96 protein-coding genes and 4 tRNA genes (1 of these 100 running past the window's edge) are annotated in these 115343 nt (G+C 71.0%); 32 read left to right on the top strand and 68 right to left on the bottom strand.

Going from position 1 to position 115343, the window contains the following annotated elements; all coding sequences use genetic code 11:
* From ACLZOT_RS35935 to ACLZOT_RS35920, 4 genes are all read right to left on the bottom strand, one after another.
* Positions 1-1997, bottom strand: the 5' portion of a protein-coding gene (locus ACLZOT_RS35935) for an immunoglobulin I-set domain protein (RefSeq protein WP_416973340.1). The gene continues 610 nt to the left of window position 1, outside the view; the window shows 1997 of its 2607 coding nt (coding positions 1-1997); the start codon lies at positions 1995-1997; its stop codon lies beyond the left edge, outside the window.
* Between the two features lie 103 nt (positions 1998-2100).
* On the bottom strand, positions 2101-2637 hold the full coding sequence (locus ACLZOT_RS35930; RefSeq protein WP_416973339.1) for a hypothetical protein: 537 nt from the start codon (positions 2635-2637) through the stop codon (positions 2101-2103).
* A gap of 80 nt (positions 2638-2717) precedes the next feature.
* On the bottom strand, positions 2718-3626 hold the full coding sequence (locus tag ACLZOT_RS35925) for an HtaA domain-containing protein (protein ID WP_416973338.1): 909 nt from the start codon (positions 3624-3626) through the stop codon (positions 2718-2720).
* 53 nt (positions 3627-3679) lie between these two features.
* Complete coding sequence (locus ACLZOT_RS35920) at positions 3680-4435, bottom strand: hypothetical protein (RefSeq protein WP_416973337.1); 756 nt, start codon at positions 4433-4435, stop codon at positions 3680-3682.
* 86 nt (positions 4436-4521) lie between these two features.
* Here ACLZOT_RS35920 and ACLZOT_RS35915 point away from each other — a divergent pair, with 86 nt between their 5' ends.
* Entirely contained in the window at positions 4522-5535 is a 1014-nt protein-coding gene (locus ACLZOT_RS35915; protein ID WP_416973336.1) for a heme/hemin ABC transporter substrate-binding protein, read from the top strand.
* On the opposite strand, the gene ACLZOT_RS35910 is transcribed toward ACLZOT_RS35915, so the two are convergent.
* The 4 genes from ACLZOT_RS35910 to ACLZOT_RS35895 form a co-directional block, all read right to left on the bottom strand.
* Positions 5532-6521: an adenosine deaminase gene (locus ACLZOT_RS35910; RefSeq protein WP_416973335.1), complete on the bottom strand. Its 990-nt coding sequence runs from the start codon at positions 6519-6521 to the stop codon at positions 5532-5534. The two genes, ACLZOT_RS35915 and ACLZOT_RS35910, sit on opposite strands and share 4 nt — an antisense overlap.
* Positions 6522-6541: 20 nt before the next feature.
* Positions 6542-7453, bottom strand: a complete 912-nt coding sequence (locus ACLZOT_RS35905; RefSeq protein WP_416973334.1) for a ribonuclease Z — start codon at positions 7451-7453, stop codon at positions 6542-6544.
* 6 nt (positions 7454-7459) lie between these two features.
* Entirely contained in the window at positions 7460-7813 is a 354-nt protein-coding gene (locus ACLZOT_RS35900) for a histidine triad nucleotide-binding protein (RefSeq protein WP_416973333.1), read from the bottom strand.
* Between the two features lie 82 nt (positions 7814-7895).
* The gene (locus tag ACLZOT_RS35895; RefSeq protein WP_416973332.1) at positions 7896-11105 is read right to left on the bottom strand and encodes a S41 family peptidase; all 3210 of its coding nucleotides are present in this window, start codon (positions 11103-11105) and stop codon (positions 7896-7898) included.
* A gap of 102 nt (positions 11106-11207) precedes the next feature.
* On the opposite strand from ACLZOT_RS35895, the gene ACLZOT_RS35890 reads away from it, so the two are divergent.
* Complete coding sequence (locus tag ACLZOT_RS35890; protein WP_416973331.1) at positions 11208-11588, top strand: hypothetical protein; 381 nt, start codon at positions 11208-11210, stop codon at positions 11586-11588.
* On the opposite strand, the gene ACLZOT_RS35885 is transcribed toward ACLZOT_RS35890, so the two are convergent.
* The 4 genes from ACLZOT_RS35885 to hrcA all read right to left on the bottom strand — a co-directional run bounded on the left by ACLZOT_RS35885 (position 11530) and on the right by hrcA (position 15739).
* Complete coding sequence (locus tag ACLZOT_RS35885; protein ID WP_416973330.1) at positions 11530-12276, bottom strand: 16S rRNA (uracil(1498)-N(3))-methyltransferase; 747 nt, start codon at positions 12274-12276, stop codon at positions 11530-11532. The genes ACLZOT_RS35890 and ACLZOT_RS35885 overlap by 59 nt on opposite strands.
* Positions 12276-13385 carry a nitronate monooxygenase gene (locus ACLZOT_RS35880; RefSeq protein ID WP_416973329.1) on the bottom strand — a complete coding sequence of 370 codons (1110 nt, stop codon included), beginning with the start codon at positions 13383-13385 and terminating at the stop codon, positions 12276-12278. Before ACLZOT_RS35880 ends, ACLZOT_RS35885 begins: the two co-directional genes overlap by 1 nt.
* A 200-nt stretch (positions 13386-13585) precedes the next feature.
* Positions 13586-14722: a molecular chaperone DnaJ gene (gene dnaJ / locus ACLZOT_RS35875; RefSeq protein WP_416973328.1), complete on the bottom strand. Its 1137-nt coding sequence runs from the start codon at positions 14720-14722 to the stop codon at positions 13586-13588.
* Positions 14723-15739 (bottom strand): heat-inducible transcriptional repressor HrcA, encoded by a 1017-nt coding sequence (gene hrcA / locus ACLZOT_RS35870; protein WP_416973398.1) that lies wholly within the window; start codon positions 15737-15739, stop codon positions 14723-14725.
* Positions 15740-15860: 121 nt separating this feature from the next.
* Here hrcA and ACLZOT_RS35865 point away from each other — a divergent pair, with 121 nt between their 5' ends.
* Both ACLZOT_RS35865 and ACLZOT_RS35860 read left to right on the top strand, forming a co-directional pair.
* The gene (locus tag ACLZOT_RS35865) at positions 15861-16550 is read left to right on the top strand and encodes an MBL fold metallo-hydrolase (RefSeq protein WP_416973327.1); all 690 of its coding nucleotides are present in this window, start codon (positions 15861-15863) and stop codon (positions 16548-16550) included.
* A 32-nt stretch (positions 16551-16582) separates the two neighbouring features.
* Positions 16583-17383 (top strand): DUF3097 domain-containing protein, encoded by an 801-nt coding sequence (locus ACLZOT_RS35860; protein WP_416973326.1) that lies wholly within the window; start codon positions 16583-16585, stop codon positions 17381-17383.
* 37 nt (positions 17384-17420) lie between these two features.
* Here ACLZOT_RS35860 and hemW read toward each other — a convergent pair whose 3' ends face one another.
* Positions 17421-18653, bottom strand: a complete 1233-nt coding sequence (gene hemW, locus ACLZOT_RS35855) for a radical SAM family heme chaperone HemW (protein ID WP_416973325.1) — start codon at positions 18651-18653, stop codon at positions 17421-17423.
* A 30-nt stretch (positions 18654-18683) separates the two neighbouring features.
* Positions 18684-20900 carry a SpoIIE family protein phosphatase gene (locus ACLZOT_RS35850; protein ID WP_416973324.1) on the bottom strand — a complete coding sequence of 739 codons (2217 nt, stop codon included), beginning with the start codon at positions 20898-20900 and terminating at the stop codon, positions 18684-18686.
* 107 nt (positions 20901-21007) lie between these two features.
* Here ACLZOT_RS35850 and ACLZOT_RS35845 point away from each other — a divergent pair, with 107 nt between their 5' ends.
* Positions 21008-24994: a HAMP domain-containing protein gene (locus ACLZOT_RS35845; protein ID WP_416973323.1), complete on the top strand. Its 3987-nt coding sequence runs from the start codon at positions 21008-21010 to the stop codon at positions 24992-24994.
* Positions 24995-25025: 31 nt separating this feature from the next.
* Here the strand turns inward: ACLZOT_RS35845 and ACLZOT_RS35840 are convergent, their stop codons facing one another.
* Positions 25026-26903 carry an AMP-dependent synthetase/ligase gene (locus tag ACLZOT_RS35840; RefSeq protein WP_416973322.1) on the bottom strand — a complete coding sequence of 626 codons (1878 nt, stop codon included), beginning with the start codon at positions 26901-26903 and terminating at the stop codon, positions 25026-25028.
* A 230-nt stretch (positions 26904-27133) separates the two neighbouring features.
* Complete coding sequence (lepA, locus tag ACLZOT_RS35835; RefSeq protein WP_416973321.1) at positions 27134-29002, bottom strand: translation elongation factor 4; 1869 nt, start codon at positions 29000-29002, stop codon at positions 27134-27136.
* A 222-nt stretch (positions 29003-29224) separates the two neighbouring features.
* On the opposite strand from lepA, the gene rpsT reads away from it, so the two are divergent.
* Positions 29225-29491, top strand: a complete 267-nt coding sequence (gene rpsT / locus ACLZOT_RS35830; protein WP_416973320.1) for a 30S ribosomal protein S20 — start codon at positions 29225-29227, stop codon at positions 29489-29491.
* A 186-nt stretch (positions 29492-29677) separates the two neighbouring features.
* Here the strand turns inward: rpsT and ACLZOT_RS35825 are convergent, their stop codons facing one another.
* The 9 genes from ACLZOT_RS35825 to leuS all read right to left on the bottom strand — a co-directional run bounded on the left by ACLZOT_RS35825 (position 29678) and on the right by leuS (position 40669).
* The gene (locus ACLZOT_RS35825; protein WP_416973319.1) at positions 29678-30076 is read right to left on the bottom strand and encodes a nuclear transport factor 2 family protein; all 399 of its coding nucleotides are present in this window, start codon (positions 30074-30076) and stop codon (positions 29678-29680) included.
* Between the two features lie 161 nt (positions 30077-30237).
* Positions 30238-31224, bottom strand: coding sequence for a DNA polymerase III subunit delta (holA, locus tag ACLZOT_RS35820; RefSeq protein WP_416973318.1), 987 nt, complete (start codon positions 31222-31224; stop codon positions 30238-30240).
* Positions 31225-31293: 69 nt separating this feature from the next.
* Positions 31294-31539, bottom strand: coding sequence for a hypothetical protein (locus ACLZOT_RS35815; RefSeq protein ID WP_416973317.1), 246 nt, complete (start codon positions 31537-31539; stop codon positions 31294-31296).
* Positions 31532-32191 (bottom strand): DUF998 domain-containing protein, encoded by a 660-nt coding sequence (locus tag ACLZOT_RS35810; protein ID WP_416973316.1) that lies wholly within the window; start codon positions 32189-32191, stop codon positions 31532-31534. The genes ACLZOT_RS35815 and ACLZOT_RS35810 overlap by 8 nt, the downstream gene beginning before the upstream one ends.
* Before the next feature lie 125 nt (positions 32192-32316).
* Positions 32317-34791 (bottom strand): ComEC/Rec2 family competence protein, encoded by a 2475-nt coding sequence (locus ACLZOT_RS35805; RefSeq protein WP_416973315.1) that lies wholly within the window; start codon positions 34789-34791, stop codon positions 32317-32319.
* A complete protein-coding gene (locus ACLZOT_RS35800; RefSeq protein WP_416973314.1) occupies positions 34788-35765 on the bottom strand; it encodes a helix-hairpin-helix domain-containing protein in 978 nt (325 codons plus the stop codon). The genes ACLZOT_RS35805 and ACLZOT_RS35800 overlap by 4 nt, the downstream gene beginning before the upstream one ends.
* Before the next feature lie 122 nt (positions 35766-35887).
* Positions 35888-36733, bottom strand: coding sequence for a DegV family protein (locus ACLZOT_RS35795; RefSeq protein WP_416973313.1), 846 nt, complete (start codon positions 36731-36733; stop codon positions 35888-35890).
* 94 nt (positions 36734-36827) lie between these two features.
* Complete coding sequence (locus ACLZOT_RS35790) at positions 36828-37559, bottom strand: hypothetical protein (RefSeq protein WP_416973312.1); 732 nt, start codon at positions 37557-37559, stop codon at positions 36828-36830.
* Positions 37560-37768: 209 nt separating this feature from the next.
* Positions 37769-40669 (bottom strand): leucine--tRNA ligase, encoded by a 2901-nt coding sequence (leuS, locus tag ACLZOT_RS35785; protein WP_416973311.1) that lies wholly within the window; start codon positions 40667-40669, stop codon positions 37769-37771.
* A 408-nt stretch (positions 40670-41077) separates the two neighbouring features.
* Here leuS and ACLZOT_RS35780 point away from each other — a divergent pair, with 408 nt between their 5' ends.
* Positions 41078-42244: a cytochrome b/b6 domain-containing protein gene (locus tag ACLZOT_RS35780; RefSeq protein WP_416973310.1), complete on the top strand. Its 1167-nt coding sequence runs from the start codon at positions 41078-41080 to the stop codon at positions 42242-42244.
* Positions 42241-43869: an NADH-quinone oxidoreductase subunit NuoF family protein gene (locus ACLZOT_RS35775; protein WP_055719979.1), complete on the top strand. Its 1629-nt coding sequence runs from the start codon at positions 42241-42243 to the stop codon at positions 43867-43869. Before ACLZOT_RS35780 ends, ACLZOT_RS35775 begins: the two co-directional genes overlap by 4 nt.
* A 119-nt stretch (positions 43870-43988) precedes the next feature.
* Here the strand turns inward: ACLZOT_RS35775 and ACLZOT_RS35770 are convergent.
* From ACLZOT_RS35770 to ACLZOT_RS35755, 4 genes are all read right to left on the bottom strand, one after another.
* Positions 43989-44061 (bottom strand) — tRNA-Ala (locus ACLZOT_RS35770).
* Between the two features lie 74 nt (positions 44062-44135).
* Entirely contained in the window at positions 44136-44369 is a 234-nt protein-coding gene (locus tag ACLZOT_RS35765; protein WP_053750770.1) for a hypothetical protein, read from the bottom strand.
* A gap of 3 nt (positions 44370-44372) precedes the next feature.
* Positions 44373-44546, bottom strand: a complete 174-nt coding sequence (locus tag ACLZOT_RS35760; RefSeq protein ID WP_416973309.1) for a hypothetical protein — start codon at positions 44544-44546, stop codon at positions 44373-44375.
* A gap of 223 nt (positions 44547-44769) precedes the next feature.
* Positions 44770-45024, bottom strand: a complete 255-nt coding sequence (locus tag ACLZOT_RS35755) for an acetyltransferase (protein ID WP_416973308.1) — start codon at positions 45022-45024, stop codon at positions 44770-44772.
* Positions 45025-45161: 137 nt separating this feature from the next.
* Here ACLZOT_RS35755 and ACLZOT_RS35750 point away from each other — a divergent pair, with 137 nt between their 5' ends.
* From ACLZOT_RS35750 to ACLZOT_RS35740, 3 genes are all read left to right on the top strand, one after another.
* Positions 45162-45638, top strand: a complete 477-nt coding sequence (locus ACLZOT_RS35750; RefSeq protein WP_416973307.1) for a hypothetical protein — start codon at positions 45162-45164, stop codon at positions 45636-45638.
* Positions 45639-45767: 129 nt separating this feature from the next.
* A complete protein-coding gene (locus ACLZOT_RS35745; RefSeq protein ID WP_416973306.1) occupies positions 45768-45902 on the top strand; it encodes a hypothetical protein in 135 nt (44 codons plus the stop codon).
* A 1-nt stretch (position 45903) separates the two neighbouring features.
* Positions 45904-47082 (top strand): methyltransferase domain-containing protein, encoded by a 1179-nt coding sequence (locus ACLZOT_RS35740; protein ID WP_416973305.1) that lies wholly within the window; start codon positions 45904-45906, stop codon positions 47080-47082.
* A gap of 74 nt (positions 47083-47156) precedes the next feature.
* On the opposite strand, the gene ACLZOT_RS35735 is transcribed toward ACLZOT_RS35740, so the two are convergent.
* Positions 47157-48254 carry a M48 family metallopeptidase gene (locus tag ACLZOT_RS35735; protein ID WP_416973397.1) on the bottom strand — a complete coding sequence of 366 codons (1098 nt, stop codon included), beginning with the start codon at positions 48252-48254 and terminating at the stop codon, positions 47157-47159.
* Between the two features lie 141 nt (positions 48255-48395).
* Between ACLZOT_RS35735 and ACLZOT_RS35730 the strand changes: the two genes are divergently transcribed.
* The 7 genes from ACLZOT_RS35730 to ACLZOT_RS35700 all read left to right on the top strand — a co-directional run bounded on the left by ACLZOT_RS35730 (position 48396) and on the right by ACLZOT_RS35700 (position 52551).
* The gene (locus ACLZOT_RS35730) at positions 48396-48548 is read left to right on the top strand and encodes a hypothetical protein (RefSeq protein WP_416973304.1); all 153 of its coding nucleotides are present in this window, start codon (positions 48396-48398) and stop codon (positions 48546-48548) included.
* A 124-nt stretch (positions 48549-48672) separates the two neighbouring features.
* Positions 48673-48837 (top strand): hypothetical protein, encoded by a 165-nt coding sequence (locus tag ACLZOT_RS35725; RefSeq protein ID WP_416973303.1) that lies wholly within the window; start codon positions 48673-48675, stop codon positions 48835-48837.
* 44 nt (positions 48838-48881) lie between these two features.
* Entirely contained in the window at positions 48882-49508 is a 627-nt protein-coding gene (gene nadD, locus ACLZOT_RS35720) for a nicotinate-nucleotide adenylyltransferase (RefSeq protein WP_050373599.1), read from the top strand.
* A 25-nt stretch (positions 49509-49533) separates the two neighbouring features.
* On the top strand, positions 49534-51195 hold the full coding sequence (locus tag ACLZOT_RS35715; protein ID WP_416973302.1) for an LCP family protein: 1662 nt from the start codon (positions 49534-49536) through the stop codon (positions 51193-51195).
* Positions 51196-51271: 76 nt separating this feature from the next.
* On the top strand, positions 51272-51709 hold the full coding sequence (rsfS, locus tag ACLZOT_RS35710; protein WP_416973301.1) for a ribosome silencing factor: 438 nt from the start codon (positions 51272-51274) through the stop codon (positions 51707-51709).
* Positions 51706-52380 (top strand): histidine phosphatase family protein, encoded by a 675-nt coding sequence (locus tag ACLZOT_RS35705; protein ID WP_416973300.1) that lies wholly within the window; start codon positions 51706-51708, stop codon positions 52378-52380. The genes rsfS and ACLZOT_RS35705 overlap by 4 nt, the downstream gene beginning before the upstream one ends.
* 98 nt (positions 52381-52478) lie before the next feature.
* Positions 52479-52551 (top strand) — tRNA-Ala (locus ACLZOT_RS35700).
* A 54-nt stretch (positions 52552-52605) separates the two neighbouring features.
* Here the strand turns inward: ACLZOT_RS35700 and ACLZOT_RS35695 are convergent.
* The 8 genes from ACLZOT_RS35695 to rfbA all read right to left on the bottom strand — a co-directional run bounded on the left by ACLZOT_RS35695 (position 52606) and on the right by rfbA (position 59478).
* Positions 52606-53019 (bottom strand): VOC family protein, encoded by a 414-nt coding sequence (locus ACLZOT_RS35695; RefSeq protein WP_416973299.1) that lies wholly within the window; start codon positions 53017-53019, stop codon positions 52606-52608.
* 32 nt (positions 53020-53051) lie between these two features.
* Positions 53052-54122: a hypothetical protein gene (locus ACLZOT_RS35690; RefSeq protein WP_416973298.1), complete on the bottom strand. Its 1071-nt coding sequence runs from the start codon at positions 54120-54122 to the stop codon at positions 53052-53054.
* Between the two features lie 77 nt (positions 54123-54199).
* Positions 54200-54727, bottom strand: a complete 528-nt coding sequence (locus ACLZOT_RS35685; protein ID WP_416973297.1) for a hypothetical protein — start codon at positions 54725-54727, stop codon at positions 54200-54202.
* 88 nt (positions 54728-54815) lie between these two features.
* On the bottom strand, positions 54816-56102 hold the full coding sequence (locus ACLZOT_RS35680; RefSeq protein WP_416973296.1) for a glutamate-5-semialdehyde dehydrogenase: 1287 nt from the start codon (positions 56100-56102) through the stop codon (positions 54816-54818).
* Between the two features lie 59 nt (positions 56103-56161).
* Positions 56162-56587, bottom strand: coding sequence for a hypothetical protein (locus ACLZOT_RS35675; RefSeq protein WP_416973295.1), 426 nt, complete (start codon positions 56585-56587; stop codon positions 56162-56164).
* Between the two features lie 206 nt (positions 56588-56793).
* Entirely contained in the window at positions 56794-57924 is a 1131-nt protein-coding gene (gene proB / locus ACLZOT_RS35670) for a glutamate 5-kinase (protein ID WP_416973294.1), read from the bottom strand.
* 67 nt (positions 57925-57991) lie between these two features.
* Positions 57992-58597 (bottom strand): dTDP-4-dehydrorhamnose 3,5-epimerase, encoded by a 606-nt coding sequence (rfbC, locus tag ACLZOT_RS35665; RefSeq protein ID WP_416973293.1) that lies wholly within the window; start codon positions 58595-58597, stop codon positions 57992-57994.
* An 11-nt stretch (positions 58598-58608) separates the two neighbouring features.
* Positions 58609-59478, bottom strand: coding sequence for a glucose-1-phosphate thymidylyltransferase RfbA (gene rfbA, locus ACLZOT_RS35660; RefSeq protein ID WP_416973292.1), 870 nt, complete (start codon positions 59476-59478; stop codon positions 58609-58611).
* 136 nt (positions 59479-59614) lie between these two features.
* Between rfbA and rfbB the strand changes: the two genes are divergently transcribed.
* The 9 genes from rfbB (at position 59615) to ACLZOT_RS35615 (ending at position 72378) form a co-directional block, all read left to right on the top strand.
* A complete protein-coding gene (gene rfbB / locus ACLZOT_RS35655; protein ID WP_416973291.1) occupies positions 59615-60604 on the top strand; it encodes a dTDP-glucose 4,6-dehydratase in 990 nt (329 codons plus the stop codon).
* A complete protein-coding gene (gene rfbD / locus ACLZOT_RS35650) occupies positions 60601-61455 on the top strand; it encodes a dTDP-4-dehydrorhamnose reductase (RefSeq protein WP_416973290.1) in 855 nt (284 codons plus the stop codon). The genes rfbB and rfbD overlap by 4 nt, the downstream gene beginning before the upstream one ends.
* On the top strand, positions 61452-62717 hold the full coding sequence (locus ACLZOT_RS35645; protein WP_416973289.1) for a lipopolysaccharide biosynthesis protein: 1266 nt from the start codon (positions 61452-61454) through the stop codon (positions 62715-62717). The genes rfbD and ACLZOT_RS35645 overlap by 4 nt, the downstream gene beginning before the upstream one ends.
* A 119-nt stretch (positions 62718-62836) precedes the next feature.
* A complete protein-coding gene (locus tag ACLZOT_RS35640) occupies positions 62837-63232 on the top strand; it encodes a DUF2304 domain-containing protein (protein ID WP_059046202.1) in 396 nt (131 codons plus the stop codon).
* Positions 63229-64005 carry a glycosyltransferase family 2 protein gene (locus ACLZOT_RS35635; protein WP_416973288.1) on the top strand — a complete coding sequence of 259 codons (777 nt, stop codon included), beginning with the start codon at positions 63229-63231 and terminating at the stop codon, positions 64003-64005. Before ACLZOT_RS35640 ends, ACLZOT_RS35635 begins: the two co-directional genes overlap by 4 nt.
* Positions 64002-64898: a glycosyltransferase family 2 protein gene (locus tag ACLZOT_RS35630; protein WP_416973287.1), complete on the top strand. Its 897-nt coding sequence runs from the start codon at positions 64002-64004 to the stop codon at positions 64896-64898. Before ACLZOT_RS35635 ends, ACLZOT_RS35630 begins: the two co-directional genes overlap by 4 nt.
* Positions 64899-65020: 122 nt before the next feature.
* Positions 65021-67195: a bifunctional glycosyltransferase/CDP-glycerol:glycerophosphate glycerophosphotransferase gene (locus ACLZOT_RS35625; protein WP_416973286.1), complete on the top strand. Its 2175-nt coding sequence runs from the start codon at positions 65021-65023 to the stop codon at positions 67193-67195.
* A 72-nt stretch (positions 67196-67267) separates the two neighbouring features.
* Positions 67268-70810, top strand: coding sequence for a bifunctional glycosyltransferase/CDP-glycerol:glycerophosphate glycerophosphotransferase (locus ACLZOT_RS35620; RefSeq protein ID WP_416973285.1), 3543 nt, complete (start codon positions 67268-67270; stop codon positions 70808-70810).
* 20 nt (positions 70811-70830) lie between these two features.
* Positions 70831-72378 (top strand): DUF6020 family protein, encoded by a 1548-nt coding sequence (locus ACLZOT_RS35615; RefSeq protein ID WP_416973284.1) that lies wholly within the window; start codon positions 70831-70833, stop codon positions 72376-72378.
* Between the two features lie 94 nt (positions 72379-72472).
* Here ACLZOT_RS35615 and obgE read toward each other — a convergent pair whose 3' ends face one another.
* The 18 genes from obgE to folC form a co-directional block, all read right to left on the bottom strand.
* Positions 72473-73909: a GTPase ObgE gene (gene obgE, locus ACLZOT_RS35610; RefSeq protein WP_416973283.1), complete on the bottom strand. Its 1437-nt coding sequence runs from the start codon at positions 73907-73909 to the stop codon at positions 72473-72475.
* A gap of 112 nt (positions 73910-74021) precedes the next feature.
* Positions 74022-74276, bottom strand: a complete 255-nt coding sequence (rpmA, locus tag ACLZOT_RS35605) for a 50S ribosomal protein L27 (RefSeq protein ID WP_040253648.1) — start codon at positions 74274-74276, stop codon at positions 74022-74024.
* A gap of 14 nt (positions 74277-74290) precedes the next feature.
* Positions 74291-74611, bottom strand: coding sequence for a 50S ribosomal protein L21 (gene rplU, locus ACLZOT_RS35600; protein WP_055721489.1), 321 nt, complete (start codon positions 74609-74611; stop codon positions 74291-74293).
* Between the two features lie 369 nt (positions 74612-74980).
* The gene (locus tag ACLZOT_RS35595; protein ID WP_416973282.1) at positions 74981-78784 is read right to left on the bottom strand and encodes an Rne/Rng family ribonuclease; all 3804 of its coding nucleotides are present in this window, start codon (positions 78782-78784) and stop codon (positions 74981-74983) included.
* 281 nt (positions 78785-79065) lie between these two features.
* Entirely contained in the window at positions 79066-79827 is a 762-nt protein-coding gene (locus ACLZOT_RS35590) for a TIGR03936 family radical SAM-associated protein (RefSeq protein ID WP_416973281.1), read from the bottom strand.
* 47 nt (positions 79828-79874) lie between these two features.
* Entirely contained in the window at positions 79875-80939 is a 1065-nt protein-coding gene (locus ACLZOT_RS35585) for a hypothetical protein (RefSeq protein ID WP_416973280.1), read from the bottom strand.
* A 51-nt stretch (positions 80940-80990) separates the two neighbouring features.
* The gene (locus tag ACLZOT_RS35580) at positions 80991-81452 is read right to left on the bottom strand and encodes a GNAT family N-acetyltransferase (RefSeq protein WP_416973279.1); all 462 of its coding nucleotides are present in this window, start codon (positions 81450-81452) and stop codon (positions 80991-80993) included.
* Positions 81453-81461: 9 nt separating this feature from the next.
* Positions 81462-83471, bottom strand: coding sequence for a restriction endonuclease (locus ACLZOT_RS35575; RefSeq protein WP_416973278.1), 2010 nt, complete (start codon positions 83469-83471; stop codon positions 81462-81464).
* 96 nt (positions 83472-83567) lie between these two features.
* On the bottom strand, positions 83568-85496 hold the full coding sequence (locus ACLZOT_RS35570; RefSeq protein WP_416973277.1) for a TIGR03960 family B12-binding radical SAM protein: 1929 nt from the start codon (positions 85494-85496) through the stop codon (positions 83568-83570).
* Positions 85497-85616: 120 nt separating this feature from the next.
* Positions 85617-87380, bottom strand: a complete 1764-nt coding sequence (locus tag ACLZOT_RS35565; RefSeq protein WP_416973276.1) for a CHAD domain-containing protein — start codon at positions 87378-87380, stop codon at positions 85617-85619.
* A gap of 85 nt (positions 87381-87465) precedes the next feature.
* A complete protein-coding gene (rodA, locus tag ACLZOT_RS35560; protein WP_416973275.1) occupies positions 87466-88662 on the bottom strand; it encodes a rod shape-determining protein RodA in 1197 nt (398 codons plus the stop codon).
* The gene (gene mrdA, locus ACLZOT_RS35555; protein ID WP_416973274.1) at positions 88659-91073 is read right to left on the bottom strand and encodes a penicillin-binding protein 2; all 2415 of its coding nucleotides are present in this window, start codon (positions 91071-91073) and stop codon (positions 88659-88661) included. Before mrdA ends, rodA begins: the two co-directional genes overlap by 4 nt.
* A gap of 145 nt (positions 91074-91218) precedes the next feature.
* Positions 91219-91893 (bottom strand): rod shape-determining protein MreD, encoded by a 675-nt coding sequence (mreD, locus tag ACLZOT_RS35550; RefSeq protein ID WP_416973273.1) that lies wholly within the window; start codon positions 91891-91893, stop codon positions 91219-91221.
* Positions 91894-91907: 14 nt separating this feature from the next.
* Positions 91908-92864: a rod shape-determining protein MreC gene (gene mreC / locus ACLZOT_RS35545; protein WP_416973272.1), complete on the bottom strand. Its 957-nt coding sequence runs from the start codon at positions 92862-92864 to the stop codon at positions 91908-91910.
* A 118-nt stretch (positions 92865-92982) separates the two neighbouring features.
* Positions 92983-94002 carry a rod shape-determining protein gene (locus tag ACLZOT_RS35540; protein ID WP_416973271.1) on the bottom strand — a complete coding sequence of 340 codons (1020 nt, stop codon included), beginning with the start codon at positions 94000-94002 and terminating at the stop codon, positions 92983-92985.
* 364 nt (positions 94003-94366) lie between these two features.
* Positions 94367-94780 carry a nucleoside-diphosphate kinase gene (ndk, locus tag ACLZOT_RS35535; RefSeq protein ID WP_416973270.1) on the bottom strand — a complete coding sequence of 138 codons (414 nt, stop codon included), beginning with the start codon at positions 94778-94780 and terminating at the stop codon, positions 94367-94369.
* Positions 94781-94843: 63 nt separating this feature from the next.
* Entirely contained in the window at positions 94844-95200 is a 357-nt protein-coding gene (locus ACLZOT_RS35530) for a DUF4233 domain-containing protein (protein WP_416973269.1), read from the bottom strand.
* A gap of 2 nt (positions 95201-95202) precedes the next feature.
* Positions 95203-96687, bottom strand: coding sequence for a bifunctional tetrahydrofolate synthase/dihydrofolate synthase (gene folC, locus ACLZOT_RS35525; RefSeq protein WP_416973268.1), 1485 nt, complete (start codon positions 96685-96687; stop codon positions 95203-95205).
* Positions 96688-96841: 154 nt separating this feature from the next.
* Here folC and ACLZOT_RS35520 point away from each other — a divergent pair, with 154 nt between their 5' ends.
* Positions 96842-97093, top strand: a complete 252-nt coding sequence (locus ACLZOT_RS35520; RefSeq protein ID WP_416973267.1) for a hypothetical protein — start codon at positions 96842-96844, stop codon at positions 97091-97093.
* A 58-nt stretch (positions 97094-97151) separates the two neighbouring features.
* On the opposite strand, the gene ACLZOT_RS35515 is transcribed toward ACLZOT_RS35520, so the two are convergent.
* Positions 97152-99800 carry a valine--tRNA ligase gene (locus ACLZOT_RS35515; RefSeq protein WP_416973266.1) on the bottom strand — a complete coding sequence of 883 codons (2649 nt, stop codon included), beginning with the start codon at positions 99798-99800 and terminating at the stop codon, positions 97152-97154.
* 135 nt (positions 99801-99935) lie between these two features.
* Here ACLZOT_RS35515 and ACLZOT_RS35510 point away from each other — a divergent pair, with 135 nt between their 5' ends.
* Positions 99936-100922 carry a hypothetical protein gene (locus ACLZOT_RS35510; RefSeq protein ID WP_416973265.1) on the top strand — a complete coding sequence of 329 codons (987 nt, stop codon included), beginning with the start codon at positions 99936-99938 and terminating at the stop codon, positions 100920-100922.
* 70 nt (positions 100923-100992) lie between these two features.
* Here ACLZOT_RS35510 and clpX read toward each other — a convergent pair whose 3' ends face one another.
* The 5 genes from clpX to ACLZOT_RS35485 form a co-directional block, all read right to left on the bottom strand.
* Positions 100993-102282, bottom strand: a complete 1290-nt coding sequence (gene clpX, locus ACLZOT_RS35505; protein WP_416973264.1) for an ATP-dependent Clp protease ATP-binding subunit ClpX — start codon at positions 102280-102282, stop codon at positions 100993-100995.
* A 180-nt stretch (positions 102283-102462) separates the two neighbouring features.
* Complete coding sequence (locus ACLZOT_RS35500; RefSeq protein WP_416973263.1) at positions 102463-103143, bottom strand: ATP-dependent Clp protease proteolytic subunit; 681 nt, start codon at positions 103141-103143, stop codon at positions 102463-102465.
* Positions 103144-104111: 968 nt separating this feature from the next.
* Positions 104112-104732: an ATP-dependent Clp protease proteolytic subunit gene (locus tag ACLZOT_RS35495; protein ID WP_416973262.1), complete on the bottom strand. Its 621-nt coding sequence runs from the start codon at positions 104730-104732 to the stop codon at positions 104112-104114.
* Between the two features lie 243 nt (positions 104733-104975).
* A complete protein-coding gene (gene tig / locus ACLZOT_RS35490; protein ID WP_416973261.1) occupies positions 104976-106364 on the bottom strand; it encodes a trigger factor in 1389 nt (462 codons plus the stop codon).
* 169 nt (positions 106365-106533) lie between these two features.
* A tRNA-Pro gene (locus ACLZOT_RS35485) sits at positions 106534-106610 on the bottom strand.
* A gap of 167 nt (positions 106611-106777) precedes the next feature.
* Here ACLZOT_RS35485 and ACLZOT_RS35480 point away from each other — a divergent pair.
* A tRNA-Gly gene (locus ACLZOT_RS35480) sits at positions 106778-106848 on the top strand.
* Positions 106849-106916: 68 nt separating this feature from the next.
* On the opposite strand, the gene ACLZOT_RS35475 is transcribed toward ACLZOT_RS35480, so the two are convergent.
* The 5 genes from ACLZOT_RS35475 to ACLZOT_RS35455 all read right to left on the bottom strand — a co-directional run bounded on the left by ACLZOT_RS35475 (position 106917) and on the right by ACLZOT_RS35455 (position 111043).
* Entirely contained in the window at positions 106917-107111 is a 195-nt protein-coding gene (locus tag ACLZOT_RS35475; RefSeq protein WP_416973260.1) for a hypothetical protein, read from the bottom strand.
* 64 nt (positions 107112-107175) lie between these two features.
* Entirely contained in the window at positions 107176-107934 is a 759-nt protein-coding gene (locus ACLZOT_RS35470) for a DUF6508 domain-containing protein (RefSeq protein WP_416973259.1), read from the bottom strand.
* Between the two features lie 275 nt (positions 107935-108209).
* Positions 108210-109391: a PP2C family protein-serine/threonine phosphatase gene (locus tag ACLZOT_RS35465; RefSeq protein ID WP_416973258.1), complete on the bottom strand. Its 1182-nt coding sequence runs from the start codon at positions 109389-109391 to the stop codon at positions 108210-108212.
* A gap of 160 nt (positions 109392-109551) precedes the next feature.
* The gene (locus ACLZOT_RS35460; protein WP_416973257.1) at positions 109552-110361 is read right to left on the bottom strand and encodes an Fpg/Nei family DNA glycosylase; all 810 of its coding nucleotides are present in this window, start codon (positions 110359-110361) and stop codon (positions 109552-109554) included.
* Between the two features lie 196 nt (positions 110362-110557).
* Positions 110558-111043, bottom strand: a complete 486-nt coding sequence (locus ACLZOT_RS35455) for a ribose-5-phosphate isomerase (protein ID WP_416973256.1) — start codon at positions 111041-111043, stop codon at positions 110558-110560.
* A gap of 200 nt (positions 111044-111243) precedes the next feature.
* Here ACLZOT_RS35455 and ACLZOT_RS35450 point away from each other — a divergent pair, with 200 nt between their 5' ends.
* Positions 111244-112674 carry an amino acid permease gene (locus tag ACLZOT_RS35450; RefSeq protein ID WP_416973255.1) on the top strand — a complete coding sequence of 477 codons (1431 nt, stop codon included), beginning with the start codon at positions 111244-111246 and terminating at the stop codon, positions 112672-112674.
* On the opposite strand, the gene ACLZOT_RS35445 is transcribed toward ACLZOT_RS35450, so the two are convergent.
* Positions 112661-114223 carry a serine/threonine-protein kinase gene (locus ACLZOT_RS35445; protein ID WP_416973254.1) on the bottom strand — a complete coding sequence of 521 codons (1563 nt, stop codon included), beginning with the start codon at positions 114221-114223 and terminating at the stop codon, positions 112661-112663. The genes ACLZOT_RS35450 and ACLZOT_RS35445 overlap by 14 nt on opposite strands.
* A 237-nt stretch (positions 114224-114460) precedes the next feature.
* On the opposite strand from ACLZOT_RS35445, the gene ACLZOT_RS35440 reads away from it, so the two are divergent.
* Entirely contained in the window at positions 114461-115171 is a 711-nt protein-coding gene (locus tag ACLZOT_RS35440; RefSeq protein ID WP_416973253.1) for an LPXTG cell wall anchor domain-containing protein, read from the top strand.
* The last annotated feature ends 172 nt before the right edge of the window (positions 115172-115343 follow it).

Below are 115343 nucleotides of genomic sequence, written 5' to 3'. Positions count from 1 at the left end.
GTCTGCTGCTCGACGGCGAGGTTGTTGACCGGCGTGACGGTCAGCTTCTGCCCCTCGGCGCCGGTGACGGTCCGGGTCCCGGACGGCGTGGTCCCGCCGGGCGTCTCACCGCCGCCGGTGGTGGTACCGCCCGCGTTCGTGCCGGCGGCTTCCTTCACCGTCAGCGTGAACTCCGAACTCCGCGTCGTACCACCCGCGTTGGAGAAGACGACCCGGTAGCGGTAGCCGTCCTGGGCGGCCCGCGCGGTGAAGCCGTACGTCTGGGAGGTGGCGCCCGCGACGGTCGTCCAGGTCTGGCCGTCGTCGGGGCTGACCTCCCACTTCTGGGCCGGTGCCGGGACGCCCTCGGCGGCGGCGACGAAGGTGACCTTGTCGCCGGCGGTGACGGTCTGGTCGGTGGGGGTCTGGGTGACCTCGGGGGACACCCGCAGGTCCACCTTGACGACCTTGCTCTCCGCGTACTTGGTGAGGTAGACGGAGGTCGCGCCGGGGGTGACCGCGACGCCCGCGTAGACCGTGCCCGCGATGCTGCCGGGCAACGCGAGGGGCGCGGCGGCCTGTCCGAAGGTCGCGCTGTCGAGGATCTGGAGCGAGCCGGCGCCGTCGGCGCCCTCGGCCGCCGTGCCGTAGTCCTCGCGCAGGACGAACGCGCGCCCGGAGGTCTCGTCGAAGGCCATGGCGAGCGGCCGGTCCTTCGCGGTGAGCGTCTTGAGCGCGACGCCGTTCTTGTCGAGGACGAGGACGTTGTCGTCGACGGCCACCCACACGTTGCCGTTCGCCGGGTCGGCCTCGACGAAGTAGACGGAACCGGCGGGGAGTTCGGCGGTGGCGGTGACCGCGAAGGCGGCGGACCGCGTGTCGACGCGCCGCAGCACCTTCTTGCCGTCGGCCGAACCGACCGACCAGGCAACGCCGTTGGCCGCGTCGACGCCCAACTGGGCGCCGCCTTCGAGGGAGATGGTCCGCTTCACCGTGCCGGTGAGGGTCTCGACCTCGGAGAGGGCGGCGCCCTGCGCGACGAGGACGGTGGACGCGGTGGCGGGCCCGGTGCCGGTGACGGTGGCGCCGTTCAGCCAGGTGCCCTCGGCGCGCGCGTCGCCGGCCTTGGCGGTGGCGAGGCCGCGCAGCGGGAAGTGGAAGGAGACGCCGTCGCCGGGCAGTGGGGCGATGATCTGCCGGACCACGCGCGCGGCGAGCGTGCCGCCCGCGCCGGGTGCCTGGGCGGTGTGGCCGAGAACCTTGCCGGTGGCCGGGTCGAGGGCGTAGAGGCCCTGTTCGGCGATGTCGGAGGTGTCGGGGATGTTGTCCGAACCGACGTACAGCTTCCCGGAGTCGGGGTGGACCAGGAGGTCCAGCGGGCGGCCCGCGGTGGTGAACTCGGCGGCCTGCGCGTAGGAGACGGTCCCGGCGGGGACGTCCACGCCGCCGTCCTCGCCGCCGCCCGGGTCCTGGCCCTGGAAGGTGACGGGGATGCGTACGTCCTGGGAGCGATCACCGGGCGCGTTGTGGTCGACGCGGGTGACGACCGAGCAGGCGACCTGGGTGCAGTCGAGGCCGCCGTCCTTGGCCTTGATGCCGAGCTGTACGTCGAAGGTGCCGCCCGCGCCCCACTTCTCGGCGACCCCGGCGGGGGCCTCCGTGGAGCCGGCGGGGACGATCCACTTGGAGGCGCCGCTGCCGCCGGTCTGGTCGGCGCCGCCGAGGCAGGGCGTGGGGATGCGGTTGTCGCCGTTGTCCTTGCAGAGCGCGACGTACACGCCCTTGGTGACGTCGTACCCGGCGCCGGTCACTCTCAGGGTCTCCCCCTCAAGAGCCAGTCCGGCCGAGGCGGAGACGGTGAGCCGCTGGCCGTCCTTGCCGAACGCGGTACGGGGGGTGTCGGCGGCCCGCGCGTCCGCGCCCACCGTGACGGCCGTCGCCGCCGCGGCCACGAGCGTCACCGCGCCGAGCAGCGCGGCGGGCCGTCTCAGCCGCCGGGCGGGGGTGTCGTCTGTCATGGAGGTTCCTCGCTGACCGGGTAGTACCGAGGGGGTAGTACCGAGGGGCGCCCCGCAGCAGGCGCCCCTCGGAGACCAGGACCAGTACGGGACTGGTGCGGGACTACTGGAAGGTGATCGGCACGTGGACGTCGTAGTTGCGGTCGTTCGTGTCGAAGTGGTCGGCGCGGGTCACGACCGCGCACTCGACGTCCTGGCCGCAGACGCTGCCGTCGTCCAGCGTGGCCTTGACGAAGATGTTCACGCTGAAGGTGCCGCCGGTGCCGAACTTGGAACTGTTGGCGAAGAGGCCGCCGAAGGTGTTGTTGATCCAGTGCGAGGCGCCGGTGGAGCCGGACTCGTCCTGGCCGCCGAGGCAGGGGGTCGGCTTGTTCGCGCCGGCCGCGCCGTCGACGACACACAGGCCGACGTAGATGCCCTGGCCGGTGTTGTAGCCGGAGCCGCTGACGGTGACGACCTGGCCGGCGGCGGAGGCGCCGGCCGGCGAGGTGAGGGAGAGGTTGTAGGTGGTGCCGCCGTCGGTGACCGTGCGGGTGGCGGTCGCGGCGGAGGCGGAGGTGGCCAGGCCCAGGGTGAGCGCGGACGCGGCGGCGACGGCGAGACCGGCGCGGGCGGCGGTGCGGGCGGAGGCGACTCTCATGGGAGACCCTTCTCGTCGGTTCCAGCCTGGATGGCTTGAACTTAGGTAAGGCTAACCTAAGTACGATCTTCGGCTGTTTGTCAATGGGAGGTAAAGCCGGTCACCTCGAACTCGGCGTCCAGCACAGCCTGTTCACCGGTCACCGGGGTCACCTCGACCGTGTGCGCACCCTGGGCCGCGGTCTCGTACACCGGGAACTCCTGCGCGAACCGCCCGTCGGCGTCGGCCACCGCCTGGTACCGCGTGTCCCCGTCGATCGCGACGAGCAGGACCGTGCCGGGCGTGAACCCCTCACCGGTGAGCCGTTGTTGGCCGCCGGCCGCGAGAGTCGGGTGAACGAGGGAGACGGCGGCCGGTACGGACACCGCCGCCTCGGCACCCGGCGGCGACGGCGTGGGGCTCGCGGCCGGCGCCCCGACAGGCTCTTCGACAGCCCCGGTGCCCACCGTCACGTCGAGCACCCCGAGCCCGTCTCCGGCCACGAACCCCCGCCCACTCCAGGAAGAGAGCAACTCGGCGCCCTCCTCGGAGAGTTCGGCCCGCAGCCCGGCCCAGGTCACGGCGCCCTCCCGGACGACGGGACCCGTACCCTCGGCGGCGACCTCCGCGAACGTCACCTCACGGGCCCGCCCGTCCACAGCCGTACGCGCCTGGAGCGCGCCCGCTTTCCCGGTGAGCCGCAGTGTCAACCCGGCGAGCACCAGGGGCTGTTGCCCTTCGGCACCGTCGAGCCGCACGGCGCCGCCCAACCGCACCTCCCCCGAGGCCCGTTCGGCGTCGACGTCCCCGCCGACCGCCGGGAAGGACAGCTCACCGGCATCCACGGCGGGTTCCGTCACGCCGAACGTGACGCCCCGGGCGGCGAGTTCACTGTCGGCGGCGGACCAGTCGGCCCGCCCTTCGACGGTCTCACCGGCGAGCGCGCCGGGGCTGCCGAGTGCGAGCAGGGCGCCGGTCGCCAGCGAGACGACGGCCGTTCTCTTCGCCATGTTCCGTTCCCTCTCGGGGATATGAAGTTCTGGGCAAGGAAGTTGATGCGACGTCAGTTGGCGGCGGCCCGGCGCCGGCGGGCCCACGCCCACGCCCCGCCCCCCGCAGCGAGCAGCCCCGCCGAGGCGAGCCCCAGCGGCAGCGCGAGCCCGGACCCGGTGCCGGCCATGGACCCCGAGGGCGCCGAGGAGGTCACCGACCCCGGGGAACCGCCGGTCGCGGAGGCCGACGGCGTGGCACTGGGCGCACGCGAACTCCCGCCCGTCGCACCGGAGTCGGCGCCCCCGAACGCCACCGGGATCCGCACCGTCTGGCTCTGGTCGCCGCCCCGCGTGTGGTCGTTGCGCGTGATGGCCGCGCACGTCACCCCGGCCGCCGTGCAGTCGGTGTTCGCGTCCTTCGCCCGCACCTTGAGCTGGACGCTGAAGGTCCCCTGGTGCGCGCTGCCGCCGTACGGTTTCGCCAGCCCCTCACCGTAGGAAGGGGGGTTGGAGGAGACCCAGACGGACGCGCCGGACTCGCCGGACATGTCGACGCCGCCGACGCAGGGCGTGGGCGTCCTGCCGGGGCCGTTGTCGACGCAGAAGGCGACGTAGATGCCCTTCTCCGTGTTGTAGCCGGTGCCGCTGACGGTCACCGTCTCGCCCGCCGCGGCGAGGCCGGACGTCTTGGACACGGTGAGTTTCTGGCCCTCGGGTCCCGAGGCCGTACCGCTCGCGGCGGATGCCGTCGGAGCGGCCGCGAACAGGGCGGCGGCCGCGAGAGAACACACAACTCCGTGGCCACGCAGGCCACTTGCCGAGGTCATGAAACACCCCCACCAGGCGAAACTAAGGAAAGCCTAACCTAAACTAAGCGTCAAGGAACTGCCAAGCACCGCGGAGAGGAAAGACCATGCGGAGACGACTGGCCGCCCTGGGGGCGGGCCTCGCGCTGCTGACGGCGGCCTGCGGCGGGGGCGGCGGGAGCAACGCGCAGAACGCGCCGAAGACCGCGAGCGCCCGGGCCGCGGCCGCGGTCCAGCGGCTCGCGGAGAACACCGTCGTACCCCTCGAAGGGCCCGCCCCCGCACCGGAGTTGCCGGTCACGGTCGACTCCTCGGACGGCCGGAAGGTGACCGTCACGGACGCCTCGCGGATCCTGCCGCTGAACGGCGGGGTCGCGGAGATCGTGTTCACGCTCGGGCTCGGGAAGAACGTCGTCGGGCGGGACATCACGGCGACGTTCGCGGAGGCGAGGAAGCTTCCGCAGGTCACCAAGGCGCACGACGTGAGCGCGGAGAGCGTGCTGTCGCTGCGGCCGACGGTCGTGCTCGCCGACACCGACACCGGGCCCAAGGAGGCGATCGACCAGATCCGGGAGGCCGGGGTCCCCGTCGTCGTCCTGGACCCGGCGACGAAACTCGCCGACGTGACGACCCGAACGACCCGGATCGCGTCGGCACTCGGCGTGCCCGACGCCGGGAAGGCGCTCAACTCACGGATGGAGAAGGAGCTTTCGCAGGCGCGGGCGGGGGTTCCGGAGGGCAGCAGGCCGAAGGTCGCGTTCCTCTACATGCGGGGCAGCGCGGCCGTGTACCTGATCGGCGGCAAGGAGTCGGGCGCGGACTCCCTGCTGGAGGCCGCCGGGGCCCAGGACGCGGGCGTGGCCGCCGGGTTCACGCGTCCGTTCACGCCGATCACCACCGAGGCGCTCGCACAGTCGAGCCCCGACGTCATCCTCATGATGACCAAGGGGCTCGACTCGGTCGGCGGCCTGAACGGCCTGCTCCAGGTCCCCGGCATCGCCCAGACCCCGGCCGGGATGAACAAGCGGGTCGTCGACATGGAGGACGGAGTCCTGCTGAGCTTCGGCCCGCGCACACCGCTCGTCATCGACATCCTGGTGGACAGGATCCACCACAACTAGAAGACGTACGCCTCGACTTCCGCGAGGTACCGGGCCCGCCGCTCCTCGTCGTCCTCCAGGAAGGACGCGACGAAGGAGTTGCGGGCCAGCTCGCGCAACTGCTCCTGCCTCAGCCCGAGTCGGAGCGAGATCGCGTCGAAGTTGTCGCCCGCGTAGCCCCCGAAGTACGCGGGGTCGTCGGAGTTGACCGTGCACAGCAGCCCGGCGTCGAGCATCGCGGGCAGCGGGTGGTCGGCGAGGGTGTCGACCGCCCGCAGCCGTACGTTGGACAGCGGGCACAGGGTCAGCGGGACCCGGTCGCGCACCAGCCGCTCCACCAGGGCCGGGTCCTCCATGCAGCGCAGCCCGTGGTCGATCCGCTCCACGCCGAGGACGTCGAGGGCCTCCGTGATGTACGCGGCCGGCCCCTCCTCCCCCGCGTGCGCCACCCGGCGTAGTCCCAGAGAGGCAGCCGCCTCGTACACCTCGCGGAACTTCGCCGGCGGGTGCCCGACCTCGGCGGAGTCGAGACCGATACCCGTCATACGGTGGAGGTACGGCTTCGCGGCCTCCAGGGTCTCCATCGCGGACTCGGCGGACTCGTCGCGCAGGAAGCACATGATCAGCCGGGTGGAGACGCCGTGCCGTGCCTCGCTCTCGCCGAGCGCCCGCCACAGCCCCTCGACGACCGTGCCCATCTCCACGCCGCGCGCGAGGTGCGCCTGCGGGTCGAAGAAGATCTCCGCGTGCCGCACGCCCTGCGCGGCGGCCCGTGCGAGGTAGGCGTCCGCGAGGTCCGCGAAGTCCTGTTCCGTGCGCAGGACCGCCATCAGCGCGTAGTACAGGTCCAGGAACGACTGGAGGTCCTCGAAGTCGTACGCCCGCCGCAGCGCCTCGGTGTCCGCGTGGGGCAGCGTCACACCGTTGCGCTCGGCGAGAGCGAAAGCGAGCTCCGGCTCCAGGGTGCCTTCGATGTGCAGGTGCAGTTCAGCTTTGGGGATGGGCATCCGAGCATCGTACGGCGGTTTCACCGACGTTTCGGAACCGGCACTCGCATGAGGTCCCGGGCGACCGTCAGCTCGCCCTCGAACCCCGCGGCCCTCGCCTGGCGCTCGAACTCCTCCGGCTCCGGGTAGCGCTGGCTGAAGTGGGTGAGGACCAGGTGCCGCACTCCGGCGTCCCGCGCGGCCGACGCCGCCTGCCCCGCCGTCAAGTGACCGTGGTCCTCGGCGAGTCGGGCGTCCTCGTCGAGGAACGTCGACTCGATGACCAGCATGTCGCAGCCCTCCGCGAGCGCGTGCACGCCCTCGCACAGGCGGGTGTCCATCACGAACGCGAACCGCTGGCCGCGGTGCAGCTCGCTCACGTCGTCCAGCGAGACACCGTCCAGAACGCCGTCCCGCTGGATCCGGCCGACGTCCGGGCCCTTAATGCCGTGCGCCGCGAGGCGGTCGGGCAGCATACGGCGGCCGTCCGGCTCGACCAGGCGGTAGCCGTACGACTCGACGGGGTGCGAGAGCTTGTGCGCCTCCAGGGTGTACGAGGGGCCCTCGGCCAGCGTGAGCATGCCGCTGCCCGCGACCGGGGCCTCCGTGACACCGACGGTCTCGCGGTACGCGGTCGAATAGCGCAGCCTGTCGAAGAAGCGCTGGCCCGAACGCGGATAATGCGCGATCACCGGATGCGGGACCTGGTCCAGATTGATCCGCTGAATCACCCCGGCGAGACCCAGTGAATGGTCTCCGTGGAAATGGGTGACGCATATCCGGTTCAGATCGTGCGCGGCGATTCCGGCCCGCACCATCTGCCGCTGCGTCCCCTCGCCGGGGTCGAAGAGAATTCCCTCGGCGTCCCACCTGAGGAAATACCCGTTGTGATTACGGTGCCGGGTGGGCACCTGGCTCGCCGTCCCCAGCACCGTCAACTCACGTACGGACACAAGCACTCACCCTGGCGGCCACTGAAGCCCACGCCCGCCCAGGACGTGCGCGTGAACATGGAACACGGTCTGCCCGGCACCGGCCCCGGTATTGAAAACCGTCCGATAACTGTCGAGCTTCTCCTCGTCGGCGACGGCCTGCGTCTCCCGCAGGACATCCGCGAGAACATCGGGAGCCCCCACAGCCAGAGCGCCGGCATTCTCGTAATGCACCTTGGGAATCACGAGCACATGCGTGGGCGCCTGAGGATTGATGTCCCGGAACGCGACAGTGGTCTCGGTCTCCCTGACAATGGTCGCCGGAATCGTCCCGGCGACCACCTTGCAGAACAGACACCCGCCCTGCGGCTCCCCTGCCATACGTGTCCCTCCTAGGTAGTAGAACGAATGGTAGTCGTACGGGTGTGGCGGACACCTGGCCGGTCCGCTCCTCCCCGCACCTCTACGACGGCAGCCCCGGCACCTCCGGCGCCACCCGGGCCTCCCCCTGTCCCAGCCCGTCCAGCGCCAGCCCTATCGCCGCGTCCAGCTGCACATCCGCCCCCGCCACATAGTCCTGAGGTCGTACCACCACCTCCACATCGGGGTCGACCCCGTGGTTCTCCACCCCCCACTCGAACCCCTCCAGCCAGAACGCGTACTTCGGCTGGGTGACCAGCGTCCGGTCCACCAGCCGGTACCGGCTGTCGATGCCGATGGTCCCGCCCCAGGTCCGGGTCCCGACCACCGGCCCGATCCCGAGGGCCTTGATCGCCGCGTTGACGATGTCCCCGTCGGACCCGGAGAACTCGTTGGCGATGGCGACGACGGGCCCGCGGGGCGCGTCGAGGGGGTAGGTCGTGGGCCGCATCCCCCGGGCGAGGTCCCACCCGACGACCCGCCGCGCGAGCTTCTCGACGACGAGCTGGGAGGTATGCCCGCCCCGGTTCTCGCGGACGTCGACGAGGAGCCCTTCCCTGGCCACCTCGACCCGCAGGTCACGGTGGATCTGGGCCCACCCGGGCGCCTGCATGTCGGGAACGTGGAGGTACCCGAGCCGCCCCCCGGACGCGGCATGGACGTACGCCCGCCGGTCGGCGACCCACGCGTGATACCTGAGAGCCTCCTCATCCCCCACAGGTACGACGACGGCATGCCGGACGTCACCCCCGTCGGCGGGCGAGACAGTCAGCTCGACGGCTTTCCCGGCCGTACCGACGAGGAGAGGACCAGGCCCGGCGACGGGGTCGACGGGATGCCCCCCGACGGCGACGATCGCGTCCCCGACCCGTACGGCGACTCCCGGCGCCGCGAGGGGAGAGCGCGCCTCGGGGTCGGACGTCTCGGAGGGCAGGATCCGGTCGACGCGCCAACTCCCGTCGGCGGCACGGGAGATGTCCGCCCCGAGTAGCCCTTGCCGGGGCCCGCGCCCGTACGCCCAGCCGGGCGTGACGTACGCGTGGGAGGTCCCCAGCTCGCCCTGAACCTCCCAGAGGAGGTCGACGAGGTCGTCGTGGGTGGCGACGCGTTCGAGGACGGGCCGGTAGCGGTCGAGGACGCCGGTCCAGTCGACGCCGCCGAGGTCCTCCCGCCAGAAGTTGTCCCGCATCAGGCGGCCCGCCTCGTCATACATCTGCCGCCACTCGGCGGCGGGGTCGACGGTCTGCCGGATCCGCGCGAGGTCGACGGTGATGTTGGAGTCGCTGTCCTCGTCGCCGGAGGCCCGCCGGTCGCTGGGGACGACCTTGAGCTTGCCGTCGGTCCACAGCAGGAGCCGTTTCCCGTCGCCGCTGACCTGGAAGCCGTCGGCGTCGTCGGCGAGGTGCTCGACGCGCCGCCCGGCGAGGTCGTACCGCTCCAGGTCGGTGGTGGCGGCGGGGTCCTCGGGGGTGGCCCTGGAGGTGCCGAGGACGCCCTGGACGGGGTGGCGCAGCCACAGGAGCCCGTCCTTGGCTGCGCGCAGCGACGAGTAGCGGCCGGCCTCGACCGGGAAGGGCACGATGCGGTCCGCGAGCCCGTCGAGGTCGACGCGGGTCGCGGGGGTGCCCTCGCTGTCGGGGGTCTCGTCCTTGTCGGGCGCCTCGAAGGCCCGCCCGTGCCGCTGGGGCCCGAAGGGGGACGGGGTGGTCGCGGCGAGGGTGATGAGGTGGGGGCGGGCGCCGGCGAGGAAGGACAGGTCGAAGACGTGCTGGTCGTAGACGGGGTCGAAGGCGCGGGTGGAGAGGAACGCGAGGTGCTTGCCGTCGAGGGTGAACGCGGGCGCGTAGTCGCGGAAGCGCAGCGGCGTCGCCTCGGTGACCGACAGGTCGGTGGTGTTGGCCAGCATCAGCTGACTGAGCGGGCTCGGGCCGGGGTGGGTCCAGGCGAGCCAGCCGGAGTCCGGTGAGAAGACCAGGTCGGAGACGTCGCCGTCGTCGCTGTGGACGACCTCGCGGACCTCGCCGCTCTCCCGCTCGACGAACAGCAGCCGACCGTCGTGCGAGGCGACGGCGGCCCGGCTGCCGTCGGGCGCCATGGCCAGCTCAAGGACCCGCCCGAGCGCGCCGCCCGCGAGCCGGCGCGGGGTGGCACCCGGCGCGATCCCGGTCGAGGGCGCGAACTCCAGCGCGTCCTCCCCCTCCGCGTCGGTCACCCACACGACCCACTCCTCGCCCTCCGGCGTACGGAAGGTCCGCGGCAGCCGCGCCCGCACCCCCGGCTCGGCGGCGAGCGCGCGGGCGGGTCCGGCGCGGTGGGTGACCCAGTGCAGCCCGCCGCGGACCTCTACGGCGCTGCCGCGCGCGGTGTGGTCGGGCGCGGCCTCGCCGAGCCAGCCGGCGGGGGCGAGGGGGCGGGGTCTGCGGTCCATGCGCTGGCCGCCCAACCGGACGTCCAGGAGCCGGGGTTCGGCCCCGTCGAGGTCGTCGAGGAGCCAGAGCGCGCCGCCGGACGCGTACACGAGCCGGGTGCCGTCGCTGGTCAGGTGCCGTGCGTAGAAGCCGCCTTGGGGGGTGTGCCGGCGCAGGTCGGACCCGTCGGCGAGCGAGGAGTACACGGCGCCGGTCCCCTCGTGGTCGGAGAGAAAGGCGATCCTCTCCCCCACCCACGCGGGCGACTCCAGGTTCCCGTCCAACTCGGCGTGCAGCCGGACGAATTCGCCCTCCTGACCGGGGTCGATCCACAACTTGCCCGCCATGCCGCCCCGGTAGCGCTTCCAGTGCGCCGCCTCCCGGCCGTGCCGCGCGGACAGCAGCACGACATGCGGCCCGCCGAGCGCGAGATCGTCGACGAGTCCGTACGGCAGGGTCGTCGCCGGTCCCCCGTCGAGCGGGACGGCACGGGCCCAGCTCCGGGAGCGGGACGCCTGGTCGTACGTCGACACGACGAGGACGTGCCCCTCGGGGGTCCAGCCGCACACGCGGGTGGACGCGCTCCCCCAGTACGTCAGCCGGGTCGACGGACCGCCCTCGACCGGCGCGACCTGGACCTCCCGGGCCCCGTCCCGCGTCGACGTCCAGGCGACCGTCGCCCCGTCCGGGGATATCCGGGGGGCGGTGACGGGCATGTTGTCGGCGCTCACCCGCCAGGCCCGACCACCGTCGAGCGGTGCGAGCCAGACGTCGTCCTCGGCGGTGAAGGCCACCAAGTCGCCGTGCAGATGCGGGAACCGGAGATACGCAGCGGGCTGGGTCACCGGCTCACCCTAAGCGGGGAACGCCCGCAGAGACACCGCTTTCGGATCACCTGCCCGCATATCCGCGAGCCTCCCGCCACCGGGTCCGGCAGGATGAGGGCCATGCGCTTACGGAAGATCACGGTGGGCCGGGACTACCACTGGTCCGTCCGCCATGCCCACCCGCCCTGCCGGGACACCCTCAGCCTGGGCCGCGACAACGTCCGGCTGCGCCTCGTCTTCGCCGGGGGCCCGGGCCGTATCCCCTCCGGCGGCTTCACCACCGGCACGGGCACGGTCAGCACGCCCGACCGTCATCTGAACCTCCGTCTCCCGTCCGTGGTCCGGGCGTTCGTGGAGGAGGCCGAGAACAGGGGCCTGTTCGGGGCGTGTTCGGAGGTCGACGGCTGGGAGCTGTTCGACGCGGCGGCCGACCGGGTCCGGGCTACGACCAGCGACCGGTCCGCCCCAGCACCAGCGCCGCTGCCGCCGTCCCTGCCGTAGACGTACGCAGGACGCTGCGGCCCAGGCGGCACGTCATCGCGCCGGCCTCCTCGAAGAGGGCCAACTCCTCGGGGGAGACGCCTCCTTCGGGGCCGACGACGAGGACGATCTCGCCGGCGGAGGGCAACTCCACCGAAGCGAGCGGCGCGCTCCCGTACTCCCGGTCCTCGTGCAGGACGACCGCGAGGCCGGCCCCCGCGAGAAGCGCGGCGACCTGCTTGCCACTCGCCAGTTCCGCGACCTCGGGGAACCGCACCCGGCGGGACTGCTTGCCCGATTCCCGGGCCGTGGCACGCCACTTGGCCAGCGCCTTCTGGCCGCGCTCGCCCTTCCACTGGGTGATGCACCGGGACGCGGACCAGGGGACGATCGCGTCGACGCCGACCTCGGTCATCGTCTCGACGGCCAACTCCCCCCGGTCACCCTTGGGAAGGGCCTGGACGACGGTGAGGCGGGGCGCCGGGAGCGGCTCCTCGGACACCGGGGAGAGCCGGACCACGAGCCGGTCCTTGCCCTCCGCGGCGAGCACCTCGCCCTCGGCCCAGTGCCCGGCGCCGTCCGTGAGGACGACCGGCTCGCCCGGCTGGAGGCGCTTCACGGAGACCGCGTGCCGCCCCTCGGGGCCGTCGAGCACGAACTCCGGCCCCGCGCCCGCGAGTCGCTCGACCACGAAGACCGGAGCGGTCATCAGGCCACGCCCCCGTCGGCGGTCGGCGCGTCGTCGGGCAGCGGCGCTGTCGCGGCCAACGCGGCGCGCGCGGCGTCCAGTTCGGCCGCGAGCACCTCGACGAGGTCCCCGGCGGGCAGGTCACGGGCCATGCGGTGGCCCTGGCCCGCCCACAGGGCCATGCCCTGCGCGTCCCCGGCCTTCGCGGCGGCCTTGCGCAGCGGCGAGGTGAGGTGGTGGATCTCGGGGTACGCGGCGGGCGCGTACGGGCCGTGCTCGCGCAGGAAGCGGTTGACCAGTCCCCGTGCCGGGCGGCCCGAGAAGGCGCGCGTCAGCTCCGTGCGCGCGAACAGGGGGTTGGTCAGCGCCTGCTTGTGCACGGCGGCCGCTCCGGACTCCGGCGTCGCGAGGAACGCCGTGCCGAGCTGGGCGGCGGACGCGCCTGCCGCCATCACCGCCGCGATCTGGCTCCCCCGCATGATCCCGCCGGCCGCGATCAGGGGCAGCGACACCGCCTCGCGGATCTGTGTGAGCAGAGCGAGGAGGCCGACGCCCGCACGGTCGTTCTCCGGGTTGTCGCGGTGCGTCCCCTGGTGACCGCCCGCCTCGACGCCCTGCACGATCACCGCGTCCGCGCCCGCGCGCTCGATCGCGACGGCCTCCTCCGGGGAGGTCGCGGTGACGAGGGTGAGCGTGCCGGCCCGCCGGAAGTTCGCCAGCGTCTCGGGGCTGGGGGCGCCGAAGTGGAACGACACGACGGGGACGGGGTTGTCGAGCAGGACGGCGAGCTTCGCCTCGTACCCGTCGTCCCGGCCGCTGTCGGGGTCGCCGAGCTCCGTCTCGTACCAGGTGGACTCGCCGGCGAGCTGATGTGCGTAGAGCTCCACCGCGTCCGTCTCGGCGTACTCCGGCTGGGGCATGAAGAGGTTCACACCGAACGGCCGCGAGGTCTGGCCACGGACCTGCTTGATCTCCTCGTACATGCCGTCGGCCGTCTTGTACCCGGCGGCGAGGAAGCCGAGACCGCCGGCCTCGGACACGGCCGCAGCCAGCCTCGGCACGGAGACGCCGCCCGCCATGGGGGCCTGCACGATCGGGAGAGGAAAGAGATCGGTCAGTTCGGAGGACATGACCGCATGTTGTCACGTCCTCCGAACAACCTCGAACCGACCCCGGGTTTGGCACATGCCAACACATGCCGGCGCACAGGCCACAGGACTAACGCCCGTTGAAGGCGTCCTTCAGGCGCGAGAACAACCCTTGCTGCCCGGGCTGACTGTGCCTGCCCGGGGGCCAACCCCCGGACCCCCGGCCGCCGCGCCAGCTCGCGTCAGCGGCCGTTGAAAGCGTCCTTCAGCCGCGAGAACAGCCCTTGCTGCCCGGGCTGGAACTGCCCCGTCGGCCGTTCCTCGCCCCGTAGCTTGGCCAGCTCCCGCAGGAGTCGTTCCTGTTCCGGGTCGAGCTTGGTCGGGGTCTGGACCTCGACGTGGACGATGAGGTCGCCTCGGCCGCCGCCCCGCAGATGCGTGACGCCCCGGCCGTGGAGGGGGATCGACTGGCCGGACTGGGTGCCGGGGCGGATGTCGACCTCCTCCATGCCGTCCAGGGTCTCCAGCGGGACCTTCGTTCCGAGGGAGGCCGCCGTCATCGGGATGGTGACCGTGCAGTGCAGGTCGTCGCCCCGGCGCTGGAACGTGGAGTGCGGGAGTTCGTGGATCTCGACGTAGAGGTCACCGGCGGGACCGCCACCGGGCCCGACCTCGCCCTCGCCGGCGAGCTGGATGCGCGTGCCGTTGTCGACGCCGGCCGGGATCTTGACCGTGAGCGTCCGCCGGGAGCGGATCCGGCCGTCGCCCGCGCACTCGGGGCACGGCGTCGGCACGACCGTCCCGAAGCCCTGGCACTGCGGACAGGGCCGGGAGGTCATGACCTGGCCGAGGAAGGAGCGGGTGACCTGCGAGACCTCGCCACGGCCACGGCACATGTCGCAGGTCTGCGCGGTGGTGCCGGGCGCGGCCCCCTCGCCGCTACAGGTGTTGCAGACGATCGCCGTGTCGACCTGGATGTCCTTGGTCGTACCGAAGGCGGCCTCGTCGAGGTCGACCTCCAGGCGGATCATCGCGTCCTGGCCGCGCCGGGTGCGCGAGCGCGGACCGCGCTGGGACGCCGTACCGAAGAACGCGTCCATGATGTCGGAGAAGTTGCCGAAGCCACCGGCGCCGAAGCCGCCCGCGCCCCCGCCGCCGCTCTGCGAGAGCGGGTCGCCGCCGAGGTCGTAGACCTGCTTCTTCTGCGGGTCCGACAGCACCTCGTAGGCGGCGTTGATCTCCTTGAACCGCTCCTGGGTCTTCGGGTCCGGGTTGACGTCCGGGTGCAGCTCGCGCGCGAGCCGGCGGAACGCCTTCTTGATCTCATCCTGCGACGCGTCACGGCGCACGCCGAGTACGGCGTAGTAGTCCGTGGCCACTTACGACTCCGCCAGGATCTGTCCGACGTACCTCGCCACTGCGCGTACCGCTCCCATCGTTCCCGGGTAGTCCATGCGGGTCGGTCCGACCACGCCGAGCTTGGCGACTGCCTCGCCGCCCGAACCGTAGCCGACCGACACGACGGACGTGGAGTTGAGTCCCTCGTAGGCGTTCTCGTGCCCGATGCGCACGGTCATGCCCGAATCCCCCGCCTCGCCCAGCAACTTGAGGAGCACGACCTGCTCCTCCAGGGCTTCCAGGACGGGCCGGATGGTGAGGGGAAAGTCATGTCCGAAGCGGGTGAGATTGGCGGTTCCGCCGATCATCAGCCGCTCCTCGTTCTCCTCGACGAGCGTCTCCAGGAGAGTGGAGAGCACCATCGAGACCGTACCCCGGTCCTCGCGCTCGAAAGCCTCCGGGAGGTCCTCGACGAGCGGGGGCACGTCGCTGAACCGGCGCCCCGCGACCCGGCTGTTGAGCCGCGCGCGCAGATCCGCCAGCGAGGCGTCCCCGAAGGGCGCCGGGCAGTCCACCATCCGCTGCTCCACCCGGCCCGTGTCCGTGATCAGCACGAGCATCAGCCGCGCGGGCGCGAGCGCCAGCAGCTCGACGTGACGGACGGTGGAGCGGGTGAGGGAGGGGTACTGGACGACGGCGACCTGGCGGGTGAGCTGCGCGAGCAGCCGGACCGTGCGCGCCACCACGTCGTCCAGGTCGACCGCGCCGTCCAGGAAGTGGTGGATCGCCCGGCGTTCGGGCGCCGTCATCGGCTTGACGCCGGCCAGGCGGTCGACGAACAGGCGGTAGCCCTTGTCGGTGGGGATGCGCCCCGCACTCGTGTGCGGCTGGTGGATGAAGCCCTCGTCCTCCAGGACGGCCATGTCGTTGCGCACGGTCGCCGGGGACACCCCGAGGTTGTGCCGTTCGGTGAGCGCCTTGGAACCCACCGGCTCCTCGGTCCCCACATAGTCCTGGACGATCGCGCGCAGCACCTGAAGCCTGCGTTCACTCAGCACCGCGCACACCTCCAGAAGTCCGCCCTTGGCACTCGTCACCTACGAGTGCCAGTGTACGGCGGTCGGGTACCACGGGGGCAAGGTCGTCCCCGTCGCCGGATGGTACGGCTAGCGTCTCTGTATGACGGTGACTTGGGAAGAGCTGGGCTGGGAACGTCTCACGGAAGGCGTCGGCCGCGTCCGCCTGCCGGGATGGGACTGCACGGTGGGGCTGGTGATCACCCCGGACGCCGCGCTCTTGGTCGACGCCGGCTCCAGCCTCCCCGAGGGCGCGCGCCTGCGTGATCTCCTCCCCGTCAATGTGACCCATCTCGCGCTGACCCACCCCCACTTCGACCACGTCCTCGGCGCCGCGTCCTTCCCGGAGGCGGAGGTGTACGCGGCCTACGCCGGGTACGACGCCGCCGAGCTGGCCGACGACGCCGTACGCAACGGCCTCGACGCGGGGCTCGCCCGGGAAGCCGCCGCCGCGCTGACCGCCCCCGGGCACGTGGTCACGCGCGCCTGCACCCCGGTCCCGGGCGTCGACCTCGTGCCCCTGGGTCCCGCCCACAGTCCGTACGACCTTGTCGTCACCGTCTCCGGTGCCGTGCCGGTCGTGTTCTGCGGGGACCTCGTCGAGGAGTCCGGGGAGCCGCAGGCGGGGCCGGACGCCGAGCCGGCGCGCTGGCCCGGGGTGCTGGACGAGCTGCTGGCGCTGGGCGGGGAGGACGCGCTGTACGTGCCCGGTCACGGGGCGGTGGTCGACGCGGCGTTCGTACGGCGGCAGCGGGACGCCCTCGGCGAACGGTTCGGCGTGTCGCGCCGGTGAGTCCCGCGCACGCTTCTCCTATCGTCATCCGAATGCGCCAGTACTCGCCGGACCTCACCCCGCCGTGGAAGAAGCAGGGCCCCGCGCCCGAGATCCCGGCCGACCCCGGCCTCGTCGTCGAGGAGCCCGGCAGCGGGTTCTGCGGTGCGGTGATCCGCTGCGAGGCGGGGACGGTGACGCTGGAGGACCGCTTCGGCAAGCACCGCGTGTTCCCCATGGAGCCGCGCGGGTTCCTGCTGGAGGGGAAGGTGGTGACGCTGGTGAAGCCGTCCGGCGCTTCGGTACGTCCCACCCGTACGGCTTCCGGTTCCGTCGCCGTGCCCGGCGCCCGCGCGCGCGTCGCCCGTGCGGGCCGTATCTACGTCGAGGGGCGGCACGACGCCGAGCTGGTCGAGAAGGTCTGGGGCGACGACCTGCGCATCGAGGGCGTCGTCGTCGAGTACCTGGAGGGCGTCGACGACCTCCCCGCGATCGTCGCCGAGTTCGCGCCAGGACCCGACGCCCGCCTCGGCATCCTCGTCGACCACCTGCTGCCGGGGACGAAGGAGTGGCGGATCGCCCGGTCGGTGACCAGCGAGCACGCGCTCGTCGTCGGACACCCGTACATCGACATCTGGGAGGCGGTGAAGCCGTCGTCCCTCGGCATCGCCGGGTGGCCTCGCGTCCCGCACGGGCAGGACTGGAAAACCGGGGTGTGCCGGGCGCTCGGGTGGCCGTCGGAGAACACGGGCGCGGTGTGGCGGGCGATCCTGGACCGGGTGACGTCGTACAAGGACCTGGAGCCGGAACTGCTGGGCAGGGTGGAGGAGTTGATCGACTTCGTCACGGAGTGAACGGGGTGAGCGGGGTGAACAGGGCGACCGGGGTCGGTCAGTCCACCAGGTCCCGCACCACCGCGTCCGCGAGCAGCCGCCCCCGCAGCGTCAGCACGGCCCGCCCCGCGTCGTACGGCCCCTGCTCCAGCAGCCCTTCCCCCAGCGCGCGGTGTGCGGCGGCGGTGCCTTCCTCGCGGAGCAGGTCCAGCGGGACCCCCTCGCGCAGGCGCAGTTCCAGGAGGATGCGCTCGACGCGGCGGTCCTCCTCGGAGAGCAGCTCCCGGCCGGCGCCCGGTGAGTTCCCGGCGCTCAGGGCCGCCGCGTACGCCCCCGGGTGCTTGACGTTCCACCAGCGCACGCCCCCTACGTGAGAGTGAGCGCCAGGCCCCGCACCCCACCAGTCGGCGCCGCGCCAGTACAGCTCGTTGTGCAGACAGCGCCCGGCCTCGGAGGTGGCCCAGTTCGACACCTCGTACCACTCGAACCCGGCCCCGGACAGCACGGACTCCGTGATCAGGTACCGGTCCGCGTGGACGTCGTCGTCGGTCATCGGGACCTCGCCCCGGCGGATCCGGCGCGCGAGCTGGGTGCCCTCCTCGACGATGAGGGCGTACGCGCTGACGTGGTCGGGACCGGCGCCGAGCGCGGCGTCGAGGGAGGCCCGCCAGTCGTCGTCGGACTCGCCGGGGGTGCCGTAGATGAGGTCGAGGTTGACGTGCTCGAACCCGGCGTCCCGCGCCTCTCGGACACACGCCTCGGGCCGCCCGGGGGTGTGCGTACGGTCCAGCACCTTCAGTACGTGGCGCCGGGCGCTCTGCATCCCGAAGGAGACCCGGTTGAAGCCGCCCTCGCGCAGGGCGGCGAGGTAGGCGGGGTCCACGGTCTCCGGGTTCGCCTCGGTGGTGACCTCGGCGTCGTCCGCGAGCCCGAACTCCTCGCGGATCGCGCCGAGCATCCGGACGAGGTCCCCGGCGGCCAGCAGGGTGGGCGTCCCCCCGCCCACGAACACGGTCCGGACCGGGCGCGGGTCGTCCCCGAGGACCTTGCGGGCGAGCCGGATCTCGTCGGTCAGGGTGTCCGCGTAGTTGTCGCGCGAGGCGAGCACGCCCCCCGTGCCCCGTAGCTCGGTCGCGGTGTACGTGTTGAAGTCGCAGTACCCGCAGCGCGTCGCGCAGTAGGGAACGTGCAGGTAGAAGCCGAGCGGACGCTCCGCGGCCCCGGCGAGCGCGGCGGCGGGCAGCGCGCCGTCGGCGGGGACGGGTTCGCCGTCGGGAAGTACGGAAGGCATGCCCCCATTGTCCCGCACCCCCGCCGTGCGCTACTCCGCCTGCAGGACCAGCAGCGCGAGGTCGTCCTCGGGGGGCTGCGAGCCGAAGTCGTGGACGAGTTCCATGATCCGCTCGGCGATCAGTTCCGCGTCGTAGCCCTGGCAGCCGGCGAGGGCGACAGCGAGGCCGTCGCCGTCGTCGAACTGCCGTCCCCCGTCGCGCCGTTCGGTGACCCCGTCGGTGACGCACAGGAGGCTGTCGCCGGGGAGCAGGTCGAGGATCTCGCTGGTGTAGGTCGCGTCCTCGACGACGCCGATGAGGGTCTGGGGCTGGGCGACGGGCGTGACCGTGCCGTCGGGGCGCAGCAGGAGCGGCAGGGGGTGGCCGGCGGAGGCGAGGGTGACGCGGATCCCGCCGTCGTAGGGGACGAGTTCGCCGTAGAGGAGGGAGAGGAAGCGGGTCTGGGGGCCTTCGCCGGGTCCGGCGGGGCCCACGTACGCGCGGGCGGCGGCGTCGGCGGCCTCGGTCGCGTCGTCGAGGAGGAGCTGGTTGAGCCGGTCGAGGACGTCCGCGACCCCGTACCCCTCCCGGGCGAGCAGCCGCAGCCAGGGCCGGGCGAGCCCGATGACGACGGCGGCCTCCGGGCCCTTCCCCTGGACGTCGCCGATCGCGAAGCACCAGCGGCCGTTCCCGGCGGGGAAGAGGTCGTAGAAGTCGCCGCTGGGGCCGCCCTTCTCCCGGGGTTCGTAGACGAGGGCGCTGCGCACGCCGGGGATCTCGGCGACGGCCCCGGGCAGCAGCCCGCTCTGGAGGACGGAGCTGATGGTGACCTGGCGGGCGTACTGCCGGGCGGCGCCGACCGCGAGGGCGACCCGGCGGCTGAGGTCCTCGACGAGCCCGGTCACCTCGTCGGGGAACCGCAGGATCCCGCAGCGCCCGATGACGAGGGTGCCGAGGACCCGTCCCCCGGCGACGAGCCGGTACGCGAGGGCGGTGCCGGGCGCACCGAGGGACTGGCCGGGCCAGGGGTGGTCGTAGGGCTGGGTATCAGGGGGGCGCCCGTGGTTCTCGGCGGGCCGGGGCGGCGTCTGCTCCAGCTCCCGCCTGAGCGCTTCGAGGCACCCCTCGCTCTTGTGCCAGACCCGGGCCAGCCGGGCCCCCGCACCGGCCGTCTCGTCCTCCAGCCAGACGGCGCACCAGTCGGCGACCCTCGGGACGACGACCTGTCCGGTGAGCGCGGCGACGAGGTCCTCGTCGAGCTGTCCGGCGAGCAGGTCGGACGCCTCGGCGAGGAACGAGAGCGCACCGCGCCCGAGCCAGTCCCGTTCGTCGGGCGAGTGCTGGGGTTCGGGCGCGAGAGCGACGGCGAGCCCGAGGGAGGGCAGGGGCCCGAGCACGGAGACGGGGGCGCGGCCGGGCCCGCCGGGGTGACCACAGGTCCCGCACGGCTCGGCGCCGGCCTGGGGTTCGGCACCCGCGTGGGGCTCGGCGCCCCGGAGGGGCTGGTACTCCCCGCGCCCGCCGCCCGGCAGAGGCTGGGGCTCCCGACGCCCGCCTCCAGGCTGAGGCTGGGGCTGGGGCTCCCGACGCCCGCCGCCCGGCAGGGGCTTGGGCTCCCCACGCCCGCCTCCAGGCAGCGGCTGGGCTTCCCCCCGCCCGCCGCCCTGGAAGGGCTGGGCTTCCACGCGCCCGCCGCCCTGGAAGGGCTGGGCTTCCACGCGCCCGCCGCCCTGGAGGGGCTGGCGCTCCCCGCGCCCGCCGCCCCCTCCCTCGGCCCCGCACTCCCCGCACCCCTCCAACTCCCCCATCCGCGCCCACACGGTCTTCCCGTCCCGCCGGTAGGTCACCCCCCACTCCATCGCGAGCGCGGTGACGAGCCGGAGCCCCCGCCCGTACTCGGCGGGTTCGTACGACGGGTCGGGGTCGCCGTCCCGCAGTGTCCGCGAGGGATGCCGGTCGGAGACCTCGACGACGATGTCGTACGCGGCGCCCTCCTTCGGCTCTTCGAGCCGGCAGCTGATCTCGACGTCGGTGCCGGCGTGGACGACGGCGTTGGTGACGAGTTCGCTGAGGACGAGGACGGCCTCGTCCCCGGCGCGGGCGGTGGCGTGCCAGCCGGCGGCGGCCCACTCCCCCAGGGCCCGCCCCAGCACCTCCCGCGCGGTGCCCGGCGCGAGCGCGCTGCCCGTCAGGGTCGTACCGATCCGCGACGGCCGGCGGAGCCGTGAGCGCTGGGCCGAGTCCCGTTGGGTCGGAATGGTCCCCATGAACAGCTCCCCTCCCCTGGCAGTTGGTTCGAATACGCCTCGCTCGATACGGACAGGGTGACAGACTGGCTACGCCCATAAGCGCCGAGTTACCGAAGTGGGCCGTCATGAGTGAGAACAGTGCTGTGTGTGTGCTCGAAGACGGATCAATTGAGGGCGGGATTCGAGCATCTGCGCTACGCCCTCTGCTCACCGCGTTGCTCGCGGCCCGGGACGGCGACTTCGTCCGGGCCGCGACACCGGTGGAGGACGTGGGGATCGTGGCCGAACTGACCACGGTCTACAACCAGATCGTGGACCGCAGTACGCACTTCAACGACGAGGTGCGCCGCGTGAAGCGCGAGGTGATCCGGCACGGCAGGATCGACGAGCGGGTCTCGGCCAGTCCGGGGCAGGGCCGTTGGACCTCGCGGGTGGACGAGGTGAACCAGCTCCTGGACGCCCTGGCCGCCCCGGCGGCGAACGCGACCCGGGTCCTGGACGCGGTGGCGGGCGGCGACCTCACCCAGCGCGTCGACCTGCACGACGGCACCCGCCAACTCCGGGGCGACCTGCGCCGGTTGGGCCGGGCCGTGAACAAGATGGTCGACCAGCTCTCGCTGTTCACCGGCGAGGTCACCCGGGTCGCCCGCGAGGTCGGCACCGAGGGCCGGCTCGGCGGCCGCGCCAAGGTGCAGGGCCTGTCGGGGAGTTGGCGGGACGTGACGGAGGCCGTCAACACGATGGCGGCCCGGCTGACCGCGCAGGTGCGGGACATCGCGCTGGTGACGACGGCGGTGGCGCGCGGCGACCTGACCCGTACGGTGACGGTGGAGGCGACCGGCGAACTCCTCGAACTGAAGCTGACCGTCAACACGATGGTCGAGCAGCTCTCCGCGTTCGCGGACGAGGTGACCCGGGTCGCCCGCGAGGTCGGCACGGAGGGCCAGTTGGGCGGCCGGGCCCAGGTGCGGGGCGTGTCCGGGGTCTGGAAGGGCCTGACGGACAACGTCAACTTCATGGCGTCGAACCTGACTTCACAGGTCCGCAACATCGCCCAGGTGACGACCGCCGTGGCCAACGGCGACCTCAGCCAGAAGATCACCGTGGACGCGCGGGGCGAGTTCCTGGAGCTGAAGAGCACGGTCAACACGATGGTCGACCAGCTCTCGGCGTTCGCCGACGAGGTCACCCGGGTCGCGCGGGAGGTCGGCACCGAGGGCAACCTCGGCGGCCGGGCCCACGTACGGGGCGTCTCCGGCGTCTGGAAGGACCTCACCGACAACGTCAACTTCATGGCGGACAACCTGACTTCACAGGTCCGCAACATCGCCCTCGTCTCGACGGCCGTCGCGCAGGGCGACCTCGGCAAGAAGATCACCGTGGAGGCGAAGGGCGAGATCCTGGAGCTGAAGACGACCATCAACACGATGGTGGACCAGCTCTCCGCGTTCGCGGACGAGGTGACCCGGGTCGCCCGCGAGGTCGGCACGGAAGGCAACCTGGGCGGTCAGGCGCAGGTGCGGGGCGTGTCCGGGGTCTGGAAGGAGCTGACGGACAACGTCAACTTCATGGCCTCGAACCTGACTTCACAGGTCCGCAACATCGCCCAGGTGACGACCGCCGTGGCCAACGGCGACCTCTCGAAGCAGATCTCGGTCGACGCGCGCGGTGAGATCCAGCAGTTGAAGGACACCGTCAACACGATGGTGGAGCAACTGCGGGCGTTCGCCGACGAGGTGACCCGGGTCGCCGCCGAGGTCGGCACGGAGGGCAACCTGGGCGGCCGGGCGCAGGTGCGGGGCGTGTCCGGGGTGTGGAAGGACCTCACCGACAACGTCAACTACATGGCGGACAACCTGACTTCGCAGGTCCGCAACATCGCGCAGGTGGCGACGGCCGTCGCGCAGGGCGACCTGTCGAAGAAGATCGACGTGGACGCGCGCGGCGAGATCCTCGCCCTGAAGACGACCATCAACACGATGGTGGACACGCTCTCCGCGTTCGCCTCGGAGGTCACCCGGGTCGCCCGCGAGGTCGGCTCCGAGGGCCAACTCGGCGGCCAGGCACGGGTGGAGGGCGTCTACGGCACCTGGAAGCGGCTGACGACCAACGTCAACGAACTCGCCCTGAACCTCACCACACAGGTCCGCGCCATCGCCGAGGTCGCCTCCGCCGTGGCCCAGGGCGACCTGACGCGGGCGATCACCGTCGAGGCGAGCGGCGAGGTCGCCGAACTCAAGGACGACGTCAACCTGATGGTGGCGACGCTGCGCGAGACGACCCGTGCGAAGGACTGGCTGGAGTCCAACCTCGCCCGCCTCGCCGCGCTGATGCAGGGCCACCGGGACCTGATGGAGGTCGCCGACCTGATCCTGCGCGAGCTGACACCGCTGGTGAACGCCCAGTACGGGGCGTTCTACCTGGCCGACCCCGAGGACCACACCGTCGGCCCGGTGAAGGGGCTCGCGTTCATCGCCGGGTACGGCGCCGTCGAGACGGGCGGGCTGCCGGTGCACGGTCTGGTCCGGCAGGCGGCGCGGGAGAAGAAGCGGATCCTGGTGGAGGAGACCCCGGCGGACTACATCAAGATCGCCAGCGGTCTCGGGGAGGCGGCGCCGACGACGGTCGTCATCATCCCGATCCTCTTCGAGGACACGCTCCTCGGCGTCGTCGAACTCGCCTCGTTCTCCCGCTTCTCGGACGTCCACCTCGCGTTCTTCGACCAGTTCGTGAACACGATCGGCGTCGCGATCAGCACGATCATCGCCAACTCCCGTACGGAGTCCCTGCTCGGCGAGTCCCAGCGGCTCGCGCGTCAGCTCCAGGAGCGCTCGGACGAACTCCAGAAGCAGCAGGCCGAGTTGCGCCGCTCCAACGCCGAACTCGCCGAGAAGGCCGCCCTGCTGGCGACGTCGTCGCAGTACAAGTCGGAGTTCCTGGCGAACATGTCGCACGAGCTGCGCACCCCGCTCAACTCCCTGCTGATCCTGGCCCGGTTGCTCTCCGACAACCCCGACGGCCACCTCTCCGACCAGGAGGTGCAGTTCGCGACGACCATCCACCGCTCCGGCTCCGACCTGCTCCAGCTCATCAACGACATCCTCGACCTGTCGAAGATCGAGGCGGGCCGGATGGACGTACGCCCCAGGACGCTCCCGCTGAACAAGCTCCTCGACTACGTGCACGCCACGTTCCGCCCGCTCACCCTCGACCGGGGCCTCGCCTTCGAGGTGTCGGTCGGCGACGACGTCCCGCGCACCATGCACTCCGACGAGCAGCGCATCCAGCAGATCCTGCGCAACCTGCTGTCCAACGCGGTCAAGTTCACGTCCTCGGGCCGGGTCGAACTGAGGGTGACCCGGGCCCCCGAGGACATGGTCGCGTTCGCCGTCACCGACACCGGCATCGGCATCGCCCCGGACCAACTCCCGGGCATCTTCGAGGCGTTCCGGCAGGCCGACGGCACCACGAACCGCAAGTACGGCGGCACCGGCCTCGGGCTGTCCATCAGCCGCGAGATCGCGGGCCTGCTAGGCGGCCGGATCGTCGCCCAGAGCGCGCCCGGCCTCGGCTCGACGTTCACCCTGTACGTCCCGCTGGTGAGCCCCGGCCACCTCGCGCCGCCGTCCGCCGAACCCGCCGAACCCCCCGAGACCTGGCCTCCGGCCGAGACGCCGGAGACCTGGCGCACCGGCCGCGCCGCGGAGGTCCTGCCCGGCCGCCGGGTCCTGATCGTCGACGACGACATCCGCAACGTGTTCGCGCTGACCCACGTCCTCGGCAGGCTCGGCATGGACGTCCGGTACGCGGAGAACGGCCGCGAGGGCATCGAACTCCTGTCGGCCGACCCGGAGATCGACCTCGTCCTGATGGACATCATGATGCCGGAACTGGACGGCTACGAGACGATCGCCGCCATCCGCGACTCCCCCCGCTGGACCGACCTCCCGATCATCGCCCTCACGGCGAAGGCGATGCCGGGAGACAGGGAGAAGTCGATGGCGAGGGGCGCGGACGACTACGTACCGAAGCCGGTGAACATCGACGAACTGCTGGCCGCAATGGCCGGGTTACTGGAACGCCCCCAGGGGCGCGGGGAACTGCGCGACTAGCCACGACGGCGCAGCACCCGCCAACGCTCCCCTACGCTTCGCGCGTCCCCGCGTACATCTCGTCCAGCAGCCCCTTGTACGCCCGCTCCACAACAGGCCGCTTCAGCTTGAGACTTGGGGTGATCTCCCCGTGCTCGACATCCAAGTCCCTCGGCAGCAGCCGGAACTTCTTGATCGTCTGCCAGCGCTGGAGCCCGGAGTTCAGCTCCTCCACGTACCCCTGGATCAGCTCGACGGTGGCGGGCGCGGCAACGACCTCCGCGTACGACTTCCCGCCGAGCCCGTTCTCCTCGGCCCACCCCAGGATGGACACCTCGTCCAGCGCGATCAGCGCCGTGCAGAAGTTCCGGTCAGCCCCGTGCACAAGGATGTTGGAGACGTACGGACAGACCGCCTTGAACTGCCCCTCGACCTCCGCGGGGGCGATGTACTTGCCGCCGGACGTCTTGATGAGGTCCTTCTTGCGGTCGGTGATCTTCAGGAAGCCGTCCGGGGACAGCTCGCCGATGTCACCCGTGTGGAACCACCCGTCGGACTCCAGCACCTCGGCGGTCTTCTCGGGCAGCTTGTGGTAGCCCTCCATGATGCCGGGGCCGCGCAGCAGGATCTCCCCGTCGTCGGCGATGCGCACCTCCGTGCCGGGCAGCGGCTTGCCGACCGTGCCGGTGCGGTACGCCTCACCGGGGTTGACGAAGGACGCGGCGGACGACTCGGTGAGCCCGTACCCCTCCAGGACGTGGATGCCGGCGCCGGAGAAGAAGTACCCGATCTCCGGGGAGAGCGCGGCGGACCCGGAGACGCAGGCCCGCAGCCGCCCGCCGAACGCCTCGCGGATCTTCGCGAAGACGAGGGTGTCGGCGGCCTTGTGCTTCGCGGTCAGCGCGAAGGGAGCCGTCCGGTTCCCGGTCCGCATGAAGTTGTCCTGCGTGACCTTCGCGTACTCCCGGCCGACCTGCGAGGCCCACTGGAAGATCTTGAACTTCGCGCCCCCGCCCGCACGGGCCTTGGCGGCGACGCCGTTGTAGACCTTCTCGAAGATGCGCGGGACGGCCGCCATGTACGTCGGCTGGACGACCGGCAGGTTCTCGATGATCTTGTCGACGCGGCCGTCGACGGCGGTGACGTGCCCGACCTCGATCTGCCCGGAGGTGAGGACCTTGCCGAAGACGTGCGCGAGCGGCAGCCACAGGTACTGCACGTCCTCGCCGCTGATCAGCCCGGTCGCGGCGATGGCCTTGGCCATGTAGGACCAGTTGTCGTGCGGAAGGCGTACCCCCTTGGGACGACCCGTCGTACCCGAGGTGTAGATCAGAGTGGCCAGCTGGTCCTTGGTGATCGCGGCGACCTTCTCCTCGATCAGCCCCGGCTCCTTGGCCAGCCGGTCGGCGCCGCGCTTCTCCAGCTCGTCCAGCGTGAGGATCCAGTCCTCGCCGGTGTCGGCGCCGGCGGGGTCGATGACGACGACGTACGCCAGATCGGGCAGCTCGTCGCGCCGGGCGACGGCCTTCGCGAGCTGGGCGGCGTCCTCCGCGATCAGGACGCGGCTCTCGGAGTCGGAGAGGATGTACGCCGACTCCTCGTCGTTGGTCTGCGGGTAGACCGTGGTCGTCGCGGCCCCCGCGCACATGATGCCGAGGTCGGCGAGGATCCACTCGATGCGGGTGGAGGAGGCGAGCGCGACGCGCTGCTCCGGCTGGACGCCGAGCCCGACCAGGCCGGCCGCGATGGCGTGGACGCGCGTAGCGGCCTGCGCCCAGCTCAGCGACTTCCATTCGTCGGGACCCTGACCTGCGGAGGCGGGCACCGGGTAGCGGTACGCCTCGGCGTCCGGCGTCGCCGCCACGCGGTCCAGGAAAAGGCCCGCGACGGACGGCGGCCGGTTCTCGATCAGGGTCTGTGTGTCGCTCACGACGTCCTCCGGGCCCGCGTCGATGCGGCGGTTGTACTGAGCAGCTTGTTTAACTCACGAGTAACTACCAGGCAGGGATCAGAGTAAAGGGCGTCCGGCCACTACGTAAGGGCTCTCGACCAGTCACTTTCCCCCGGTAACCCCCACGGAATACGGAAGGGGCCGACCGCACTTTCGTACGACCGACCCCGTTCCGTCCGGTTTACCCCCGGTAATAGCGGGAGCCGGGACTACTTCTTGCCCTTGCCCGAACCCGCGCTGTCATCGCTGCTCAGGACGGCGATGAAGGCTTCCTGCGGAACCTCCACGGAACCCACCATCTTCATCCGCTTCTTGCCTTCCTTCTGCTTCTCAAGCAGCTTGCGCTTCCGGGAGATGTCACCGCCGTAGCACTTGGCGAGGACGTCCTTGCGGATGGCGCGGATGGTCTCGCGGGCGATGACCCGGGAGCCGATGGCCGCCTGGATCGGCACCTCGAACGCCTGGCGCGGGATCAGCTCGCGCAGCTTGGCGACCAGGCGCACGCCGTACGCGTACGCCGCGTCCTTGTGCGTGATCGCCGAGAACGCGTCGACCTTGTCGCCGTGCAACAGGATGTCGACCTTGACGAGCGAGCTGGTCTGCTCGCCGGTCGGCTCGTAGTCCAGCGAGGCGTAGCCGCGCGTCTTCGACTTCAGCTGGTCGAAGAAGTCGAACACGATCTCCGCGAGGGGGAGCGTGTAGCGGATCTCGACGCGGTCCTCGGAGAGGTAGTCCATGCCCAGCAGGGTGCCGCGCCGGGTCTGGCACAGCTCCATGATCGACCCGATGAACTCGGTCGGCGCGAGGATCGTGGCGCGTACGACGGGCTCGTACACCTCCATGATCTTGCCCTCGGGGAACTCGCTCGGGTTCGTGACGACGTGCTCGCTGCGGTCCTCCATGACCACGCGGTACACCACGTTCGGCGCGGTCGCGATCAGGTCTAGGCCGAACTCGCGCTCCAGGCGCTCGCGGATCACGTCCAGGTGCAGCAGGCCCAGGAAGCCGACGCGGAAGCCGAAGCCGAGGGCGGCGGAGGTCTCCGGCTCGTAGACGAGCGCGGCGTCGTTGAGCTGGAGCTTGTCGAGGGCCTCGCGCAGCTCCGGGTAGTCCGAGCCGTCGAGGGGGTAGAGGCCGGAGAAGACCATCGGCTTCGGGTCCTTGTACCCGCCGAGCGCCTCCGTGGCCCCCCTCACCTGGCTGGTGACGGTGTCGCCGACCTTCGACTGGCGGACGTCCTTCACACCGGTGATGAGATAGCCCACCTCGCCGACGCCGAGGCCGTCCGCGCCGAGCATCTCCGGCGAGTTGGTGCCGATCTCCAGCAGCTCGTGGGTCGCGCCGGTCGACATCATCCTGATGCGCTCACGCTTGTTGAGCTGGCCGTCGATGACACGGACGTACGTCACGACGCCGCGGTACGAGTCGTACACCGAGTCGAAGATCATCGCGCGGGCGGGGGCGTCCTTGACGCCGACGGGGGCCGGGACCTCCTTCACGACCTTGTCGAGGAGGGCGTCCACGCCGATGCCGGTCTTCGCGGAGACCCGCAGCACGTCGGAGGGGTCGCAGCCGACCAGGTTCGCCAGCTCCTCGGCGAACTTCTCCGGCTGGGCCGCCGGGAGGTCGATCTTGTTCAGCACCGGGATGATCGTGAGGTCGTTCTCCATCGCGAGGTACAGGTTCGCGAGGGTCTGCGCCTCGATGCCCTGCGCCGCGTCCACCAGGAGGACCGTGCCCTCACAGGCCGCGAGCGACCGGGAGACCTCGTACGTGAAGTCCACGTGCCCCGGGGTGTCGATCATGTTCAGGATGTGCGTGGTGCCCTGATCGTCGGTCGGCGCCCACGGCAACCGCACCGCCTGCGATTTGATCGTGATGCCGCGCTCGCGCTCGATGTCCATCCGGTCGAGGTACTGAGCACGCATCTGCCGCTGATCCACCACACCGGTCAGCTGGAGCATCCGGTCGGCGAGCGTGGACTTGCCGTGGTCGATGTGCGCGATGATGCAGAAGTTGCGGATCAGTGCCGGGTCGGTACGGCTCGGCTCGGGCACGTTCTTAGGGGTCGCGGGCACGCAGGGTCCTGTCTCTTGAGGCGCCTTTGTGCCTCGGGTCGGATCGATACGTAGCTTCCATCGTCCCATGGGCGGGGACCTGGGACGGGTTTGGGCCAGCCGTGGACCCACTGGTAGTGTGGGCGGCTGTGTCTCTTGCCCTCTCAGCGCGAGGCACACCCCAAGAAATCACCTGGTCCGGGGCCCCGCGGTCCCGTGCCTGAACCTGAAAAGGCTCAATCAGTGGCGAACATCAAGTCCCAGATCAAGCGGATCAAGACCAACGAGAAGGCCCGGCTGCGCAACAAGGCCGTCAAGTCCTCCCTGAAGACCGCGATCCGCAAGGCCCGCGAGGCCGCCGCCGCGGGTGACACCGAGAAGGCCACCGAGCTGCAGCGCGCTGCCGCGCGTGCGCTCGACAAGGCCGTCTCCAAGGGTGTCATCCACAAGAACCAGGCCGCCAACAAGAAGTCGGCGCTTGCTTCCAAGGTCGAGGCGCTCAAGGGCTGAACCCCTTATTTGATCTGACCGCCGACGGAACCCAGCGGGCCCTCTCTCATCCGCTTCCGTCCGGCACCCAAAGCTCCGCGCGCGGCCTGCGTTCGCCACGCGGGCGCGGAGCGACCAGCTGAATCCGAAGGCCCCGGCCCCCACCCTTCCCCAGGGCGGAAGCCGGGGCCTTCGGCGTACGCCGGCTCAGCTCCAGAACGCGTTGCCGGCCTCGATGTCCTCGACACACTCGTCGAGGTCCGTGATCCTGTCCCCGACGATCCGGAACACGATCCCGCCGGTCTCGTCGATGCTCCGCCCGTCCGGCCGCTCCGCCGTGAACCGGTGCACGGACACCGCGTGCCCCCGCCCGTCGACCAGCACGTTCCCCACCTCGACCCGGAGCGTCCCGGCGGTCTCCGTGAACAGCCGCCCGTACATCCCGAAGATCGAGTCGAGCCCCTTGAAGTCCCCGGACAGCGGGTGGCTCCCCGGCACATGATGCGTACAGTCCGCCGTCATCATTCCGCGCAGGGCCTCCAGATCCCCACGCGCGAACGCGTCGTACCCCTCGCGGACCAGACGTGCGTGCGGGTGCTCAGCCATGACGATCGCCGCCTTTCACCACAGGCCGATGACGACTGACACGACCGATTGTCCCCCTTTTTACCGTTGTGTACGAGGCTGAATCGGGCGAGCTGAGCCGGGTACGGGGCTGAATCGGGCCCGGAGCGGAAGGGAAGCCCACTCCACCCGGGCACCCTCGCCTACCGCCCCCGCGACCGAGCCGCCCTGGCGATCGTCACGACCGCCTTCTCCAACGCGTACTCCGGGTCGTCGCCCCCGCCCTTCACCCCCGCGTCCGCCTCGGCCACCGCGCGCAGCGCCAGCGCGACCCCGTCCGGGGTCCAGCCCCGCATCTGCTGGCGGACCCGGTCGATCTTCCAGGGCGGCATGCCCAGTTCGCGGGCGAGGTCGGCCGGCCGGCCCCCGCGCGCGGACGACAGCTTGCCGATCGCCCGGACCCCCTGGGCCAGCGCGCTGGTGATCATGACCGGGGCCACCCCGGTCGACAGGGACCAGCGCAGCGCCTCCAGCGCCTCCGCGGCCCGCCCCTCGACGGCACGGTCGGCGACGGTGAAGCTCGACGCCTCGGCGCGGCCGGTGTAGTACCGCCCGACGACGGCCTCGTCGATGGTCCCCTCGATGTCCGAGGCGAGCTGCGAGACCGCGGAGGCCAGCTCCCTGAGGTCACTCCCGATCGCGTCGACCAGCGCGGAACACGCCTCCGGCGTCGCGGACCGCCCCGTCGCCCGGAACTCCTGCCGGACGAACGCCAGCCGGTCCGCGGGCTTGGTCATCTTCGGGCAGGCGACCTCCCGCGCCCCCGCCTTCCGCGCGGCCTCCAGCACGGCCTTCCCCTTGACCCCGCCGGCGTGCAGCAGCACGAACGCGATGTCCTCGACGGGCGCCCCCAGATACGCCTTGACGTCCTTGACCGAGTCCGCCGAGAGATCCTGCGCGTTCCGTACGACGATGACCTTCCGCTCGGAGAACAGCGAGGGGCTCGTCAACTCGACCAGCGTCCCCGGCTGCACCTGCTCCGCCCCCAGGTCCCGTACGTCCGTGTCCGCGTCGGCCTCCCGGGCCGCCCGCACGACATCCCGCACGACCCGGTCGAGCAGCAGCTCCTCCTGCCCGACGGCGAGCGTCACGGGGGCGAGGAGATCGTCATCAGCACGTTTCTTGGCCATCCCCTCAAGCATGTCACGCACCACCGACACCCCGGCCCCGAGACCTACGACGCCCCTGCGCGAAGAGCTCTACGGCTCCTCCCGCCACCCCTCCCACTCCCGGGCGAACGCGTCCAGCTCCGCCGCCCCGAGCCGCCCGGCCTCGTCCCCCAGCACCACCAGCCACTGCGCGTCCTCCGCGTCGTCCTCCCCCGCGAGCGCGTCCCGCACGACCAACGGCTCCTCCAGCACCCCGAACCGCTCCCGCAACTCCTCGACGACCTCCTCCGCCGCGTCCCGATCCGGCAGCACCAGTACATGTCTCGCGTCACTCACGCCCACCATTCTCCGCCACCGCGCGAGGCGCCCAGCGGGACAGCCCGAGGACACCGGCCGCCAGCGCCCACACCAGGAGCGGGAACGCCGCGACCCGTTCCATGCCGCCCATGCCCAGCCCGAGGTACTGGCCGGAGAGGAACAGCCCGAACCCCGTGATCGCGGTGACCCCCAGCAGCCCGGCCGCCCGGCGCAGCGGGCCCGGCACGCCGTCCGCCAGCCCGGCCCCCGCCAGCAGCAGCCCGACGTTGCCCATGCCCATGACGAGCAGGGCGCCCAGGACGTGCTGGTTCTCGTGCGTATCCGCGGGCGCCAGCCCCGCCAGCACGAACCCCGCACCCCCGGCGGCCAACAGCACCCGGGCGACGCCCGCGACCGTGCCCCTGCGCCACAACGCCCCCGTGGCGACGACACCGACGACGAGCAACGCACCCAGGACGACGAACGAGACGTTCATCAAGCCGTGTTCCGGCGAGCAGACGTACCGCGGCTCGGGCTCCGACTGCGTCGCGCACAGCGCGTTGCCAAGGTCACTGATGTTGTACCGCGCCCAGCTGTACGGCTTCGCCCAGGCCGACTCGACGACCCCGTGAACCACGAAGAACTGCGCCACCGCCACGACCCACGCGGCATACCCGATCCGAGACCTCACCTGTTCCCCCTCTGCCACACACTTCCGGTACGCCCCAGACGATCATGCGAAGCCACTCCCAGACGCTCCGGCGAACCCCCGAATCAAAGGGGGGCAGCCCCTACGGACCCCTGATCTCCCCGACCTCACCCACCCCCCGTCACCCGCACCCCCTCCCCCGCCCCGCTCACCGCGAGCCCCCCGTCCCGGTCCGTCCGCAGCACCACCGCCCCCGTCTCCCGCAACCCCGCGACCGTGCTCGGCGCCGGATGCCCGTACGAGTTCCCCGCCCCGCAGGAGATCAACGCCACCCGGGCCCCCACCGCCCGCATCAGCCCCGCGTCCTGATGCGCCGACCCGTGGTGAGCCACCTTCACCACGTCCACCCCGCCCCGCAGCGCCTCCGCCACCGTCCCCGACTCGGCCAGCGCCCGCTGCCCCACCGGCTCCAGATCCCCCAGCATCAGCACCCGCAGCCCGCCCACCCGCACGAACATCGTCACGCTCGCGTCATTGGCCCCCTCGACCGGAGCCCCCTCCCCCGGCGGCCACAGCACCTCCCACTCCAGCTCCCCCACCCTGCGCCGCTCCCCGGCGGCGGCCCGCACCACCGGCACCCCCGCCTCCCGCGCGGTACGCCGGACGAACTCCACCTGATCCACCGGCTCCTCGAACCCGGTCACCTGGACCGCCCCCACGGCCCGCCCCCGCAACACCCCCGCCAGCCCGGCCACATGGTCGGCGTGGAAGTGCGTGAGCACGACCAACGGCACCCGGGTGATCCCCAGCTTCCGCAGACACCGGTCCACCGCCCGAGGATCCGGCCCGGCGTCGACGACGACCCCGGCCCCCTCCCCCGCCGCCAGCACGGCCGCGTCCCCCTGCCCGACATCGCACACCGCGAGCCTCCACCCCGGCGGCGGCCACCCGGTCACCACCCGCGTCAACGGCACCGGCCGCAGCACGACCAGGACGAGCAGCACCCCCAGCACCCCGCACCACAGAGGCCGCCCCACCACCCGCCGCCCGAGCAGCACCCCCACGAGGGTCACCGTCCCGAGCGCGACGGCCCCGCCCCACCCGCCGGGCCAGTCCACCCCCGCCCCGGGCAACGCCGCCCCGGTCCGGGCGACGTCCGCGATCCACCCGGCGGGCCAACTCGCGCACCAGGCAAGCACCTTGGCCACCGGCATCGCCACCGGCGCCACCGCGAGCGCCGCGAACCCCAGCACCGTGGCCGGCGCGACCGCGAACTCCACCAGCAGATTGCACGGCACCGCCACCAGACTCACCCGCGCCGACAGCACCGCCACCACCGGCGCGCACAGCGCCTGCGCCGCCCCCGCCGCGGCCACCCCCTCCGCGAGCCGCGCCGGCACACCCCGCCGCCGCAACGCCGCGCTCCACCCCGGCGCCACCGTCAGCAACGCCCCGGTCGCCAGCACCGACAGCAGGAACCCGTAACTCCGGGCGAGCCAGGGGTCGTAGAGCACCAGCACGAGGACGGCCGTGGCCAGCGCCGGCAACATCGTCCGCCGCCGCCCGGTCGCCAGCGCGACCAGCACCACCGCCCCGCACGCCGCCGCCCGCAGCACGCTCGGATCGGGCCGGCACACCACGACGAACGCCAGCGTCAGCCCGCCCCCGAGCAGCGCCGTCCCCCGCAGGGACACCCCGAGCCGGGGCGCGAGCCCACGCCGCTCGACGTGCTGGGCCACCCCGGGCGGGCCGAGCAGCAGGACGAGGATGATCGTCAGGTTGCTCCCGGACACGGCGAGGGTGTGCGCGAGATCCGTCTCCTTGAACGCCTCGTCCAGCTCGGCCGAGATCCGCGAGGTGTCCCCCACCACCAGCCCCGGCAACAGCGCCCGCGCGTCCCCCGGCAGCCCCTCGGTCGCCTCCCGCAGCCCGCCCCGCAACCGCCCCGCCACCCGCTGCACCCAGGACGCCTCCCCCACCACCTCCGGCCCACCCACACCCTGGCCCCCCACCACCTCCGGCCCAGCCTCGCCCCTGACCCCCTCCCCCTCCGCCTTCGGCCCCGCCTCGCCCCGCACCCGCAGCACCGCCGCCACCTCGTCCCCGCCGACCATCGGCGGCACCAGCTTCCCCACCACCCGCACCCGCGTGGACGGCAGCAGCCCCAGCCACCCGGCCCCGCCCTCCCCCGACACCACGACCAGCACCGGCGCCCGCGTCACCACCTCCCGCCCACCGGCCCCCACGACCCGCACCACCTCCGCGTCCACGACCACCGCGTCCCTCGCCATCCGGTCCCCGGTGACCCTCGGCCGGGTCCGCCGCGCATCCGAGGTGACCCGCACCTCCGCCCGCACCTCGGCGAACTCCGCCGCCAACTCCGGCACCGGCCCCCGCCGTACGTCGTCCCCGTGCACCCCACCGACCACCGCCGCGGCCCCCGCGCACAACAGCACCCCCGCCCCGGTCACCCCCGACCACCCGGACCGGCGCCCCACGAGCAGCACCCCGGCCACCACCCCACACCCCACCGCGACCGCCAACGCCACTCCCAGCGGCACACCCAACGCCCAGGCCGCCGTCCCCCACGCCGCCAGCGCCGGCGGCACCAGCCGCAGATCCGCCTCCCCCTCCCGCTTCATGGCCGCACAAGCTCCCGCAGCTCCGAGAACCGCCGCTCCCCGATCCCGTTCACCTGCCGCAACTCGTCCACGGACCGGAACCCACCGTGCTGCGCCCGATAGTCGAGGATGTGCTGAGCCAGGACAGGCCCCACCCCGGGCAGGGCGTCGAGCTGCTCCAGAGTCGCGGTCCCCAACGAAACCGGCACACCGGCGCCCCCGCCCACTCCGCCCACACCACCGGCCCCGGGTACGCCACCAACTCCGGCCACAGCCCCCGGCACCCCCACCGCCACCTGCTCCCCATCCACCAGAAACCGCGCCTGATTCAACCCACTGACATCAGCCCCCGGCCGCACCCCACCCGCCACCCGCAAGGCATCCACCACCCGAGACCCCGCCGGCAACCGATGCACCCCGGGATCCCGCACCTTCCCACTGACATCGACGACGATCTCCGCACCCGCAGAAGGCACAGCCCCCGGAGCCCCCGCCCCGACAGCTCCCGCGCCCCCAACCCCCTTCCCCGCAACCGCAGTTCCACCACTCCCCGCCTCCGTGGCCCCCGACTCGACCACCGCCGCCCGCACCACCTCCGGCGCCCGAACACTCTGCGTCCGCCCCGCCCAGAAGTGCTGCCCCGCCAGCACAGCGGCCACCACCAGCACCACACTCAACGCCACCACCCCCCGCCGCTCCACCCCACACCGCGCCTGCACCCACACCGGCAACCGCTCCACCACAGCGGCCCTCACCCGAGCCCCCCGCTCCGGACCGCCGTCCCTCCCGACAACCTCCCCGCCCCTCAACTCCCCACGCTCTTCTCCCTCCTCCCCCCGTTCCCCGAACAGCACCTCCACCCTCCGCCGAGTCTCCGCCCCCGAATCCCGACGCCGCCCACCCCCTCTCCCCCGCACACGACTGTCGGATCCGGCCCCCCGCCCGGGCCCACTGCTCGCGGTCGTCCTACGCGCTGTACGCACTCGAAGTCCCATGTCCCGAGCATCGGCCAATCCGCACCCCCACGGACCCATCACCCGATATCAGTGGACAACCCCCCACCTGTGGATAACTCGGTAACCCACACCAGTGACAAACCGCTCCCCCGACCACCGCCTCACCGAGGCGAAACCACAACCCCCAACAACCCGGGCCCCGTATGCGCCCCGATCACCGCCCCCACCTCACTCACATGCAACTCCCCCAACCCCACCACCCGTTCACGCAACCGCTCCGCCAGAACCCCAGCCCTCTCCGGCGCGGCAAGATGATGCACAGCGAGATCCACAGCAGCCGCCCCCGCCCGCTCCACCGCCAACTCCTCCAGCCTGGCGATCGCCTTGGACGCCGTACGCACCTTCTCCAGCAGATCGATCCGCCCGTCATCGAGCTGGAGCAACGGCTTCACGGCGAGCGCGGAGCCGAGCAGCGCCTGTGCCGCCCCGATCCGCCCACCCCGCCGGAGATAGTCGAGCGTGTCGACGTAGAAGTACGCCGAGGTCCCGGCCGCCCGCTTCTCCGCCGCGGTCACCGCCTCGTCGACCGTCCCGCCGGCCTGGGCCGTCTCCGCGGCGGCGAGCGCGCAGAAGCCGAGGGCCATCGCGACCATGCCGGTGTCGACGACCCGCACCGGCACGGGCGCCTCGCGCGCGGCGACGACCGCCGCGTCGTACGTGCCCGACAGTTCCGCGGAGAGGTGCAGCGAGACGATGCCGGTGGCGCCCGACTCGGCGACCCGGCGGTACGTCTCGGCGAAGACCTCGGTCCCGGGGCGCGAGGTGGTGACCGGGCGGCGTTTCTGGAGGGCCTGCGCGAAGGACCGGGTCGAGATCTCGGTGCCCTCTTCGAGCGCCTGGTCCCCGAGGACCACGGTCAGCGGCACCGCCGTGATGCCGTGCCGCTCCATCGCCCGTTGCGGCAGGTAGGCCGTTGAATCCGTGACGATCGCGACATGGCGGGACATGATCTGGAGGTTACCTGGCGTATCGGGGACCGTCAGCCCGGCCCCTGACCCCGAGCCACTCCTTGACCGAATCAAGGCGTACGGGGCCCGCCGCTCAGGTCGTGCTCTCCGGCCGGCGCTTCTTCTCCCACGGGTACGCCGGCCTCGGCGCCTGCGGGCTGATCGCGGGCGGCGTCTCGGCCTCCGGCCCTGGCTGCCGGCTCTGCCCGGCCCGCGTCGCGTCGCCACCGGCGGCCGAGGGCCAGGACTGACCGGCCCGACCGGACTGCTCGGGCCCCGGAGCCTCGTCCCAGTGCCGCAGCGCCCCCGCCTCGACGTCGATCTGCGCGCTGAGCGAGTCGAGGTCGTCCTCCGCGAACCGGCTGGCCCGGTCCCGCGCGGCCCACCGCAGCGAGTCGGCGGAGGCGGTGATCCGCTGCGTACGCTCGCGCAGTTCCGGCAGGCGCTGGGTGAGCGTGGCCCGGTCCGGATCCGACTCCAGCCGCTTGAGTTCGTCGTCGAGCTGGTGGCCGTGCGCGCTGAGCCGCTCGAAGAGCCCCAGCGACTCCTTCAGCGACTCGTCCTCGGCGGCGCCCGCGTGCAGCGCGTCCTGCGTGGCCCGCATGGACGTCCGCAACGTCAGCCGCAGCTGCGCGATCTCCCCGGCCGGTCCGATCCGCCCCAGCGACTTGGCCCGCAGCGTGTGGTCCTCGACGGTCCGCCGGGCCTGCCCGATGGTCCGGTCCACACTCCGCTTGGCGGCCCCCACGGCCTTGACGGTCCCATAAACCCCGAGCACGAACAGCGCCAGGAAGACCAACGCGACTACGGCGACCACGGCTTCCACAGCACTCCTCCATCCCCGACCCGACGCACCCCGCGCCGCCTTTCCACGATAAACGCCCCCGCCACCCCCCAAAGTTCCCGCGAACCCTGACCTTCCCCTCACCCACCCCGTAAGGGCTCCACCCGAGCCCACCCGACCCCACCCCCGACGCACAGCGCACCCCGCCCCGGCCCCAGCCGGAACAGAGCGCGCCCGCGCACCGCGTCACCTCACCCGGTGACGATGTTCACCAGCTTCGGCGCCCGCACGATCACCTTCCGGATCGCGGCCCCGTCCAGCGCCTTGACGACAGCCTCGTCCCCCAGCGCCACCTTCTCCAGCTCCTCCTCGGAGATGGCCGGCGACACCTCCAGCCGCGCCTTGACCTTCCCCTTGATCTGGACGACGCAGGTGACGGTCTCGTCGACGACGTACGCGGGATCGGCGACCGGCAGGTCCTGGTGGACGACGGACGACGTGTGCCCCAGCTTGCGCCACAGCTCCTCGGCGACGTGCGGGGCCAGCGGGGCGATCAGCAGGACCAGCGCCTCGGCGACGGACCGGGAGACCGGGCCCCCGGCCTTGGTCAGGTGGTTGTTCAGCTCGGTGATCTTGGCGATGGCGGTGTTGAACCGCAGCCCGTCCAGGTCCCCGCGCACCCCGTCGATGGCCTTGTGCAGGGCGCGCAGGGTCGCCTCGTCGGGCTCGGCGTCGGTGACCGTCACAGCCCCGCTCGCCTCGTCGACGACGTTGCGCCACAGCCGCTGCAACAGCCGGAACTGCCCGACGACGGCCCGCGTGTCCCAGGGCCGGGAGACGTCCAGCGGCCCCATGGCCATCTCGTACAGCCGCAGCGTGTCGGCCCCGTACTCCGCGGCGATCTCGTCCGGAGTGACCGCGTTCTTCAGGGACTTGCCCATCTTGCCCAGCAGCCGGGAGACCTTCTCGCCGCCGTACCAGTAGGAACCGTCCCGCTCCTCGACCTCGGCGGCGGGCACCGGGAAACCGCGCTTGTCCCGGTAGACGTACGCCTGGATCATCCCCTGGTTGAACAGCTTGTGGAACGGCTCGACGGAGGAGACGTGCCCCAGGTCGAACAGCACCTTGGACCAGAACCGGGCGTACAGCAGGTGCAGCACGGCGTGCTCGGCGCCGCCGACGTACAGGTCGACACCGCCGTGCGGCTGGCCCTCGCGCGGCCCCATCCAGTACTGCTCGATCGCGGGGTCGACCAGTTGAGCGGAGTTGTGCGGGTCCAGGTAGCGCATCTCGTACCAGCAGGAACCGGCCCAGTTGGGCATGGTGTTGGTCTCGCGCCGGTACTTCCTGGGCCCGTCGCCCAGGTCCAGCGTGACGTCGACCCAGTCCTGCTTGCGCGACAGCGGCGGCTCGGGCCGGGTGTCCGCGTCGTCGGGCTCGAAGGTGCGGGGCGAGTAGTCGTCGACCTCGGGCAGCTCCAGCGGCAGCATCGACTCGGGCAGCGCGTGCGCGACGCCGTCCTCGTCGTAGACGATCGGGAAGGGCTCGCCCCAGTACCGCTGGCGGCTGAACAGCCAGTCCCGCAGCCGGAAGTTGACGGTCCCGCGTCCGATGCCCTTGCGCTCCAGCCACTCGGTGACGCGCGCCTTGGCCTCGGCGACGGGCAGCCCGTCCAGCGAGATGTCGTCGTTCGCGGAGTTGATGATCTTCGCGTCGTACGACCCGAAGGCGTCCTCCCACGCGGCGGTGTCGGTGCCGCGCCCGTCGGTCGGCTCGACGATGCAGGTGATGGGCAGCTCGAAGGCGCGCGCGAACTCGAAGTCGCGCTGGTCACCTGCGGGTACGGCCATGATGGCGCCGGTGCCGTAGCCCATCAGGACGTAGTCGGCGATGAAGACGGGCACCCGCTCGCCGTTGACCGGGTTGACGGCGTACGCGCCGGTGAAGACGCCGGTCTTCTCCTTGGCCTCGGCCTGCCGCTCGACGTCGGACTTGGCGCCGGCCTGCGCGCGGTAGGCGGCGACGGCGTCGACGGGGGTGGCGTACCCGCCGGTCCACACGTCGTGGGTGCCCTCGGGCCAGGCGGCGGCGGTGATCTTCTCGACCAGGTCGTGTTCGGGGGCCAGGACCATGTAGGTGGCGCCGAACAGGGTGTCGGGACGGGTGGTGAATACGGTAATGCGATCTTCGGCCCCACCCGCCGAAGCAGCCTCCCCCGAACCGCCCACAGGGAAGTCGACCCGGGCCCCTTCGCTGCGCCCGATCCAGTTCCGCTGCTGCAGCTTGATCGCCTCGGGCCAGTCCAGCTCCTCCAGGTCGTCCAGCAGCCGGTCCGCGTAGGCCGTGATCCGCATGTTCCACTGGCGCAGCTTGGTCTTGAACACGGGGAAGTTCCCGCGCTCGGACCGCCCGTCGGCGGTGACCTCCTCGTTGGCCAGCACGGTCCCCAGCCCGGGGCACCAGTTGACCGGCGCCTCGGAGGCGTACGCCAGCCGGTACTCGCCCAGCAGGTCGGCCCGCTCGACGGCGCTCAGCGCGCTCCAGGAGCCCCCGCCGGGAATCCCCCGCTCACCGGACTCGAACTGCGCGACCAGCTCGCGGATCGGCCGTGCCTTGCCCGCCTCCTCGTCGTACCAGGACTCGAAGATCTGGACGAAGATCCACTGGGTCCACTTGTAGTACTCGGGGTCGATGGTCGCGAAGGAGCGGCGCTTGTCGTGGCCCAGGCCCAGGCGGCGCAGCTGGGCCTTCATGTTCTCCATGTTGGCCTCGGTGGACACGCGCGGGTGCGTGCCGGTCTGCACGGCGTACTGCTCGGCGGGCAGGCCGAAGGCGTCGAAGCCCAGGGTGTGCAGGACGTTGTGCCCGGTCATGCGCTGGAAGCGGGCGTAGACGTCGGTGGCGATGTACCCCAGGGGGTGGCCGACGTGCAGGCCCGCGCCGGAGGGGTAGGGGAACATGTCCATGATGAACTTCTTGGGGCGGGCGACGACCGAGGGGTCACCGGCCAGGTCGCCCGTCGGGTTGGGGGCGTCGTACGTGCCCTCGGCGTCCCAGAAGTCCTGCCAGCGTGCCTCGATGTCGGCCGCCAGCGCGGCCGTGTAGCGGTGCGGCGCAACCGTCTCGGCGGCTGCGGGGTTCGTCTCGCTCATGATCCTCAAAGCTCCATCGATCGTCATCTGCCCAGCGGGGCCCGGAAACGAAAAATCCCCTCGCGCAGGAGGGGAAGCCACGCCGACTCCGACCACACTCACTGGCGGTCGGGACTGGTCAGCGCGGCCCGCTAAGCAGAAGGCGTACGGCACGCATGTCGTCAGGGTACCGCAGCGTTTGAGCAAGCTGCGACGGAGTTGCGTATAGCTGTACGACACCGCGAGCACGGGAGCGAAAACTGACTACCGTTCAAAAATTACCCGACACAACGCCCCCTATAGGGACATCGCCTCGGCCGCCCCTCCCTTAGGTAACAGCCCAATAACTCAAACTCGTACCCATCGGTATGGCGCCCACTTAGAGTTCGGCAGCGGGACCGCTTTCCCGGACTGCTCGGAGTTGCCCCCATGAACCCTCGTCGTAGTAACACCTCGCTCCCCCAGCCGGGGCGGTCCGCGTACGGGATCGCGACGGCTGTCGTCCTCGTCCTCATACCCGTCGTGGTGGTCCTCGGCAGCAACTGGCTCCAGGACTTCGTGAACTTCGGGGCGGGTGTGCTCGCCCTGGTGAGCCTCACCTGCTCGGTCATCTGGGGGCTCGTCGCCCAGGACCGGCTGATCCTCAACACGCGTCAGCGGATCATGGCGCAGGGCATCCACCGGGTGACCGCCGTCGCCTCGATCGCCTTCCTGCTCGTCCACATCAGCATCAAGGTCGCGCTGGGGCACACCGCCCTGATCGGCGCGCTGATCCCGTTCAGCCTCGGCTTCACCGGCATCGGCGGGCTGATCGGCCTCGGCTCGCTGGCCGCGCTGCTGATGATCTTCGTCGGGGTGACAGGCGCCCTGCGCAACCAGTTCGCCTCCCCGGCGGCGACCGCCGCGCGCTGGCGGATGATGCACATGATGGCCTACCCGGCGCTGTGCGCGGCCCTGATCCACGGCCTGTTCGCGGGCCGCGCGGCCAAGCCGTTCTTCATGATGAGCTACCAGCTCTGCCTGGTCGGCGTCATCGCGGCGCTCGCCCTGCGCGCCGCCCCCCGCTCCTTCAAGCGCAAGGTCGCCGACCGCATCGGCGCGGTCATCGGCTCCGAGGGCGGCATGCGCGACGACCTGGAGCAGAGCCGCGCGCGCGTCTCCGAGTCCGGCCCGGCGGAGCGCGCCCCGCGCGGCGAGCGCGAACGACCGGCGGCACCGAATACCCCGAGGACATCGTCGCTGTTCGGTACGCCCGCCCCCGAGGCCGGCGGTTTCGCCGCCGCGTACCGCAACGCCCCGCAGGCCCCCCAGCCGTCGTACGGCGCGAACATGCCGTACGACACGCAGGCCACGGCCGCGATGCCGCGCATGGACGGACCCGGCTCCACCTCGGGCAGCTGGCCCGTCCCGTCCCCGCCGCCGGTCGGCGAGGCCCCGCCCTCGGCGTACGACCCGATGCAGGACACCGGCTTCAACATCCCGGTGTACGGAACCCCGCAGCCCGGCCAGCCCCCCAACCCGAACGACCCGTACAACAACGGGACCCCGCCCGGTTCGGGCGAAGCTTGGAACACGCCTTCCGGAGGCTATAGGTGAACGAGGCCCTGCCCGACGTCCCAGAGGTCCGCGTGGTCGGACTTCCGCAGCTCACGTCGGGTTTCGACCTTGTGGAACGGCTCGATCTGCCCATGCACCTGAAGGTGCACGGGCCGCTGGAGCCGATAGGCGGCGAGAAGCTCGCGCAGCTGGCCGAGCGGATCAGCCTCAAGGGGCGCGGCGGCGCGGGTTTCCCGTTCCACAAGAAGCTCCGCTCGGTCGCGGACGCGGCGATCAAGAAGGGCATCCGGCCCGTCGTCGTCATCAACGGCAGCGAGGACGAACCGGCCTGCCGCAAGGACACGGTGATGATCAACCGTGCCCCGCACCTCATCCTGGACGGCGCGCTGCTGTGCGCCGAGGCGCTCGGTGCCCGCACGCTCGTGGTGGGGGTCACCCGTGAGTCGACGCAGCGCTCGATGGAGGCGGCCCTCGCCGAGCGCGGCCTCAGCGACAGCCGCCGTTCCGCGCTGCGCGCCTTCGTGCAGCGCAACCCGATCCGCATGGTGACGGGCGCCGCCGCGTCCCTGATCCGCTCGATCGACGGCGGCCCCGCGATCCCGCCAGGACGCAAGACCAGCGCCTCCCAGAACGGCGTCGGCGGCGCCCCGACCCTCCTGTCGAACGCCGAGACCTTCGCCCAGCTCGCGATCGCGGCCCGCATCGGCCCGGAGCGCTACGGCAACACGGGCCTGTACGACGAGCCGGGCACCGTCATGCTGACCGTCTCCGGCGCGGTGGCCCGCCCGATGGTCATCGAGGTCCCGACGGGCGTGCCCCTGCGGTACGTCCTCCAGCTCGCCGGTGCCCCGCCGGTCCCGCAGGGTGTGCTGACGGGCGGCTACCACGGCAAGTGGATCGACGCGGCGACGGTCAACGAGGCCGTCGTCTCCCGCAACTCCCTGGACGCCGTGGGCGGCGCGCTGGGCGCGGGGGCGATCCTGCCGATCAGCCAGGAGACGTGCCCGCTGGGCGAGTCGCTGCGGGTGGCGCAGTGGCTGGCCGAGGAGAGCGCGGGGCAGTGCGGCCCCTGCTACCTCGGTCTGCCGGCCGCCGCGCGCGGTATGGAGGACATCCTCAACGGCGGTGGTCCCGCCGCCCTGGAGGCCCTCAAGCAGGTCGCCCGCAACGTCAAGCGACGCGGCGCCTGTTCGCACCCCGACGGCTCCGCGATGTTCCTCGAATCGACCATCAAGGCGTTCACGGACGACCTCGCTGCGCACGTCCTCGGCAACGGCTGCGGGCGCCCCGTGGAGGGCGTCCTGCCGCTCTTCGAGGACGGCCAGCTCCCGGCCGGCATCCCGGGCGGCGGGGCCCCCGCCGAGGACGCCTCGGGCAGCCGCCAGAAGATCTTCGTCGACTGGACCCTGTGCCGGGGCCACGGCCTGTGCGCCGACATCCTCCCCGAGGTCTTCCAGCTCGGCGCCGACGGCTTCCCCACGGTCGCCCAGGCCAAGGTTCCCCGGTACGCCGAGGCCAAGGCTCTACGCGCGGTGCGCCGCTGCCCCGCCCTGGCCCTGCGCATCGAGGAGGACACCCGGGGCCAGGCCCCCGCGAAGAACCTCCCGGTCCTCTCCAACCGCGAGGGCGGCGGGGGCAGGGGGCGGCGGGCGCTGGGCCGCTGACACACCGAAGGGGCCGCTCTCCTGGAGGGCGGCCCCTTTTCCGTGCGGCGCGCGAAGGGCCGCACTCATCGTGGGCGCACGAAAAATCCCGCCCCAACCGGGACGGGATCTTCGAGGAGTGGAGCTAAGGAGAATTGAACTCCTGACCTCCTGCATGCCATGCAGGCGCTCTACCAACTGAGCTATAGCCCCTCGTTGTGGTCCGCCCGGTTTCCCCGGCGGCTTCGCCAACATTACACGGTGGAGGGGGTGCTCCACCAAATCGGTTACGCGGTCACGAAGGAGTAGAACCGCTTGAGCGTGCAGTGCTCCTCCAGGAGCCGCCCGTAGATCGGCTCCCCCTCCAGTTCGCGGTACGTCTCGATGGGGTCGCCTTTTATGATCAGCGCCCGCGCGCACTCCTCGCACCAGTACTGGTACTCGGGGTTGACCGGCTCCATGTCACGCACGATCGGGGTGCCGCTCCCGCACCAGTCGCACTTCCGCCTGTGTGCACCCATCGATCAGCTCCAGCTGTGGCCGCAGGCCGTGCACACGTAGGAAGTCCCGCCGTTGTCCCCGAGAACCAGGGCGACGAACGCGGAACCGCAGGAAGGACAGGAGAGCCGGGTGGCCGTGTCCCGTGTCGACGCCGCATCGGAGAGGTGGCCGACCTCTCCGAGGATGCTCGCAGGCATCACCGCTCCCTCCCGTCGGGCCGCGCTCCCATCCGGCCGTTTGATTCTGCCACGGCCGGGCCGACACGGTCAGCGACGCCTCAGTACCAGTCCGGACACGGCCCTCGCGACGGCGGTCGCGGCGAGCGCGTACATGCACGAGAAGCGCTTCCGAAGAGGTATACGCCCGAGGCCCCCCAAGTGACTCAAGGCGGTTCAGAGAGAGTGTCCCGCAGCGCGAACGTCACCCCCGCGCCGGGCGAGCATCGACAGCCACGGCCACAGCGGCCAGCCCTCTTCCTGCCCGAGCACCAGCGGGACGCCGGGGGAACGGCAGTTTCTCGCCCGCGTGCGTGTACTTCCAGCTCTCGTAGAGGGCCCGCAGCCGTGGACGTTCCCGGCGCACGAGCAACTCGACGCGTTCTTCCTGGCGATGGCTCATGAGTTCGTCGTGCATCAGGCGGGAGACGCCTCGTTTCCTCCACTTCGCGCGGAGCATGTTTTCGCACAGCTTGAACACGGAGTGGTCGTCCCGGGCCGTGAATCCGTAGGTGAATCCCGCCGCCTTGCGAGGAGCGGCTCGGCTACGAGGGCGAGCACCCTTCGGACCGGCGCAACGGCGTTCTGTGGGTCCGGATGTCGGTGGCAAGGGGGCGTGGGCGGCCGAATCTCGCGGGCCTGCACCCGCTGCGTCAGCGGCAGGCGATGGCGCACCCCCTGTGCCAGGTGTGCGGAACCACGACCGTCGGCACCCGCGAGGACGAACGGCACCTGTTCCTCTTCGTCGACCGCGGCGACCGCTCCCCGTTGCGGGACGGCGAGACGGTCGTCGTGCCGCCTGTGCACGAGACCTGTGCCCTCCAGGCTGTCGAGCAGTGCCCCCACCTTCGTCGTGGCTGGGCCCCGCTCTGGGGCATCGCCGGGGCCATCATCCACCCGGACACCCTCGACCTGATCAGCGATCCGGCCGACCTGGTCGAGGTTCCGTACGAGGACGAACAGCGCCTGCGCTGGATCTACGCCTCCCGCGAGGTCGTCACCCCGCACGAGGTCGAGCCGATCACCCTCGACCGTCTGGAGCACGACGCCCAGACCGCGAGGGCTCCCGCATGAGAAATGACACGCACCCCCACGGCGACCGCAGGGGCAGGGCCGCCACGCACTCCCCTCCTCCTCGAAGGGGCCCTTCCCGTCGCCGACGGGTCGGAAAACAATGAACAACGGAGTGAAGGGGGCAACTCGATGAAGATGCGCATCGTGCCCACCACCATGGCCGGAGGCAGCGGAGGTGGCGAGGGCGACCCCCTGCCGGGCGAGCCCTGGCCGGTGCCCGACGAGCCCCCGTCCCCCGACGGCGGCCCCAGGGTCATCGGCTGACATGCCGCTGACCGGTCTGGAGGAGGGGCGGTCCAAACTGGGCCGTTCCCTTCTTGAGTGCAAGGCCCTGTCCCCGGACTGGGCCCCGTCGTTCGCGGCCGTACCGCGCGCCGCGTTCCTGCCCGACGTCATGTGGCCGTACGACATGGACGACGGCAATACCGTGACCGTGGACCGACGTGAACTCCCGGCGATGTGGCAGAGGTTCGCGGACAGCGACGGCCCGATCGTCACCCAGTGGGACGACGGCGCCGACGACAGCCGCATGCGCGTGCCCACGTCGTCGTCCTCCATGCCCTCGGTCGTCTTCCGCATGCTGCGCGACCTCGACGTCGAGGACGGACACCGCGTGCTGGAGGCCGGCACCGGCACCGGGTGGACCGCCGCCCTGCTGGCCCACCGCCTCGGCCCGGACAACGTCGTGAGCATCGAGATCGACCCCGACGTCGCAGCCACCGCCCGCCTGCGGCTGGCCGAGTTCGGAAGCGACGTCCAGGTGCTCACCGGCGACGGCACGCTGGGAGACCCCGACGGCGCCACGTACGACCGGGTCTCCGCGACTTTCGGGCTGCGGCGGATCCCCGCCGCATGGCTGGGACAGACACGTCCCGACGGTCTCATCGTGGCTCCGTGGGGCACCGACTACAGCAACGAGGACGCCGTCGCGCGCCTAATCGTCGCCGACGACGGGCGCAGCGCATCCGGGACCTTCACGGACCCTGTGGAGTTCATGAAGGCCAGGGACCAGCGCCGGACGTTCGACGGGCACCGGGCGTACGTACCCGCCGGAGTCGCCGACGCCAACCGGTCGACGACGACCGTGACCGAGGCCGAACTGCTGGGCCAAGGCCGGTTCGAAGCCCGGACTTTCGCAATCGGACTGCGCGTGCGGGACTGCTACCGGCAGGTCGCGGCCACCCGGGACGGCGCCCGGCCGGTCTGGTTCTACGGGCTCACCGACCGTTCCTGGGCCTGCGTGATGTTCAAGGACGGGGAGCCTGAAGCAGCGGTGTGGCAATCCGGTCCGCGCTCGTTGTGGGAGGAGGTCGTCGAGAGCCTGCGCTGGTGGCAGGAGAACAGCGAACCCGGGTACGACCGGCTCGGGCTCACCGTCACCTCCAGCGGCACCCACCAGGCATGGCTGGACACGCCCGACGACGCCTGGCAACTCACCCCCTAGAGGATCCCCACCCGGGGTCGACCCGCCGCGCGGCGCACTTCCATGGCGCCGTCGGCGGGTCAGCGGCCCTGGCGCTACTGCTCGTCCCCCTCCGTGTCCGTCCGCGGACGGTCCTTCGTCGGCGTCGACGTGCGGTTCCCGCCCCCGAAGCCCCGGCGGACCCGGCCGCCGAGGTCGCCCGCGCCGCCGGCGATGTCGGTGACCAGCTTCATCAGCGGGTCCTTGGAGTTCTTGACGTTGGACGCGTAGCTCGCGGCGGATTCACGGAAGGAGTCCGTGACCGAGGTGTCCTTGTCCTCGGTGCGGCGCGGGTAGTGGCCGTCCATGATGCGCTGGAAGTCGCGGGACTCGGCCCACTTCTTCAGCTCGGCGGCGCGGACGGTGGTGAAGGGGTGGGAGCGGGGGAGGACGTTGAGGATCTTGAGGACGGAGTCGCGCAGGTCGCCGCCCTCCTCGTACTCCTCGGCCTGCTTGAGGAACGCGTCGACGTTCATCTCGTGCAGGTGGTTGCCGCCCGCGATCTTCATCAGGCCCCGCATGGACGCCCGGAGGTCCTGCCCGACCAGCAGCCCCGCCCGGTCGGCGGAGAGCTCGGACTTGCGGAACCACTCCCGCAGGGCCGTGACGATCGCCATGATCGCGATGTTCCCGAGCGGGATCCACGCCACCCGCAGCGCGAGGCTCGTGAGGAAGAGCAGGATCGTGCGGTACACGGAGTGCCCGGAGAGGGCGTGGCCCACCTCGTGGCCGATGACCGCCCGCATCTCCTCCTCGTCGAGGAGTTCGACGAGTCCGGTGGTGACGACGATGATCGGCTCGTCGAGACCGATGCACATCGCGTTGGGCTGCGGGTCCTGGTTGACGTACATCGGCGGGACCTTCTCCAGGTCCAGGATGTGACAGGCGTCCCGCAGCATGTCGTTCAGGTGGGCGAACTGCTGGTCCGAGACGCGGACCGAGTCGGAGAGGAAGAGGAGGCGCAGGCTGCGCTCCGGAAGGAGCCCGCTGAGCGCCTTGAACACCGTGTCGAAGCCGCTCAGCTTGCGCAGGGCGACCAGGGCGGAACGGTCGGCGGGGTGTTCGTAGGCACGCGAGGAGATCTCCGGGAATCGCCTGCGCTGCCTGCTGGGCACGTTCTCGTGGCCGTTCTGCTCTTGGCCGTCGTCGGACATGTCGTCCCCCATGTGCGAAGTGGAGTGAGGCGCTTACGGCCCCTTTGCTGACCCTTGTGCGGTCCTTTATGCCCCCGAGGCTGGTGCCAGCCTAGGCGGAGTTACGGTGGACGGGCACTACACCTGAAGGAGTCCCGCACCATGGAGCACACCCCCGCAGCCTGGCTCGCCGCAGCCGCCGCCGAGCAGCAGGGACCGGGGAACCTGCTGCGGATCGTGCTTCTCGTGATGGTCGTGGGCTGTGTGCTGACGGCGTGGTTCCTGCTCCGGGGCTACAAGCGGAAAGACGACTGACGCGCCGCGAAAGTTCCCCGCATCCGTTTTCCCGATGGCGGGGTCGGCGTGATCGCCCGCGGACCCTCCCCGTACGATGGGCCGACGTCTTTATGTAGCCCTCACCGGATAGGTTCTGACGAAGATGAGCTTCCACAGCACCGCAGTTCAGTTGGTCACCCTCGCCGCCGAGGGCGAGGAGCACGGTGGCCGTCACCAGAGCCTGGACCCGCTGGTCACCGGCGGTGCCGCGTTCCTGATCCTGATGCTCCTGCTGTGGATCACCACCCGCTTCAACCGCGACCGCTGAGACACCCGACGAGACCTTCACCCGGTGCCGGTAGGGTCTGCCGCATGGGAGAGCAGGACATGCCTACCGGCCCGTCGACCCCGGGCAAACGCCGGCTCGGCGTCATGGGCGGGACGTTCGATCCGATCCACCACGGACACCTCGTGGCGGCCAGTGAGGTCGCCGCGGCGTTCCACCTGGACGAGGTCGTGTTCGTCCCGACCGGCCAGCCCTGGCAGAAGAGCCACCGCGCGGTCTCCCCGGCGGAGGACCGCTACCTGATGACGGTCATCGCGACCGCCGAGAACCCCCAGTTCTCGGTGAGCCGGATCGACATGGACCGCGGCGGCCCCACCTACACCGTGGACACCCTGCGCGACCTGCGCGCCCTGAACCCGGACACGGACCTCTTCTTCATCACGGGCGCCGACGCGCTCGCGCAGATCGTCACCTGGCGCGACACGGACGAGCTGTTCGCCCTCGCGCACTTCATCGGCGTGACCCGCGTGGGCTACCACCTCGCCGACCCCGGCCTGCCCGACGGCATCGTCTCCCTCGTCGAGGTCCCCGCGCTCGCCATCTCCTCCACCGACTGCCGCGCGCGCGTCGCGAAGGGGGACCCCGTCTGGTACCTGGTGCCGGACGGCGTCGTGCGCTACATCGACAAACGCGAGCTGTACCGCGGCGAGTGAGGCGAGCGAGCCGAGAGGGGCACCGGTGAACAACCGCTACGACGCGGACCAGTCGGACGACGAGGAGACCCCGTACGTCGTGGTCGGCTACGACGACTACGGCCGCCCGGTCTACGGCCGCCCCCAGCAACAGGTCCCCCAGCAGCAGCCCTACGACCCGTACGCGGGCCAGCAGCAGGGCTACGGGTACGACGCGGGCCAGCAGCAGGCTTACGGCGACTACTCCCAGCAGGGCTACGGGTACGACACGTACGGGACGGCGCAGCAGCCGGCGCCCTCACCCTCGTACCCCACCCCCTACGAGACCCCCTACGAGCCGTACGAGCAGGCGACCGCCACCGCCTACATCCCGCAGCAGTCCGTGCCCGCCGAGGAGGCCGAGGCGCCGGCGCCCGAGGGGGAGCAACCGGAGTACAAGACCGAGCAGTTCGCGTTCGTCGAGGAGCCGAGCGCGGACTCCGAGGACGTCATCGACTGGCTGAACTTCACCGAGAACCGCACGGAGCGGCGTGAGGAGGCCAAGCGGCGGGCGAAGAGCCGGATCGTCGCGCTGGTCGTCGTCCTGGCGCTGGCGGCCGTCGGCGGGGTCGGGTACCTCGCGTTCGCGGGGAAGCTGCCGGGGCTGTCGTCCTCGGACGGCGAGGCGGACGCGACGGCGAGCGGCGGGGCCGCGCAGAAGCGGGACGTGGTCGTCGTCCACCTGCACGACACCGCGAAGGGCGGCACCTCCACGCTGCTGCTCGTCGACAACACGACGGCGAAGCGCGGGACGACGGTCCTGCTGCCGAACTCCCTCGTCGTGACCACGGACGACGGGAACAGCACGACGCTCGCGAAGTCCGTGGACGACGACGGCTCCGCCGGCACCCGCGACGCCCTCGACACCGTCCTCGGCACGAACATCGAGGGGACCTGGCGCCTCGACACCCCCTACCTCCAGAACCTCGTCGACCTGGTCGGCGGCATCGAGGTCGACACCGACACGGCCGTCCCCGACCCGGCCGCGAAGAAGGGCGAGGCGCCGCTCGTCACCAAGGGCGAGAAGCAGTCGCTCAGCGGCAAGATGGCCATCGCGTACGCCACGTACCGCGGCGAGGAGGAGTCGCAGGACGCCCAGCTCAGCCGGTTCGGGCAGGTCATGCAGGGGGTGCTGCGCAAGGTCTCCAGCGACGGGCAGGCCGCGACCGTCACCGTCCAGACCCTCGCGCAGATCCTCGACCCCTCCCTCACCGACAAGGACCTCGGCGCCTTCCTCGCGAACCTCGCCACCCTCGCCAAGGGCGGCGACTACAAGACGGACACCCTGCCGGTCCAGAAGGACGGCACGCTGAGCGCCGAGGCGGGCGCCGCGGTCGTCAAGGACGTCCTGGGCGGTACGGCGAAGAGCCCCGACCCCGGCGCCGCCGTCCGCGTCTCCGTGCGCAACGCCACCGGGAAGAAGGCCGACTCCGAGGACGCCCGCGTGGTCCTCCTCAACGGCGGCTTCACCGTCCTCGACGGCGGCACGGTCACCTCGACCGCCGCCACCTCCTCCGTCACCTACAGCGACGACGCCGACAAGAACAACGCCGCCCAGGTCGCCAAGACGCTCGGCCTCGACGACAGTGCCGTCGAGAAGTCCACGGAGGCGTCCGGCGGCGATGTCACGGTCACCCTGGGGAAGGACTACAAGCCGTCGGTGTCCTGAACCTTTGTCGCGTGAACGCGCTCGGCGGGCCGTGAGACCCTTGAGAGGTAACCGACCGTCTAGGGAAAGCCGTGCAGTGACCGCCACCGACCGCTCTCTTCAGCTCATCTCGGCCGCCGCACAGGCGGCGGCCGACAAGCTCGCGCACGACGTCATCGCCTACGACGTCAGCGACGTGCTGTCCATCACGGACGCCTTCCTCCTGGCGTCGGCACCCAACGACCGGCAGGTCAAGTCGATCGTCGACGAGATCGAGGAGCGCCTCAGCAAGGAGCTGGGCGCGAAGCCGGTGCGCCGCGAGGGCGACCGCGAGGCGCGCTGGGTGCTGCTCGACTACGTCGACATCGTCGTCCACGTCCAGCACAGCGAGGAGCGGGTGTTCTACGCGCTGGAGCGCCTCTGGAAGGACTGCCCCGAGCTGGACCTGCCCGAGGACGCCAAGGCGACCCGCGGCAAGGGCGAGGAGCACGCCAAGCTCCAGGCCGCCGAGGACGGCGCGGGTGGTGCCTGGTGAGCGCGACGGGTGAGGTCGCCGACGGCAGCAGGCCCGGGCGGGGGCGCCGGGTCATCCTGTGGCGCCACGGCCAGACCGCGTGGAACGTGGAACGCCGCTTCCAGGGCACCACGGACGTCGCCCTCACCGAGACCGGCGTCGCCCAGGCCCGCCGCGCCGCCCGTCTGCTGGCCTCCCTGAAGCCGGACGCGATCGTCGCCTCCGACCTCTCCCGCGCCGCCGACACGGCCGCCGAACTCTCCGCGCTCACCGGCCTCGACGTCACCCACGACGAGGCGCTGCGCGAGACGTACGCGGGCGTCTGGCAGGGCCTCACCCACGAGGAGATCGTCGAGCGGTACGGCGCCGAGTACACGGCGTGGAAGCGCGGCGAGGCGGTGCGGCGGGGCGGCGGCGAGCTGGAGACGGAGGTCGCCGACCGGGCCGCCCCCGTCGTCCTGCGCCATGCCGACAAGCTGCCCGACGAGGGCACGCTCGTCGTCGTCAGCCACGGCGGCACGATCCGCACCACCATCGGCCGGCTCCTCGGCCTGGACTCCGGCAACTGGGAGAGCCTCGGCGGGCTCTCCAACTGCTGCTGGTCGGTCCTCGGCGAGGGCGCGCGCGGCTGGCGGCTCCTGGAGCACAACGCCGGAACCCTCCCGGAACCGGTCCTCGGCGACGACGACTGAGCGTCCCGCCCGGCCCCGGCCCCGGATTTCACTTTCCGGCAGGTCGCAGGCTAAAGTTCTTCTTGTTCGCCCGGCCAGACGGAACGGGGAGAACGCGAGGGGCTATAGCTCAGTTGGTAGAGCGCCTGCATGGCATGCAGGAGGTCAGGAGTTCAATTCTCCTTAGCTCCACTTCAGGAAAAGGTCCCATCCCGCGAGGGGTGGGACCTTTTCGTGTCCCCTCTCTCAACCCTCGCGCCGGGGCCAGACCGGGCCCTCGTCGGTCCAGGCGACGCCCTTGTTGCGGCAGAGGCAGAAGGGGTGGCCGATGGGGTCGGTGTAGACGCGGAAGCCGTAGCCCTCGGGGCCGACGCAGTCCCGCTGGAGGGTTGCGCCCAGCGCCAGGACGCGGTGCTGCTCGGCCTCCATGTCGTCGACCTCGAAGTCGAGGTGGAACTGCTTGGGGTGGTCGCTGTCGGGCCACTGCGGGGCGCGGTAGTCCTCGACCTGGATGAAGGCGAGCTCGATCGCGCCGAACTTGATGCCGGCCCAGTGCTCGTTGCTGTCGTCCTTGACGGGGAGTCCCGTCACCGCGGAGTAGAAGGCCGCCAGTTCCATGGTGTCCGGGCAGTCGATGATGAAGTCGGTCAGTCGTAGCATCCGGCGATCTTGTCACGGGGACTCGCGTCACCTCACACCTTCGGCAGCGCCCCGCCCGCCAATGTCCCGCACAGCGCCGCCGTGGTCCCCGTCCCGTACGGGTCCGTGCCCGCCGGGCCCGCTGTGCCCGCTGTCTGGGCGGCCAGGAGGGGGTGGAGGTAGGTGACGGAGTCCGTGGAGCAGGCCAGGGGGCCCGCCTGGACGGAGGACAGGAGCAGCTGGGTCTGGCGCAGGCGCAGGTCGTCGTGGTCGAAGCGGAAGTGGAGTTCGCGGCGGACGGTGAACAGGGAGACCTGGGCGGAGCCGGGGGCGGCGGGGCGCAGGGCGTAGACGTAGGTGTGGTCGGCGGTGACCTCCAGGGTCTCGGCATCGGTCTCGGCGATGCCGAGGGTGCCGCGGACGCGGATGCCGGGGTCGGCCAGGCGGACCCGGGTGGGGTCGAAGCGGATCAGCCAGCCGGTGGGGGCGTGCAGGCCGTCGGCGGAGGGGTGCGTGAAGCTGGCGTCGAACTGGTCGAGCTGCTCGGAGTCGAGGAGGACGCGGGCCGCGCGGACCTGCCGGCCGAGGATCACCTCGGGGTAGAGCGCGGAGCGGACGATGTACTCCTTGGCCGTGGTGAGCGCGGTGACGACCTGGCTGTCGGAGAAGTGGGCGGTGCGCCGCGCGGCGGGCAGGGTGACTCCGTCGGCGCCGGACCTGAACTCGGCCGCGGGGCTGTGCTCGAAGAGATACCCGGCGTCGGGGGCGCCGGGTACCGGGGACTGCGGGGCGAGCGGCACGACCGTCATCCGCAGGGGTTCGACGGCCCGCCGGGCGCCCGGGGACTGGTAGGGGCTGCGGACGCCCATGTAGATCGCCGTACCGAACGCGATCGTGATCAGCAGGGCGAGGAAGAGGACCTGCCGGGTCAGCCCCCGGCGTAAGGGCGGGGGGCGGCGGCGTACGGCGGGGGCGTGGTCGCCGATGCGTTCCTGTGCGGAGTACTCCTGGAGGCGGGCAGCGCGGACGAACGACTCGTCGAAGACGACGGATCGGTACTCGTCCTCTCCACCGGCAGGAGTGCCCTCGGGTGTCCCCTCCGGTGGGTCTCCAGGCCCGCCCATACCTTCAGAGTAGGTCTCAGGGGCCTCGGGTAAACGCCCTGTCGCAGGACAACTTCTGACAGGTTCTCAGCAACCGCTCACGGCGTGTGCGGGACGACCGAGACGACCGCGGGGACGGACGGTGTCGCGTCCGCGCCGGTGGAGGCGGGCGGCGCCTGCTGGCGGCTGCCGCCGGAGGAGGAGGCGCCCCGGTAGACGGCGGTGAAGGCGAGCGCAACCATGCCGATGCCCATCACGAGGGCGAGGATCCAGGCGACGGGGCGGTGCCAGCGGACCTGTTTGCCGTACGTCCCGAAGACCCCGTACGAGGCGGGGGCGCCGTAGCGCGCGTCGAGGACCTCGGGGTCGTCGAGATCGTCCAGGTCGTCGAAATCGTGCCGCACAGCCCGTGAGCGGTTGTTGCGGGCTTCCGCCTCGGCCTCGGCTCTCGCCTCGGCGGCGGCCAGGAGGCGGTCGACGGCGGACGGCTCGTGGTACTGGGCCGCGCGCACGAACGCCTCGTCGAAGACCACGGAGGCGAACTCTTCGTCCGACACTCCGCGGTCGTGGTCGTCGTCGGGCTGTCCGCCGTCCGGGAACGGCGTGCCCCCCACGTCCTCCGGCACGTGTCCCAGAGTAGACCTGGGGGGTCTCTTTGGGCAGACGGTATGCCTGTCCGGCCACCTGATGAGACGCCTCTCACGCCCGGGCGGGCTACTTACGGATATGGCCGTCCCCGGTGACGATGTACTTCGTGCTGGTCAGCTCGGGCAGCCCCATCGGGCCCCTGGCGTGCAGCTTCTGCGTGGAGATGCCGATCTCCGCGCCGAAGCCGAACTGTCCGCCGTCCGTGAAGCGGGTGGACACGTTCACGGCGACGGTCGTCGAGTCGACCAGCTGGGTGAAGCGACGCGCGGCCTGCTGGGAGGTGGTGACGATCGCCTCGGTGTGGCCGGAGGTCCACAGCCGGATGTGCTCGACGGCCTTGTCCAGCGAGTCGACGACGGCCGCGGCGATGTCGTACGACAGGTACTCGGTCTCCCAGTCCTCGGCGCCGGCCTCCACGACCGTCGCCTTGGAGTCCTTCGCGTACGCCATGACCCGCTCGTCGGCGTGGACGGTGACCCCGGCCTCCGCGAGGGCGTCGAGGGCGCGGGGCAGGAACTCGGGGGCGATGTCCCGGTGGACGAGGAGGGTCTCGGCGGCGTTGCAGACGCTGACGCGCTGGGCCTTGGAGTTGACGAGGATGTCGATCGCCATGTCGAGGTCGGCCTGCGCGTCGACGTACACGTGGCAGTTCCCGGTGCCCGTCTCGATGACGGGGACCGTCGACTCGGACACCACGGTCTGGATCAGGGAGGCGCCGCCGCGCGGGATGAGGACGTCCACGAGGCCGCGCGCCCGCATCAACTCCCGTACGGAGTCGCGGCTTTCGCCGGGGACGAGCTGGACGGCGTCGGCGGGCAGGCCGGCGCCGCCGACCGCGTCGCGCAGGACGCGGACGAGGGCGGCGTTGGAGGAGTAGGCGGAGCCGGAGCCGCGCAGCAGGACGGCGTTGCCGGACTTGAGGCACAGGGCGGCGGCGTCGACGGTGACGTTGGGGCGGGCCTCGTAGATGATGCCGACGACGCCGAGGGGGACGCGCACCTGGCGCAGGTCGATGCCGTTGGGCAGGGTGGAGCCGCGCACGACCTCGCCGACCGGGTCGGGCAGCGCGACGACGTCCCGTACGTCGGAGGCGATGGCCCGGATCCGCTCCGGGGTGAGGGTCAGCCGGTCGATGACCGACTCGCTGGTCCCGGCCTCCCGCGCCCGCGCGACGTCCTCCGCGTTCGCCTCGACGATCTCCGCCGTCCGCACTTCCAGGGCGTCCGCGATGGCCAGCAGCGCGTCGTCCTTCACGGCCCTCGGCAGTGGCGCGAGGTCGGCGGCGGCGGCCTTGGCGCGGTAGGCGGCCTCGATGACCGGGGACATGGCGTCGTACGGAGAGAGGGTGGTCATGGAGGAAGCGTAGTGCTCCGTGCGAGGGCGTCCGGATCGTGGTCCACAGCGCGAGACGGTCAGAACGGGTGCACGCCGACCGGGGTCGCGGGGAGGGGGCCGTAGCCCTCGGCGACCCGCTGGTGGTAGGTCTCGCGGTCGATGACCTCCAGGCCGACGATCTCCCAGGGGGGCAGGCTCGCGGTCTGCCGGTGCTCGCCCCACAGGCGCAGGGCGACGGCGGCGGCGTCGTGGAGGTCGCGGGCCTCCTCCCAGTAGCGGATCTCGGCGTGGTCGGGGGCGTAGCGGCTGGTCAGCAGGAAGGGGTGGTCGTGGGCGAGCTGTTCGAGGCCCCGGCGCAGGTCCTGCACGGGGACGGCCGCGCCGGAGACGCTGAGGGTGACGTGCCAGAGGCGGGGCAGCTCCTTCGGTCGCTGGAAGCTGTCGCCCGCCGCGACGCTGGTCAGTCCCCCACGGGCGGTCGGCCCGGGGCGCGCTCGACTCACGGCGGCCTCCTCGACAGGTTGTACCTGGAACACAGTTGAGCAGGCCGCGGCCTGCCATGGGGCACTTTCACGGAACGTCCCCCGGCGGTACGGAAGCCGTTCGAATGCGCGCCGCGACGCTTGTACGACAAGGCGACCGCCGGACGATCCGCCTGAACCCCTCCCCGTGCCCTTCCCTGTGCCCCTTTTCCCGCCCCCCACGCCTCTCAGAACGGGGCGAGCACCACCAGGTCGTCCCGGTGCACGACCTCGCGCTCGTACGCGGCGCCCAGTTCCCGCGCCAGTTCCCGCGTCGACCTGCCCAGCAGCTGCGGGATCTCCTTCGCGTCGAAGTTGACCAGCCCCCGCGCCACGGCCCGCCCGCTCGCGTCCCGCAGCTCGACCGGGTCCCCGGCGCTGAAGTCGCCCTCCACCGCGGCGATGCCCGCCGGCAGGAGCGACTTGCGGCGTTCCACGACCGCCTTCACGGCGCCGTCGTCCAGGGTCAGCGAGCCCTGCGGCGTCGAGGCGTGCTGGAGCCACAGCAGCCGGTCGGCGGAGCGTTTGCCGGCGGGGTGGAAGTAGGTCCCCGTGTCACCGCCGGTGAGGGCCTCGGCGGCGAAGACCGCGCTGGTCAGAACGACGGGGATGCCCGCGGCGGCGGCGATGCGGGCCGCCTCGACCTTGGTGACCATGCCGCCCGTGCCGACGCCCGCCTTGCCGGTGCTGCCGATCTCGACGTGCGCGAGGTCCGCCGGGCCGTGGACCTCCGCGATCCGCGAGGTGCCGGGCTTGCCGGGGTCGCCGTCGTACACGCCGTCCACGTCGGAGAGGAGGACCAGGAGGTCGGCGTGGACGAGGTGGGCGACCAGGGCGGCGAGGCGGTCGTTGTCGCCGAAGCGGATCTCGTCCGTGGCGACGGTGTCGTTCTCGTTGACGACCGGGAACGCGCCCATCGCGAGGAGCTTGTCCAGGGTGCGGGAGGCGTTGCGGTGGTGGGCGCGGCGGCTCATGTCGTCGCTGGTCAGCAGGACCTGGCCGACGCGGACGGCGTAGCGGGCGAAGGAGGCGGTGTAGCGGGCGACCAGGAGTCCCTGGCCGACGCTGGCCGCCGCCTGCTGGCGGGCCAGGTCCTTGGGGCGGCGGCGCAGGCCCAGCGGGGCGAGGCCGGCCGCGATGGCCCCGGACGAGACGAGGACGATCTCCTTCTCGCCGCCGCTGCGGGTCTTGGCCAGGACGTCGACGAGGGCGTCGACCCTGTCGGCGTCCAGGCCGCCCGAGGCGGTGGTGAGGGAGGAGGACCCCACCTTCACGACGATCCTGCGCGCGTCTGCTACCCGCTGCCTTGCCGCTGTCACCTGCGTGTCCTCACTGCGTCGGGGACTCGCAATGTACGTGAGGGGATCGGGGTGGTGCGCGCCCGTTTCAGAGTGCGGAAGCCAGTGAACGCCTGTACGCCACGCAGTCCTCGTACTTCGGCAGGATCCCCAGCTCCAGCGCCTGGGCCAGGGTCGGCGCCTGCTCGTCCTTCGCCGACAGTTCCGGCTCGCCGGACACCGGCCACCGGACGCCGATCTCCGCGTCCAGCGGGTGCAGCCCCCGCTCGCGCTGCGGGGCGTACCCCTCGGAGCACAGGTAGGTGACCGTCGCGCCCTCGGTCAGCGCGCAGAAGCCGTGGCCGAGGCCCTCGGAGAGGTAGACGGCGTTGCGCGTCTCGTCGTCGAGGCGGACGCCCTCCCACTTGCCGAAGGTCGGGGAGCCGACGCGGATGTCGACGATGACGTCGAGGACGGCGCCCTTGACGCAGGTCACGTACTTGGCCTGGCTCGGGGGGACGTCGGCGAAGTGGATGCCGCGCACGACGCCGGCCGCGGAGACGGAGAGGTTGGCCTGCCGCAGGTCGAGGGCGTGACCGACCGCCTCCTCCATGCGCTCGGCCTTGTACAGCTCCATGAACATGCCGCGGGAGTCGCCGAACTGGAGCGGCGTGAACTCCCAGGCGCCCTCGATGGACAGGGGGGTGACCTTCATGGCAGGTCCTCTCAGGCGCCGTAGGTGAGCAGGTCGATGAGGTAGTCGCCGTAGCCGCTCTTGGTGAGGGGCTCGGCGAGGGCGCGCAGCTGCGCGTCGTCGATGAAGCCCGCGCGCCAGGCGGCCTCTTCGAGGCAGCCGATCTTCATGCCCTGGCGTTCCTCGACGACGCGGACGAACTCGGACGCCTGGACGAGGGACTGGAAGGTGCCGGTGTCGAGCCAGACGGTGCCCCGGTCGAGGACGGAGACGTGGAGTTCGCGCCGTTCGAGGTAGTACTTGTTGACGTCGGTGATCTCCAGCTCGCCGCGCGCGCTGGGGGTGAGGTTCTTGGCGATCTCGACGACGCGGCTGTCGTAGAAGTACAGGCCGGGGACGGCGTACCGGGACTTGGGCTGGGCGGGCTTCTCCTCGATGGAGCGGGCGCGGCCCTCCTCGTCGAAGTCGACGACGCCGTACGCGGTCGGGTCGGAGACGGCGTGCGCGAAGACGACGCCGCCCTCGGGTTCGGCGTAGTCCGCGAGCTGCCGGCCGAGGCCGACGCCGTGGAAGATGTTGTCGCCGAGGATGAGGGCGACGGGCTCGTCCCCGATGAAGTCCTCGGCGATGAGGAACGCCTCGGCGATGCCGTTCGGCTTCTCCTGCGTGGCGAACTCGATGTTCAGGCCCCAGTCGGAGCCGTCGCCGAGGAGCCGCTCGAACTGGGGTCGTTCGTCGGGTCCGGTGATGATCAGGATGTCCCGGAGGCCGGCCATCACGAGGGTGGTCAGCGGGTAGTAGATCATCGGCTTGTCGAAGACCGGCATGAGCTGTTTCGACACCGCACGGGTGATCGGCCACAGTCGGGAACCGGTACCACCGGCAAGCAGAATTCCACGCATGGACAAGCACCCTACGGCAGGTGGGGACCCCCGATTGTCCCGGCGGTGGCCTCATCGGGCACAGTTCCCACAACAAACGCGATGACAACAGCCGTGGAACAGTGCCCGGCATCCACGACCTAGAATGCGGGTTCTTATGAGGATTCTTGTCACCGGCGGCGCCGGCTTCATCGGCTCGCAGTTCGTGCGGGCCCTGCTTCTGAACGAACTGCCCTCGGGTGAGGGCGCGCAGGTCACGGTCCTGGACAACCTGACCTACTCCGGCAACCAGGAGAACCTGGCCCCGGTCGCGGACAAGGCGGGCTACACGTTCGTCCAGGGCGACATCCGCGACTTCGCCACCGTGGACGACGCGATGCGCGGCCAGGACGCGGTCGTGCACTTCGCGGCCGAGTCCCACGTGGACCGCTCGATCGCGGACGCCTCCCCGTTCGTCACGACGAACGTGCTGGGCACGCAGGTCCTGCTGGACGCTGCCAAGCGGCACGGCGTGGCCCGCTTCGTGCACGTCTCGACGGACGAGGTGTACGGCTCGATCAGCGAGGGCTCCTGGACCGAGGACTGGCCGCTGGCCCCGAACTCGCCGTACTCGGCGTCGAAGGCGGGCTCCGACCTGCTGGCGCTGTCCTACCACCGCACGCACGGCATGGACGTCGTCGTCACCCGGTGCTCGAACAACTACGGGCAGTACCACTTCCCGGAGAAGATGATCCCGCTGTTCACGACGAACCTGCTGGACGGCAAGAAGGTCCCGCTCTACGGCGAGGGCCTGAACATCCGGGACTGGCTGCACGTCTCCGACCACTGCCGGGGCATCGAGATGGTGCTGCGCGGCGGCCGGGCGGGTGAGGTCTACCACATCGGCGGCGGCACCGAGGTCACCAACAAGGAGCTGACCGGTCTCCTCCTGGACGCCTGCGGCGCGGGCTGGGACATGGTCGAGCACGTCACGGACCGGCTCGGTCACGACCTGCGCTACTCCCTGTCGATCGAGAAGATCCGCAGCGAGCTGGGCTACGAGCCGCTCGTCACCTTCGAGCAGGGCCTCGCCTCGACCGTCCAGTGGTACCGCGACAACCGCGCCTGGTGGGAGCCGCTCAAGGCGAAGGCGGCGCTTCCGGCATGACGCGCTGGCTGATCACCGGCGCGGGCGGGATGCTCGGCCGGGACCTCGTCGCCACCCTGAAGGGCTCGGCGCTGAAGGGCGAGGTCACCGCGCTGACCCGCGCGGACCTGGACATCACCGACCCGGCCGCGGTCCGTGACGCCGTCGCCGGCCACGACGTGGTGATCAACGCCGCCGCGTGGACCGACGTCGACGGCGCCGAGACCGACGAGGCCGCCGCGACCCGCGTCAACGGCGAAGCCGTACGCGTCCTGGCGCAGGCGTGCGTTCCCGGGCGCCAGAAGCTCATCCAGGTCTCCACGGACTACGTCTTTCCCGGGGACGCCGGCGAGCCCTACCGGCACGACTCCCCCACCGCCCCGCTGAACGCCTACGGGCGGGGGAAGCTGGTGGGTGAGGATGCGGTGAAGATGCTGCTGCCGGATTCCGGGTACGTCGTGCGGACGGCGTGGCTGTACGGGGCGCACGGCCGCAACTTCGTCTCGACGATGCTGAAGCTCGCGGAGTCCCGGGACACGGTCGAGGTCGTGGACGACCAGCGCGGCCAGCCGACGTGGACGGTGGCGCTGGCCGAGCAGATCGCGGCCCTCGGTGGGAGTGACGCCCCGGCCGGCGTCTATCACGGCACCGCGTCCGGTACGGCGACCTGGTTCGACCTGGCGCGTGCCGCGTACGAGCTGTCGGACCTGGACCCGGAGCGGGTACGCCCGACGACGTCCGAGAAGTTCGTGCGTCCGGCCCGCCGACCCTCGTACAGCGTCCTGGCGCACGACCGCTGGGACGCCGTGGGGATCGCTCGACAGCCGCACTGGAAGGACCAGTTGGCCCAGGCGCTGAAGGTGCTCGCGTGAGTCTGCTGGACCGGATCACGACCGCCCTGCCGTCCGGGACGGCGTTCGTCGGGGCGGGGACGGCGCTGCTCGGCATAGCGAGCTACGTGCATCTCGCGGCGGCCGGGCACACGCTCGACGTCGACGACATGGCGAGCTTCTCCGTGCTGTGGACGGTCGTGTCCTCCATCGGGCTCGGCCTGTTCTTCCCGGTCGAGCAGGAGATCACCCGGCTCGTGGCGTCCCGGGTCGTGCACGGCGACGGGGTGGCGCCGGTGCTGCGGCGCGGGGCGGCCCTGTCGCTGGGGCTGCTCGCGCTGGTGCTGGTGCCGCTCGGGGTGTTCAGCGGCAAGGTCGCCGACGTCTTCTTCCACGGCGACAAGGCCCTGGTCCTGGCCCTCGGCGGCGCCTTCGCGGCCCTCGCCGTCGCGTACGTCACGCGCGGCGTCCTGGCGGGCCTCGGCCGCTTCCAGGCGTACGGCACCCAGCTCGGCCTGGACGGGGCCTTGCGGATCATCCTGCCGGGGATCCTCGCGGTGGCCGGTGTGAAGTCGGTGTTCGCGTTCGCGGCGGTCCTCACGGTCGCCCCGCTGCTCGCGGTGCTGCTGACGATCAAGCCGGTGCTGAGCGGCAGCCACCACGGCACCCCGGCGCACTGGCGGGACCTGATCGAGCACCTGGGCCTGCTGGTCGGCTCGACGCTGCTGGCCCAGCTCCTCGTGAACATCGCGGTGATCAGCACCAAGCTGATCGCCACGAACGACGACGCGCTGGTCGCGGCGCTGCTGTCGGCGCTGGTCGTGGCCCGTGTCCCGCTGTTCGTGTTCGGGGCGTTCCAGGTGTCGCTGCTCGCGGGGCTCTCCTCGGCGGCGGCGGAGCAGGACTGGGCCGGTTACCGGCGGCTCCTGCTGCGGGCGGCGACGATCACCGGCAGCCTCGGGGTCGCGGGCGGCATCGGGGCGACCGCGCTGGGCCCGGCGCTGCTGCCGGCGCTGTTCGGGGCGCCGGACGTGCTGACGGCGGTGGACTTCGCGTGGCTGTCGCTCGGGACGACCCTGTACATGCTCGCGATGGTGCTCGGGCAGGCCCTGCTGACGAGCGGGGGCGCGCGCAAGCAGCTGATGGCGTGGGTGGTCGGCACGGCGGTGCTGCTGGCGGTGACGTTCAGCCCGCTGGAGCTGCGGACGCGGGTGGAGGTGGCGTACGCGGCGGGGTCTTTCGCTGTCGTCGCCTTCATGACACTCGTTGTTCGAGCTCGTGTAGGCTACCGTTCGCCGCACTGACGAGAGTGACCATCTTCCCCTCACTCTGGGTAGTCAATGTGACGGGCAGTGGATCACAGTCCGACGGCCCCCTTCTGTGGCCGTCCACCTTTTCGGAAGAGTAGACAGGCCCTCTAGCCATGCAACTGTGGATGCTGACGTCGGTGACCGGCGTCTTCCTGGTGCTCTGCATCGTGGAACTCCTGCGCCGCCGCAAGCTCAAGGAGAAGTACGCGTTCCTGTGGGTGTTCACCGGCATGGTGATCATCCCGCTGGGCTTCTTCCCCTCCGGCCTGGACTGGGTCGCGCGCAACGTCGGGGTCCGCTCGGGCGTGAGCCTGATCCTCTTCCTCAGCGTCGCCTTCCTGTTCATCGTCTGCCTCCAGCTCAGCTGGGAGGTGGGCCACCTGGAAGAAGAGGGGCGCACGCTCTCCGAGGAGGTCGCGCTGCTGCGCGTCGACGTCCAGGAACTGCGCCAACAACTGTCCGAGGGCGAGACGACCGTCGCCTCGGGGGACTCGGGGAGGCTCAAGTGATCGACGGCAAGCGCGTCCTGATCATCATGCCCGCGTGGAACGAATCCGAGGGCGTCGCCGACGTCATCAAGGAGGTCTACGCGACACTGCCGGGCGTCGACATCGTGGTGGTCGACGACGGCTCGGGCGACGAGACCGCGAAGGTCGCCCAAGGCGCCGGGGCGACGGTGATGAAACTGCCGTACAACCTCGGCGTGGGCGGCGCGATGCGCGCCGGCTACAAGTTCGCGCACGACCGCGGCTACGACATCGCCATCCAGGTCGACGCGGACGGCCAGCACGACCCGCGCAACGTCCCGGAGCTGATCGCGCGCCTCGACGCGGGCGCCGACCTGGTGATGGGCGCCCGGTTCGCGGGGACCGGCGAGTACGAGGCGCGCGGGCCGCGCCGCTGGGCGATGCTCGTCCTCGCGTTCTGGCTGTCGAAGATGGCCCGCACCAAGCTCACCGACGTGACCTCGGGCTTCCGGGCCTGCGGCCCTGATCTGATCGACGCGTTCGCCCGCTGGTACCCGGTGGAGTACCTGGGCGACACCGTCGAGTCGACGATCGCCGTGGTGCGCGCCGGGTACAAGGTCGAGCAGGTGCCGGTCGCGATGCGGGCCCGTACGACCGGGACGCCGAGCCAGTCGCCGTGGAAGGCCACGATGTACCTGGGCCGGATCGGCATGATCCTGCTGCTGGCCTTCAGCCGCCGTTCCGCGCTGGGGCCGGCGCGCAAGCGGTCCCAGCAGAAGTCCCCGGAGAAGTCCCTGGAGAAGCAGGTCTCGTGACCATCGACATCATGCTGCCGCACTACGGCGACACCGCCCTGATGCAGGCGGCCGTGCGCAGCGTCCTGGACCAGACCGACAAGGACTGGCGGCTGACCGTCGTCGACGACGGCCGCGAGCCGGACGTCCCCGAGTGGTTCGCCGCCCTCGGCGACGACCGGGTGCGCTATCTGCGCAACGAGGTCAACCTCGGCATCACCCGCAACTTCCAGAAGTGCGTGGACCTCGTCGAGGCCACGCATTTCACGATGCTCGGCAGCGACGACCTGATGATGCCGACGTACGTCGAGACGCTGCGCGCGGCGATCGAGGCCGAGCCCGGCGCCGCGATCTACCAGCCGGGCGTCGAGGTCATCGACGAGCACGGCAAGCCGGTGACGACGCTGGGCGACGAGGTGAAGCGGCGCCTGTACGCGCCGAAGACCAGTGACGGCAAGCGCCTGGTGCTGTCCGGGGAGCCCCTCGCGGCGAACCTGCTGGGCGGGAACTGGCTGTACTTCCCGTCGATCTGCTGGCGCACGGACGCGGTCAAGGCGGTCGGGTTCCGCGAGGAGCTGTCCGTCATCCAGGACCTGGCGCTGATCATCGAGCTGATCCGGCGCGGCGAGTCCCTCGTCGTCGACCCGGCGCCCGCGTTCCGCTACCGCCGCCACTCGGCGTCCCTGTCCTCCGCGGAGGCGGCGACCGGGTCGCGGTTCGGGGAGGCCGTCCGGTTCTTCAACGAGGTCGCCGACGACCTCGACCAGCACGGCTGGCACAAGGCCGCGAAGGCGGCACGCCGGCACCTGTCGATGCGGCTGCACGCGCTCACGATGCTGCCGGGCGCCCTGCGCCACCGCCGCTCGGACGCGGTGCGCAGACTCCTGGGGTACGCCCTGACGCGCGCCGAGTGAACGGCCAAGGAACCGCAAAGAACCATCTGATGTCCTGGGACTTGTGGAACCCCACTCCGCCGGGTCCCCTCCTCCACTCCGAGGCTCGTTCCTCCTCCCGTCGCGAAAGCTACTGACCCCATATGACTGCCACTGGCGCCGAAGACCGGTCCCCCCGTTTCAGCATCGTCGTGCCCGCGTACGGCGTGGAGGCGTACCTGCGCGACTGCCTCGACTCCGTGCTGGAGCAGGCGTACGGGGACTTCGAGGTCATCGCGGTCAACGACGCGTCGCCGGACTCGTGCGGCGAGATCATGTCCGAATACGCGGCGGCCGACTCACGGGTGATCGCCGTCCAGCTCACCGAGAACGTGGGCCTCGGCCGGGCCCGCAACGCCGGGATGGAGCGGGCGCGGGGCGAGTACCTGATCTTCCTGGACAGCGACGACGTGATGCTGCCGGGGTCGCTCCAGGCCATCGCGGGCCGTCTTGAGGACACCGGGGACCCGGAGCTGCTGGTCTACGACTACGACCGTACGTACTGGGACGGGCGGGTCACGCCGAACGCGAAGCGGGGGGCGCTCACGGACGCCCCGGCGGGCGCGTTCGCGCTCGACGACCACCCGGTGCTGCTGGAGCTGCTCCAGGTCGCCTGGAACAAGGCGTACCGGCGGGACTTCGTCGAGCGGTGGGGGTTCGTGTACCCGACCGGCTACTACGAGGACACCCCGTGGACGTACCCGGTGCTGGTCGCCGCCGAGTCCATCGCCGTCCTGGACCGGGTGTGCGTGCACTACCGGCAGCGCCGGCAGGGGTCGATCCTGTCCTCGGCGAGCCGTAAGCACTTCGAGGTCTTCGACCAGTACGACCTGGTCTTCGGGTTCCTCGCCGCGCACCCCGAGTTCGACCGCTGGCGCGGGCCGCTGTTCGAGCGGATGGCGTTCCACCTCGGGGTCATCGAGCGGATGCCGGGCCGGCTGCCCGCGGGCGCCCGTGCCGAGTTCCGCGGCCGCCGCCTGGAGGCCGAGCGCACCCACCGCCCGGCCGGCTACCGGGACCCGGCGAAGAAGCCCGCCAAGTCGGGCGTACGCCGGGTCGCGAACCGGCTGCCGAACCGGCTGCGCAGGCCCGCGCGGACCGCGTACCGGGCGGCGCGCAAGCTGAAGAAGCCGGTGCGGACGGCCGTCCTGATGGCCTACTACCGGGCGCAGCGGATGCTGCCGGTGAAGAAGGACACGGCGGTGTTCGCCGCGTACTGGAACGCCGACTACTCCTGCAACCCGGCGGCGATCGACCAGAAGCTGCGGGAGCTGGCGCCGAACGTGAAGCCGACGTGGGTGCTGAAGCCGAGCCCGCGCAACCGGCCGCCGGCCGGGACGCCGACCGTGCACCCGGGGTCGTTCGGGTTCTGGCGGGCGATGGCGCGCTCCCAGTACTTCGTCAACAACGTCAACTTCCCGACCAAGGTCGTGAAGCGGCGCGGCCAGGTCTTCGTGCAGACCCACCACGGCACGCCGCTCAAGCGGATGGGTGTCGACCAGGTCGAATACCCGCTGGGCGCCGCCGAGTTGGACATGCGGCTGCTGATGGACCGGGTGGACCGCTGGGACTACAGCGTCTCCTCCAACAGCTTCACGACCGCCGTCTGGGACCGCGCCTACCCGTCCACCGCGTACACGTCCCTCGACTACGGCTACCCGCGCAACGACGTCCTCGCGAACGCGACCGCCGAGGACCGCGCGAAGGCCCGCGCCAAGCTGGGTCTGGAGCCGGACGAGAAGGTCGTCCTGTACGCGCCGACCCACCGCGACTACCAGTCGACGCCGCAGCCCCTGCTGGACGTCGAGCACTTCGCGCACAGCATCGGCGCCGAGTTCACGGTCCTGGTGCGCGCCCACTACTTCAACCTCGACACGGGGCACGGCAACAGCGAGGGCGTCATCGACGTCAGCGGCCACCCGAACGTCGAGGAGCTGTACCTCGCCGCGGACTGCCTCCTCACGGACTACTCGTCCCTGATGTTCGACTTCGCGCTCCTCGACAGGCCGATCGTCCTGTTCGCCAACGACTGGGACGTCTACCGCGCCACCCGCGGCACCTACTTCGACATCCACTCCGTGTCCCCCGGTCCGGTGGTCGCCGCCCGCGACGACCTGATCGACGTCTTCCGCTCCGGCCGCTGGTCCGACGACACGTCCGCGAAGGCGCGCGGCGAGTTCCGGCGCCGGTTCTGCGAGTACGACGACGGGCGGGCGGCGGAGCGGGTCGTGCGACGCGTTTTCCTGGGGCAGGAACCGGAGCCTCCCGTGCGAGGCTAGTGCCACGGTGCCGGCGAGTCCGGTCATGTCCGTCATCGCCCGCCGCAGTTCCGAGAAAGGCGCAGTACCCCGATGCCTCCCCGTCTGTCAGTAGTCGTTCCCGTCTACAACGTGGAACTCTTCCTCGACGAATGTCTCCAGTCGATCGCGGACCAGACGTTCACCGACTGGGAGGCCGTGGTCGTCGACGACGGCTCGACGGACGGCAGCCTCGCGATCGCGGAGAGATGGGCGGCGAAGGACGACCGCTTCCGGGTCGTACCCCAGCAGAACCAGGGCCTCGGCCCGGCCCGCAACACGGGCGTCGCGCACCTCGCCGAGGGCACGGAGTTCATCGCGTTCGTCGACAGCGACGACATCGTCCTGCCGGACGCGTACGAGCGGTTCGTCGCGACCCTCGACAGGACCGGGTCGGACTTCGTGAGCGGCAACGTCAACCTGCTGAAGGCCGGCGAGATCCTCCCCTCCCCGCTGCACCAGAAGCGGCTGCGCACCGACCGCGAGCGCACCCACATCAGCCGCGACAAGGACCTCGTCTACGACCGCACGGCGTGGAACAAGGTCTTCCGCCGCTCCTTCTGGGACAAGCACCACTTCGAGTTCCCCGGCATCCTCTACGAGGACGCCCCGGTCACCCTCCCCGCGCACTTCCTCGCCAAGGCGGTCGACGTGCTGGGCGAGCCGGTCTACCTGTGGCGCCAGCGCACCGGCGGCGCCCCCTCGATCACCCAGCGCCGCACCGAGCCCGTCAACGTCCGCGACCGCATCCGCTCCTGCGACTCGGTGAGCCGGTTCCTGGCCTCGCAGCCCGGCGAGAAGTACGCGGCGCACAAGCGCTGGTACGACGAGATCTTCGTCACCGACGAACTCCCCCTGTTCATGGGCGTCCTGGACGAGGCGGGGGACGAGTTCCGCGAGCTGTTCATGACCGGCGCCGCCGACTTCCTCGGCCGCGTCGACCCGGCGGTCTTCCCCCGGCTGCCCGTCTCGCTGCGCCTGAAGTGCCACCTCATCCAGGAGAAGCGCCTCGACGAGTTGATGGAGCTCCTCGCCTACGAGCGCGAGACCGGCCGCGCGGTCCCCGTGGTCCGGCAGGGCCTCAAGCACTTCGCCGACTACCCGGTGCTGGCCGGCAAGGGCGCGGTGCCGCGCTCGGTGCTGCGCGTCGACACCGACTTCTCGGCGCGCGCCCGCGCGGAGGACATCGTCTGGGACGGCGGCAGGCTCCGCATCCAGGGCCACGCCTACATCCGCAACCTGGCCGCCGAGCGCCCCCAGCCGACCGCGCTGCGCGTCCTGATGCTGCGCGAGAACGGCAGCCGCCGTACGGTCCTGGTCCGCCCGGACCGCGTCCAGGCCGCGCGCGCCACGCAGACCTCCGGGCAGTCCCTGCACAACTACGACTGGTCCGGGTTCTCCCTCGACCTCGACCCGCGCAAGTTCAAGGCGCGCGGCGGCTGGCGGGACGGCACCTGGCGGCTGACCGTCGCCACCGTCCAGCAGGGCATCGTGCGCCGCACCCGCCTCAAGGCCGGCGAGAGCGGCAGCGCCGAGAGCCCCGTACCGCACTGGGTCGAGAAGGACGTGCGGGTCGTCCCGTTCGTCGCCGACGACCACATCTACCTGCGCGTCGAGCGCGTCCGCGCCAAGCTCACCGGGCACCGCGTCACCGACGGCGTCCTGGAGCTGACCGGCGCCCTCGGGCACGAGGCGGTGGGCGGCAAGCTGGGCCTGCGCCTCACGCACGGCTCGACGCAGGCGACGCTGGCGTACGGCGTCGAGCGCGAGGGGACGACGTTCACCGCGCGGATCCCGCTGGCCGACCTCGCCGTCGACGGCCGCGACCTCGCCAACCCGGACCTCACCGACAAGTGGACGGCCGAGCTGTCCGTGGACGGCCGCTTCCACCCCGTCGCCGTCGCCCCCGTCGAGGGCGGCCTCACCAGCCAGTACCCCATCGACGGCAAGCCCGTCTGGGGCGGGCGCACCGTCTGCGTCGCCGACGACGGCGTGGGCCGCCTCGCGCTGCGCACGCAGGCCGCGCAGCCCGCGATCACCGAGCTGTCCGTGGACCCCGAGGGGCGGATCACGCTCGTCGGGGCGCTGCCGGTGACGGTGGACGAGCCCGTCGAGATCGTCATGCGGCACAGCCGCCACTCCGAGGAGCACTCCGCCCCGGCCACCCTCGCCGACGGCGTGTTCCGCGCCGAGTTCCTGCCGGTGCCGGACAGCCTCAGCGAGGTCCCGCTCCGGCAGGGCCGCTGGTACCTGACCGCGCGCGCCGCCGAGAGCCGTACCGAGGTGCCGCTGCGGGTCGCGCCGGCCGCGCTCGGGGCGCTCCCGCTGCGGTTCGCCGTCCGGGGCCGGGACTACGCCCTCACCCACCGCTTCTTCGACCGCCTCCTCATCGAGGCGGCCCCCGACCTGCTGCCCGACGAGTTCGGCTGGTTCCGCCAGCGCGAGCTGCGCACGGGCGTGTACGCCGCCGCGCGCACCGCGCCGCTGCGCGACACCGTCCTGTACGCGTCGTTCTCCGGCCGCCAGTACTCCGACTCGCCGCGCGCGGTCTACGAGGAACTCCTGCGCCGGGGCGACGAGCTGGAGCACATCTGGGTCGTCGAGGACAAGCGCGCGCAGATCCCCGAGGGCGTGCGGGTGATCCGCCGCTGGAGCCGCGAGTGGTACGAGGCGCTCGGCCGCTCCCGGTACATCGTCACCAACACCCACCTCCCGCACTGGATCCGCCGCCGCGAGGGCCAGGTCGTCGTGCAGACCTGGCACGGCACCCCCCTCAAGCGCATCGGCCACGACATCGACAGCGTCCAGTTCGCCGACCGCAAGTACCTCACCAAGGTCGCCGAGGAGACGCCGAGCTGGAGCTTCCTCGTCTCCCCCAACCGCTTCTCCACGCCGATCATGAAGCGGGCGTTCCAGTTCGACGGGGAGATCCTGGAGTCCGGCTACCCGCGCAACGACCTGCTGCTCGCGCCGAAGACCGACGACATCGCGCGCAAGGTGCGCGAGCGGATCGGCCTGCCGGAGGGCAAGAAGGTCGTGCTGTACGCGCCGACCTGGCGCGACGACCAGTTCTACCGGGCCGGGAACTACAAGTTCGACCTCCGGGTCGACGTGAAGAAGGCCCGCGAGAAGCTCGGCGAGGACCACGTCCTGCTGGTGCGCAAGCACTCCAACATCGTGGACGCCGTGCCCGGCGCCGGGGACGGCTTCGTCTTCGACGTCTCCAGCTACCCGGACATCGCCGAGCTGTACCTGATCACCGACGTCCTGGTCACGGACTACTCCTCCCTGATGTTCGACTTCGCGAACACGGGCCGTCCGATGCTGTTCTTCACGTACGACCTCGAGTACTACCGCGACCAACTGCGGGGCTTCTACTTCGACTTCGAGCGGCAGGCCCCCGGCCCGCTGCTGCAGACCTCCGACGGACTCATCGACGCGCTCGGCGACATCGAGCGCATCCACGCCTCCTACGCCGACGCGTACACCGAGTTCAAGAAGATGTTCTGCGACCTCGACGACGGCCACGCCGCCGAGCGGGTCATCAACCGGATGCTGGAGCTCGCGCACCCCGACCGACCTGCCACGGAGCGTTGAGAGTGCCCACAGTCTCCTCGATGAGAAGCAGCCTGCAAACACGCTGGGAGCGGATCCCGCCCAAGCGCCGCATGCCCCTCACGGTGTACGCCGTCACCCAGTTCGTCTTCCTGCTGTGGTGGGCGGCGTTCTACCCGGGCGGGATGAGCTACGACTCCATCTCGTACGTCTGGCACGTCACCACCAACCACTGGATGTCCAACCACTCGGTGGCGTACGACGCGCTGGTGTGGCTGTCCATCAAGCTCACCGGTGACCTGGCGCTGCTGACGTTCGGCCAGTCCGTCGGCATGGCCGCCGCCCTCGCCTACGTCGCCGTCACGCTGCGGCACTTCGGGGTGCCCGGCAAGTTCAGCGCCGCCGCGGCCATCGCCTGCGCGGTGCTGCCGTCCATCGGCACGTTCACCATCTTCGTGTGGAAGGACGTCCCCTTCGTCATCGGCGCGCTCCTTGCGTTCGGTGCGGCGGGGCGGCTCACCGTACGGCGGATGCGGGAGCGGCAGGCGGTGCACGACACGGTGTTCCGCAACCAGGTCATCGTGCTGTTCGCCGGGTTCCTCATGATGGGGCTGTTCCGCAACAACGGGCTCCTCGTCGCCGTCATCGCCTGCCCCGTGCTGCTGCTGGTGCTGCCGAAGATGCGCCGGGCGATACTTGTCGCCACCGTCATCCCCGCGGTCGTCTCCGCCGGGCTCCAGCTGGTCATCTACCCCGCGCTCGGCGTCAAGACGCCGACCAAGGACCAGGTGTACGCCCTCAACTACGCCGACATCGCCGTCGTGTACGGCAAGGCGCCCTGGACGTTCACCGCCGCCGACAAGAAGCTCATGGCCGAGGTCGCGCCGCTCTCCCACTGGAGCGGACGCGCGGCGAACTGCTGGAACGCCGACTGGGCGATGAAGAAGCCCATGAACCGCACGAAGGCCGCCGAGCTCAACACCGAGCTCCTCGACCTGTGGGGCCGCGTCATGGAACGCACCCCGGACCAGCTGATCGGCGCGCGCCTGTGCCGCTCGCAGATCGCCTGGGGCATCTTCCCCGGCCCCAAGTCGATGGACGGCAACACCCTCATCTCCGCCCCGTCGGTCCCCAAGAACCTCTACGGCTGGGCCGACTGGAACCCGGAGATGGCCAACAGCCCCTACCGGGACGAGCTGAAGATCCGCCCCCTCAGCGACAGCCTCCACGACGTCGCGTACTTCGCGTGGAAGGCCAGCAAGGCCCCGCAGCTCCAGTGGCTCCTGTTCCGGGGCGCGTTCTGGTGCTACGCCGCGTACGCCGTCTTCTACGTCTTCTCCCGCCGCAACCGCACCTGGGCGCCGGTCGGCATACTCTCCATCCCCCTCGCCCTCCAGCTGACCGTCGTCGCCGCCAACCCGGCACCGCTGGCCCGCTACATGTTCGCCCCGATGTTCCTGGGCATCATGACGATCCCGCTGCTGGCTGCCCGGCCGAAGTGGGGGCGTACACCGGAGGGGGTATCCGTGGAGCCGTCGACGAAGGCTTCCGTGAAGAAGGAAGAAACCAAGCCGAAGGAGCCCCAGGCCACACCGGAGCCGGTCGCCTGAGGCACTCCGCACGGAAAGGGCCCGCCCACTGTCCCTGACGGGACAGTGGGCGGGCCCTTTCCGGCTCTCTCGGTGACCCTCGGGTCAGAGCGGATCAGAACGGCTCGAAGCCCTCGAACTCCTGGGCCGCCTCGTCGCGTTCCGCCTGCTTGTCGCGGCGGCGCTGGGTCGCCGGGCGGGGTGCGTCGAAGCGGTGGTCCTCGCCGCGTCGGCCCAGCATCTCCGCGCCGGCCATGACCGTGGGCTCCCAGTCGAAGACGACCGCGTTGTCCTCGGGCCCGATGGCGACGCCGTCGCCGGAGCGGGCGCCCGCCTTGAGGAGTTCCTCCTCGACGCCGAGGCGGTTGAGGCGGTCGGCGAGGTAGCCGACGGCCTCGTCGTTGTTGAAGTCGGTCTGCCGCACCCAGCGTTCGGGCTTCTCGCCCCGGACTCGGAAGAGCCCGTCCTCCTCCTGGACGACGGTGAAGCCCGCGTCGTCCACGGCCTTGGGCCGGATCACGATCCGGGTGGCCTCCTCAAGCGGCTTCGCGGCCCGGAACCTCGCCACCAACTCGGCGAGCGCGAAGGAGAGTTCACGCAGCCCCAGATGCGCGACGGCGGACACCTCGAAGACCCGGTACCCGCGCGCCTCCAGATCGGGCCGGACCATCTCCGCGAGGTCCTTGCCGTCGGGGATGTCGGTCTTGTTCAGGACGACGATGCGGGGCCGGTCGCTCAGGCCGCCGTACTGCCGGAGCTCCTCCTCGATGACGTCGAGGTCGGAGAGCGGGTCGCGCTCGGACTCCAGCGTCGCCGTGTCGAGGACGTGCACGAGGACGCTGCACCGCTCGACATGGCGCAGGAACTCCAGGCCGAGTCCCTTGCCCTGGCTGGCGCCGGGGATGAGACCGGGGACGTCCGCGATCGTGTAGACCGTCGAACCGGCGGTCACCACACCGAGGTTGGGGACCAGGGTCGTGAACGGGTAGTCGGCGATCTTCGGCTTCGCCGCCGAAAGGACCGAGATCAGCGAGGACTTGCCCGCACTCGGGTACCCGACCAGCGCGACGTCCGCGACGGTCTTCAGCTCCAGGACGATGTCCCCGAGGTCCCCCGGCACGCCCAGCAGCGCGAACCCGGGCGCCTTGCGGCGGGCCGACGCCAGCGCCGCGTTCCCGAGCCCGCCCCGGCCGCCCTGCGCGGCGACGTACGAGGTGCCGTGGCCGACGAGGTCCGCGAGGACGTTGCCGCGCGCGTCGAGGACGACCGTGCCGTCCGGGACGGGCAGGACCAGGTCCTGGCCGTCCTTGCCGGAACGGTTGCCGCCCTCGCCCGGCTTGCCGTTCGTCGCCTTGCGGTGCGGGGAGTGGTGGTAGTCGAGAAGGGTCGTCACGGACTGGTCGACCGTGAGGATCACGTCCCCACCGCGTCCGCCGTTGCCGCCGTCGGGCCCGCCGAGCGGCTTGAACTTCTCGCGGTGGACGGAGGCACAGCCGTGACCTCCGTTACCCGCGGCGACATGCAGTTCGACGCGGTCCACGAAGGTGGTCATGGTCAGTGCCTCCAAAGATCAGGGTGTTACCTATACCAACACGCGAAAGGCGGACCCGCCTTCCCGACCGGGAAGTGAGGTCCGCCTCGCGAAAGCTTCCGAATCAGCCTGTTCAGGCGACCGGAACGATGTTCACGACCTTGCGGCCGCGGAACGTACCGAACTCCACCGCACCGGGCTGGAGCGCGAACAGCGTGTCGTCGCCGCCACGACCCACACCCGAACCCGGGTGGAAGTGCGTGCCGCGCTGACGGACCAGGATCTCACCAGCGTTGACGACCTGACCGCCGAAGCGCTTCACGCCGAGCCGCTGGGCATTGGAGTCGCGACCGTTCCGGGTGGACGATGCGCCCTTCTTGTGTGCCATTGCTCAGTCCCTCTTTACTTCGCGGCCGTCGGGATGGACGTGACCTTGATCGCCGTGTACTGCTGACGGTGACCCTGGCGACGGCGGTAGCCGGTCTTGTTCTTGTAGCGCAGGATGTCGATCTTCACACCCTTGTGGTGGTCCACGACCTCGGCCTGGACCTTGATGCCGGCCAGCACCCACGGGTCGCTGGTGACAGCCTCGCCGTCGACAACGAGCAGGGTCGAGAGCTCGACCGTGTCGCCAACCTTGGCAGTGGAAATCTTGTCAACCTCAACGATGTCGCCGACAGCAACCTTGTGCTGGCGACCACCGCTGCGCACGATGGCGTACACGCGGATCTCACTCTCTCGCTCGGAATCGGCACCCCCGCAGTCCAGCCGACCGGTCGCAAACACAGCCAGCCTCTCCCGGCTACGAACCGCACCCGGAAGGAAGAAAGGTTTACGGGGATGTGACGCACCCATTAGCACGCCGACGCCCCAGGCTACGAGGTGTCCCCCGGACAGGTCAAACTGAGCCGGGGTGACTGTTGAGCAGGCGGCTGGGCAACGCCGCTAAGGGGCGCGGGGCTGCATCTATTAGCGGCTCCGCCGCGGGGCGCGACCAGCCACGACGAACCCGCACCCGCCCCACAACACAAAGCGGCACCCCCTACGAAGCACCACGCTCCGCAGGAAGTGCCACTCAGCTCAACCCGCGACTCAGCTCTCGTCAGCCGCAGCCGACACCGACGGAGAAGCGGCCTGCTCAGCCGCAGCCGTCTTCTTGGCGGCAGCCTTCGTCGCCTTCTTCGCCGTCGTCTTCTTCGCGGCGGTCTTCTTCGCAGCCGTGGTCGTCTTCTTCGCCGCGGTCTTCTTGGCGGGAGCCGCCGCCTTCTTCGCGGTCGTCTTCTTCGCCGTCTTCCGAGCCGCCGTCTTCTTGGCGGGAGCCGGCGCCTCCTCCTCGGCGGCAACCGGCACGACCACGACAGCCGCCTCTTCGGAGGACGTAGGCGCCGCGACCTCCCGCACAGCCCGCCGACGCGGACGAGCGGGAGCCGCAGCCACCTCCTCGACGACCGGCGCCTCGACGACGACCTCCGTCACAGGAGCCACGGTCTCGACGACCGTCACGACAGCGGCCTCGGCCCCGGACGGCGCCCCCGCAGGCGCGGACGCCTTCCGCGTGGCCCGCCGACGCGGACGCGCCTCGACGACAGGCTCCTCGACAACCGGCGTCTCCACGACGACCGGCGCCTCGACGACCACAGGCTCCTCGACGACCACCGGCACCTCGGCAACCGGATCCTCGACAGCCACCGGATCAGCGGCGACCTCGGCAGCCGAAGCCACCGCCTCCTTCCGAGGCGCCCCACCCGGCGAGGAGACCCGCCGGCTGGCCCGCCGCCGCCCCCGCCCACGAGTAGCCGCGGCCTCAGCCTCGGCCACGCTGCTGTACAGCTCCTCATCGGGCTCGAACTCGGGCGCGGGCAGCGAAACAGGAGCAGCCACCTCAGCGGCGACCTCCTCCACGCTCTCCTCGACAGCGGCAGCCGGCGTCACGTCCTCGACGACGTGCTCGTGAGCCGCGTGCTCGTGAGCGAGATGCTCATCCCCACCCCGCCCCCGCTTCTTCCGCTTCCCGCCACCGCCGGAGACGGACGGCTGGTCGAGGTGCACGATCACACCCCGCCCGTTGCAGTGCACGCACGTCTCGGAGAACGACTCCAGCAGCCCCTGCCCGACCCGCTTACGCGTCATCTGCACGAGCCCGAGCGACGTCACCTCGGCGACCTGGTGCTTCGTCCGGTCCCGGCCGAGGCACTCCAGCAGCCGCCGCAGCACGAGATCCCGGTTCGACTCCAGGACCATGTCGATGAAGTCGATGACGATGATCCCGCCGAGGTCCCGCAGCCGCAGCTGCCGGACGATCTCCTCGGCCGCCTCCAGGTTGTTGCGCGTGACGGTCTCTTCGAGGTTCCCGCCCTGCCCGGTGAACTTCCCGGTGTTGACGTCGACGACGACCATCGCCTCGGTCCGGTCGATGACCAGCGAGCCCCCGCTCGGCAGCCACACCTTCCGGTCCAGCGCCTTCGCGAGCTGCTCGTCGATCCGGTACGTCGCGAAGACGTCGACCTCGGACGTCCACCGCGACAGCCGCCCGGCGAGATCGGGGGCGACGTGCGAGACGTACCCGTGGATCGTCTGCCACGCCTCGTCACCGCTGACGACGACCTTGGAGAAGTCCTCGTTGAAGATGTCGCGGACGACACGGACGGTCATGTCCGGCTCGCCGTACAGCAGCGTGGGCGCGTTCCCGCTCTTGGCGTTCCGGCGGATCTCCTCCCACTGCGCCTGGAGGCGCTCGACGTCACGCCGCAGCTCGTCCTCGCTGGCGCCCTCGGCGGCCGTACGGACGATGACGCCCGCGTCCTCGGGGACGATCTTCTTGAGGATCGTCTTCAGGCGGGCCCGCTCGGTGTCGGGCAGCTTGCGGCTGATGCCGGTCATGGAGCCCTCGGGGACGTACACGAGGTAGCGCCCCGGCAGGGAGACCTGGCTGGTCAGACGCGCGCCCTTGTGCCCGATGGGGTCCTTGGTGACCTGCACCAGCACGGACTGCCCGGACTTCAGCGCGGACTCGATGCGCCGGGGGCCGTTGGCCATCCCGAGCGCCTCGAAGTTGACCTCACCGGCGTACAGGACGGCGTTGCGCCCCTTGCCGATGTCGATGAACGCGGCCTCCATGGAGGGCAGCACGTTCTGGACCTTGCCGAGGTAGACGTTGCCGACGTACGACGTCGACTGCTCCTTGTTGACGTAGTGCTCGACGAGCACCCCGTCCTCCAGGACCCCGATCTGCGTCCGCTCGTGGCTCTGCCGGACGACCATGACCCGCTCGACGGCCTCACGGCGCGCGAGGAACTCGGCCTCGGTGATGATCGGAACCCGGCGACGCCCCTGCTCACGCCCCTCACGGCGGCGCTGCTTCTTGGCTTCGAGCCGCGTCGACCCCTTGATCGACTGCACCTCGTCCGACGGCTCGGCCTGCTTGCGCGGCTCCCGGACCTTCACGACGGTCCGCTCGGGATCCCCGTCACCGTGCTCGGCCTCGGCCCCGGAGTCCCCGGCCCGACGACGCCTACGACGCCTACGACGGCTCCCGGCGGTGGAGCCGGCGGCCGTGTCCTCGGCGTCCTCTTCCTCCTGCTCGGCGCTGTCCTCGGCGTCCTGCTCGGCCTGCTCGGCGGCCAGTTCCTCGGCGTCGGCGGCGTCGTCCTCGACGGACTCGCCCCGGCGACGACGGCGGCCACCGCGACGGCGGCGACGGCGCGACCCGGTCTCCTCGGCCTCGTCGTCGACGGCGTCCTCGGCCTCGTCGTCCGGCTCCTCCTCGACGGCGTCGACGACGGGCTCGGGCTCCACGACCGGCTCGACGACGTCCTCGGCGGGCGCGGCCCCCCGGCGACGGCGGCGGCGCCGCGAGCCCGCGGGCTCCTCGACGACCGGCTCGACGATCTCGACGACCTCTTCGAGGGTGTCCTCGGGCGCCTCTTCGACGACCTCGGCCTCGACCTCCGCCTCGGCGGCGGCGGCCGCGGCCGCCGCCCGCTCCGGCGTCTGGAACTGGAACTTCGGCTCGGTGAACACCGGCGCCTGGAACATGGCCACGGCGGGCCGCGCGGCACGCTTCGGCGACTCGTCCACGGCGGGCGCGGGTTCCGAGAAGCCACCGGCGGCCTTGCTCACGACGCGGCGGCGGGAGCGGCGGGTGCCGGTCTCCTCGGGAGTCTCCGCGACGGGTGCGGGAGCCTCGGCGGGCGCCTTGGCCCTGGTCGGGCGAGCCTTCGTGACCGGCGCCTCGGCCTGCGCCTTCTCGGGAGCCGGCGGCTCGGCACTCTCGCCCTCGGGCGTCCCGGCGGGCGCGGTGACCCGGCGCGTGACACGGCGGCGACGGCGCGAGCCGGTCTCCTCGGCGACGGCCTCCTCGACGACCGGCACCTCGACGGCGGCGGGAGCCTCGACGGGCGCGGGAGCCTCCACCGGCTCCGGCGTCTCGACGACGGCCTCGGCGGCCTTGGGCGCACCGGCGGGCGCGGTCGCCTTACGGGTCGCCCGACGCCGCGCGGGACGCGCGGCGGGAGCCTCGTCGGCGGTCTCCTCGACAGCGGTGGCCGGGGCGGGCGCCGTCTCGACGGGTGCGGCCACGACGGGGGCGGTCACTTCTTCGGCGGCCTGCGGAGCCCCCGCCGGCGCGGACGCCTTGCGGGTGGCCCGGCGGCGGGCGCGCGGAGCGGTCTCAACCGGCGCGTCGGCCGCCCGCTCCTCGGCGGCGGCCGGTGTGGCTGCCGGTTCGGTCTGGTCGGCCTGGTCGGCCTGTATGGCCGAGACGTTCTCGGCAGCTCCCTCGGCACCGGCGGGCGGGCCAGCCGGGCGGGACGCGGCACGGCGCCGACGACGCGGCGGCAGGGTGTCGCTGGGAGTGTTTTGGTCGGAACCCTCGATGGGGTCGGTCGGTTCGAGCATGCGGGCGTTTCTCCCGTCAGGCTCCCGGGCGCCGCGCCTGGTCCGGCGCCGGCCATGAGGGCCGGTCACCGCTGACGTCCGCGGGTACGCGAGTCGCGTTCACCGCCGCCGGGGCGCGGGCGCCGCACGGGAGCTTTCCGTGTCCTGTCTCGCCGGTTCCGCACGCCATGTTGCGTACGGCCTGGCGAAAGTCTTGTGGTCGGTGCGCTGCCCGACCCAGGTGGCTCCCGAGTACGAGGGCGGCGCTACGACGTCCGTCCTTCGCGGGACCTTCCCTCTGCCTACGCCTTCGCGGCGGCAGTGGGTTCGGCCGTTGAGGGGGCCTCCGCTGCCTCGCGGTCGGGCGCGAGCGGGTCGGTCACCGTGCCGGTCTCTTCATCGAGCAGCCCCTGCGCCAGCCTGGTCACCGCTGCGGGGACCGGCGGCGCCAGGTCGGCCACGGCGCGGAGACCGGACAGGACGTCGTCGGGTCGAACGGCAGGCGTCACGTGCCGAACAACCAGCCGCAGTATCGCACAGGGCTGGTCGGTCGGCCTATCAGCCGTTTCACTCTGTGTTGTTTCCAGGTGTACGACAGCGGCGCGCGCGTCGAAATTCCTGAGACCGTTCTTCGTGGCCCGCTGGACCTCGACGACCTCGGCGGCGTTGAACGCCACCACGGCCTTCTCGGCGTCGCCCGGCTCCACCCCGGCGAGCCGCAGCTCCCACACGGAAGCCGTCAGCCGGTCCGCGAGCCCCGACGTACGGGCCTCGACCGCGTCGGTGATGTCGAGGCCGTCCGGCAGCGACTCGTCGAGCAGCGCCCGCAGCCTCTGCGGGTCCCGCGCCGAGGTCAGCGCGATCTCCAGGTACTCCGCCTCACTGCCCGTGCCGGTGGGTGCGGCATTGGCGTACGACACCTTCGGGTGCGGTGTGAACCCCGCCGAGTACGCCATCGGCACCTCGGCACGGCGCAGCGCCCGCTCGAAGGCGCGCTGGAAGTCACGGTGGCTGGTGAACCGAAGGCGACCGCGCTTGGTGTACCGCAGTCGGATGCGCTGCACCGCGGGCGCGGGCGGCGGTCCTTCGGGCTGTCGCTTACCCAGTGTTGTCAGTCCTTAGTGAGAGCGGTCGTACTCCTACCAAGAGTACGTCCCTCGCCGCCCCCAGGTTCCCGGCGAGCGACCTCTTCCCTCTCCCGGGGTGCCCCGAACAGTGCCCTGCGCAGGTCGGCGCGGGTCTGGCGGGCCGTTTCCCGCGCGGACGCGAGGACCTGCCGGGTGACGCGGCCCACGCTCCGTACGGCCTCGGCGGCGGGCCGCAGGACAGCGTCCCGGACGACATGGCCGACGGGAGTCAGCACCGTCCTGTACGCCCACCGCACCGGCTCCACGACCACCCACCGGAACACCCCCACCAGGAACCGCCACACGGCGAGCGAGATCCGGCCGACGACCCGCCACGCGTGCCCCAGCGCGTCCCCCACCTCCCGTGCGACCACCCCGAGGACCCGCCCCACCGGCACGAGCACCCACCGCCACAGCGCCACCACGGGCAGCACGAGCAGGACCCGGAGCGTCCAGTAGAGGGCGAGCCACACGCCGGTCGCGAGGAGTACGACGCCGCGCCACACCCCGTGCACGCACCACCCGATCCCCTTGCCGACCGGCGCGAGCACCCACGTGTACAACCACCCGGCGGGCACGGCGACCAGATACCGCGTCAGCCACGCGAGCCCGGCGCCGAGCGCGGTGATCCCCGTACCGATCCCCCGCAACACCCACATCGCCGCGCGCCCGACCGGTACCGCCACCCACAGGACGGCGTGCCCGAGCGCGACCAGCACGTTCCGGTAGAGCCACACGGCAGGCACCACGACCAGCACCCGCCCCAGCCAGCCGAGCCCGGTCCCCACCGGCACGACGACGTACCGCCAGAGCCCCACCACCGGCCACACGAACACCGCCTTCCCCACCCACAACAGCCCCCGCCCCACAGGCCGCAGCACAGCGTCCCTCAACACCCGCCCCACCACGACGAGCCCGTCCCACACCACCCGCACGGGCACCACGAGCACCAGCACCACGATCCGCACCGGAATCCGGATCGCCACCACGAGACACCCCTCGGCATCCCGCCCGGCCCCCGGCGCCCGCCCCTGCTTCTCCAGATCCATAACGGCATAGACGCTACGCCAGCCACCAGGGATGCGCCCAAACCCCCGCCCTCAGTATCGAACCTGCAACAGCCGCTCGGACCCCCGAAACCCGGCCCGCCCGTACGCGGACACGGCCCGCCCCGAGGAGTGCACGGTCAGCCGCTCGGCCCCCATCTCCCGCGCCCGCTCGACGACGGCTTCGAGCAGCCGCCCGCCCACGCCGTCCCCGCGTTCCTCCGGCACCACGTACACGCACTGGACGTCCCCCGAGAAGCGCTGCGGCGCGGTGGGCGTGGGCACGCGCGGCACGAGGGCCACCCAGGCCATCCCGACGACCCGTTCCCCGCGCACCACCACGGTGCACCCGTGCGACTCCCCGTTCTCCTTCGCCCACCCCACGAACCCCCGCACGAACTCCTCTCGCCCCACCACGGCCGCCTTGCCGTCCTCCTCGAACCACCGCCACCGCAGCCCGGCGACGGCTTCGAGGTCCCGCTCCTCGGCGGCCCTGATGACCATCTCGTCCGGCATGGGCTTCCCCTATTCCACGTCGAGGCCGAAGTCGCGTACCAGTTCCTCCAGGCCGCCCCGGTAGCCCTTGCCGCCGAGGACGAAGTCCCAGTCGCCGGTGTCGCGGCGGCGGAAGGAGCCGAGGACCAGGGCGGTTTCGCCGGGGCGGCCGTCGGAGACCTCCAGGACGCCGAGTTCGGCCGACCGGGCGTCGAGGAGGCGGATACGGGCGTCGGTGAAGCCGGCGAGGTCCGCGTGCGGGTCGGTCTCCGGGTCGACGGCGGCGACCAGGACGAGGCGGTCGGCCGCCGCCGGGAGCGCGTCGAAGGCGACCCTCAGAGAGGCCCGGTCCGGCGCGGCCGGCGGCAGGGCCCGTACCGAACCGTCCGGTGTCGCCGGGTTGTTGAAGAAGACGAAGTGGTCGTCGCCGAGGACCCGGCCGCCCCGGCAGACCAGCGCGCACACGTCGAGCGCGACCGTGCCGGACCAGGACATGCCGAGGACGTTGTGATCGTCGTCCGGCGGGGTGCCGTCCCCCAGGCGTCCGCGCAGGCCGTGGCGGTGGAGGAGGTCGACGAGTTCGGGGCCGGAGATCAGCTCCAGGGGCTTGCGGGCCGCGAAGTCGTGCGAGCCGGGACCGAACGACGACGTCGTCACCAGGACACCCTTGTTGGCGCCTTCGGACTGCACTGTGCCGAACAGATCCCGAACCGCCGAGGGCGGCACGGTGTTGCGGTACCGCTTGACCTGCACGACGATCTTCGCGCCACGGATCATGGCCGCGTCACTCGCGACGACGTCCACCCCTCCGTCTCCCGACCGCTGTGTGGTCACCGCCTCCATCCCCATCGCCCGGAGCAACTCCGCGACGAGTTCCTCGAAGGCGATCGGGTCCATCGCGTAGAGGTCGGGATCGTCGTCGTCCCGGTGGGTGACGACGCGGTTGCCGACGTCCTGGGGGCGGCGGTCCGGGCGTACGGCCGTCAACTGGTCGGGGCGGGCGGAGAGTTGGCCGCGCAGGCCGTCCGTGAGGCAGCTGACCGCGTCGACCTGCGCGAGGTTCAGGTGGACGAAGGAGGAGCGCCGGGCGAGGACGGTGACCAGGATGTGCCGGGCGCGCAGGCCGGTCGCGGGGTCGGGTTCGTCGGCGAAGCCGTTGAGGACGACGGACTCCAGCACGCCACTGTTGTCGGCGGCGTACAGCTCGTGCAGGACGAGCAGCGCGGACTGCGCCAGCGTCTCCCGGTACAGCGCCCGGCGCTGGATCGCGGGGCGGGCGCTCTCCCGGTACTGGTTCTCGCCCGGCGACCAGCGCACCGACTTCGCCTCGGGGACGACGCCGTGGCCGGGGAGTTCCCAGTCCAGGACGAGTTGGCGTGCCGACTGGTCGTAGGCGGCGGAGAGTTGGCGGGGGAAGTGCTCCGGCCAGGACGCCGAGGCGTACAGCGCGGCGGTGAAGTACTCGACGACGGCGTCGGGTTCGCCGCGTTCGACGCCGCGGGCCGCCTCGGCGACGCCCGCGTTGTGGCGCCGTACCTCGGTCCGCACGCCCTCGGCCCACTGCTCGTACTGCCGTTGCCGCGCGGCGAGTTGCTCCAGGCGCTGGGCCTCGGCGGCCTGGGCCGCGTACCACGCCTGCTCGAAGCGGGCGCGGGCCTCGGCCTGGGCCTGGGCGCGGCCGTTGGCCGTCCAGCCGCCGCCGTGCGCGGGGAACTGGCCGGGGTCCGGCATGAGCACCGGCCGGGCCAGGGCACCGGGGTCGAAGGGCGGCACCTGTTCCGTCCGCAGCAGCGTGTCCGGGCGGAACGCCGGCGCCCGGCACCCGGCCGCCAACAGCCCCTGGAGCACGGCCACCCGTGCCTCCAGCTCGGCGGTCCGCCGCGCGGCCTCGGCCTTGTGGTCCTGCGCGGCCTGCCGCTCGTACGCGCGCGCCTGCCGCTCCCGCTCCCTGGCCTGCCGGGCGGCGGCCTGCGCCTGGCGCTGCTGCTCACGCCGCATCTCGGCCCAGACGCCGACCATCCCGGACCTGCGACGACTCATCGGACGGAGCCCCTCCCCCTGTGTGACAGGACGACTCTATCCAGCGATCATGCCAACGAGCCCTCCCCCGAAGGGAAGGGCCCGGTAAGCGGCTCGCTACTTGTTGACCACGCTCAGCGGGAGCAACTTCTTGCCCGTGGGCCCCACTTGGATGTGGGTGTCCATCGCGGGACACACCCCGCAGTCGAAGCACGGCGTCCACCGGCAGTCCTCGACCTCTGTCTCGTCGAGGGCGTCCTGCCAGTCCTCCCAGAGCCAGTCCTTGTCGAGGCCGGAGTCGAGGTGGTCCCAGGGGAGGACTTCCTCGTAGGTGCGTTCGCGGGTGGTGTACCAGGCGACGTCGAGGCCGAAGGCGGCGAGGGACTTGTCCGCGCAGGCCATCCAGCGGTCGTAGGAGAAGTGCTCGCGCCAGCCGTCGAAGCGGCCGCCGTCCTCGTAGACGGCGCGGATGACCGAGCCGATGCGGCGGTCGCCGCGGGAGAGGAGGCCCTCGACGATGCCGGGCTTGCCGTCGTGGTAGCGGAAGCCGATGGAGCGGCCGTACTTCTTGTCGCCGCGGATCTTGTCGCGGAGCTTCTCCAGGCGCGCGTCGGTCTCCTCGGCGGAGAGCTGCGGGGCCCACTGGAAGGGGGTGTGGGGCTTGGGGACGAAGCCGCCGATGGAGACGGTGCAGCGGATGTCGCCCGCGCCGGAGACCTCGCGGCCCTTGGCGATGACGTTCGCGGCCATGTCGGCGATCTGGAGGACGTCGTCGTCGGTCTCGGTGGGCAGGCCGCACATGAAGTACAGCTTGACCTGGCGCCAGCCGTTGCCGTACGCGGTGGCGACCGTACGGATCAGGTCGTCCTCCGAGACCATCTTGTTGATGACCTTGCGCATGCGCTCGGAGCCGCCCTCGGGGGCGAAGGTGAGGCCGGAGCGGCGGCCGTTGCGGGTCAGCTCGTTCGCGAGGTCGACGTTGAAGGCGTCCACGCGGGTCGAGGGCAGGGAGAGGCCGATCTTGTCCTCGGTGTAGCGGTCGGCGAGGCCCTTGGCGATCTCGCCGATCTCGCTGTGGTCGGCGGAGGACAGGGAGAGCAGGCCGACCTCCTCGAAGCCGGTCGCCTTGAGGCCCTTGTCGACCATCTCGCCGATGCCGGTGATCGACCGCTCCCGCACGGGGCGCGTGATCATGCCGGCCTGGCAGAAGCGGCAGCCGCGGGTGCAGCCGCGGAAGATCTCGACGGACATCCGCTCGTGGACGGTCTCCGCGAGCGGCACGAGCGGCTGCTTCGGGTAGGGCCACTCGTCGAGGTCCATGACGGTGTGCTTCGACACGCGCCACGGGACGCCGCTGCGGTTGGGTACGACGCGGGCGATCCGGCCGTCCGCGAGGTACTCGACGTCGTAGAAGCGGGGGATGTAGACGTTGCCGGTCTTCGAGAGGCGGAACAGCACCTCTTCCCGGCCTCCGGGGCGCCCCTCCGCCTTCCACTGGCGGACGATGTCCGTGATGTCGAGGACCGCCTGCTCGCCGTCCCCGATGACCGCCGCGTCGATGAAGTCGGCGATCGGCTCGGGGTTGAACGCGGCGTGCCCGCCCGCGAGGACGATCGGGTCGTCGAGGCCGCGGTCCTTCGCCTCCAGCGGGATGCCCGCGAGGTCGAGGGCCGCGAGCATGTTCGTGTAGCCCAGCTCCGTGGAGAAGGACAGGCCGAACACGTCGAACGCCTTCACCGGGCGGTGCGAGTCCACCGTGAACTGCGGGACGCCGTGCTCCCGCATCAGCGCCTCCAGGTCGGGCCACACGCTGTACGTGCGCTCGGCGAGGACGCCGTCCCGTTCGTTCAGCACCTCGTAGAGGATCATGACGCCCTGGTTGGGGAGTCCGACCTCGTAGGCGTCGGGGTACATGAGGGCCCAGCGGACGTCAGTGTCGTCCCACTCTTTGACCGTGGAATTGAGCTCGCCGCCGACATACTGGATCGGCTTCTGCACATGCGGGAGCAAGGCTTCGAGCTGCGGGAACACCGACTCGACAGACATCGCGAACCTTCTTGGGCTGATAGGGGTGACCATTTAGCCTAACGCGGCCGAGGCCACCCCTTTGCACAGCGAGCCACTCCCCCCGCGTCCACGGAGACCCGACAGTCACGCGCCTCCCTCTCAGATCCCCGTCCCGTCCTTCACCTCCGCCCACAGGCCCGGCAGCTCCGCCTCGTCCGCCGCGGACTGCCGCTCCTCCCTGCCGTACAGCACGCCGTACGTGAAGCCGTTCTCGCCCGCCGCGTGGGCCTGGGCCGCGATGTCCCTGAGGGCCTCGCGGGCCATGACGCTGTCCTGGTGGTCGCCCAGGAGGTTCTGGAGGGACTTGGCGGTCTTCACCATCGCGGTCGCGGGGGTGCCGAGCGCCGGTTCCGCGGCCTCCGCCGAGTACCTGGTCCGCTTCGCCTTCTTGCGGGCCTCGTGCAGCGCGAGGTCCCGCTCCGGTCCCGACGACGGCTGCGCGAGGGCCTCCTCGACGAGGGCCGCGACCTTCGCGAAGTCCTTGCGGACGGCTTTCGCGATCACCTTCTCCGGCTTCCCGCCCGCCTTCTTCGCGAGCGGGGGCGCCGCGACCAGCGCGTCGAGCCGGTCGAGCAGCGCCAGGTACCGCTTTCCGTCCAGTACGGCGATCAGGCGCCTGCGTGAACCGCCCCGGCGGGCGTGCGACCAGGTACGGACGCGGGTGCGGACGGGGCCGACGACCAGGTGGCGCGGGAGGGCGTCGAGGCCCGCCGTGACGCGGTCGGTGAGGACCTCGCGGTCGCGGTCGACGCCGAGTTCGCCCGCGAGCCACTTGAGTTCGTCGCCGATCGGGTCGGTGACCTCGCGGTCCAGGACCTTGCCGAAGGAGCGGAACGCGCTGCGGGTACGGCGGGTGGCGACGCGCATCCTGTGCACGGAGTCGTACTCGTCCTGGCGGACGGCGGGGTCGAGGGCGACGATGGCGTCCCGCTGGGCACGGAGGTAGGCGAGGACGTGGTCGGCGGCGGTGTCGGGGGCGGGAGTGGGGTTGGGGGTGAGGTGGAGGGCGGGGGGTTCGGCGGTGCGGGGGGTGGCGGGGGCGCTCGGCGTCTTGGCTGTGCGGAAGGTGCCGGTGGCGGTCTTCCCCGGCTTCCCGGGCTTCCCCTTCGCGTCCGGCTTCCCCGGCTTCCCGGGCTTCCCCTTCCCGTCCGGCTTCCCCGGCTTCCCTGCCTTCCCCTTCGTGTCCGCCTTTCCGGAAGCCTCCGCCTTCTCGGGCTTGCCCTTGCCCTCCTTGCCCCCGTCGGCCCGCACCGCGGTCTCGGTTCTCGGCGCCGTCTCCGCCAGGGCGCGGGCCAGTTTCGACACCGACTTCGAGCGGCGTACGCCCGCCTTGCGGAGGCGTTTCTCGACCTGGTCGAGGAGGGCCGGGTCGGCGCCGTCGGCGAGTTCCACCTCGATCTCCGACCACTGGACGGCACCCGTCCCGCCGCTCAGCCGCTCCGCGCGCACCGCGTCCACACTGACCTCGGCGAGGAGCCGCCCCTCGCCGTCGACCAGTTCCCGTACGTCCCGCGCGGACCGCAGTCTCACGACCGGTACGAGTTCGGTGTCCCGCACCCTCGACCTGACCAGCCCGGCGAGCGCGCGGGGCAGGGTCGGTGAGAGGGGTGCACGCACCTCGTCCCGGACGCCCGGGCTCACCGGGAACTTCAGATGCCATCCGGCGTCCGATCCGCCGGTCCGCCGCCGCAGGGTGATCGAAGCCGCCGCCAGCCGCCCGTCGGCGGTGTCGTAGTACGTGGCGTCCAGCTCCGCCAGGCCCTTGTCCAGCACCGCTTCGATCCCGGCGACGCCGGTCAGATCGGGAAGCCCGCTCTCGTCGGATTCGTACTTGCGTTCGATCTCGCGTTTCGTCTCCGCCATAGACCGAATCTAGTGGCAGTCGGGCCAAAGCGGCAGAGGGAAATGAAGCGTGAATTCACGGCGAACGCGCAGATAACCACGGAGATCACGCCGACATCGGTCTCTGGACCTTGATGGACTGGAGCAGGCCGATCGCCACCCAGACCGCGAACATCGACGACCCTCCGTAGGACACGAACGGGAGCGGCAGGCCGGTGACCGGCATGATGCCGAGGGTCATGCCGATGTTCTCGAACGCCTGGAAGGCGAACCAGGCGACGATCCCGGCCGCGACGATCGTGCCGTACAGCTCGGTCGTCTCGCGGGCGATCTTGCAGGCCCGCCACAGGACGACGCCGAGGAGGAGGACGATCAGGCCGGCGCCGACGAAGCCCAGCTCCTCGCCGGCGACCGTGAAGACGAAGTCCGTCTGCTGCTCGGGGACGAACTGGCCGGTCGTCTGCGAGCCGTGGAACAGGCCCGAGCCGGTGAGGCCGCCGGAGCCGATCGCGATCCGCGCCTGGTTCGTGTTGTAGCCGACGCCCGCCGGGTCCAGCTCGGGGTTGGCGAACGCGGCGAACCGGGCGATCTGGTACTCGTCGAGGATCCCGAGCTGCCACACCGCGAGCGCGCCGGTGGCGCCCGCGCCGAGGAGGCCGAAGATCCAGCGGTTGGAGGCGCCGGAGGCGAGCAGGACGCCGAGCACGATCATCACCATCACCATGACCGAGCCGAGGTCCGGCATCAGCATGACGACCAGCATCGGTACGGAGGCGAGGCCCAGGGCCTGGAGGACCGTGCGGTGGTCGGGGTACGGCTTGTCTCCCGCGTCCACCCTCGCCGCGAGCAGCATCGCCATGCCGAGGATGATCGTGATCTTCACGAACTCCGAGGGCTGGAGGGAGAAGCCGCCGCCGAGCACGATCCAGGAGTGGGCGCCGTTCACCGTCGAGCCCAGGGGGGTCAGGACGAGGAGGATGCCGAACACGGAGAGGCCGTACAGGATCGGGACCGCGTTGCGCAGGGTGCGGTGGCCGAGCCAGACCGTGCCGATCATCAGCGCGAAGCCGATGCCGGTGTTCATGAGGTGGCGGATCAGGAAGTAGTACTGGTCGCCCTGGTTGATCTCCGTGCGGTTTCGCGTCGCTGAGAAGACCAGGACGGAGCCGATGAAGGAGAGGGCGAGGGCGGAGAGCAGTATCGGCCAGTCGAGGCGCCTTGCGAGCGAGTCTCTCGCGAAGAGTCTGGTCCAGCCTGCGCGGTCTGGGCCGTAGCCCGAGACCGAGAAGGTGTTGCCGGTCATTTGGCTGTCCTCCTCAGGTGGCGGAGGAAGGACCGCAGGCCGTGAGTCCCACGGTTCGTCGTTCGGCGGGTGTGGCGCCGTTGTGGCTGGTCGCGCCCCGCGGCGGAGCCGCTGATAGACACAGCCCCGCGCCCCTTGACAGCGTTGCCCCTGGGTGCGTCAGAACCCGGGCCCGTTTTCCGGCGACGCCTCGACTTCCGCCGCGTGTCCTGGTTGCCCCCCGTGTTCGTCGGTGTCGTTCCCGGCGGGAGCGTGCCGTCCTGCTTCGGAGCCTCCGTCTGGCTCGCCCGCTGGTCCTTCGCCGGGTCCTTGGGGACCTTCGGGGAGGTGATGGTGCCGTCCGTCTGGACCTTGGGGAGGGTTTTCTGCGGGGTCGGGAGGAGGGCGTTCTTGGGGGTGATCGTGCCGTCGTCGGAGACGCCGTACAGGGCGTCGTAGATGTTGCGGACAGCCGGGCCGGAGGCGCCGGAGCCGGTGCCGCCCTGGGACATCGTCATGACGATCGCGTAGTCCTTGGTGTACGTCGCGAACCAGGACGTCGTCTGCTTGCCGTAGACCTCGGCGGTACCCGTCTTCGCGTGCATCGGGATCTTCGCCTGGGGCCAGCCGACCTGGGCGAAGCGCCAGGCGGCGGTGCCTCGGGTGGCGACGCCGGCGAGGGCCTCGTCCATGGAGCTGAGCGTGGCCTGGCTTATGGGCAGCTTGCCGTGGGCCTTGGGCTTGATCTCGGTGGTCGTCCTGCCGTCGGGGCTGATGACGGCCTTGCCCACGGTCGGGTTCCACAGGGTGCCGCCGTTGGAGATGGCCGCGTAGATCGTCGCCATCTGGATCGGCGTGACGAGGGTGTCGCCCTGGCCGATGGAGTAGTTGATCTCGTCACCGGCGCGCATCTGGTTGCCTTCGAGGCAGTTCTCGTACGCGATCTGCTCGACGTACGTGCCGCCCTTCTTGCCCTGCTTGCACCAGGCGTCCTTGTTGGCCTTCCAGTAGCTCTGCTTCCACTGGCGGTCGGGGACGCGGCCGGTGACCTCGTTCGGCAGGTCGATGCCGGTCTCCTTGCCGAGGCCGAACTGGTGGGCGGCCTTGAAGAAGTAGTCGCCGGGGTTCTTCTTCGGCTTGATGCCGCCGTCCTTCTGCCATTCGCGGTGCGCGAGGCCGTAGAAGACGGTGTCGCAGGAGACTTCGAGGGCGCGGCCGAGGCTGATCGGGCCGAAGTTCTCCGACTCGAAGTTCTTGAAGACCTGCCCGCCGACCGAGTACGAGCTCGTGCAGGGGTAGCGCCCGTCGAAGTCGTACCCGGCTTCCACGGCGGCGGCCGTGGAGATCACCTTGAACGTCGAACCCGGCGCGGACTGACCCTGTATGGCCCGGTTCAGCAGCGGGTAGTTGGAGTTCTTGCCGGTGAGGGCCTGGTAGTCCTTGGCGGAGATGCCGCCGACCCACGCGTTCGGGTCGTACGTCGGGTTGGAGGCCATGGCGACGATGCGGCCGGTCTTGGCCTCCATCACGACGACGGCGCCGGAGTCCGCCTTGTACCTCTCATTGGTGTTGCGGTCCCACTGCTTGCGGGCTTCCTTCATCGCGTCGTTCAGCTCGTACTCCGCGACGCGCTGCACGCGGGCGTCGATGCTGGTGACGAGGTTGGCGCCGGGCTGGGCCGGGGTCGCCTCGGCCTGGCCGATGACGCGGCCGAGGTTGTCGACCTCGTAGCGCGTGACGCCCGCCTTGCCGCGCAGTTCCTTGTCGTACTCGCGCTCCAGGCCCGAGCGGCCGACCTGGTCGGAGCGCAGGTAGGGCGAGTCGCTGTCCTTGGCCTGCTGGATCTCGTCGTCCGTGACCGGGGAGAGGTAGCCGAGGACCTGGGCGGTGTTGGACTTGCCGGGGGCCGGGTAGCGGCGGACCGCCTCGGGCTCGGCGGTGATGCCGGGGAAGTCCTCGGCGCGCTCGCGGATCTGGAGGGCCTGCTTGGCGGTGGCCTCGTCGGTGATCGGGATGGGCTGGTAGGGCGAGCCGTTCCAGCAGGGCTGGGGGGTCTGGGCGTCGCAGAGGCGGACCTTCTGCTGGACCTCCTCGGGCGTCATGCCGAGCACGCCCGCGAGCTTGGCGAGGACCGCCTTGCCGTCGTCCTTCTGCTTGAGCAGGTCCGTGCGCGACGCGGAGACCACGAGCCGGGTCTCGTTGTCGGCGAGGGGGACGCCCCGCGCGTCCAGGATCGAGCCGCGCACGGCGGGCTGGACGACCTGCTGGACGTGGTTGCCGGACGCCTCCTTCGCGTACTCGTCGCCCTCCCGGATCTGGAGGTACCACAGGCGTCCGCCGAGGGTCGCGAGCAGGGAGAGGACGAGGATCTGGATCACCACGAGCCGCGTCTGCACCCTTGGTGTCCGCCCGGTCTCCGGGATGTTCGTCACTGCCTCCCCCTTTCGCTGCGCCGAAGCGGCGTGCCCCGCGATGTCACGCGATGAATCGAATGTCCGTACGCTTCATGAACGGCCGGGCCCCCGGCCCGCGTTCCGCCACCGTTCACCCCTGCGGGTGAATTCCGCGCCCCCACCCTCACAGCCGCTTCACCCCTTTGATCCGCCCCGTCCGCGCGGCCGACCGCTTCGCCGCCTTCATCTTCAGCCCGCTCCCCCGCTGTCCCCCGATCCGCAGCCCGGTCCCGGACGACAGCCACCCGGCGGACACGTCCCGCGCCTTGGAGGCCGAACCCGCCTCGGCGAGCGGGTCGTTGTCGGCACGCCGGGCGAGGAACATCACGGCGGGCACGACGAAGGGCGCGAGCAGCAGGTCGTACAGGGCGGCGCTGAACAGCAGCCCGCCGATCCCGACGTGCCGCGCGGAGGTGTCGCCGACGAGGGCGCCGACCGCCGCGTACAGGAGCGTGGAGCCGATCGCGGAGGCGACGACGACCAGCATCGGGGCGGTCGCCGACTTCAGGCGCCCGGTCTCGGGTTTGATCAGCCCGGCCGCGTACCCGATGACGCTGAGGACGAGGGCGTATCTGCCGGCCGCGTGGTCGGCGGGCGGTGCGAGGTCCGCGAGGAGGCCCGCGCCGAAGCCGATGAGGGCGCCGCTGGTGTGGCCGTAGACCATGGCGAGGCCGAGGACCGTGAGGAGCAGCAGGTCGGGGACGGCGCCGGGGAGGTGGAGCCGGGCCAGGACGCTGACCTGGACGACGAGGGCCACGACGACGAGGGTCGTGGAGAGCAGGATGCGGTTGACGCGCATGGGGGTTTCAGCTCCTACTGCTCTTGCTGCTGTTCGTCCGGCCCGCCCTGGTCCGGTTTCGTCGCTCCCGGCGTCACCGTCACGGTGACCGTCGGTGTGGGGACCGGCCTGGGCTTGGCCGGCAGGACCGTGTCACGCGGGTCCTTCTTCGGGGCCTCGACGACCACCCCCACGATGTCGAGCTTGGTGAAGCTGACGTACGGCGTGACGTACAGCGTGCGCGTGAGGTCGCCGCCGGAGGGGTCGACGCGGGAGACGATCCCGACCGGGACGCCCGGCACGAACGGCTTGTCGGCCTGCGAGCCGAAGGTGACGAGCCGGTCGCCCTTCTTCACCTCGGCCTTGCCGTTGAGGAGTTCGACGCGCAGCGGCCGGTCGCCCTGCCCGGACGCGAACCCGAGCTCGTCGGACGCCTCCATGCGCGTACCGACGGTGAAGTCGGGGTCGTTGGCGAGGAGCACGGTCGACGCGTTGGGCCCGACGGTCGTGACGCGGCCGACGAGGCCGTCGCCGTTCAGTACGGTCATGTCGCGCTGGATGCCGTCCTTGGCGCCGACGTCGATGGTGATCGTCCAGGAGAAGCCCTGGGCCGCTCCTATGGCGATGACCTGCGCGCCCTTGATGCCGTACTGGCCCTCGCCGGCGATCTTCAGCATCTTGTCGAGCTGCGTGAGGCGGCTGCGGTTGCGGTCGTCGCTGCCGAGCTCGGCCTTGAGGGCGGCGTTCTCCTTTTCGAGGGCCGCGAGCCGGTCGTGGCGCTTGCCGGAGTCGCGTACGGCGGAGACCGCGTTGCCGACGGGGTCGACGGCCGAGGCGACGCCGTTCTCGATGGGTCCGAAAACCGTCGCCGCGGCCTGCCGGGCGCCGTCGACCGGAGAGTCCTCACCTCCCCTGATGTCGACCGTGATCAGCGCGAACGAGACGGCGACCAGCAGTACCAGGAGCAGCCGGCTCTCTCGTGTGTCCCTCACGTGCGGCGGCCGTGCCTTCCTCGTAGGAATTGCGGGAATTGGGGAAGCTTATGCCTCTATATCAACGATCCGCCGCACGAGAGGAGTTCGTCTCGTACGGCGGAATCGAAGTGTTACGTCATCTGCGCGGCGCGGCGTCCAGCACCTGCTGGAGCGCCTCGAACTCCTCGACGCACTTGCCGGAGCCGAGCGCGACGCTGTCGAGCGGGTCCTCGGCGATGTGGATCGGCATGCCGGTCTCCCGGCGCAGCCGCTCGTCGAGGCCGCGCAGCAGGGCGCCGCCGCCGGTGAGGACGATGCCGCGGTCCATGATGTCGCCGGACAGTTCGGGCGGGCACTTGTCGAGGGTCGTCTTGACGGCGTCGACGATCGCGTTGACGGGTTCCTCGATCGCCTTGCGGACCTCGCCGGCCGAGATGACGACGGTCTTGGGCAGGCCGGAGACCAGGTCCCGGCCGCGGATCTCGGTGTGTTCGTCGGAGTCGAGGTCGTACGCCGAACCGATCGTGATCTTGATCTGTTCGGCGGTGCGCTCACCGAGGAGGAGGGAGTACTCCTTCTTGATGTGCTGGATGATCGCGTTGTCCAGCTCGTCGCCCGCGACGCGGATCGACTGGGCGGTGACGATGCCGCCGAGCGAGATCACCGCGACCTCGGTGGTGCCGCCGCCGATGTCCACCACCATGTTGCCCGTGGCCTCGTGGACCGGCAGGCCGGAACCGATGGCCGCGGCCATGGGCTCCTCGATGATGTGCACCTGGCGGGCGCCGGCCTGGGTCGACGCCTCGATGACGGCACGGCGCTCGACGCCGGTGATGCCGCTGGGCACGCACACGACGACGCGGGGCCGGGCGAGGTAGCGGCGCTTGTGGATCTTCAGGATGAAGTAGCGCAGCATCCGCTCGGTGATCTCGAAGTCGGCGATGACGCCGTCCTTGAGCGGGCGCACGGCGACGATGTTGCCGGGCGTCCGACCGATCATCTTCTTCGCCTCGGAGCCGACCGCGAGGATCCCACCGGTGTTGGTGTTGATCGCGACCACGGACGGCTCGTTGAGTACGATCCCGCGACCCCTGACGTACACCAGCGTGTTGGCGGTCCCGAGGTCGACAGCCATGTCACGGCCGATGAACGACATTGAGTTCCCCATCAGGATTCGTCTGGCCTTCCCACGAGCTTTTGAGGGCTTTTCAGGACGGCGAAGTGGGTGCGGTGACGTGAAGGCTTACATCGTAGACGCGCCATCACGGACACCGCGCGAGGGTCTTCGCCATTGTCAGCACGTGCCGACCCGCCTCGCTTGTGGAGACGGTCCATCGGGGGCACGCGTTCCCCCGATCGGCACCGCATATGCCGAAGGACGGCCGAAAATGTACGGCCGTCCCCGGACTGACGAACAGACGATCTGACCCGGCGTCAGAAACGTCCACGAAAACTCCCTGAGAGGGAACACCCCCGCGTGCGCGGGGACCACAAAGTTCATGGACGCCGTTGTACGAAGGTCAGGCGCGACCCGGGAAGAACAGCTTGACCTCGCGCTCCGCCGACTCCTCCGAGTCCGAGGCGTGGATCAGGTTCTCCCGGACGATGGTCCCGAAGTCGCCCCGGATCGAGCCCGGCGCGGCGGCGATCGGGTCCGTCGGGCCGGCGAGCTGACGCACACCCTCGATGACCCGCTCGCCCTCGGCGATCAGCGCGACGACCGGACCCGAGGCCATGAACTCCACCAGCGGCTCGTAGAACGGCCGGCCCACGTGCTCCGCGTAGTGCTGCTCCAGGATCCCGCGGTCCAGCGTCCGCAGTTCCAGCGCGGTGATCCGCCAGTCCGCCTTGCGCTCGATACGGCCGATGATCTCGCCGGTCAGGCCACGACGAACGGCGTCGGGCTTGAGGAGGACGAGGGTGCGCTGGCTCACTGAGGGGCTCCTTCGCTGCTGATGTGCGGTGTCACGAGGTTACAGGGCGTGTCGTCGCCGCCGTCACGCAGCGTCAGGTGTAGTGGAGGCCGCCTGCGCGGCGAACCTCGCCCTCGCCTCGTCGACCTTGCGGCCGTAGTGGACCGACGCCCACCACAGGGCCGCGAAGACCGCGCCCATGAAGAACATCAGCGGGACGAAGACCCCGGACACGATCAGCGCGACCTGGAGCGCCCAGCCGAGGGCGATCCCGCCGGGGCGGGTGACGACGCCGCACAGCAGGACGCTGAGGAACATCAGCGTCCCGCACACCGTCCAGACCGTGGCCATCGACAGGTCCGGGTCCTTCATCGCGACCAGGCCCGCGAAGCCGATCAGAAAGAACTCGCCCACCAGCGTCGACGAACAGAGCGTGCGCATCCTCAGCGCCCTCCCAGGAGCACGCGGGCCTCGCCCACGGTGATGACGGAACCGGTGACCAGGACGCCCGCGCCGGAGAACTCGCCGTCCTCCTCGGCCAGGGTGATCGCGGCCTCCAGGGCGTCGGGGAGACGGGGCTCGACCTGGACCCTGTCCTCGCCGAAAATCTCTACGGCAACAGCGGCGAGCGCGTCCGCGTCCATCGCCCGCGCCGTCGAGTTCTGCGTGACCACGATCTCCGCGAAGATCGGCTCGAACGCCTCCAGCAGGCCCCGTACGTCCTTGTCGCCGGCCGCGCCGACCACGCCGATCAGCTTGCTGAAGTCGAAGACCTCGCTGATCGCCTCCGCGGTCACCCGCGCGCCCGCCGGGTTGTGCGCGGCGTCCAGGACGACCGTCGGGGAGCGGCGGACGATCTCCAGCCGGCCCGGGGACGTGACCTTCGCGAACGCCTTGCGGACCACGTCGATGTCGAGGGGCTCCGCGCGGGCCGCGCCGACGCCGAAGAACGCCTCCACCGCGGCCAGGGCCACCGCCGCGTTGTGCGCCTGGTGGGCGCCGTGCAGAGGGAGGAAGACCTCCGGGTACTCGCCGCCGAGGCCGCGCAGGGTCATGAGCTGGCCGCCCACCGCGACCTGCCGCTCCACGACCCCGAACTCCAGGCCCTCCCGCGCGACCGTCGCGTCCACCTCCACCGCGCGCTTCAGCAGGACCTGCGCGGCGTCCACGGGCTGCTGGGAGAGGATCACCGTCGCGTCCTGCTTGATGACGCCGCCCTTCTCGCCCGCGATCTCCGCCGGGGTCGTGCCCAGGCGGTCCGTGTGGTCCAGGGAGATGGGGGTGATCACCGCTACGTCCGCGTCGATCACGTTCGTCGCGTCCCAGGTGCCGCCCATGCCGACCTCGACGACCGCGACGTCCACCGGCGCGTCCGCGAACGCCGCGTACGCCATGCCCGTCAGGACCTCGAAGAAGGAGAGGCGGTACTCCTCCTTCGCGTCCACCATCTCCACGTACGGCTTGATGTCCTCGTACGTCTCGACGAACCGCTCCGCCGAGATGGGGGCGCCGTCCAGGCTGATGCGCTCGGTGATCGACTGCACGTGCGGGGACGTGTACCGGCCCGTGCGCAGCTCGAACGCGCCGAGCAGCGACTCGATCATGCGGGCCGTGGACGTCTTGCCGTTCGTGCCCGTGATGTGGATCGACGGGTACGCGTTCTGGGGCTCCCCCAGCACGTCCATCAGCGCCGCGATCCGCTGTACCGACGGCTCCAGCTTCGTCTCGCCCCAGCGGGTCGCCAGCTCCGTCTCGACACCGCGCAATGCTTTGTCGACCTCGGGGTCGGCGGGGCGACTCGGTACGTCGGCCTCCGGCTGCCCTCCCTGGGTACGCAGCGTCCGGCTCCCCGCCTCGATGACCGCGAGGTCGGGGTCTCGGTCGGTCTCGGCGGCGATGATCTCGTCGAACGGGTCGCTTTGTGTCACGGGGCCAGTCTACGGAGCGCCGCCGACATCGGGTGGGTCCGGGGCGTATCGCCCAGCGAGGTGAACGCCGGGCGCGTCCCCGGGCGTGGCGCGGGCGCGGTCCGCCATTCTCACCGGAGTCCCGTTCATTCCTATTTTCGAGAAAGGAACAGTCATGCGCAGATTCGTCCCCGCGCTGCTGGCCGCGTCCTTCGCCGCGACGACCCTCACCGTGGCGATCGCTCCCCTGGCCTCCGCCTCCGCCGCCGCGGGCTGCCGCTACTACTACACGTCGTACTTCCGCGGCCCCAACGGCGAGACGAAGGGCTCCGGCGAGTACAGCGAGGGCGACCACGACCCCGAGGGCCGCATCTGCCGCAACGGCTGGTGGATGGAAGCCGCCGAGCTGGACGACGGCATGCTCTGACCGTCCGCGCACGACAAGGGCCCCGGTGCTTGCGCAGCGCCGGGGCCCTCCGTGTCGCTCACGCCTGCGGCAGGTTCCCCAGCTGCGTCGTGATGCGGGCGATGTCCGCCTCCGCCTTCGTCAGGCGGGCCTTGATCTTCTCGACCACGTTTTCCGGGGCCTTGCCCACGAACGCCTCGTTGCCGAGTTTCTTCTCGGCCTCGGCCTTCTCCTTCTCCGCCGCGCCCAGGTCCTTCGTGAGGCGCTTGCGCTCGGCCTCGACGTCGATCGTGCCGGAGAGGTCGAGGGCGACCGTCGCGCCGGCCACGGGGAGGGTCGCCGTCGCCGCGAACTCCTCGCCCTCCGGCTGGAGTCGGAGGAGCTGGCGGATGGCGGCCTCGTGGGCCACCAGAGGCGTGCCGTCGAGAGACAGGCGGGCCGGGACCTTCTGGCCGTCCTTGAGGCCCTGGTCCTTGCGGAAGCGGCGGACCTCGGTGACGACCTGCTGGACGAGGGCGATCTCCTGCTCGGCGGCGTCGTCGCGGAAGCCCCCCGGTGCGTCAGCACCAGGAACAGACACAGTGGCGGGCCAGTCCGCCGTGACCAGCGTTTCGCCGCCGGTCAGCGTCGTCCACAGGGTGTCGGTGACGAACGGGATCACCGGGTGCAGGATGCGCAGCATGACGTCCAGGACCTCGCCCAGGACGCGCGCCGAGACCCTCGCCTGGTCGCCGCCCGCGAAGAACGTCGGCTTGGACAGCTCGACGTACCAGTCGAAGACCTCGTCCCACGCGAAGTGGTAGAGGGCCTCGCTGAGCTTGGCGAACTGGAAGTCGTCGTAGAAGGCGTCGACTTCGGCGACGGTCTTGTCGAGGCGGGAGAGGATCCAGCGGTCGGTGGCGGAGAGCTGCTCGGCCGGCGGGAGGTCGCCCTCGACGGTCGCGCCGTTCATGAGGGCGAACCGCGTCGCGTTCCACACCTTGTTGGTGAAGTTGCGGGACGCCTGGACCCAGTCCTCGCCGATGGGGACGTCCGCGCCGGGGTTGGCGCCCTTGGCGAGGGTGAAGCGGACGGCGTCGGAGCCGTACTTGTCCATCCAGACCAGAGGGTCGACGGCGTTGGGGTTGGACTTGGACATCTTCTTGCCGAACTCGTCCCGGACGAGGCCGGTGAGCGCGATCGTCTTGAAGGGGGCCTCGCCGTCCATGGCGTACAGGCCGAACATCATCATCCGGGCGACCCAGAAGAAGATGATGTCGTGGCCGGTGAGCAGGACGTCGGTCGAGTAGAACTTCTCCAGGTCGGGCGTCTTCTCGGGCCAGCCGAGGGTGGAGAAGGGCCACAGGCCGGAGGAGAACCAGGTGTCGAGGACGTCGGAGTCCTGGGTCCAGCCCTCGCCGGTGGGCGGCTGTTCGTCGGGGCCGACGCAGACGACCTCGCCCTCGGGGCCGTACCAGATCGGGATGCGGTGGCCCCACCAGAGCTGGCGCGAGATGCACCAGTCGTGCATGTTGTCGACCCAGTCGAAGTACCGCTTCGACATGTCCTCGGGGTGGATGGCGACGCGCCCGTCCCGGACGGCGTCCCCGGCGGCCTGCGCGAGGGGCGCGACCTTGACCCACCACTGCATGGACAGACGCGGTTCGACGGTCGTCTTGCAGCGCGAGCAGTGGCCCACGGAGTGCATGTACGGCCGCTTCTCGGCGACGATCCGCCCCTGCTCCTTGAGCGCGCCGACGACGGCGGAGCGCGCCTCGAAGCGGTCGAGGCCGAGGAAGGGGCCGTGGACGGTGATCACGCCGCGCTCGTCCATGACCGTCATGTTCGGCAGGTCGTGCCGGCGGCCGATCTCGAAGTCGTTCGGGTCGTGCGCCGGGGTCACCTTGACGGCGCCGGTGCCGAACTCGGGGTCGACGTGGGTGTCGGCCACGACCGGGATCGTGCGGTCGGTCAGCGGGAGCTTGATGTGCTTGCCGACGAGGTGCTTGTACCGCTCGTCGTCGGGGTGGACGGCGACGGCCGTGTCGCCGAGCATCGTCTCCGCGCGGGTCGTGGCGACGACGAGGCTGTCCTCGCCCTCGCCGTACCGGATGGAGACCAGCTCGCCGGCGTCCTCCTGGTACTCGACCTCGATGTCCGAGATGGCGGTCAGGCAGCGCGGGCACCAGTTGATGATGCGCTCGGCCCGGTAGATCAGCTCGTCGTCGTAGAGGCGCTTGAAGATGGTCTGGACGGCCTTGGAGAGGCCCTCGTCCATGGTGAAGCGCTCGCGGGACCAGTCGACGCCGTCGCCGAGGCGGCGCATCTGGCCGAGGATCTTGCCGCCGTACTCGTCCTTCCACTGCCACACGCGCGCGGTGAACTCCTCGCGCCCGAGGTCGTGGCGGGACTTGCCCTCCTCGGCGAGCTGCTGCTCGACCTTGTTCTGGGTGGCGATGCCCGCGTGGTCCATGCCGGGCAGCCACAGGGACTCGAAGCCCTGCATGCGCTTGCGGCGGGTGAGCGCGTCCATCAGCGTGTGCTGGAAGGCGTGGCCCAGGTGCAGGGAGCCGGTGACGTTCGGCGGGGGGATGACGATCGTGTACGGCGGCTTGTCGCTGGACGCGTGCGCCTCGAAGTAACCGCGCTCCACCCAGCGCTCGTACAGCGGCCCCTCTACCTCGGCCGGCGCGTACTGGGTCGGCAGGTCGGTGGCGGGCGCTGTGTGCTGCTGAGAGTTCTCGGTCACGCGCCAAGTTTAAAGGGGTCCCGGGACTGTCCAGAACTCGATTGTTCTGTAACGGGGCACACCCCGATGCCAGGAGTTCCCTGTGTCTGGGCCAGGATGACAGGAGCACATAAAACATCTGGAGGGGAACCCAGGATGAGCAACAACCAGCCGGGTCCGTACGGCGGTCAGCCGCAGCAGTCCGGTCCGTACGGCCAGCCCGGCCCGTACGGCCAGCCGCAGGCGCCGCAGCCCGGCTACGGGTACCCCCAGGGTGGTGTGCCGCCGCAGGCCAACCCCTACAACCAGCCCACCCAGCCGATGGGCCAGGTCCCGCAGGCGCCGTACGGGCAGGCTCCGTACGGGCAGCAGCCCCCTTACGGCGCTCCCCCGATGCAGCAGCCGCCCGCCCCCGCCGGGAAGAAGAAGCGCGCCGGGCTGATCGTCGGGGTCGCCGCCGTGGTCGTGGCGCTCGCGGTCGGCGCATACGTCGTGACGCAGGGCGAGAGCGACAGCGGCGGGCTGGAGAACGACGGCGCGCACCGGCTCGACACCCCGGCGACGGTCGTCACCGACTACAAGCGGGTCGGCAAGGGCGGCGAGACGTCCGACGCGGAGACCGTCAAGTACCTCCAGACCAGCGGCGTCAAGGGCGGCAAGGCCGTCCTCGGGCAGTGGTCGACGGCCGACTTCGGCGACTACGACCCGCAGAACCCCGACCCGGCCGATCTCCCGTCGCGGGCCGAGCTGTTGACCGCGCGCGGGGTGACGCTGCTGGGCGGCTACGGCGAGATAGCCGACCCGCAGTCGACGCTCGACAAGTACTTCGTCGCCATCACCGCGCAGATCGACGCGAACAACAAGAAGATCGAGGCGGGCGGCGCGTCCTCCGGCGGCGCCTCCAAGACGACGCTCCAGGGGCAGCCGGAGCAGGTCGACATGGACGGCGCGGTGGCCAAGTGCCAGGCCGCCTCCAGCGTCAACTCCCTGACGAAGAAGGTCTCCACGGACTGGTTCTGCGTCTGGGCCGACTACAGCACGGTCGGCATGGTCTCCCCCGGCGACAACACGAAGAGCATCGACAAGGCCACGGCCGTGGACATGACCGGCAAGCTGCGCAAGGAAGTTCGCGTCAAGCTCTGAGGGTGTTCAGTACGTCGATGAGGGGCCCGGAATCGATTCCGGGCCCCTCATCGACGTAACTGTCAAAGCTCTACGCGGACTTCTGCTCCCCCGGCCCGCGGCCGCCGCGCGAATCCCTCGGGATCAGCGTCGGGTTGACGTTGGAGAGGACGACGTCGGCGGTGATGACGACACGTGCCACGTCCTTGCGGGACGGGACCTCGTACATCACGCCCTGGAGGACTTCCTCCATGATGGCGCGCAGGCCGCGGGCGCCGGTCTGGCGCAGGATCGCCTGGTCGGCGATGGCTTCGAGGGCCTCGCGCTCGAAGTCCAGCTCCACGCCGTCGAGTTCGAAGAGGCGCTGGTACTGCTTGACCAGGGCGTTGCGGGGCTCGATGAGGATCTGGAGGAGGGCCTCGCGGTCCAGGTTGTGGACCGAGGTGATGACGGGGAGGCGGCCGATGAACTCGGGGATCATGCCGAACTTGACGAGGTCCTCGGGCATGACCTCCCCGAACTGGTCCTTCGACTGGAGTTCGAGCTTGGAGCGGATCGTCGCGCCGAAGCCGATGCCCTTGGCGCCCGCGCGGGCCTCGATGATCTTCTCCAGTCCGGCGAAGGCGCCGCCCACGATGAACAGGACGTTCGTCGTGTCGATCTGGATGAACTCCTGGTGCGGGTGTTTACGGCCGCCCTGCGGGGGCACCGAGGCGGTCGTGCCCTCCAGGATCTTCAGCAGGGCCTGCTGGACGCCCTCGCCGGAGACATCGCGGGTGATCGACGGGTTCTCGCTCTTGCGGGCGACCTTGTCGATCTCGTCGATGTAGATGATCCCCGTCTCGGCCTTCTTGACGTCGTAGTCGGCCGCCTGGATCAGCTTCAGGAGGATGTTCTCGACGTCCTCGCCGACGTACCCGGCCTCGGTCAGCGCCGTCGCGTCCGCGATCGCGAACGGGACGTTCAGCATGCGCGCGAGGGTCTGGGCGAGGAGGGTCTTGCCCGAGCCGGTGGGGCCGAGCAGGAGGATGTTGGACTTCGCGAGCTCGATGGCGTCCTCGCGGCTCTGGCCGCCGCCGTTCTCACCGGCCTGGACGCGCTTGTAGTGGTTGTACACCGCTACCGAGAGGGCCTTCTTCGCGGCCTCCTGGCCGACGACGTACCCCTCCAGGAACTCGTAGATCTCGCGGGGCTTGGGGAGTTCCTCCCAGCGCACCTCGCTCGTCTCGGCGAGCTCCTCCTCGATGATCTCGTTGCAGAGATCGATGCACTCGTCGCAGATGTACACACCAGGCCCTGCGATGAGCTTCTTGACCTGCTTCTGGCTCTTGCCGCAGAACGAGCACTTGAGCAGATCGCCGCCGTCACCGATGCGTGCCACGGTGTGCTTCCCCTTCGCCATGGGAGACGCCTGGACGCTACGAGTCCAGCGGCTCCTGGTGCTGCCTTATGTCGACGGTACCTTGCCTGACCCCCCGTTCGGGTCCCCCTTGGCACGGTTCACTTTGACGTGGACCGTGTCAAACCGTGCCAAGGGGCGGCAGACGGATTCGCCCGCGCGTCAACGAATGGACGCGTTGTTCATCTTGCGGGTGGAGATGATCTGGTCCACGAGGCCGTACGCGAGCGCGTCCTCGGCGGTCAGGATCTTGTCGCGCTCGATGTCCTCGCGGATCTTCTCGATCGGCGTGGTCGAGTGCTTGGCCAGCATGTCCTCCAGCTGCGCGCGCATGCGGAGGATCTCATTGGCCGCGATCTCCAGGTCGGAGACCTGGCCCCGGCCCGTCTCGCTGTAGGGCTGGTGGATCAGGACGCGGGCGTTCGGCAGGGCCATGCGCTTGCCGGGGGTGCCGGCGGCGAGCAGGATCGCGGCGGCGGAGGCCGCCTGGCCCATGCAGACCGTCTGGATGTCCGGCTTCACGAACTGCATCGTGTCGTAGATCGCGGTGAGCGCGGTGAACGAGCCGCCGGGGCTGTTGATGTAGACCGAGATGTCGCGGTCCGGGTCCATCGACTCCAGGCACAGGAGCTGCGCCATGACGTCGTTGGCGGACGCGTCGTCGATCTGCACGCCGAGGAAGATGACCCGCTCCTCGAAGAGCTTCGCGTACGGGTCGTACTCGCGGATGCCCTGCGAGGTGCGCTCGACGAAGCGGGGGATCACGTAGCGGGACTCGGCCTTCGGGCCGGTGTACTCGGCCTGGGCACGGTCGTACAGTCCGCTGCCGGGAAAGCTGTTCACGGTGTCTCCTGAGAAGGCTGTGCTGGGCGGTGGCTGGTGGGTGGGGCGGACGGGCGTGGTCGGGGGTCGGGGCGGGGTCCTGCGGGGCTTCACGGGCGGGTCTCCGCGGGTCCTGACGGACTCGCGGGGGCCCTGACGGTCCGGCGGTTCCCTGCGGGGCCCTGGGGGCTCGCCGGGTTCCTACGGGTCCGGCGGGGCCTGCGGGCCCTGGGGGCTCGCCGGGTTCCTGCCGGGTCCCCCGGGCCGACGGACTCGCCGGGTCCTCTCGGGCCCTGACCGGTCCGGCGGGCCCTCGGGGTCACGGGGCCCTCGCGGGTCCTGCGGCCCTCCGGAGCCCTCGGGAGGCTCTGCCGGGCCACGAGAGCCTCCGGGCCCCTCTCGGGGCTCCAGCGGGCTCTGCGGGACTTCGGGGTCCTGCGGGGCCTCGGGCCGGGGCCGCCTCGCGGGGCCCGTCCCAGGGGTGGGTCCGCGCGGGGCGTTCCCTCGCCGGTTCCGGAGCCGTCCGGCCGGTCCCTTCCGGGGGCGGCCCTTCCGGCTGCCCACCGCAGGCTCCCGAGCCCTTCGGGCCCCGGTCCCCTGAGGTTCCGAACCATCCGGACCTGTCCCCTCGCGGGTCCCGGACCCGTCCGGTTCGGTCCCTCCGAGGTTCCGTTCCGGCCTGGAGTTCCGAACCCGTCCGGTCCCCCGAGGATTCCGAGCCGTCCGGCTCGGCCACGAGGTTCCGGGCCGGCTCCTGCGGGCCGCGAGCCTTGCGGGTCCATGGCCCCGTCGGGTTCCGGAGCCCGTGAGGCTCTGGACCTTCCGGAGGTCCGGACCCTCCAGGGCTCGTCGGCCTCCGAGTCCGGCGCCGTGGGGATTCGGACCCCTTCGGACCGGTCCCGGGGGACCTCGCAGGGCCCGGGTGGGGGCGCCGGCTCTGTCGAACCCGGCCCCGGCAAGTCCCGTCTCCCTGGGTGACCCCCGGAGGGCTACGCTCCGGTGCCGCCGCCGCCCGGCATGCCGGCGGCTGTGGCGATGACGTCGTCGATGAGGCCGTAGTCCTTGGCCTCGTGGGCGTCGAACCAGCGGTCTCGGTCGGAGTCGCGGGTGATCTGTTCGACGGACTGGCCGGTGTGGAGGGAGGTCAGCTCGGCCATGCGCTTCTTGGTGTGCAGGAGGCGCTCGGCGTGGATCTTGATGTCCGAGGCCGAGCCGGCGAGGCCGGCGGACGGCTGGTGGATCAGGATCTCGGCGTTCGGGAGCGCGAAGCGCTTGCCGGGGGTGCCCGCGCTGAGCAGGAACTGACCCATGGAGGCGGCGAGGCCCATCGCGATCGTCACGACGTCGTTCTTGATGAACTGCATCGTGTCGTAGATCGCCATGCCCGCGGTGATGGAGCCGCCGGGGCTGTTGATGTAGAGGTTGATGTCCTTGGCGGGGTCCGCGGCAGCCAGCAGCAGCAGCTGCGCGGTGATCCGGTTCGCGATGTCGTCGTCCACCGGCTGGCCGAGGAAGATGATCCGCTCGTTGAGCAGTCGATTGTAGACATGGTCGCCGAGGCCACCGCCGATGGAGGGCTCACCGGCGGCGGAGGGCATCAGATTCGTCACGTATCCACCTGCTCGTCTTACGACGGCGCCGGGCCGTCTCACGTTTCCCTGCGAGGGCCTCCGGCGGTTCAGCCGATAACGCAGGCCCTCTATCCATGGACCCTAACGCGCGGGTCCGTTCGGGGAATCCCGCAATGGTTGCTGTTCGCCGGGGGCGTAGACCGGCGAACAGGAGACGACCGAAAACGAACAACGAACCCCGGGTCCGAAAGGACCCGGGGTTCGTCGTCAGCGTGCTGCCGATCAGGCGTCGGCCTTCTCGTCGGCCTTCTCCTCGGAAGCGGCCTCGGCGGCGGCCTCCTCGCCCTCTTCCTCTTCCTCGTCGTCCAGGTCGATGACCTCGCCGTTGGTGTCCTTCACCGTGGCGGACTCGACGACCAGGGCCAGAGCCTTGCCGCGGGCGACCTCGCCGACGAGCAGCTGGACCTGGTTGCCCTCGACGACGGCCTGCGCGAACTGGTCGGGGGACATGCCGGAGGAGGCGGCGCGGCGCATGAGGTGCTCGGTCAGCTCCTCCTGGTTCACGGAGAGCTTCTCGCGCTTGGTCAGCTCGTCGAGGACGAACTGGGTCTTGATGCCCTTGACCGCGGCGTCACGGGTCTCGGTGTCGAACTCCTCGGCGGTCTTGCCCTGGAGCTCCAGGTACTTGTCGAGGTCGAGGCCCATCTGCGGGAGCTGGTGGTGCTCCAGGTTGTGCTTGCGGGTGTTGATCTCCTCTTCGAGGAGCTTCTCGGGCACCGGCACCTCGACGATGTCGAGGAGCTTCTCCAGGACGCGCTCCTGCGCCTGCGTGGCCTGGTCGTACTGCTTCATGTTCTCCAGGCGCTTGCGGCTGTCCGCCCTCAGCTCCTCCAGCGTGTCGAACTCGGAGGCGAGCTGCGCGAACTCGTCGTCCAGCTCGGGGAGTTCACGCGCGGCGACCTGGGTGACCTTGACGGTGACCTCGGCCTCCTTGCCCGCACCGGTGCCGCCCTTCAGCTCGGAGCCGAAGGTGGCCTCGCCGCCGGCCTCCAGGCCCTTGACGGCGTCGTCGATGCCGTCGAGGAGCTCGCCGGAGCCGATGGTGTAGGAGACGCCGGACGCGATGCCGTCCTCCAGCACCTCGCCGTCGACCTTGGCCTCCAGGTCGACGGTGACGACGTCGCCGTCCTCGGCGGCGCGCTCCACCGGGGAGGTGGAGGCGAAGCGCTCACGGAGCTGCTCGACCGACTTCTCGACGTCCTCGTCGGTGACCTCGACGGCGTCGACCTCGACCTCGATGGAGGAGAAGTCCTCGGGGAGCTCAAGGGCGGGGCGGACGTCGACCTCGGCGGTGAAGTTCAGCGTCTCGCCGTCCTTCAGCTCGGTGATGTCGACCTCGGGCTGGCCCAGGACGCTCAGCTCGGCCTCGTTCACGGCGTCGGTGTAGAACTTCGGGAGGGCGTCGTTGACGGCCTCCTCCAGCACCGCACCGCGGCCGAAGCGCTGGTCGATGACCCGGGCCGGGATCTTGCCCTTGCGGAAGCCCTTGACCGTGACCTGCTGGTTGATCTTCTTGTACGCCGCGTCGAGGCTGTCCTTGAGCTCCTCGAAGGGCACCTCGACAGTGAGCCGAACCCGAGTCGGGTTCAGGGTCTCCACGGCGCTCTTCACGGTTCGGTCTCCTTGGTGGCTGACTTCTTGGATTCCGCCGGGACCTCGATTGGTCCGGCCGATCGCCGCCCGGAGACTTCCAGAGAGTGAGAGACACGGGCGTGCAGCCTGCATAGTAACCGCAGCCGCCGAGGCGCCCCAAAGCCGATCACCGGCGTGATCGCGTACATGGTCGGGGTAGCGGGATTTGAACCCACGGCCTTCCGCTCCCAAAGCGGACGCGCTACCAAGCTGCGCCATACCCCGTGCTGGTGCGACACGTAGGGTACATGCCCGGACGCGGTCCGGCTGCCGCATTGCGCGGGTGCGCGGGAGCGTTCGCCGGGGGCGGTGGAAGGGGTGTGCGGTGGAGGGGGATCAGCCGCTACGATGCTCTTGTGTCGCGGGCTTCTCTGACCTGCGGCGCACTGTGTGCGGGCGTAGCTCAATGGTAGAGCCCCAGTCTTCCAAACTGGCTACGCGGGTTCGATTCCCGTCGCCCGCTCTCTTCAACGGCCCGAGCCGGACCGGAGGTTGATCCTTCGAGTCCGGCTCTTGTCGTTCTCGGAAGTCTCAGAAATTGATGTCGGCGATCGCCTTCGTGATCGAGTCCATGAGGTCGTTTATCGTCGGCGCTAGGCCGGTCGAGGCGAGGAAGAAGCCGAAGAGGACCGCGACGACGGCGGGGCCGCCCTTGATGCTTCCGCTCCGGATCATGACCACCAGGACGATCGCCAACAACAGCACCACTGACAGAGAAATGGCCATGACTGATCACACGCCCTAGGTCGGTTCGCTCTCCCGAGACCATCGTGCCACCAACAGGCGCATGTCATGCGGGGTGTTGCCCACCAACTGGTGACGAGCGAGTGAGCAGGGAAACGACGATCGCGTCGAAGAGTCCGTTCTGTACGGCCTTGTCGATACCGCCCTCGGACATGCGCTCGGCCCGCAGCAGCGCGGTCGCGGCGCGTACGGCGTCGGCGGGCCGGAGCCCTCCGTCGTCCGGGAGTTCGGGCCAGGGCCACTCGGTCCAGCGGTGTTCCGGGGTGACCGCGCCGAGTTCGTACAGGGCGGCGACGACCCTCCACAGGGGCTCGCTGTACTTCGGGTACGCGACCTGGATCGCCCCGCTCGGCGACCTCTCCCCGCCGCCCCACTCGACCCTGCGGTCCGCGTCGGTGAGCGCGTCGTACGCCTCCCTCAACTCCCGCCACTCGTCGGCGCCTTGGGGGCTCAGTTCGGCGAGGAGGCGGTGGTCGTCGGAGTCCTCGACACGGTGCGCGAGGCGCTGCACGGCGTCCAGGGCGGCCGCGCCGCGGACCTCGCCCGCGCCCGGTTCGCGACTCAACTCGGCGAGCAGGAGCAGGGGTTGGACGCCGGGGCGCTCGCCGGCGTCGTAGAGCTTCTTGGCCCATTCCTCGGCGAGGTCGTGGACGGCGGTGCTGTGGGCTCTGCGGTGGAGCCAGCCGGTCTCGGCGCGGGTGTGGTCGGCCCAGGTGTAGCCGGCGGTCTCGCCGGTGGGGGCGGTGACGGGGAAGTACCAGACGGGGTGGCGGGGGTCGGGGAGGCCGGTGGGCGGCCTGGGCATGCGGTGTCCTTCCGGGTGGGCGGGGTTTCGTGCGGGCGGGTCGGCGCGGTCGGGCGGGCGGGGCTCGGGCGGGCGGGGCTCGGGCGGGTGTGCCCGGTCGGGCGGATGCTCGGGCGGGTGTGCCCGGTCGGGCGGATGCTCGGGCGGGTGTGCCCGGTCGGGCGGATGCTCGGGCGGGTGTGCTCGCTCATGGCTGTGCGCTCGTCCGGTGTGCGTTCGTGCCGGCCTGCTCGTCCGGTGTGCGCGGCCCCGCTCGGCCGGCCCGTTCGCCGGGGTCAGAAGCGGACCGACGATGCCGTGGGGCCCTCTCGGCAGACCAGGAGGAGGGCTCGGTCGTCGTTGACGTCCTTCGCGACGGCCTCGATCAGGTGCCAGGCGGCGCCCTGGAAGCCGCCGGCGACGTAGCGGTCGGCCTCGCCCGTCAGGCGGTCTATGCCCTCGACGATGTCGCGGTCGGAGGTTTCCACGAGGCCGTCGGTGAAGAGCATCAGGACGTCGCCGGGGCGCAGGGAGCCCTTCACGGGGTCGAACTGGGCGCCCTCGTAGACGCCGAGGAGGGGGCCTTCCGCTGCCTTCTCCTCCCAGCGGCCGCTGCCCGCGCTGAGCTGGAGGCCCGGGGGGTGGCCCGCGGAGTACAGCTCGTAGTCGCCGGAGTCGAGGTCGAGGACGAGGTGGATGGAGGTCGCGAAGCCCTCGTCCCAGTCCTGGCGCAGGAGGTAGCCGTTGGCGGCGGGGAGGAAGGCGTGCGGGGGCAGGGAGCCGAGGAGGCCGCCGAAGGCGCCGGACAGGAGGAGGGCGCGCGAGCCGGCGTCCATGCCCTTGCCCGATACGTCCGTGAGGACGACCTCCATCGTGCGGCCGCCGTTGGTCCGCGCCGCCACCACGAAGTCGCCGGAGAAGGACTGGCCGCCCGCCGGGCGCAGCGCCATCTCGCGGTGCCAGCCCGGCGGCAGCTTCGGGAGCTTGCTCTGGACGCGGATGCGTTCGCGCAGGTCGAAGAGCATCGTGCCGCCCCGTCTCCACGGGACGCCGACCCGGCTGCGGAACTGGGCGATCAGCAGGCCGAAGAAGCCGCATGCCGCGACGACCAGGACCACGCCGGGGGTGACCCGGGACGGGCCTTCCGTGTACGGGCCCAGCTGGACCGACTCGATGATCAGGGCCGTCGCCGCCGCCGCGTACAGCGCGAGCAGGCTGGAGGGGCGCAGCAGGAGGCCGCCGGCCACGATCGGGAGGACCAGGGCCGCCGGGGAGAACCACACCGAGTTCGCGAGCGTGGCCATCATGATGACCGGGACGGTGAGCAGGAGGCCGGCCAGGGCGATCCAGTCGGAGCCGTCGCCGCGGAAGTAGTCGACCGCGCTTCGGCGCAGGCCGGTGCGGACCCGGTGCATGAGATGCCGCAACCGGGCCGTGAACGTCTCGGCTTCCGCGCGCCGCTGTCGTCCTGCTGCCATTAGTTCGGGACCCTATCCATCCAACCCGCCGCTTGGCACGGGAGGTCCCACTTGTCCCCCGTCCGAGGTTCGGCCTCCAAGTGAACTTCATGGAAAGCCGTTCGGGGGCGGAGAGGGCGAAATTCGATCGGTCGTCCCGGGTTGGGGCGATACGGGTGTGTCACGCGGTTTGGCAGGTCGGGCACCAGAAGAGGTTGCGGGCGGAGAGGTCCGCCGTGCGGACCGGGGTCGTACAGAGGTGGCAGGGCTGGTTCGTGCGGCGGTAGACGTAGACCTCGCCGCCGTGGTCGTCCACCCTCGGGGGGCGGTTCATCGCCTCGGGGGTGTGCTCGGGGCGGACCGTGTCGATGCGGTTGTTCTTCACGCCCTCGCGCATCAGGTCCACCAGGTCCGTCCAGATCCCGGTCCACTCGTCCCGGGTGATGTCCCTGCCCGGCCGGTACGGGTCGATGCCGTGGCGGAACAGGACCTCCGCGCGGTAGACGTTCCCGACGCCCGCGATGATCTTCTGGTCCAGGAGGAGGGCCGCGATCGTCGTACGGCTGCGGTGGATCCGTTCGTACGCCGCCGCGGGGTCCGCGTCCTCGCGGAGGGGGTCGGGGCCGAGGCGGGCGTGTATCGCGCGCTTCTCCTCCGGGGTGACCAGGGCGCAGGTCGTGGGGCCCTTGAGGTCGACGTACGCGGTGGTGCTCGTCAGGCGCAGGCGGGTCGTGTCCGTGGGCGGGGGTGCGGGGGCGCTGCCGAAGGTCACCTTGCCGAAGAGGCCGAGGTGGATGTGGATCCAGTGGTCGGCCTCGAAGGCGAGGAAGAGGTGTTTGCCGTGGGCCTCGGTGGAGGTGAGGCGGGTGCGGGTGAGGAGGGCCGCGGAGTCGGAGAACTTGCCCTGGGGGCTGGTGACTTCGGGGGTGGAGTGCTGGAAACGGGCCGCGTAGTCCTGTGCCAGGCGGTGGATCGTGTGGCCTTCCGGCACGGTGCTGCCTCTCCTCGTGGGTGGGGATTTTCCTCGCCCCCGCCGCCCCTACCCGTCCCATCCTTTGAAGGGGCTCCGCCCCTTCGACCCCGTTCGGCCCTAAGGGCCTCGTCCTCAAGCGCCGGACGGGCTGGATGGTGCGGACCGGCGTTGAGAGGGGCCGGCTGGCGTTGAGAAGGGCCGGCCCCTGCTCGTTCTACTGCTGCGGGTGGTGGGCCGGGATCTCCGGGAGGTCGCCCGTCGTCTCGTAGGACGTCAGCATGTCGATGCGGCGGATGTGGCGTTCGTCACCGGAGAAAGGGGTCGCGAGGAAGGTTTCCACGAACTTCGTGGCCTCGTCCTGGGTGTGCATGCGGGCGCCGACCGCGATGACGTTCGCGTTGTTGTGCTGGCGGCCGAGGGAGGCGGTCTCCTCGCTCCAGGCGAGGGCCGCCCGGACGCCCTTGACCTTGTTCGCGGCGATCTGCTCGCCGTTGCCGGAGCCGCCGATGACGATGCCCAGGGAACCTTCGTCGGAGGCGGTGCGTTCGGCTGCACGGAGGCAGAAGGGCGGGTAGTCGTCCTGGGCGTCGTAGATGTGGGGGCCGCAGTCGACGGGGTCGTGGCCGGCTGCCTTCAGCCAGTCGACGAGGTGGTTCTTGAGTTCGAAGCCGGCATGGTCGGAGCCTAGGTACACGCGCATGGGACGAGTGTGACATGCGGGTTGCGGGCGGTCGGCGCGGGTAGGCGGGCGGCGTCAGGTCGGCAACTCGACGAAATGTCGAGGACACCGATGTCACCGATCCTTAATGGCGGGTACACGCAGCACGCCACCTCCGTTTCACTGGCCGCCAGCACCCGCACCCCGCTCCCCTCCCCCACGCCGCGCAAAGGACGTCCCCCATGACTTCGCCCCCGACTCTCTCGAAGGCGCCCGAAAACCCGCAGGAACCCGGCCCCGGCCTGCAGGCGGGGCTGAAGAACCGGCACCTGTCGATGATCGCGATCGGCGGGGTGATCGGCGCCGGCCTGTTCGTCGGCTCCAGCACCGGTATCGCGACGGCCGGCCCCGGCATCCTCCTGTCGTACGCGCTCGTCGGCACGCTCGTGGTGCTGGTGATGCGGATGCTGGGCGAGATGTCGGCGGCGAACCCGACGTCGGGCTCGTTCTCGGCGCACGCGGACCGCGCGCTCGGCCCGTGGGCGGGGTTCACGATCGGCTGGCTGTACTGGTTCTTCTGGGTCGTGGTGCTGGCGGTGGAGGCGACGGCCGGGGCGAAGATCCTGGAGTCGTGGATCCCGGCCGTCCCGCAGTGGGGCTGGGCGCTGATCGTGATGGTGGTGCTGACGGCGACGAACGTGGTCTCCGTCGGCTCGTACGGCGAGTTCGAGTTCTGGTTCGCGGGGATCAAGGTCGTCGCGATCGGCGCGTTCATCGTGATCGGCGGGCTCGCGGTGTTCGGGGTGCTGCCGGGCGTGGACAGCGACAAGGCGGGGCTCGGGAACCTCACGGACCACGGCGGCTTCCTGCCGAACGGCGCCGGCGCGATCCTCACCGGCGTCCTGCTCGTCGTCTTCTCCTTCATGGGCAGCGAGATCGCCACCCTGGCGGCGGGCGAGTCGGAGAACCCGCAGCGGGCGGTCACGAAGTCGACGAACAGCGTCATCTGGCGGATCGCGGTGTTCTACCTGGGCTCGATCTTCGTGGTGGTGACGCTGCTGCCGTGGAACGACCCGTCGATCAAGGAGGAGGGTTCGTACGTCGCGGCCCTGGACTCCCTCGGGATCGCGCACGCCGGGCAGATCATGAACTTCATCGTGCTGACGTCGGTGCTGTCCTGCCTCAACTCCGGTCTGTACACGGCCTCCCGGATGGCGTTCTCGCTCGGGCAGCGCGGGGACGCGCCGCAGGCGTTCGCGCGGACCACCTCGCGGGGCGTGCCGCTGGCGGCGATCCTGGCGTCCGTGGTGTTCGGGTTCGTCGCGGTGTTCTTCAACTACGCCTACCCCGACTCGGTGTTCCTCTTCCTCGTCAACTCCAGTGGCGCGGTCGCCCTGTTCGTGTGGCTGGTCATCTGCTTCTCGCAGCTGCGGATGCGGAAGATCATCCAGGCGGAGTCGCCGGAGAAGCTCGTCGTGAAGATGTGGCTGTACCCGTATCTGACCTGGGCCACGGCCGGGTTGATCGTCTTCGTGCTCGGCTACATGCTGACCGACACCGAGCACGACGGGCGTACGACGGTGCTGCTGTCGCTGCTCGTCGCGGCGGGCGTGCTGGCCGTGGCGGTGGTGAAGCAGCGGCTGCGCTCGCGGGACAGCGTCACAGCACGGTGAAGCTCGCCTTCACCTCCTCGTAGACCTTGAGGGCACTCTCCTCCACGCCCGGCCTGTACCACGTGTTGACCTGGAACGACTTGCCGTCCTGGTCGAACCCGAGCAGCCGGGCGTGCCAGGGGGTGCCCTTCAGCGTGAACGTGTACTCCCACACGACCGCCGGATTGCCCCTGAACTCCGTCTCCTCCAGGCGGAGTTTGCGGTAGTCCTGGCCACGGTGCGCGTCCAGCTCGGACTTGCGCCACGAGTCGATCAACGTGCCGCGCGCGAGGGCGGACTTGGCGAGGAGTTCCTGCGTGCCGTCGGGGGACGTGTAGTGGACCTCGGCGCCCGTCTTCACGTCCCGCCGCCAGCCCGCCGGGGTCTTCCAGGCGTAGCCGCCGGCTTCCTCGCGGGTGCCGGGGGGTGGGGTGCGGGGGCGGGCGGTGCCTTCAACTGTGGGTGTGGGGGTGGGAGTCGGGGTCGCGCCGGTCGCCTTGTCGGGGGTGCCGCCGCCGGAGGTGAGGAGGATCGCGGTGACGACAATCGCGACGACTGCGGCTACTCCGGCCGCCGCCAGGGCTGTTGTACGGCGATGGCGGGGCGGTTCCTGAGCTGCGGCGGGCGGCGGGACGAAGGGCGGGGGCGAGATGGGCGGGGGTGTGGTGGGCGGACGGGAGAGCGGCGTGGTCGTGAGGTCGGGCGAGGGCGTCGCGGCGAGCAACTCGGCCTGGAGCGCCGCCTCTTGGGACTCCCGCGTCGCCCAGGACACCTCCCCGGACCCGGGTTCGAACCCCACCCGTACCGTCGGCGTCGGTTCCGGGAACGCCACCCTGCGCAACTCCGTCTCCAGCTCGGCGAGGTCCGGCCGGACCTCGGGTTCCTTCTCCAGCAGCCGTCCCAGCACCCCGGCCAACTCCCCCGCCCCGTCCGGGAGTCGGGGTTCCTCGTACAGCACCGCGTGCAGCGTCGCCATCGTCGTGTCGCGCGCGAACGGCGAGTGGCCGGCGAGCGCCGCGCACAGCGTCGCCCCCACCGACCAGATGTCGGACGGCGGTCCCTGGGGGCGGCCGGAGATGCGCTCGGGGGCCATGTAGTCGGGGGAGCCGACGAGCATGCCGACCATCGTGAGCGCCTTCGCGTCCTGGATCGCCGCGATGCCGAAGTCGGTGAGGACGACCCGCTCGCCGTCGCCCTCGACCAGGACGTTCCCGGGTTTGATGTCGCGGTGCAGGACGCCCCGCGCGTGGACCTGCTGGAGCGCGGCGACCAGTCCGAGGCCGACCCGCGCGGCGGCGACCGGGCCGAGCGGGCCCTCCTCGACGGTCGCCCGCTCCAGGGACCGGCCGCGCACCAACTCCATGACGATCCACAGGAGTTCGCCCTCGTCGACGACGTCGTAGACGCGGACCACGTTGGGGTGGTCGATGCGGGCGGTCGCGCGGGCCTCGCGCAGGGTGCGTTCGCGGCGGGTTCTGGTGTCCTCCGCGTCCGAGCCGTCGATGCGTATTTCCTTCACCGCGACCAGGCGGTCGAGTATTTCGTCGGCGGCCCGCCACACCCGCCCCATTCCCCCCTGACCGATACTCTCGACCAATCGATAACGCCCGGCCACCAAAAGCCCGGGAACACCGCCGCTGCTGCTGTTCCTCGGCAATCCACTGCTCCCTTTCACCGGCCGTACCACCGGAAACACAATGGTCACACTTCGGGCCGTACCAGCATAGTGGCGAGAAATCTTGTGGTACCTCTTCAAGTACCGCGAATTCACGCGCGGTATCAGGGGGAGCGAAAGAGGGGGACGGACATGAGTTCTCGACACGGTACGGCTGCCGCCGGTGCCGCCGTCGCGGCCGGGCTGGTCGCGCTGCTGGTCCTGGCACCGCAGGCCGGTGCGGACGAGGGGCCGGGCAGCGGTAAGGGGGGCAAGGCGGTCGATCCCGCGCCGGCCGGCGTCAAACTGACCACGACACTTCCCGAACGCATCTCGGTCGACAACAGCAGCAACAAAACCTCGCTCACCGCCACCGTGAAGAACGAGGGCACGAAGGAGAGCGGAAACATCAGGCTCTGGGTCGTCGGATTCGACGGCCTTTCGATCAACAGCGTCGAAGGCTGCACGCAGATCGAGAAAGGAAACCTCCCCGAGGGCTCGAACAGCGGTTTCAACTGCCCGATAGACAACTTGGCGGCAGGCGCAACAAAGTCGTACGCGGTGTCGGCCACCTACGACCTCAAGAAGCAGGGCAAGATCTGCCTCCCCGTCCAATCACCCGACGGCAAAAAGACGTACTGGCAACAGGGCCCGGTCCCCTTCGGCTCCTCCAACCCGTCCCCCAACGCCCCCGCGACCCCCCTCCTCCTGGGCACGGACAACAACCCGGTGACCCCGGGGGCGGACCAACTGCCCAACACGGGGCCGGCAGATGAACTGCTCCCGCTGGGAGCGGCGGGGGCGGCACTCCTGGCGGCGGGCGCGGCGGGCATTTGGTGGTCGCAGCGTCGGCGCACGCGGTAACGAGGAAACGCAGCAGAGGCTCGCGAGCACGAACTCGCGAGCCTCTCAAGCCTGGGGAACCGTCGATCTTTTAGGGGCGCGGGACTGTATCGATTTGCGGCTCCGCCGCGCGGGCGCGACCAGCCCTCGCCCCACTCACAGCGGGCGACCACCATCGATCCTTTAGAGGCGC

Source organism: Streptomyces sp. 4F14, assembly GCF_048159485.1.
Lineage (GTDB): Bacteria > Actinomycetota > Actinomycetes > Streptomycetales > Streptomycetaceae > Streptomyces.
Note: the sequence above shows the minus strand (reverse complement) of the source record. Positions and strands in the feature narration are given on the sequence as shown.

What these genes read in the sequence shown, in the direction of transcription:
- ACLZOT_RS35930 (WP_416973339.1), bottom strand. Translation starts at nt 2,637, where the DNA reads ATGAGAGTCGCCTCCGCCCGCACCGCCGCCCGCGCCGGTCTCGCCGTC.
- ACLZOT_RS35925 (WP_416973338.1), bottom strand. Translation starts at nt 3,626, where the DNA reads ATGGCGAAGAGAACGGCCGTCGTCTCGCTGGCGACCGGCGCCCTGCTC.
- ACLZOT_RS35920 (WP_416973337.1), bottom strand. Translation starts at nt 4,435, where the DNA reads ATGACCTCGGCAAGTGGCCTGCGTGGCCACGGAGTTGTGTGTTCTCTC.
- ACLZOT_RS35915 (WP_416973336.1), top strand. Translation starts at nt 4,522, where the DNA reads ATGCGGAGACGACTGGCCGCCCTGGGGGCGGGCCTCGCGCTGCTGACG.
- ACLZOT_RS35910 (WP_416973335.1), bottom strand. Translation starts at nt 6,521, where the DNA reads ATGCCCATCCCCAAAGCTGAACTGCACCTGCACATCGAAGGCACCCTG.
- ACLZOT_RS35900 (WP_416973333.1), bottom strand. Translation starts at nt 7,813, where the DNA reads ATGGCAGGGGAGCCGCAGGGCGGGTGTCTGTTCTGCAAGGTGGTCGCC.
- ACLZOT_RS35890 (WP_416973331.1), top strand. Translation starts at nt 11,208, where the DNA reads ATGCGCTTACGGAAGATCACGGTGGGCCGGGACTACCACTGGTCCGTC.
- ACLZOT_RS35885 (WP_416973330.1), bottom strand. Translation starts at nt 12,276, where the DNA reads ATGACCGCTCCGGTCTTCGTGGTCGAGCGACTCGCGGGCGCGGGGCCG.
- ACLZOT_RS35880 (WP_416973329.1), bottom strand. Translation starts at nt 13,385, where the DNA reads ATGTCCTCCGAACTGACCGATCTCTTTCCTCTCCCGATCGTGCAGGCC.
- ACLZOT_RS35865 (WP_416973327.1), top strand. Translation starts at nt 15,861, where the DNA reads ATGACGGTGACTTGGGAAGAGCTGGGCTGGGAACGTCTCACGGAAGGC.
- ACLZOT_RS35860 (WP_416973326.1), top strand. Translation starts at nt 16,583, where the DNA reads ATGCGCCAGTACTCGCCGGACCTCACCCCGCCGTGGAAGAAGCAGGGC.
- hemW (WP_416973325.1), bottom strand. Translation starts at nt 18,653, where the DNA reads ATGCCTTCCGTACTTCCCGACGGCGAACCCGTCCCCGCCGACGGCGCG.
- ACLZOT_RS35850 (WP_416973324.1), bottom strand. Translation starts at nt 20,900, where the DNA reads ATGGGGACCATTCCGACCCAACGGGACTCGGCCCAGCGCTCACGGCTC.
- ACLZOT_RS35845 (WP_416973323.1), top strand. Translation starts at nt 21,008, where the DNA reads ATGAGTGAGAACAGTGCTGTGTGTGTGCTCGAAGACGGATCAATTGAG.
- ACLZOT_RS35825 (WP_416973319.1), bottom strand. Translation starts at nt 30,076, where the DNA reads ATGGCTGAGCACCCGCACGCACGTCTGGTCCGCGAGGGGTACGACGCG.
- holA (WP_416973318.1), bottom strand. Translation starts at nt 31,224, where the DNA reads ATGGCCAAGAAACGTGCTGATGACGATCTCCTCGCCCCCGTGACGCTC.
- ACLZOT_RS35805 (WP_416973315.1), bottom strand. Translation starts at nt 34,791, where the DNA reads ATGAAGCGGGAGGGGGAGGCGGATCTGCGGCTGGTGCCGCCGGCGCTG.
- ACLZOT_RS35800 (WP_416973314.1), bottom strand. Translation starts at nt 35,765, where the DNA reads ATGGGACTTCGAGTGCGTACAGCGCGTAGGACGACCGCGAGCAGTGGG.
- ACLZOT_RS35795 (WP_416973313.1), bottom strand. Translation starts at nt 36,733, where the DNA reads ATGTCCCGCCATGTCGCGATCGTCACGGATTCAACGGCCTACCTGCCG.
- leuS (WP_416973311.1), bottom strand. Translation starts at nt 40,669, where the DNA reads ATGAGCGAGACGAACCCCGCAGCCGCCGAGACGGTTGCGCCGCACCGC.
- ACLZOT_RS35780 (WP_416973310.1), top strand. Translation starts at nt 41,078, where the DNA reads ATGAACCCTCGTCGTAGTAACACCTCGCTCCCCCAGCCGGGGCGGTCC.
- ACLZOT_RS35765 (WP_053750770.1), bottom strand. Translation starts at nt 44,369, where the DNA reads ATGGGTGCACACAGGCGGAAGTGCGACTGGTGCGGGAGCGGCACCCCG.
- ACLZOT_RS35760 (WP_416973309.1), bottom strand. Translation starts at nt 44,546, where the DNA reads ATGCCTGCGAGCATCCTCGGAGAGGTCGGCCACCTCTCCGATGCGGCG.
- ACLZOT_RS35755 (WP_416973308.1), bottom strand. Translation starts at nt 45,024, where the DNA reads ATGCTCCGCGCGAAGTGGAGGAAACGAGGCGTCTCCCGCCTGATGCAC.
- ACLZOT_RS35750 (WP_416973307.1), top strand. Translation starts at nt 45,162, where the DNA reads ATGTCGGTGGCAAGGGGGCGTGGGCGGCCGAATCTCGCGGGCCTGCAC.
- ACLZOT_RS35745 (WP_416973306.1), top strand. Translation starts at nt 45,768, where the DNA reads ATGAAGATGCGCATCGTGCCCACCACCATGGCCGGAGGCAGCGGAGGT.
- ACLZOT_RS35740 (WP_416973305.1), top strand. Translation starts at nt 45,904, where the DNA reads ATGCCGCTGACCGGTCTGGAGGAGGGGCGGTCCAAACTGGGCCGTTCC.
- ACLZOT_RS35735 (WP_416973397.1), bottom strand. Translation starts at nt 48,254, where the DNA reads ATGTCCGACGACGGCCAAGAGCAGAACGGCCACGAGAACGTGCCCAGC.
- ACLZOT_RS35730 (WP_416973304.1), top strand. Translation starts at nt 48,396, where the DNA reads ATGGAGCACACCCCCGCAGCCTGGCTCGCCGCAGCCGCCGCCGAGCAG.
- ACLZOT_RS35725 (WP_416973303.1), top strand. Translation starts at nt 48,673, where the DNA reads ATGAGCTTCCACAGCACCGCAGTTCAGTTGGTCACCCTCGCCGCCGAG.
- nadD (WP_050373599.1), top strand. Translation starts at nt 48,882, where the DNA reads ATGGGAGAGCAGGACATGCCTACCGGCCCGTCGACCCCGGGCAAACGC.
- ACLZOT_RS35695 (WP_416973299.1), bottom strand. Translation starts at nt 53,019, where the DNA reads ATGCTACGACTGACCGACTTCATCATCGACTGCCCGGACACCATGGAA.
- ACLZOT_RS35690 (WP_416973298.1), bottom strand. Translation starts at nt 54,122, where the DNA reads ATGGGCGGGCCTGGAGACCCACCGGAGGGGACACCCGAGGGCACTCCT.
- ACLZOT_RS35680 (WP_416973296.1), bottom strand. Translation starts at nt 56,102, where the DNA reads ATGACCACCCTCTCTCCGTACGACGCCATGTCCCCGGTCATCGAGGCC.
- rfbC (WP_416973293.1), bottom strand. Translation starts at nt 58,597, where the DNA reads ATGAAGGTCACCCCCCTGTCCATCGAGGGCGCCTGGGAGTTCACGCCG.
- rfbA (WP_416973292.1), bottom strand. Translation starts at nt 59,478, where the DNA reads ATGCGTGGAATTCTGCTTGCCGGTGGTACCGGTTCCCGACTGTGGCCG.
- rfbB (WP_416973291.1), top strand. Translation starts at nt 59,615, where the DNA reads ATGAGGATTCTTGTCACCGGCGGCGCCGGCTTCATCGGCTCGCAGTTC.
- rfbD (WP_416973290.1), top strand. Translation starts at nt 60,601, where the DNA reads ATGACGCGCTGGCTGATCACCGGCGCGGGCGGGATGCTCGGCCGGGAC.
- ACLZOT_RS35640 (WP_059046202.1), top strand. Translation starts at nt 62,837, where the DNA reads ATGCAACTGTGGATGCTGACGTCGGTGACCGGCGTCTTCCTGGTGCTC.
- ACLZOT_RS35625 (WP_416973286.1), top strand. Translation starts at nt 65,021, where the DNA reads ATGACTGCCACTGGCGCCGAAGACCGGTCCCCCCGTTTCAGCATCGTC.
- ACLZOT_RS35620 (WP_416973285.1), top strand. Translation starts at nt 67,268, where the DNA reads ATGCCTCCCCGTCTGTCAGTAGTCGTTCCCGTCTACAACGTGGAACTC.
- ACLZOT_RS35615 (WP_416973284.1), top strand. Translation starts at nt 70,831, where the DNA reads ATGAGAAGCAGCCTGCAAACACGCTGGGAGCGGATCCCGCCCAAGCGC.
- obgE (WP_416973283.1), bottom strand. Translation starts at nt 73,909, where the DNA reads ATGACCACCTTCGTGGACCGCGTCGAACTGCATGTCGCCGCGGGTAAC.
- rpmA (WP_040253648.1), bottom strand. Translation starts at nt 74,276, where the DNA reads ATGGCACACAAGAAGGGCGCATCGTCCACCCGGAACGGTCGCGACTCC.
- ACLZOT_RS35595 (WP_416973282.1), bottom strand. Translation starts at nt 78,784, where the DNA reads ATGCTCGAACCGACCGACCCCATCGAGGGTTCCGACCAAAACACTCCC.
- ACLZOT_RS35585 (WP_416973280.1), bottom strand. Translation starts at nt 80,939, where the DNA reads ATGGATCTGGAGAAGCAGGGGCGGGCGCCGGGGGCCGGGCGGGATGCC.
- ACLZOT_RS35580 (WP_416973279.1), bottom strand. Translation starts at nt 81,452, where the DNA reads ATGCCGGACGAGATGGTCATCAGGGCCGCCGAGGAGCGGGACCTCGAA.
- ACLZOT_RS35575 (WP_416973278.1), bottom strand. Translation starts at nt 83,471, where the DNA reads ATGAGTCGTCGCAGGTCCGGGATGGTCGGCGTCTGGGCCGAGATGCGG.
- ACLZOT_RS35570 (WP_416973277.1), bottom strand. Translation starts at nt 85,496, where the DNA reads ATGTCTGTCGAGTCGGTGTTCCCGCAGCTCGAAGCCTTGCTCCCGCAT.
- ACLZOT_RS35565 (WP_416973276.1), bottom strand. Translation starts at nt 87,380, where the DNA reads ATGGCGGAGACGAAACGCGAGATCGAACGCAAGTACGAATCCGACGAG.
- rodA (WP_416973275.1), bottom strand. Translation starts at nt 88,662, where the DNA reads ATGACCGGCAACACCTTCTCGGTCTCGGGCTACGGCCCAGACCGCGCA.
- mreD (WP_416973273.1), bottom strand. Translation starts at nt 91,893, where the DNA reads ATGCGCGTCAACCGCATCCTGCTCTCCACGACCCTCGTCGTCGTGGCC.
- ACLZOT_RS35540 (WP_416973271.1), bottom strand. Translation starts at nt 94,002, where the DNA reads ATGTCGTTCATCGGCCGTGACATGGCTGTCGACCTCGGGACCGCCAAC.
- ACLZOT_RS35530 (WP_416973269.1), bottom strand. Translation starts at nt 95,200, where the DNA reads ATGCGCACGCTCTGTTCGTCGACGCTGGTGGGCGAGTTCTTTCTGATC.
- ACLZOT_RS35520 (WP_416973267.1), top strand. Translation starts at nt 96,842, where the DNA reads ATGCGCAGATTCGTCCCCGCGCTGCTGGCCGCGTCCTTCGCCGCGACG.
- ACLZOT_RS35510 (WP_416973265.1), top strand. Translation starts at nt 99,936, where the DNA reads ATGAGCAACAACCAGCCGGGTCCGTACGGCGGTCAGCCGCAGCAGTCC.
- ACLZOT_RS35475 (WP_416973260.1), bottom strand. Translation starts at nt 107,111, where the DNA reads ATGGCCATTTCTCTGTCAGTGGTGCTGTTGTTGGCGATCGTCCTGGTG.
- ACLZOT_RS35470 (WP_416973259.1), bottom strand. Translation starts at nt 107,934, where the DNA reads ATGCCCAGGCCGCCCACCGGCCTCCCCGACCCCCGCCACCCCGTCTGG.
- ACLZOT_RS35465 (WP_416973258.1), bottom strand. Translation starts at nt 109,391, where the DNA reads ATGGCAGCAGGACGACAGCGGCGCGCGGAAGCCGAGACGTTCACGGCC.
- ACLZOT_RS35455 (WP_416973256.1), bottom strand. Translation starts at nt 111,043, where the DNA reads ATGCGCGTGTACCTAGGCTCCGACCATGCCGGCTTCGAACTCAAGAAC.
- ACLZOT_RS35450 (WP_416973255.1), top strand. Translation starts at nt 111,244, where the DNA reads ATGACTTCGCCCCCGACTCTCTCGAAGGCGCCCGAAAACCCGCAGGAA.
- ACLZOT_RS35445 (WP_416973254.1), bottom strand. Translation starts at nt 114,223, where the DNA reads ATGGGGCGGGTGTGGCGGGCCGCCGACGAAATACTCGACCGCCTGGTC.
- ACLZOT_RS35440 (WP_416973253.1), top strand. Translation starts at nt 114,461, where the DNA reads ATGAGTTCTCGACACGGTACGGCTGCCGCCGGTGCCGCCGTCGCGGCC.